102 protein-coding genes, 1 tRNA gene, 2 pseudogenes and 1 other annotated feature are annotated in these 115343 nt (G+C 51.9%); of the genes and pseudogenes, 84 read left to right on the top strand and 21 right to left on the bottom strand.

Translation table 11 applies throughout. The annotated features are described in order from the left end of the window. Positions 1–64 precede the first annotated feature (64 nt). Positions 65–679, top strand: coding sequence for a phosphatase PAP2 family protein (locus tag ACI48K_RS04640; RefSeq protein WP_475026327.1), 615 nt, complete (start codon positions 65–67; stop codon positions 677–679). Between the two features lie 70 nt (positions 680–749). Here ACI48K_RS04640 and ACI48K_RS04635 read toward each other — a convergent pair whose 3' ends face one another. Further along, positions 750–1283: a DoxX family protein gene (locus ACI48K_RS04635; protein ID WP_475026325.1), complete on the bottom strand. Its 534-nt coding sequence runs from the start codon at positions 1281–1283 to the stop codon at positions 750–752. A 174-nt stretch (positions 1284–1457) separates the two neighbouring features. On the opposite strand from ACI48K_RS04635, the pseudogene ACI48K_RS04630 reads away from it, so the two are divergent. After that, a pseudogene (locus ACI48K_RS04630) lies at positions 1458–2208 on the top strand (glucose 1-dehydrogenase). Between the two features lie 74 nt (positions 2209–2282). Here the strand turns inward: ACI48K_RS04630 and ACI48K_RS04625 are convergent. The 3 genes from ACI48K_RS04625 to ACI48K_RS04615 form a co-directional block, all read right to left on the bottom strand. After that, a complete protein-coding gene (locus ACI48K_RS04625) occupies positions 2283–2447 on the bottom strand; it encodes a hypothetical protein (RefSeq protein WP_475026324.1) in 165 nt (54 codons plus the stop codon). Positions 2448–2484: 37 nt separating this feature from the next. Beyond that, a complete protein-coding gene (locus ACI48K_RS04620; protein WP_475026322.1) occupies positions 2485–3249 on the bottom strand; it encodes a polysaccharide deacetylase family protein in 765 nt (254 codons plus the stop codon). A 99-nt stretch (positions 3250–3348) separates the two neighbouring features. Then, entirely contained in the window at positions 3349–3894 is a 546-nt protein-coding gene (locus ACI48K_RS04615) for a GbsR/MarR family transcriptional regulator (RefSeq protein ID WP_475026373.1), read from the bottom strand. A 222-nt stretch (positions 3895–4116) separates the two neighbouring features. On the opposite strand from ACI48K_RS04615, the gene ACI48K_RS04610 reads away from it, so the two are divergent. The 6 genes from ACI48K_RS04610 to ACI48K_RS04585 are packed head-to-tail and all read left to right on the top strand — an operon-like array spanning position 4117 to position 9303. Then, positions 4117–4998: a carbohydrate ABC transporter permease gene (locus tag ACI48K_RS04610; protein ID WP_475026321.1), complete on the top strand. Its 882-nt coding sequence runs from the start codon at positions 4117–4119 to the stop codon at positions 4996–4998. A 27-nt stretch (positions 4999–5025) separates the two neighbouring features. Further along, on the top strand, positions 5026–5868 hold the full coding sequence (locus tag ACI48K_RS04605; RefSeq protein ID WP_475026320.1) for a carbohydrate ABC transporter permease: 843 nt from the start codon (positions 5026–5028) through the stop codon (positions 5866–5868). Positions 5869–5914: 46 nt separating this feature from the next. Next, complete coding sequence (locus ACI48K_RS04600) at positions 5915–7291, top strand: ABC transporter substrate-binding protein (RefSeq protein ID WP_475026319.1); 1377 nt, start codon at positions 5915–5917, stop codon at positions 7289–7291. 11 nt (positions 7292–7302) lie between these two features. Further along, positions 7303–8085 (top strand): HAD family hydrolase, encoded by a 783-nt coding sequence (locus ACI48K_RS04595; RefSeq protein ID WP_475026317.1) that lies wholly within the window; start codon positions 7303–7305, stop codon positions 8083–8085. A 17-nt stretch (positions 8086–8102) separates the two neighbouring features. Next, on the top strand, positions 8103–8426 hold the full coding sequence (locus tag ACI48K_RS04590; RefSeq protein WP_475026316.1) for a DMT family transporter: 324 nt from the start codon (positions 8103–8105) through the stop codon (positions 8424–8426). Between the two features lie 7 nt (positions 8427–8433). After that, a complete protein-coding gene (locus tag ACI48K_RS04585) occupies positions 8434–9303 on the top strand; it encodes a metallophosphoesterase family protein (RefSeq protein ID WP_475026315.1) in 870 nt (289 codons plus the stop codon). A 97-nt stretch (positions 9304–9400) separates the two neighbouring features. Here ACI48K_RS04585 and ACI48K_RS04580 read toward each other — a convergent pair whose 3' ends face one another. Further along, positions 9401–10045 carry a peroxiredoxin-like family protein gene (locus tag ACI48K_RS04580; protein ID WP_475026314.1) on the bottom strand — a complete coding sequence of 215 codons (645 nt, stop codon included), beginning with the start codon at positions 10043–10045 and terminating at the stop codon, positions 9401–9403. Positions 10046–10215: 170 nt separating this feature from the next. Here ACI48K_RS04580 and ACI48K_RS04575 point away from each other — a divergent pair, with 170 nt between their 5' ends. Further along, positions 10216–10851: a TetR/AcrR family transcriptional regulator gene (locus ACI48K_RS04575; RefSeq protein WP_475026313.1), complete on the top strand. Its 636-nt coding sequence runs from the start codon at positions 10216–10218 to the stop codon at positions 10849–10851. Positions 10852–11487: 636 nt separating this feature from the next. On the opposite strand, the gene ACI48K_RS04570 is transcribed toward ACI48K_RS04575, so the two are convergent. From ACI48K_RS04570 to ACI48K_RS04560, 3 genes are all read right to left on the bottom strand, one after another. Continuing rightward, positions 11488–12318 carry an SDR family oxidoreductase gene (locus ACI48K_RS04570; protein ID WP_475026311.1) on the bottom strand — a complete coding sequence of 277 codons (831 nt, stop codon included), beginning with the start codon at positions 12316–12318 and terminating at the stop codon, positions 11488–11490. 234 nt (positions 12319–12552) lie between these two features. After that, the gene (locus tag ACI48K_RS04565; RefSeq protein ID WP_475026310.1) at positions 12553–13383 is read right to left on the bottom strand and encodes a helix-turn-helix transcriptional regulator; all 831 of its coding nucleotides are present in this window, start codon (positions 13381–13383) and stop codon (positions 12553–12555) included. 140 nt (positions 13384–13523) lie between these two features. Beyond that, a tRNA-Val gene (locus ACI48K_RS04560) sits at positions 13524–13596 on the bottom strand. A gap of 77 nt (positions 13597–13673) precedes the next feature. Here ACI48K_RS04560 and ACI48K_RS04555 point away from each other — a divergent pair. The 3 genes from ACI48K_RS04555 to ACI48K_RS04545 all read left to right on the top strand — a co-directional run bounded on the left by ACI48K_RS04555 (position 13674) and on the right by ACI48K_RS04545 (position 14963). Then, on the top strand, positions 13674–14015 hold the full coding sequence (locus ACI48K_RS04555) for a hypothetical protein (protein ID WP_475026309.1): 342 nt from the start codon (positions 13674–13676) through the stop codon (positions 14013–14015). A 188-nt stretch (positions 14016–14203) separates the two neighbouring features. Next, the gene (locus tag ACI48K_RS04550) at positions 14204–14656 is read left to right on the top strand and encodes a GNAT family N-acetyltransferase (RefSeq protein ID WP_475026308.1); all 453 of its coding nucleotides are present in this window, start codon (positions 14204–14206) and stop codon (positions 14654–14656) included. Positions 14657–14723: 67 nt separating this feature from the next. Then, entirely contained in the window at positions 14724–14963 is a 240-nt protein-coding gene (locus tag ACI48K_RS04545) for a DUF3892 domain-containing protein (protein ID WP_475026306.1), read from the top strand. 86 nt (positions 14964–15049) lie between these two features. On the opposite strand, the gene ACI48K_RS04540 is transcribed toward ACI48K_RS04545, so the two are convergent. Further along, on the bottom strand, positions 15050–15784 hold the full coding sequence (locus ACI48K_RS04540; RefSeq protein ID WP_475026304.1) for an MBL fold metallo-hydrolase: 735 nt from the start codon (positions 15782–15784) through the stop codon (positions 15050–15052). A 186-nt stretch (positions 15785–15970) separates the two neighbouring features. On the opposite strand from ACI48K_RS04540, the gene ACI48K_RS04535 reads away from it, so the two are divergent. Continuing rightward, positions 15971–16528 (top strand): copper amine oxidase, encoded by a 558-nt coding sequence (locus ACI48K_RS04535; RefSeq protein ID WP_475026302.1) that lies wholly within the window; start codon positions 15971–15973, stop codon positions 16526–16528. Between the two features lie 103 nt (positions 16529–16631). Then, a complete protein-coding gene (locus ACI48K_RS04530) occupies positions 16632–17009 on the top strand; it encodes a DUF1292 domain-containing protein (protein ID WP_475026300.1) in 378 nt (125 codons plus the stop codon). Between the two features lie 108 nt (positions 17010–17117). Here the strand turns inward: ACI48K_RS04530 and ACI48K_RS04525 are convergent, their stop codons facing one another. Further along, positions 17118–18590, bottom strand: a complete 1473-nt coding sequence (locus ACI48K_RS04525) for an aminotransferase class I/II-fold pyridoxal phosphate-dependent enzyme (RefSeq protein ID WP_475026298.1) — start codon at positions 18588–18590, stop codon at positions 17118–17120. Between the two features lie 187 nt (positions 18591–18777). Here ACI48K_RS04525 and ACI48K_RS04520 point away from each other — a divergent pair, with 187 nt between their 5' ends. Continuing rightward, the gene (locus ACI48K_RS04520) at positions 18778–20046 is read left to right on the top strand and encodes an MFS transporter (RefSeq protein WP_475026296.1); all 1269 of its coding nucleotides are present in this window, start codon (positions 18778–18780) and stop codon (positions 20044–20046) included. Positions 20047–20080: 34 nt separating this feature from the next. Here ACI48K_RS04520 and ACI48K_RS04515 read toward each other — a convergent pair whose 3' ends face one another. Next, complete coding sequence (locus tag ACI48K_RS04515; protein ID WP_475026294.1) at positions 20081–20710, bottom strand: YktB family protein; 630 nt, start codon at positions 20708–20710, stop codon at positions 20081–20083. A gap of 448 nt (positions 20711–21158) precedes the next feature. Between ACI48K_RS04515 and ACI48K_RS04510 the strand changes: the two genes are divergently transcribed. From ACI48K_RS04510 to ptsP, 6 genes are all read left to right on the top strand, one after another. Then, positions 21159–21755 carry a hypothetical protein gene (locus tag ACI48K_RS04510; RefSeq protein ID WP_475026292.1) on the top strand — a complete coding sequence of 199 codons (597 nt, stop codon included), beginning with the start codon at positions 21159–21161 and terminating at the stop codon, positions 21753–21755. Positions 21756–21943: 188 nt separating this feature from the next. Beyond that, positions 21944–23353 (top strand): NADP-dependent phosphogluconate dehydrogenase, encoded by a 1410-nt coding sequence (gene gndA, locus ACI48K_RS04505; protein ID WP_475026290.1) that lies wholly within the window; start codon positions 21944–21946, stop codon positions 23351–23353. 162 nt (positions 23354–23515) lie between these two features. Further along, positions 23516–24028, top strand: a complete 513-nt coding sequence (locus ACI48K_RS04500) for a shikimate kinase (protein ID WP_475026288.1) — start codon at positions 23516–23518, stop codon at positions 24026–24028. Between the two features lie 34 nt (positions 24029–24062). Next, positions 24063–25355 carry a 3-phosphoshikimate 1-carboxyvinyltransferase gene (gene aroA / locus ACI48K_RS04495; RefSeq protein ID WP_475026286.1) on the top strand — a complete coding sequence of 431 codons (1293 nt, stop codon included), beginning with the start codon at positions 24063–24065 and terminating at the stop codon, positions 25353–25355. Between the two features lie 51 nt (positions 25356–25406). Continuing rightward, entirely contained in the window at positions 25407–25835 is a 429-nt protein-coding gene (locus tag ACI48K_RS04490) for a CoA-binding protein (protein WP_475026284.1), read from the top strand. 175 nt (positions 25836–26010) lie between these two features. Further along, the gene (ptsP, locus tag ACI48K_RS04485) at positions 26011–27750 is read left to right on the top strand and encodes a phosphoenolpyruvate--protein phosphotransferase (protein WP_475026282.1); all 1740 of its coding nucleotides are present in this window, start codon (positions 26011–26013) and stop codon (positions 27748–27750) included. A gap of 56 nt (positions 27751–27806) precedes the next feature. Here ptsP and ACI48K_RS04480 read toward each other — a convergent pair. Continuing rightward, positions 27807–28351: pseudogene (locus ACI48K_RS04480) on the bottom strand (type 1 glutamine amidotransferase domain-containing protein). Positions 28352–28579: 228 nt separating this feature from the next. Here ACI48K_RS04480 and ACI48K_RS04475 point away from each other — a divergent pair. From ACI48K_RS04475 to ACI48K_RS04460, 4 genes are all read left to right on the top strand, one after another. Beyond that, positions 28580–29020 (top strand): hypothetical protein, encoded by a 441-nt coding sequence (locus tag ACI48K_RS04475; protein WP_475026280.1) that lies wholly within the window; start codon positions 28580–28582, stop codon positions 29018–29020. A gap of 118 nt (positions 29021–29138) precedes the next feature. Further along, complete coding sequence (gene ytxJ / locus ACI48K_RS04470; protein ID WP_475026372.1) at positions 29139–29483, top strand: bacillithiol system redox-active protein YtxJ; 345 nt, start codon at positions 29139–29141, stop codon at positions 29481–29483. A gap of 107 nt (positions 29484–29590) precedes the next feature. Beyond that, on the top strand, positions 29591–30595 hold the full coding sequence (gene ccpA, locus ACI48K_RS04465) for a catabolite control protein A (protein ID WP_475026278.1): 1005 nt from the start codon (positions 29591–29593) through the stop codon (positions 30593–30595). Positions 30596–30727: 132 nt separating this feature from the next. Beyond that, on the top strand, positions 30728–31444 hold the full coding sequence (locus ACI48K_RS04460; protein ID WP_475026276.1) for a 5'-methylthioadenosine/adenosylhomocysteine nucleosidase: 717 nt from the start codon (positions 30728–30730) through the stop codon (positions 31442–31444). Positions 31445–31482: 38 nt separating this feature from the next. On the opposite strand, the gene ACI48K_RS04455 is transcribed toward ACI48K_RS04460, so the two are convergent. Both ACI48K_RS04455 and ACI48K_RS04450 read right to left on the bottom strand, forming a co-directional pair. Further along, a complete protein-coding gene (locus ACI48K_RS04455) occupies positions 31483–32661 on the bottom strand; it encodes an acetoin utilization protein AcuC (RefSeq protein ID WP_475026274.1) in 1179 nt (392 codons plus the stop codon). A 35-nt stretch (positions 32662–32696) separates the two neighbouring features. Continuing rightward, the gene (locus tag ACI48K_RS04450; protein ID WP_475026272.1) at positions 32697–33329 is read right to left on the bottom strand and encodes a GNAT family N-acetyltransferase; all 633 of its coding nucleotides are present in this window, start codon (positions 33327–33329) and stop codon (positions 32697–32699) included. A gap of 299 nt (positions 33330–33628) precedes the next feature. On the opposite strand from ACI48K_RS04450, the gene acsA reads away from it, so the two are divergent. Next, positions 33629–35353 (top strand): acetate--CoA ligase, encoded by a 1725-nt coding sequence (gene acsA, locus ACI48K_RS04445; RefSeq protein ID WP_475026271.1) that lies wholly within the window; start codon positions 33629–33631, stop codon positions 35351–35353. A 247-nt stretch (positions 35354–35600) separates the two neighbouring features. On the opposite strand, the gene ACI48K_RS04440 is transcribed toward acsA, so the two are convergent. Further along, the gene (locus ACI48K_RS04440; protein WP_475026270.1) at positions 35601–38660 is read right to left on the bottom strand and encodes a transglycosylase domain-containing protein; all 3060 of its coding nucleotides are present in this window, start codon (positions 38658–38660) and stop codon (positions 35601–35603) included. 173 nt (positions 38661–38833) lie between these two features. Further along, positions 38834–39111, top strand: a binding site (T-box leader). Between the two features lie 70 nt (positions 39112–39181). Between ACI48K_RS04440 and tyrS the strand changes: the two genes are divergently transcribed. Then, a complete protein-coding gene (gene tyrS / locus ACI48K_RS04435) occupies positions 39182–40435 on the top strand; it encodes a tyrosine--tRNA ligase (RefSeq protein WP_475026268.1) in 1254 nt (417 codons plus the stop codon). Between the two features lie 615 nt (positions 40436–41050). On the opposite strand, the gene rpsD is transcribed toward tyrS, so the two are convergent. After that, positions 41051–41650, bottom strand: a complete 600-nt coding sequence (rpsD, locus tag ACI48K_RS04430) for a 30S ribosomal protein S4 (protein ID WP_475026266.1) — start codon at positions 41648–41650, stop codon at positions 41051–41053. Between the two features lie 498 nt (positions 41651–42148). Here rpsD and ACI48K_RS04425 point away from each other — a divergent pair, with 498 nt between their 5' ends. The 5 genes from ACI48K_RS04425 to ACI48K_RS04405 all read left to right on the top strand — a co-directional run bounded on the left by ACI48K_RS04425 (position 42149) and on the right by ACI48K_RS04405 (position 47201). After that, positions 42149–44110, top strand: coding sequence for a sensor domain-containing diguanylate cyclase (locus ACI48K_RS04425; RefSeq protein ID WP_475026264.1), 1962 nt, complete (start codon positions 42149–42151; stop codon positions 44108–44110). A 160-nt stretch (positions 44111–44270) separates the two neighbouring features. Next, complete coding sequence (locus ACI48K_RS04420) at positions 44271–45110, top strand: hypothetical protein (protein ID WP_475026262.1); 840 nt, start codon at positions 44271–44273, stop codon at positions 45108–45110. Between the two features lie 135 nt (positions 45111–45245). After that, on the top strand, positions 45246–46361 hold the full coding sequence (locus ACI48K_RS04415) for an aminopeptidase (protein ID WP_475026260.1): 1116 nt from the start codon (positions 45246–45248) through the stop codon (positions 46359–46361). An 82-nt stretch (positions 46362–46443) separates the two neighbouring features. Further along, positions 46444–46689: an HPr family phosphocarrier protein gene (locus ACI48K_RS04410; protein WP_475026258.1), complete on the top strand. Its 246-nt coding sequence runs from the start codon at positions 46444–46446 to the stop codon at positions 46687–46689. Positions 46690–46904: 215 nt separating this feature from the next. Next, positions 46905–47201: an Fpa/YlaN family protein gene (locus ACI48K_RS04405; RefSeq protein WP_475026256.1), complete on the top strand. Its 297-nt coding sequence runs from the start codon at positions 46905–46907 to the stop codon at positions 47199–47201. Positions 47202–47300: 99 nt separating this feature from the next. On the opposite strand, the gene cax is transcribed toward ACI48K_RS04405, so the two are convergent. Then, the gene (cax, locus tag ACI48K_RS04400; protein ID WP_475026254.1) at positions 47301–48371 is read right to left on the bottom strand and encodes a calcium/proton exchanger; all 1071 of its coding nucleotides are present in this window, start codon (positions 48369–48371) and stop codon (positions 47301–47303) included. 167 nt (positions 48372–48538) lie between these two features. Here cax and ACI48K_RS04395 point away from each other — a divergent pair, with 167 nt between their 5' ends. Further along, complete coding sequence (locus ACI48K_RS04395) at positions 48539–48901, top strand: Asp23/Gls24 family envelope stress response protein (protein ID WP_475026252.1); 363 nt, start codon at positions 48539–48541, stop codon at positions 48899–48901. 103 nt (positions 48902–49004) lie between these two features. On the opposite strand, the gene ftsW is transcribed toward ACI48K_RS04395, so the two are convergent. After that, positions 49005–50255 carry a putative lipid II flippase FtsW gene (gene ftsW / locus ACI48K_RS04390; protein WP_475026250.1) on the bottom strand — a complete coding sequence of 417 codons (1251 nt, stop codon included), beginning with the start codon at positions 50253–50255 and terminating at the stop codon, positions 49005–49007. Positions 50256–50264: 9 nt separating this feature from the next. Then, on the bottom strand, positions 50265–50606 hold the full coding sequence (locus ACI48K_RS04385; RefSeq protein WP_475026248.1) for a YugN family protein: 342 nt from the start codon (positions 50604–50606) through the stop codon (positions 50265–50267). Between the two features lie 250 nt (positions 50607–50856). Here ACI48K_RS04385 and ACI48K_RS04380 point away from each other — a divergent pair, with 250 nt between their 5' ends. The 9 genes from ACI48K_RS04380 to ACI48K_RS04340 all read left to right on the top strand — a co-directional run bounded on the left by ACI48K_RS04380 (position 50857) and on the right by ACI48K_RS04340 (position 59940). Continuing rightward, complete coding sequence (locus tag ACI48K_RS04380) at positions 50857–52026, top strand: M20 family metallopeptidase (RefSeq protein WP_475026247.1); 1170 nt, start codon at positions 50857–50859, stop codon at positions 52024–52026. Positions 52027–52071: 45 nt separating this feature from the next. Further along, positions 52072–52494 (top strand): CBS domain-containing protein, encoded by a 423-nt coding sequence (locus ACI48K_RS04375; RefSeq protein ID WP_475026246.1) that lies wholly within the window; start codon positions 52072–52074, stop codon positions 52492–52494. 342 nt (positions 52495–52836) lie between these two features. Continuing rightward, the gene (locus ACI48K_RS04370; protein WP_475026244.1) at positions 52837–54582 is read left to right on the top strand and encodes a DNA repair helicase XPB; all 1746 of its coding nucleotides are present in this window, start codon (positions 52837–52839) and stop codon (positions 54580–54582) included. Next, positions 54579–56510 carry a helicase-associated domain-containing protein gene (locus ACI48K_RS04365; protein ID WP_475026242.1) on the top strand — a complete coding sequence of 644 codons (1932 nt, stop codon included), beginning with the start codon at positions 54579–54581 and terminating at the stop codon, positions 56508–56510. The genes ACI48K_RS04370 and ACI48K_RS04365 overlap by 4 nt, the downstream gene beginning before the upstream one ends. A 113-nt stretch (positions 56511–56623) precedes the next feature. Beyond that, a complete protein-coding gene (locus ACI48K_RS04360) occupies positions 56624–57061 on the top strand; it encodes a YlbF/YmcA family competence regulator (protein ID WP_475026241.1) in 438 nt (145 codons plus the stop codon). Positions 57062–57100: 39 nt separating this feature from the next. After that, positions 57101–57367, top strand: coding sequence for a YlbG family protein (locus tag ACI48K_RS04355; RefSeq protein WP_475026240.1), 267 nt, complete (start codon positions 57101–57103; stop codon positions 57365–57367). 227 nt (positions 57368–57594) lie between these two features. Further along, complete coding sequence (locus ACI48K_RS04350; protein WP_475026239.1) at positions 57595–58032, top strand: hypothetical protein; 438 nt, start codon at positions 57595–57597, stop codon at positions 58030–58032. Positions 58033–58142: 110 nt separating this feature from the next. After that, positions 58143–59048 (top strand): selenium metabolism-associated LysR family transcriptional regulator, encoded by a 906-nt coding sequence (locus ACI48K_RS04345; RefSeq protein WP_475026237.1) that lies wholly within the window; start codon positions 58143–58145, stop codon positions 59046–59048. A gap of 16 nt (positions 59049–59064) precedes the next feature. Further along, positions 59065–59940 (top strand): PHP domain-containing protein, encoded by an 876-nt coding sequence (locus tag ACI48K_RS04340; RefSeq protein ID WP_475026235.1) that lies wholly within the window; start codon positions 59065–59067, stop codon positions 59938–59940. A 114-nt stretch (positions 59941–60054) separates the two neighbouring features. Here ACI48K_RS04340 and ACI48K_RS04335 read toward each other — a convergent pair whose 3' ends face one another. Next, on the bottom strand, positions 60055–61803 hold the full coding sequence (locus ACI48K_RS04335) for an Rqc2 family fibronectin-binding protein (RefSeq protein ID WP_475026380.1): 1749 nt from the start codon (positions 61801–61803) through the stop codon (positions 60055–60057). 197 nt (positions 61804–62000) lie between these two features. Here ACI48K_RS04335 and ACI48K_RS04330 point away from each other — a divergent pair, with 197 nt between their 5' ends. From ACI48K_RS04330 to spoVM, 20 genes are all read left to right on the top strand, one after another. Continuing rightward, a complete protein-coding gene (locus ACI48K_RS04330; protein WP_475026232.1) occupies positions 62001–64805 on the top strand; it encodes a calcium-translocating P-type ATPase, SERCA-type in 2805 nt (934 codons plus the stop codon). Positions 64806–64944: 139 nt separating this feature from the next. After that, positions 64945–65781 carry a diaminopimelate epimerase gene (gene dapF, locus ACI48K_RS04325; protein WP_475026371.1) on the top strand — a complete coding sequence of 279 codons (837 nt, stop codon included), beginning with the start codon at positions 64945–64947 and terminating at the stop codon, positions 65779–65781. Between the two features lie 207 nt (positions 65782–65988). Continuing rightward, positions 65989–67887 (top strand): bifunctional homocysteine S-methyltransferase/methylenetetrahydrofolate reductase, encoded by a 1899-nt coding sequence (locus ACI48K_RS04320; protein WP_475026231.1) that lies wholly within the window; start codon positions 65989–65991, stop codon positions 67885–67887. A 32-nt stretch (positions 67888–67919) separates the two neighbouring features. Further along, positions 67920–68807, top strand: coding sequence for a YicC/YloC family endoribonuclease (locus tag ACI48K_RS04315; RefSeq protein WP_475026230.1), 888 nt, complete (start codon positions 67920–67922; stop codon positions 68805–68807). A 53-nt stretch (positions 68808–68860) separates the two neighbouring features. Continuing rightward, positions 68861–69121 (top strand): extracellular matrix/biofilm regulator RemA, encoded by a 261-nt coding sequence (remA, locus tag ACI48K_RS04310; RefSeq protein ID WP_036621599.1) that lies wholly within the window; start codon positions 68861–68863, stop codon positions 69119–69121. A gap of 13 nt (positions 69122–69134) precedes the next feature. Next, positions 69135–69716: a guanylate kinase gene (gene gmk / locus ACI48K_RS04305; RefSeq protein ID WP_475026229.1), complete on the top strand. Its 582-nt coding sequence runs from the start codon at positions 69135–69137 to the stop codon at positions 69714–69716. A gap of 42 nt (positions 69717–69758) precedes the next feature. Beyond that, positions 69759–69977, top strand: a complete 219-nt coding sequence (gene rpoZ, locus ACI48K_RS04300; protein ID WP_475026228.1) for a DNA-directed RNA polymerase subunit omega — start codon at positions 69759–69761, stop codon at positions 69975–69977. A gap of 81 nt (positions 69978–70058) precedes the next feature. Beyond that, the gene (gene coaBC / locus ACI48K_RS04295) at positions 70059–71288 is read left to right on the top strand and encodes a bifunctional phosphopantothenoylcysteine decarboxylase/phosphopantothenate--cysteine ligase CoaBC (RefSeq protein WP_475026227.1); all 1230 of its coding nucleotides are present in this window, start codon (positions 70059–70061) and stop codon (positions 71286–71288) included. Beyond that, positions 71285–73849 (top strand): primosomal protein N', encoded by a 2565-nt coding sequence (gene priA / locus ACI48K_RS04290; protein ID WP_475026226.1) that lies wholly within the window; start codon positions 71285–71287, stop codon positions 73847–73849. The genes coaBC and priA overlap by 4 nt, the downstream gene beginning before the upstream one ends. Before the next feature lie 141 nt (positions 73850–73990). Next, positions 73991–74485: a peptide deformylase gene (def, locus tag ACI48K_RS04285; RefSeq protein WP_475026225.1), complete on the top strand. Its 495-nt coding sequence runs from the start codon at positions 73991–73993 to the stop codon at positions 74483–74485. Positions 74486–74492: 7 nt separating this feature from the next. Next, positions 74493–75446 carry a methionyl-tRNA formyltransferase gene (gene fmt, locus ACI48K_RS04280; protein ID WP_475026224.1) on the top strand — a complete coding sequence of 318 codons (954 nt, stop codon included), beginning with the start codon at positions 74493–74495 and terminating at the stop codon, positions 75444–75446. After that, a complete protein-coding gene (gene rsmB / locus ACI48K_RS04275; RefSeq protein ID WP_475026223.1) occupies positions 75443–76987 on the top strand; it encodes a 16S rRNA (cytosine(967)-C(5))-methyltransferase RsmB in 1545 nt (514 codons plus the stop codon). The genes fmt and rsmB overlap by 4 nt, the downstream gene beginning before the upstream one ends. Positions 76988–77260: 273 nt before the next feature. Then, complete coding sequence (locus tag ACI48K_RS04270; protein WP_475026221.1) at positions 77261–78574, top strand: S-layer homology domain-containing protein; 1314 nt, start codon at positions 77261–77263, stop codon at positions 78572–78574. Positions 78575–79398: 824 nt separating this feature from the next. Continuing rightward, positions 79399–81915 carry a DUF5704 domain-containing protein gene (locus ACI48K_RS04265; protein ID WP_475026220.1) on the top strand — a complete coding sequence of 839 codons (2517 nt, stop codon included), beginning with the start codon at positions 79399–79401 and terminating at the stop codon, positions 81913–81915. A gap of 314 nt (positions 81916–82229) precedes the next feature. Then, on the top strand, positions 82230–83276 hold the full coding sequence (rlmN, locus tag ACI48K_RS04260; protein ID WP_475026219.1) for a dual-specificity RNA methyltransferase RlmN: 1047 nt from the start codon (positions 82230–82232) through the stop codon (positions 83274–83276). Positions 83277–83282: 6 nt separating this feature from the next. Beyond that, positions 83283–84056: a Stp1/IreP family PP2C-type Ser/Thr phosphatase gene (locus ACI48K_RS04255; protein WP_475026217.1), complete on the top strand. Its 774-nt coding sequence runs from the start codon at positions 83283–83285 to the stop codon at positions 84054–84056. After that, positions 84053–86191, top strand: a complete 2139-nt coding sequence (gene pknB / locus ACI48K_RS04250) for a Stk1 family PASTA domain-containing Ser/Thr kinase (protein ID WP_475026216.1) — start codon at positions 84053–84055, stop codon at positions 86189–86191. The genes ACI48K_RS04255 and pknB overlap by 4 nt, the downstream gene beginning before the upstream one ends. 26 nt (positions 86192–86217) lie before the next feature. After that, positions 86218–87126 carry a ribosome small subunit-dependent GTPase A gene (rsgA, locus tag ACI48K_RS04245; protein ID WP_475026215.1) on the top strand — a complete coding sequence of 303 codons (909 nt, stop codon included), beginning with the start codon at positions 86218–86220 and terminating at the stop codon, positions 87124–87126. 5 nt (positions 87127–87131) lie between these two features. Next, positions 87132–87803 carry a ribulose-phosphate 3-epimerase gene (gene rpe, locus ACI48K_RS04240; RefSeq protein WP_475026214.1) on the top strand — a complete coding sequence of 224 codons (672 nt, stop codon included), beginning with the start codon at positions 87132–87134 and terminating at the stop codon, positions 87801–87803. Positions 87804–87941: 138 nt separating this feature from the next. Next, positions 87942–88022, top strand: coding sequence for a stage V sporulation protein SpoVM (spoVM, locus tag ACI48K_RS04235; protein ID WP_036621610.1), 81 nt, complete (start codon positions 87942–87944; stop codon positions 88020–88022). A gap of 187 nt (positions 88023–88209) precedes the next feature. On the opposite strand, the gene rpmB is transcribed toward spoVM, so the two are convergent. Further along, positions 88210–88398, bottom strand: a complete 189-nt coding sequence (rpmB, locus tag ACI48K_RS04230) for a 50S ribosomal protein L28 (protein WP_068781907.1) — start codon at positions 88396–88398, stop codon at positions 88210–88212. 298 nt (positions 88399–88696) lie between these two features. On the opposite strand from rpmB, the gene ACI48K_RS04225 reads away from it, so the two are divergent. The 22 genes from ACI48K_RS04225 (at position 88697) to ACI48K_RS04120 (ending at position 115091) form a co-directional block, all read left to right on the top strand. Continuing rightward, entirely contained in the window at positions 88697–89056 is a 360-nt protein-coding gene (locus ACI48K_RS04225; RefSeq protein WP_475026212.1) for an Asp23/Gls24 family envelope stress response protein, read from the top strand. A gap of 15 nt (positions 89057–89071) precedes the next feature. Continuing rightward, positions 89072–90850, top strand: a complete 1779-nt coding sequence (locus tag ACI48K_RS04220) for a DAK2 domain-containing protein (RefSeq protein ID WP_475026211.1) — start codon at positions 89072–89074, stop codon at positions 90848–90850. Between the two features lie 47 nt (positions 90851–90897). Then, complete coding sequence (locus tag ACI48K_RS04215) at positions 90898–91770, top strand: DegV family protein (RefSeq protein ID WP_475026210.1); 873 nt, start codon at positions 90898–90900, stop codon at positions 91768–91770. Between the two features lie 44 nt (positions 91771–91814). Next, on the top strand, positions 91815–93860 hold the full coding sequence (gene recG / locus ACI48K_RS04210; RefSeq protein WP_475026209.1) for an ATP-dependent DNA helicase RecG: 2046 nt from the start codon (positions 91815–91817) through the stop codon (positions 93858–93860). Positions 93861–94088: 228 nt separating this feature from the next. After that, positions 94089–94934 (top strand): MurR/RpiR family transcriptional regulator, encoded by an 846-nt coding sequence (locus ACI48K_RS04205; RefSeq protein WP_475026208.1) that lies wholly within the window; start codon positions 94089–94091, stop codon positions 94932–94934. Between the two features lie 132 nt (positions 94935–95066). Beyond that, positions 95067–95354: a stage VI sporulation protein F gene (locus tag ACI48K_RS04200; RefSeq protein ID WP_475026207.1), complete on the top strand. Its 288-nt coding sequence runs from the start codon at positions 95067–95069 to the stop codon at positions 95352–95354. A 211-nt stretch (positions 95355–95565) separates the two neighbouring features. Next, positions 95566–96312 (top strand): type I methionyl aminopeptidase, encoded by a 747-nt coding sequence (gene map / locus ACI48K_RS04195; protein ID WP_475026206.1) that lies wholly within the window; start codon positions 95566–95568, stop codon positions 96310–96312. A gap of 126 nt (positions 96313–96438) precedes the next feature. After that, positions 96439–96996: an ATP-binding protein gene (locus ACI48K_RS04190; RefSeq protein ID WP_475026205.1), complete on the top strand. Its 558-nt coding sequence runs from the start codon at positions 96439–96441 to the stop codon at positions 96994–96996. Between the two features lie 158 nt (positions 96997–97154). After that, positions 97155–97661, top strand: coding sequence for a GNAT family N-acetyltransferase (locus ACI48K_RS04185; RefSeq protein ID WP_475026370.1), 507 nt, complete (start codon positions 97155–97157; stop codon positions 97659–97661). A gap of 62 nt (positions 97662–97723) precedes the next feature. Continuing rightward, positions 97724–98356, top strand: coding sequence for a class I SAM-dependent methyltransferase (locus tag ACI48K_RS04180; protein WP_475026204.1), 633 nt, complete (start codon positions 97724–97726; stop codon positions 98354–98356). 37 nt (positions 98357–98393) lie between these two features. Further along, positions 98394–98690, top strand: a complete 297-nt coding sequence (locus tag ACI48K_RS04175) for a hypothetical protein (protein ID WP_475026369.1) — start codon at positions 98394–98396, stop codon at positions 98688–98690. Then, positions 98687–99253 (top strand): histidine phosphatase family protein, encoded by a 567-nt coding sequence (locus ACI48K_RS04170; protein ID WP_475026203.1) that lies wholly within the window; start codon positions 98687–98689, stop codon positions 99251–99253. Before ACI48K_RS04175 ends, ACI48K_RS04170 begins: the two co-directional genes overlap by 4 nt. 168 nt (positions 99254–99421) lie before the next feature. Further along, positions 99422–99934 (top strand): hypothetical protein, encoded by a 513-nt coding sequence (locus tag ACI48K_RS04165; protein WP_475026202.1) that lies wholly within the window; start codon positions 99422–99424, stop codon positions 99932–99934. Positions 99935–100040: 106 nt separating this feature from the next. After that, positions 100041–100589 (top strand): hypothetical protein, encoded by a 549-nt coding sequence (locus ACI48K_RS04160; protein WP_475026201.1) that lies wholly within the window; start codon positions 100041–100043, stop codon positions 100587–100589. An 82-nt stretch (positions 100590–100671) separates the two neighbouring features. Continuing rightward, on the top strand, positions 100672–101811 hold the full coding sequence (locus ACI48K_RS04155) for an SGNH/GDSL hydrolase family protein (protein ID WP_475026200.1): 1140 nt from the start codon (positions 100672–100674) through the stop codon (positions 101809–101811). A gap of 559 nt (positions 101812–102370) precedes the next feature. Continuing rightward, a complete protein-coding gene (locus tag ACI48K_RS04150) occupies positions 102371–104302 on the top strand; it encodes a right-handed parallel beta-helix repeat-containing protein (protein WP_475026199.1) in 1932 nt (643 codons plus the stop codon). 173 nt (positions 104303–104475) lie between these two features. Next, positions 104476–105420 carry an ABC transporter permease subunit gene (locus ACI48K_RS04145; RefSeq protein WP_475026198.1) on the top strand — a complete coding sequence of 315 codons (945 nt, stop codon included), beginning with the start codon at positions 104476–104478 and terminating at the stop codon, positions 105418–105420. A 27-nt stretch (positions 105421–105447) separates the two neighbouring features. After that, entirely contained in the window at positions 105448–106326 is an 879-nt protein-coding gene (locus tag ACI48K_RS04140; protein WP_475026197.1) for a carbohydrate ABC transporter permease, read from the top strand. A gap of 89 nt (positions 106327–106415) precedes the next feature. After that, a complete protein-coding gene (locus tag ACI48K_RS04135) occupies positions 106416–108179 on the top strand; it encodes a type 2 periplasmic-binding domain-containing protein (RefSeq protein ID WP_475026196.1) in 1764 nt (587 codons plus the stop codon). A 148-nt stretch (positions 108180–108327) separates the two neighbouring features. Beyond that, the gene (locus ACI48K_RS04130) at positions 108328–109950 is read left to right on the top strand and encodes a response regulator (RefSeq protein ID WP_475026195.1); all 1623 of its coding nucleotides are present in this window, start codon (positions 108328–108330) and stop codon (positions 109948–109950) included. Next, complete coding sequence (locus ACI48K_RS04125; protein ID WP_475026194.1) at positions 109934–111766, top strand: sensor histidine kinase; 1833 nt, start codon at positions 109934–109936, stop codon at positions 111764–111766. Before ACI48K_RS04130 ends, ACI48K_RS04125 begins: the two co-directional genes overlap by 17 nt. A 250-nt stretch (positions 111767–112016) precedes the next feature. Beyond that, a complete protein-coding gene (locus tag ACI48K_RS04120; RefSeq protein ID WP_475026379.1) occupies positions 112017–115091 on the top strand; it encodes an NTTRR-F1 domain in 3075 nt (1024 codons plus the stop codon). The last annotated feature ends 252 nt before the right edge of the window (positions 115092–115343 follow it).

Below are 115343 nucleotides of genomic sequence, written 5' to 3'. Positions count from 1 at the left end.
TTGAGATATAGGTAAAATACTTTTGAACTTATCATTTATATGCTAAAGGTCGGGAGGAGACGGATTGAGATTCTGGGTTGCGGCGGCGGTGCTGGCATTATGTTTTTTTGTATTGGGATTAGGCATACACACGGAAACGATACAATCGATGGACCGGACTATCGGCGATTTCTTCTTTGGACTTCGAAGCGAGGGATTGAATCCGGTTATTAAAGGATTCTCGGAGCTCGGCACGACCAACGGGTTTATCGTGGCGTTTGTGATTGTTGCCGGGTGGATCCTCTTTCGGCTGCGCCGGGGGCGGGAAACGCTGTGGGTGACAATTGCTTTAGTCGGGGCCTGGCTTTTGAACAAGGCGCTGAAACTGCTGTATCACCGGGAACGCCCGGAGTTATGGAACAGCCTGGTGGAACCGGACGGCTACAGCTTTCCCAGCGGTAACGCGATGATCTCGGCGGCCTTTTACGGCCTGATTGCCGCCATGCTGCTTCGCTCCTCCAGAAGAGGGAATCAGGCGCTTGGATGGGCGGTTTTGGCACTGATCTTGCTGATCGGCGCAAGCCGATTGTATTTGGGGGTCCATTACGCAAGCGATATTGTCGGCGGATTTATGGCGGGCTCGGCTGTGGCGGTTTTGAGTTATTGGGGACTGAAAAAGCACATATCAAAAAAGGGATGACCCCGGGTGGGTCATCCCTTTTTCAATCTATTTCTATACAGTATGGCTTCAGTCCGTACAGTATGGCTAATTAGGCATTCATCGGTTTTGGTTGTTTTGGAGTCGGAATCGTTGTCGTTTTGTCCGCTTTGCCGCGGAATACTTTGCGCAGGTAAGGGAGAAGATAGTAATCAAGTCCGATTTTTCCGGCATTGGCGGCGGCAACGATGACCAGAACTTCAAGCAGCAGAAGTTGGGCGTTGGTGCTTACGGTTCCCGAGAAGAGGTAAGCGGCGTTCATCACCAGCCCCATCAAGGCGGCGAAGGTGGTGAATGTTCCAAGGATCAAACCGATACCTACAAGAAGTTCGCCGAAAGGAACCAAGACGTTGAAGAAGCTTACGTTCGGCAATGCCGCATGCTGCAGGAAGCTTGCCCACCAGGCTTGAACGGCGGGATGATCGCCCGTGCTATTCGCGATGGCGCCTTTCAGGAAGCCCGATGCGTCAAATCCTCCGGTTACCTTGTGCCAGCCTGCATCGATCCATTGGTAGCCAACGTAAATCCGGATTACGGTGAGGAGCCACATTGCCACTTTATTCGTTCTGAGGAAATTGTTAAACATGATTACCACTCCTTTGGTTTTAACTGCTTTTGTTTTTTTAGGATGATCACCTTTGATGTCTTTATTATAAGTGATATTTTTCACATGACATGTGATTTAAATCACAAATATAAAAAATTAAAATAATTAATTTTAATGCAGTTTTTGTGCTGCTAGTGTCCAAGGAGGTAAGCGATGAGACTTGAGAGTAGAGTTTCGGTAATTACGGGGGCGGGATCCGGCATGGGAGCGGCGATGGCCGTTTTGTTCGCCAAAGAAGGCGCCAAAGTCGTGGCGGCGGATATCCATGAGGACCAAGTCAACGAGGTAGTGGCTTTTATTCAAAAGTCCGGCGGGGAAGCCATCGGCGTGAAAATCGACGTGGCCAAGGAAAGGGATGTCCAATCGTTGATCGACAAAGCGGTGCAGACTTACGGCTCGCTGGATATTTTGGTCAATAACGCGGGTATTATGGACAACTTTGTTCCGGTGGCGGAGCTGACGAATGAACAATGGGAACGTGTCCTTGGCGTCAATCTGACCGGACCGTTTTACGCTTCCCGTGCGGCGCTGCCCGTGATGCTGAAGCAGGGGCGCGGCGTGATCGTCAACAACTCGTCGGTGGGCGGAATGTTCGGCGCAAGAGGAGGCGCCGCTTATGTGGCCTCCAAGCACGCTTTGATCGGGCTTACGAAAAATATCGCCGCTGTGTACGGCACGCAAGGAATCCGCGCCAATACGATCGCGCCGGGAGGCGTCAAAACCGGCATCAACGCGACGATCCGAGCCGAATCCGCTGGGGCTTGAAGCTATCGGCAGGGCAGGCACGCCTCCCATGGGAGAGGCGGAAGAGATCGCTTACGCCGCTTTGTTTCTGGCGTCGGGCGAATCCAGCTTCGTAAACGGCGCAGTGCTTACAGCCGATGGCGGCTGGACGGCGCACTAACCGGAGCCGCTACCCCATCGGAAAGCCTTAAAAAAGAAACCCCAGACCACGATGAGTTGGCCCGGGGTTTCTTTTTACTCCTTTTCCTCATCCTTGTCTTCGTCTTTACCGGAGATTTCCGCTTCGGCATTGTCCATCAGACTGCCGACGATATCGTCAAGTTTTTCGGTGGCGTAATGATCATTGCCGGGAACCGGAATAGGATCAACTCCGGCACCCCGTCCGGTGCTTTTATCCATCTTTTTTTCTCCTTTTTCGGTTTGTATTATGCTTGTCCTAGTGACTCGCTTTAATGTGGCTGTTCGGCGTTACTTTGTGGGATAACAATTCGGAGACGGTCACAAAGGAATAACCCCGCTTTTTCAATTCCGGCAAAATAATGCTGAGCGCCCGTGCGGTTTGCGAACTGTTGTAGACGAAGTCATGCATAAGAACGATGTCTCCGTTGCGGGTGTTTTTCAGTACCTTTTGAACGATCCGGTTTACGCCTGGAGAAGTCCAGTCTTTTGTATCCTGATGCCAAGACCAGAGAACCATCTGCATCTGATGATCCTTGGAGAGCTGGATGATGCGATCGTTATACACGCCGCCCGGAGGACGAAACAAGGCCGCTTTTCTGCCGGTGGCTTCAAAGATGGCTTGCTGGGTTTGATCCATTTCATCCCGAACGACACTTGGAGACAAGTTGTGAAAAGAGGGATGGTGATACGAATGGTTGCCGACTTCGTGCCCCTTTGACAGTTCCAGTCTGACGATTTCAGGATTGGTTTTCACCCGGTCGCCGATGACGAAAAAAGTCGCTTGAGCCTGGTTTTCCTCGAGAATTTTCAAAATCTCCAAAGTTTGCTTTTCATCAGGGCCGTCGTCAAACGTAAACGCAATGTACTTTTCCTGCGTCGGTACCTCCCAAACGATATCCCCGCGTTCCTCGTAATAGCTGCGTTCCTTCATATGGGAGACGGGAATCGCCTCTGCGTGGTCCGGAACCAGTGCGGCAGCCATGGTTAGGATCAGCGCCATGCCAATTTTCGATTTCAACATCGTTGGTAAGCTCCTCCATGATTTGAGACTTGAACAGTATTTGTTTATTTTGGCTTTCGTTTTTTCATTTTATCCGATGTAAAAAAAGACTCCCAAAACTTATTGGGGGTCTTCTTCGTTTCCGTTATTTTCAAAATAGGTTCCGTCAGCCAGTCCGTCGACAAACTGCTGCAGCCATTCGTAGTACCTCACCGCATGCCTAAGCTTGTGAAGATCCTCCAGGCAAAGCTGGCGTTCTTCTTCCGAGGTGCCAATCTCCAGGATCGTCTCCGACAACATGGGCAGGACTTCGTCCACCGCTCCCCGCATGACGTCGATCTCACGCTGGAGCTTTGTGGCGAAAAACGCCTGGAAGGCCTTAAAGAAATCGGTCTCCGCAGCATAGAGATCCTTGCGTTCTTCTTTTTCATCAAGCTTCTTCACCATTTTGGAATCGACGAGGGCGCGAACGGCATAGCTCATATTGCTTTTGCTCATGTTCATGCTTTGCTGCATTTCCTCGAGCGTCATCGGACGATCTTCAAAAAACATGATTCCGTACAGCTGCCCGTACGAATAATTGACGCCATACAGGTCCATGGTCTGGGCAATTGCATCGATGACCTTAACCCGAAGCTCCTCTCGAAAGTTTAACGGGTCCCTCATTTTCCCCGAAGTCGCCTTTTTCACATCTATCTTCCTCCTAATATCCATTGATCCCAATTCATCAAAATTTACACAAAATTAATGGTCAGTTCATGTGGAGATAACCCTTTCTCTCAAAAATGAACGTACAATATTTATTGAACAGACAAGTTGAATAGCTTGGATTTACTGTTATTATAGCAAATAATAAAAAAATATTGAACGCAATAAAAAGGAGGACACATGAAACGATCTCGCTGGGCCGATGACGCGAAAGCGCTGCTGTTCACTCTGCCGGCCATGATTCCGTTATCGGTATTCTGGTTTTTTCCGTTGGCTTATGTCATCTACCTCAGCTTTATGGAATGGGATTTCATGAGCCCTGACAAGCTTTTTGTCGGATTGCAAAACTATCGCGATTTGTTCGCCGATCCGGCCTTTTATCAATCGCTGCGCGTTTCCATTTTGTTTTGCCTGGGAAGCGTGCTGCCGATCGTCATTCTCGGGATGGCACTCGCGCTGCTCATGAACCGGAAGGTTAAGGGCGGCGCTTGGTACCGGACGCTGATGTTTTCTCCGTGGGTGACTCCGACGGTCGCGGTATCCATCGTGTGGTCATGGATTTTCGAGCCGGAGGTTGGACTTGCCAACTCCTTGCTTCGGGCCATCGGGCTTGGCGGTGTCCGCTGGCTGGAGGATTCGACCTGGGCACTGGTGGCGATCTTGCTCGTTACGATCTGGAAATACGCCGGATGGGCCATGATTTTTTACCTGGTCGCCTTGCAAAACGTGCCCGCCGATCTGCTCGAAGCGGCCGAACTCGACGGTGCAAACCGTTGGCGTAAATTTATGAAGGTCACGCTGCCGCTGATTTCGCCGACAACCTTTTTCTTGATCGTGGTTCAATTGATCCAGGCGCTGCAGGCTTATGACCAGATTAATGTGCTGACCCAGGGAGGACCCGCCGGTTCGACGCGAACTCTTCTGTACCTCTATTATCAATCCGCTTTCGAGGCGTTTCAGATCGGAGAGGCTTCGTCCGTGGCCATTACGCTGATCATCGGCTGTGTTGTTCTATCATTGATGTCGTTTTGGGTCGGACGCCGCACAGTCCATTACTCCTAAGGAAAAGGAAAGGGGAGCAATCCGTTTATGTCAGGTACAAAAAAGGCCGGCGCTCTGCTGAGGCATCTGCTGCTTGCCATCGCTTCTCTGCTGATGGCGTTTCCCTTCTACTGGATGGCAACCAGCGCACTGAAAAGCAACGACGAGATCTGGAAGTTTCCGCCGACTTTATGGCCGGAGTCCCCGAAATGGGGCCAATTTGCCGAAGCTTGGGTGGCGGCTCCGTTTGAGAGATACATGCTGAACAGCATCTTTGTCGCTTCTAGTATCGTCGTTTTGCAGATCATCAACTCCGGGATGATGGCGTATGCGATAACCCACATGAAATTTCGGCTCAAGGGCTTTTTTACCGCGCTTGTGCTGGTCGGCTATATGATTCCGAGCACGGCGGTTTATCTTCCCGGCTACATAACACTGGGCAAGTTCGGACTTCTCGACTCTTATGCCGGACTGATCTTATCCAACTGCGTAAGCGTGTTTTCGATCTTCCTGATCCGCCAGGCATTTCTGCAGGTTTCGCATGAACTGATCGAAGCCGGGCAAATGGACGGCGCATCGCATTTTCGGATTTTGTGGACCATTTTGCTTCCGCTCACACGGTCTTCTTTCGCCGTGCTTGGGCTGATTACCTTCATTGAACAGTATAACAACTATTTCTGGCCGATGCTTATCACCAAGAGTCAAAATTTACAGCTCGTATCGGCGGGATTACGCAGCTTTTTCGTGGAAGGGGGTGCTTACGGTCTGAAGTGGCCGCTCATTATGGCTGCCAGCGCCTTCACGATCGCTCCGCTGCTGGTGCTGTTCGTGCTGACGCAAAAAACGGTCATGCAAAGCGTCAATTTAACCGCAGGTGCAAGTAAAGGTTGATTTTTAAAAAGGTTGATCATTTAAATCAAAAGTGGAGGGAAAAACCATGAAAAAATTGAGGAATTCGTTTGTAAGTTTGCTTCTCGTATGCACGTTTTTGCTGATCTCGGCATGCGGCAACAATGCTGGCGGCGCTGCCGGAAATAATGCGGATCAAGCTTCCGCCGAAGGAAGCGCTTCTACTAATACCAGCGCGAATGCCGGTGCTAACACAACTAAGCCGGCGGAACCGGTAACGATTGAGTTTTGGTACGGGCTTGGCGGTAAGCTGGGCGACAACATGAAGACGCTGATCGATAAGTTCAACGCTTCCCAGCAAGAGGTCATCGTTAAACCGGTTGTGCAAGCCGATTACACGGAAACCGAGCAAAAGCTGCAAGCCGCCATCGCGTCCGGTACCGTTCCCGCCGCTGTGCTCTCATCGAACGTTGAATGGGCTCGCAAAGGATACTACGCTCCCCTGGATGAGCTTCTTGCCGGAGTTCCGGATTTCAACGCGGACGACGTCGTTCAAACCTTCCTTCAGCAGGGCAAAGTTGACGGCAAACAGTACTTCCTGCCGATGTACGGCACGACGCAGGTCATGTACTACCGCAAGGACGCGCTTGAGAAAGCGGGCATCAAACCGGAAGATCTGACCACTTGGGAAGCCCTCGGTAAAGCTGCGGAAAAAATGACAGTCAAAGCAGGCGGCAATACGACGTTCTACGGCTGGGAGCCGATGTGGGGAGCCGACAACATGATCGACGCCGTTTACGGCAAAGGCGGCAAAATCCTGAGCGACGACGGCAAAACCGTTACGATCGACTCGAAAGAATGGGTCGACACCTGGGATATGTTCCGCAAATGGATTTTTGAAGACAAAACGATGCGCATTCACTCGGGTGGACAAGGCTGGGAGTATTGGTACAAAACGATTGACGATGTGATGAAAGGTCAAGCTGCCGGATACACCGGATCGAGCGGCGACCAAGGCGATTTGGACTTTAACGTTGTAGCCGCCATGGAACAGCCGGGCTGGGAAGGCGTTGGCGAAGGCAAACCGGTAGCGCAAGCTATTATGGCAGGGATTCCGGCCAAAGCAAGCCCTGAACAGCAGCAAGCGGCCGTCAAGTGGTTCACCTTCTTTATGAACTCGGAAAATACGGCGTTCTGGTCGATGAATACGGGTTACATTGCCGTTCGTCAATCTGCTTTGGATAACCCTGACTTTGTAGCGTACAGTGAAATAAATCCGCAAGCAACGATTCCGCTTAAACAGGCTACGCATGCTTCGGAGCCGTTCCAGGATCCAACCGGCGGCAAAATCACCGACGCGCTCAAGATCGCTGCCGACAAAGTGCAAATCAGCAACGTTCCGGCGGCTGAAGCGCTGAAGGAAGCGAAGGAAACCGCACAGCGCGCGCTGGATGCCATGAAGTAAAGGTGCCTTCCATGCCGCAGTTTATAATGTCCTCCGGACGCAGCTATGAAATTCGGGCGGTTTTATTCGACAAAGACGGTACGCTGATTGATTTTATTTATACTTGGGGACGCTGGGGCGAGCTGCTGCTCGCCCGCTTCTCTGAGGAACTCGTTAAGCGCAAGCTGTCCCCCCTCGATGACAACCTTTTGATCGATTGGGGCATCCGGTTTGCCACCGACGGGACCATTACCGGTTATAACTGTAACGGCCCGCTTTCCATGGGAACCGTTGGCGAGCTGCTGACCTTGCTTGCTTGGGAAGGCTACAGCCGCGGGTTGTCCTGGGCGGAAGCCAAGCTGCTGGCGGAGAAATGCCGCTATAAAGCGGATGCGGCGGTGGAGGAGTCGAAGCTGGTGCGTTTGCTCCCCCATGCTCTTTCATTCCTTGAGCAATGCCTTGCAAGCGGAATCGCTTTGGGAATGGTCACTTCCGACGAAACGGAGGCGGCCGAAAAGCAGTTGGAGTGGCTTGGTATCCGCTCTTATTTCTCCGTCTGCGTCGGCGCTGATCAAGTGGGACGGGGCAAACCGTTCCCGGATATGGTCGAGCTCGCCTGCGGAACGCTTTCGGTTGAGCCGTCGCAAACCGCAGTCATCGGCGATACCAATGGGGATATGATTATGGCCAAGTCCGCCGGTGCCGCGGTGGCGATTGGTATCGACCCGCAGAAAGGGCTCGAAGAAGCGATGCTGTCCAAAGCGGATTATGTCATCGCGTCTTACAAAGAGTTGGGCGTTCGAACAAGCCCGTAATGGAAGGTGGAAGAGGGATGGGTTGGTTATTCTTGGCTCTGGCGATTGTGCTGGAGTTTTCCGGCACGGTGTCGATGAAGCTGTCGGATAGCTTTACCCGGTTAGTCCCTTCCGTGCTGATGTTTGTTTGCTACGGAGCCAGCTTCACGTTTCTCAATTACTCGCTGGGATACATGAAGGTCAGCACCGTTTATGCGGTATGGTCGGGAATCGGCATCATTTTGATTTCACTCGCGGGAGTCCTTGTATTTGAAGAAAAATTAACGCTGGCTTCAATGGCCTGGATCGCCGTGATCGTGGTCGGCGTGATCGGTTTGAATATGAGCAGCAAGGGGGGCTAGAGGAACGATGGTATTTGATGGACAAAGGAAGGACCCGGGACAGAAACCGTTGTTTTCCTTCCAGGTCATTACGGATACCCACGTAACCGTTGATTCGGAGCATACGCATAACATAAACCTCGACCGGGCTTTAATGGATATTGCCGCCATGGCGACGGGAAGTGCCGGAATTATGCATGTCGGCGATGTGACCGACCATGGTTTTCCCGGAGAGTACGAGCAGTGGAGAATCCTATGGGACAAGCATAAGGACAAACTGCCGGAGATCCGATTCACGACAGGCAATCACGACGTGGCCCTGGGCAACTGGGAAGACCGCTTGGGAAATTTCCTGAATGCCACGGGAATGCCGGGAGCGTACCATGACCACTGGATATCGGGTTATCATTTTATTTTCTTGGGAACTGAAAAAGGGCTGCGGATTTTCTGTTCGCTTTCGAAGAAGCAGCTTGATTGGCTGGATGCCAAGCTTGGAGAACAAAGCTCACCGGATCACCCTGTCTTCGTATTCCTGCATCAGCCGCTCAAAAATACGACGGCAGGTTCGTACGAAGCGCAGGAATGGTACGGCGTGACCGAGGATGAAGAGCTGAGAGCCGTGCTTGCCAAACATCCGCAGGCGATTTTGTTTACCGGCCACACCCATTGGGAGATGGAAGCGCCGAATAATTATTTTGGCAGCGAGGGCAGGTTACCGGCCATGTTTAATGCCGCTTCGGTCGCTTATTTGTGGACCGATGCCGATGAACATAAGGACGGAAGCCAAGGATATTACGTTGAAATTTACGAAGACCGCGTTGAGGTCAAGGGGCGAGACTTCGCCCGGGGCGAATGGGTCGACTCGGCCAGGTACCGGGTGGAATATCCGCGGAAGTGATTTGGGCAGCATCTAGAAGTACAAAGGGACAACCTGGAGGCCATTTTTAATGGCGGCGGGTTGTCCCTTTCCATATGTTAAACCTTAGGGGTGGGCCTCACAATTTTCTCAACTGAGCCAGAATTTCATGCGGCTCTTGACGTTTCATAAAATCGGGTTGGACATACGCCGAACGGATAATGCCGCTTTCGTCGATCATGAAGGTGGAAGGAATGGGAAGAATCCAGCGGTCGGTTGCGTTGTACTCCGCCAGATCAATACCGAGCAGGTTTTGAGTCAGATCCCGTATGTACTCCGGCACGTCAAACAGAATATTGTATTTGGCTGCAACCAAGCCGTTCGTATCGCTGAGCACTTGGAAGCTCAAGCTTTCTTTTTCCTTCTGGGACAGCGTGTTGTCGGGGCTTTGCGGACTGATGGCGATCAGTTGGCCGCCAAGCGCCTGGATCTCCGGCAAAATCTTCTCATAGGCCCGCATCTGCATATTGCAGTAAGGACACCAGCCCCCGCGGTAAAAAGTTAAGACCACCGGGCCTTTGGCGAGCTCATCATATAAATTGACGGGTTCCCCTAACGGATTGACCAGGTTAAAATCCTTCGCTTTGTCTCCTTCCCGTAAACCATAGGCGATGCCCGATTCTTGCTGCTCCCGGATCATCCGAAACATTTCGCCGTGAACCTCAGCCGGCGTGTTGGCGATGAATTGTTGTTTCTCCGCTTCCATAACTTCGTTTAAAGACATGAAAATCTCTCCTTTGCGCTCTGTGGATGCCCCAATACGTGTTGGAGATTGCTGGCATCCGCCGCGTTTTTTGATATATTTTTTTGGAGCGTTTACTCCATTCCTACCCGCGATTCCATCATATGGGTAAAATTCTGGATTGTCAACTCCATTTTTGTTATGATGTGCGTATGAACAATTCAATCGAAACCAAAACCAAAGCCAATACGGCTAAATTGACCAATAAGGGAAAAGAAACGCGCGGCCGCATCGTGGCCGCGGCCGCAGAGCTGATCCTGGGGCGGGGCGTTTCCGGAACAAGCGTGGAGGATGTGCAAAAGGCGGCGAAGGTGAGCGCTTCGCAGCTGTACCACTATTTTAAAGAAAAGAGGGAGTTAGTCTTAGCGGTTATTGATTATCAGTCCGATACGGTACTTGGGGGGCAGCAGTCGTTCTTCGACCATTTCGACAGTTTTGAAGCGCTTGAGGCATGGAGGGACGCCATCGTCGAGAGCCAGAGCAAGCAGCATTTCCTGGGCGGTTGTCCGATCGGTTCTTTGGCCAGCGAGCTGTCAGAAAAAGAGCCGGAAGCTCGCTTTGAGCTCGCCTCCTGCTTTGCCAAATGGGAGGAGGAGCTTCGCAAAGGGCTTCGCCTCATGCATGAACGAGGAGTCCTGCGACCCGAAGCGGAACCCGACCGTTTGGCCCTGGCACTGCTGACCGCTCTGCAGGGAGGGCTGCTGCTGTCCCAGGTCCGCCGTGAGCCCGGCCCGCTGATTGCGGGACTGGACACGATGATCGCGCATATTCGCTCGTTTGCGGCGTAAGTCGCAGTGAGGGCAAGTGGCGAACTGGGCGGACTATTGAGCTTTTTGATCGTTATGCGCGGGTATGTGGCAGCGGTTAGGGGAATCGCGTGTTGCATGAAGTGCTCGGGATGGAAGCTCGCAGGCATTAACCATGTTACCATGGTGAACTATGCGAGAAGAGAACATGGAGCCCAGTGTACGGCACAGCCGCATAAGCCTGTTTCCATGGCAGACTCTAACGAATCGTAGACACCTTATTTTCGCGCAAAATAGCCCCATTTCAAACCTAACGGACTCAAAAGTCGTTATTTCGGCTAAATCGGCAGCAAAAGCCTGCTAATCGGCGAAATAAGATCATCTGAGTCCGTTAAACTGCTCGCATGATTCAAATTTCAAAAATAAGGGTTATACGATCCGTTAGGGCTTTAATTTCGACGTCACTCGCCGGCATTAACTTCGTTATTGGGGAAATAAGAACATGCAATCGCCCATTTTGAACCCAATCGGCACCGTCTTTGTTCCCGTATGAAGTACTGAGCCTGCCCGTGATTGGTATAGCGATATTCTGGAGCTTGAAATTAGCGGCGAGATTCAATAATGGTTTGTACATGCCAATTGGAGCGGACGGTAGGTACTGGATCCGTTGCACGGTGTTCAGACATCGGTAGAATAGGACAATTCTTTTTGTGCTTCCAAATCTGCCAGCCTTGACGTTAGAGCTGCCTTTATTTCCTCATAAGCATCGCTGCCCAAAGCTAAACGCAAAGGGCCATTTCCTTCGTCAACACGTTGAATGATGACTTTTGCCATCTTCTGCGGATCGCCGAGGAGCGTATCTATGCCTTCTTTGGTACTGTAATATCTAATGAATTCCCTGGCGGGTTGATCGTGGTATGCCTCCAATTCTTGTTCAATTACGCCATTTGCGGAAAAAAATCCAGTTCGAATTCCGCCGGGTTCTATCATTGTGAGCTTAATATTAAATGGAGCCGCTTCTTTGGCAAGCGCCTCAAAAGCTCCTTCAACCGCCCATTTGGAAGCACTGTACAATCCTAAACCCGGACCGGAGATTTGTCCGACCATGCTTGCAATTTGAACAATATGGCCTTTGCCTAGGGCTCTGAAATAGGGCATAAAAGCGCGGGCGACTCGCAGCGATCCCAAAAAATTAGTTTGAAACAAGTGCTCGATTTGATCGTCACTCGCTTCCTCCACAGCCCCATACATTCCATATCCGGCATTGTTTACTAAAATATCAATGGTTCCGAGATCTTCTATCGCTCGGTTCACAGCCTGTTTAATAGATTGTGGTTCCGTTAAATCAAGCGTTGTCCGCCATAAATTTAGACCATACTTTTTCTGCAATTCATCGAGTGCTTGCGGTTTGCGCACTGTAGCGGCAACACGATCTCCTCTCTCAAGCAATACCTCCAGCATTGGATATGCCAATCCGCCATTCGCTCCAGTAATAAACCATGTTTTCATAAGAATTCCTCCTTTTTGTCGCTGCTACTAATTATAGCGACGGTTATGGAGGTTAGCCGCAGTATGTTTATGCTAGTAATATAATTACCACTTTATAATTGAGCATTCTATTAATAGAAATGATGCCTGCCCAGGATTTATATACAAAAGAATCCATGAACAATGTCGAAGCTGGATTTCAGCCTGTACGTTTCATGGACTCTGTAAAAATGACTATTTTAAAGTTCATGTGTTTTATGCTAGCAGTGACATTAACTTTTCCTCCGTTTCTACGCTAGCAGGCGTATATATACTCCAGTGTAAAGTTGGATTGCCGTCAACGGATAAAGAATGTGCTTGAAATTCCAATAAGCCAACCTCCGGGTGTTGAAAAATTCCACAGGTAATCTTCTTCTGCTCTACGTCATGCTGCTCCCATAATGATTTGAATTCTGCATATTTCTCGCATAGCCATCCGGCTCTCTCGAGGTACTCCGGATGATCCGGGTGACGATCGCATACCCCGCGAAATACCGCCACACTGTACGAGATAAATTCATCACGGTTTACCATTTGCTCCCTGATTTTTTCATCAGAAAAAATAATATTCAACATATAGCGTTCTTCTTTAAGCCATGCATTGAAGTCAGAGATAACCATCTCCGCTGCTTTGTTCCAAGCTAATACTTCTGTGCTGTCGTTTATAATAAAGGATGGATAGCTAAGCTGTTCCACAGCTGAATACAAAGAAGTACTGTCTTCTTCCTCATCTTCATCAATATCTTCTTGGGAGCGCAAGCTGCCAAGCTCCGATAGATCGATTAGGTGCATGAGCTCATCTTTATTCAATTGCAGAGCCTTTCCAATATTCCGTAAAATTTCTTCGGAGGGCTTAACATCCCGTCCCTGCTCCAACCATGTATAATAAGTAGTGCTCACATTAGCCATATAAGCGACTTCTTCTCTGCGTAAGCCAGGCGTCCTTCGTCTAGTTGTCTCTGTGATTCCGACTTTTTCCGGTTGTAGGCGTTCTCTTCTTGATTTTAAGAATTGACCAAGCACTTTTGATGAATGGGTATTATTCATTGTATTTTGTCTCCTTTTTGAGAACTTTAATGTGATACTGCTCAACTTATATTTTAACTTCCAGGTAGAATGCCTTTTTATCTTTACTTATGAAGTATAGAAAAAGCAAAGAACCCTTACAACGTAAGGGTTCTTTCTTATGATCTGCAGAGGGCTCGAACCTCTGACCCCCACCCTGTCAAGATGGTGCTCTCCCAGCTGAGCTAGCAGATCAGATTATAGTGAAGACAAAATTTATCATATCAAGATGGCAGGCTTCTGTCAACTTTTTTTGTATAAAAGGCGGCGGGTTGGGACATCAATGGAATAACTTCAGATCGGTGCAGAAAGGAATTGAAATGATGCAGTTTTTCAAAGCTTTGAATCGTCATAGCTCAAAAAGAAACGGGGTTTCCGGAAGTGGAGAGACCGGATTTACGACGTCGTTTGTCGCCGTGTTAACCACCGTTGCCGTCAGCTTTCTGACATTGGCGCTTCTCAGCGCTTGCAGCCTGGAATCCATTCAGGAGACGATGAACCGGCAAACGCGGAGCTTCCCATGGAGTTTCGGAACATCGGTTTCCGACGACGTGTACTCCCCGACCATTACGAAAGACGTTTATTCCAAAGAAAGCATGGTCCCGCTGGATTAGAATATAACGGCAACGTCTGACACCACGTTTGCTGCGTTAGCCGCAACCATTGAAGCTTTATCTCACCCTCCGATTTTCCAGTTCGCCAAGATTGCATATATCATATCGAACTATACATGATATCAAAAATTTTGTATAATAATGCAATTAGCGAACATTAGGTTTCGGTCATCCTGGGAGGGAAATTTATGGCAGCAGCAACAATCATTCCGGTGAAAACGGACGAGTATTTAAAGCGTTGTCTGGAGATCCGCAAGGAAGTTTTTGTGGAGGAACAGAAGGTGCCGATTGAACTGGAAATTGACGAGTACGACACAATCGGGCCGGATGTTCATCATCTCCTGATTGAAATAGATGGGGCTTATGCGGCAACGGGAAGATTGATTTATTACAAAGATAACTCGGCCAAAATGCAGCGGATTGCGGTTCGCCAAACGTTTCGGTCGCAGGGGATCGGCAAAATACTGCTGCTCGCCCTGGAAGAGCTGGGACGCGAACTTGGCCTGACGAAATCGGTATTGGACGCGCAGTGTCACGCCGAACGGTTTTACGCTAAGCTGGGCTATACCACGATTTCCGCCGAGCCGTTCGACGATGCCGGTATTCCGCATGTGCGGATGGAAAAACCGCTGAAAGCCTAAATAAATGGTTTTCTGAAAATCAGGGCACGCTATACACATATCCCAAGCTAAGGAGATGTGATATACGATGGCCTTGAATACAAGAGAAACGTTTATCGCCGTCCGCAAAAATGGCGATGGCGACCTGGAAGCTTTTAAAACCTCCAGCGGCCGCGTCCTCGATTATGAGCAGGCGCTGAAGGAAGTCAAAGCGGGGGCTATTGCCGGCGTAAACCTATTTAAAGGAAGAGACGGGGAAATGCATATCCGCGGCGACGCCGACGGAGATCCGACCAACAACCTCGACGCCTTGCCAAGTTTTGACTAAGTCGCACGCAACCGAAGGCCTCTATCGGTAAAACCAAACACCCTCTTGAATTTTAACATTCGAGAGGGTGTTTTTTTCAATTTCAACTAAACCGTATAAATTTGATGCTGCCGCAGAAAATCCATTTCCCCGGTGGCCCCGATGAATGATTCCATCTCGTCCCCGTAATGCATTAAGGAGATCAGGCTGCGAATTTCGGGAGGCAGGGACAGCAGCTCCTGAAGCGTTGTATGTACTTCACCGGGCCCGGTCAGCTGGACTTCGTGCAAAATTTTGCGGCAGCCCCGTTCCGTGACCAATTTGGCCAGCAACTCAGGCTGGAATTTCATGTCCGCGCTGTAAAAGATATCATCGTTAATATATAGCGAGTAGCTAAGCTTACCCCGAATATGTGGCGTCTCCATGATCTCCGCCTTCAAGCTCCGCGACAATGGGGTAGCCGCACCTTCCTTCAAGAGCCGGACCTCGAAGGCGTCTTCCAAAGAGGCGATGCCGTCCTGTGAAAGTCCGCCCTTTAATGTATTTTCCCACAGCGGCCCAGCCAGTTTTTCGGGAACATAAAGAATCGGCTTTCGGCCCACGACGTATTTCATGCGGAAAGCCAGTTCCTCGAGCCCGCCGACATGATCGGCGTGAGTGTGCGTAACGAGGATGGCATCGATCTCTTCGAGCGGTTGTCCCAATTGATGAAGCGAAAGCGGAGCCGTAATTCCGCAATCGATCAGCAGCGTAAAATCCTCCGACGATAAGAGTGCGTTATTGTTAAAGTACTTTTTGGCGAAAGCTCCGCCCGTTCCCAGCATCCGAAGCATAAGTGCCACGTTAACTTCATCCTCCTTGCAAAGATCCGCTTTTTACCCTAAATGTACACGATTTGTCCCGGAAACGAAAGCAACTAGCGCGGGATCTCAAAAAAAATGCCATTATTCGTAGAGAAGACCGCAACTTGGACTCCTCGTTAGAGTATAATTTTACATCAACATGAATCATATGGAGGGGTTCATTACATGAAATGGAGAAGAGTTGCATTACTCGTTGTTGCTTTCTCTCTGATGGGCGGTTCCTTGCTATTCGCCGACGCGGCTTCCCAGAAGGTTAAATTCTTATTAAATGGTAGCGAAATAGAAGACGGCGGGTACGTGGTTGATGGTAAGACTTACGTTCCTGTTCGCAATCTTGACGGATTGGTTGAGTATGATGATGCCTCTAAAACGGTAAAATATTATAAACCGAACGTACATCTGTCCCTGTGGCAGACGGACGATAAAATGTTCGGAGACGTGAAGGAAACAGCCAAAATCAAGTTCAGCGTGTTAGCGCAAATTGACGAATTGAAAACGAATATCTCTGCGGTTCGCGTGTCCATTACGGCGCCTGACGGCTCCGAGAAGGTCATTCAAACGGCCGATATTAAGGATCAGCAGGATCACTTCTGGTTCCGTACGAACGATTACACCTATGATTTTAAAACGGTGGGCAAATACACCGTTGGTTTCTACATGCAGTCCTCCAGCAGCACCGACTTTGTATTGGTCTCGAAAAAAGGGATCAATGTGCTGAAATAACCGGAAAAAACTCGTAAATTGACCGATCCCGGGCAAAAATGATACGATACGAGAGGACCGACAGGTTACAACCCATTAAACCACTTTAAAGCGAGGTATTTCAATGAGCGATCATAATCACGAACACGGTGAAGCATGCGCATGCGGACATGACCACGACCATCATCACCATCACGAGCATGGTGAAGCTTGTGGCTGCGGACATGACCATGATCACGATCATGAGCATGAAGAGTTTGTGTTGACGCTGACCGACGAACAAGGCAATGACGTAGAGATGGTTCTTGTCGAAACGTTCGACGTAGGTGAAAAGGTATATGCGCTGCTGCTGGAACGGAACAATCCGGAAGCGGACGGCATCATTCTCCGTATGGAAGAAGAGAACGAAGAAATGGTGCTTTATAATATTGAAGACGAAGAAGAATGGAAACAAGTGGAAGAGGCTTATAACCAGCTCGTTTCCCAAATGGACGAAGCCTAAGACAAGTCCCGGATTATAATAAACGGTTTAATAAAGCATAAACAAAAAACAAGCACCTCGGACGAATATCCGGGGTGCTTTTTGCGTTGATCAGGGACGGAAGCCGGATTAGAATATCGGGTCCGCTTCCACGATCACTTTGACATTTTCGATATAACGGTCTTCCGGGCCTTTGACGGGCAACCCGATCTCAACGTGGTCCACGATGTAATCGATGTTGTCCTGTGAAATAACTTCTCCCGGCAGCAAAATCGGAATTCCCGGCGGGTATACGTAGATGAATTCGGCGATAATCCGGCCCGCGGATTTTTTAAACGGTATTACTTCCGTATCCGCGTAAAAGGCATCGCGCGGAATCAGCGATAGATGTGGAATTTCCGGCACTTTAACGATAAGTTCGTTGGCGCTGTTGTCTTTATAGATATGGGCAAGATCCCGCAGGGCCGTCAGCAATGTTTCTACCGTTTCCTGCGTATCTCCCGGAGTAATCAGGCAAAGAATGTTGTACATATCGCTGAGCTCGACCTCGATATTGTAATGGTCTCTGAGCCAGTTTTCCGTCTCATAGCCCGTGATTCCCAAATGGCGGACGTGAATCGTTATTTTCGTCGGATCGTGATCGAACGTCGCCTCGCCGCCGAGAATCTCGCGGCCAAAGCAATACAAGCCTTCAATTTTATTGACTTCGCCGCGCACATACTCGGCCATCTCAATAGCTTGCTCCATCATTTCGCGGCCTTGGAGCGCCAAACTTCTGCGCGAGGTGTCCAGGGATGCCAGCAGCAGATACGAAGTGGAAGTCGTTGTGAGCATGCTGATGATCGTCTGAACCCGCTGCGGGTTGACGTACCCGTTTTTGGTGTTCAGGTTCAGAACAGAGCTCTGAGTCATTGAGCCGCCCAGTTTATGAACGCTTGTTGCCGCCATATCGGCGCCGGCCTGCATCGCGGACATCGGCAGCTTTTCGTGGAAATGGATATGAACGCCGTGGGCTTCATCCACAAGCACGGGAACATGGAAACTGTGGGCGAGGTCCACGATTTCTTTTAAATTGGCGCACACGCCGAAATAAGTCGGGTTGATCACCAGCACCGCTTTCGCATCCGGGTGCTTCTGCAGGGCTCTACGGACCGAAGAGATCGTGATGCCGTGATCGATGCCGAGATTATGGTCCTGCGCCGGCGAGACAAACACGGGTTTGGCCCCGGCAAAAATAATCGCCGACATGACTGATTTATGAATATTTCTCGGCACGATGATTTTATCACCGGGAGAACAAATGGATAGTATCATGGTCATAATGGCGCCGCTGGTGCCTTGCACCGAGAAATAGGTGTAGTCCGCTCCGAATGCGTCGGCAGCGAGCTTTTGGGCCTGTTCGATGACGCCGCTCGGCTGATGCAAATCGTCCAGGGGAGCGATGTTGATAAGGTCGATGGACAAGGCGTTATCGCCAATAAATTCGCGAAATTCTTTATCGGTTCCAATTCCTTTTTTGTGCCCGGGAATGTGGAATTGAACGGGATTGCCGGCCGCGTGCTTTTTAAGGGCGGTGAACAGCGGCGTGCTTTGATGATCCATAGGGGCCATCCCTGCCTTTCTCGGTGAATTTTCAAACAAAATTGAGTATAGCAAAAACAGCTTGGAATGCAAGCAAAGACTTTGTGCGGAATTCCCGATTCGCTCCAATTCCGTGTAAGTTCGCGAAAAAAAGGGACAGACTAGATCAAGAGAATCACTTTAAGGACAATGGAGAGGGAGTGTATAGATGGAGATAACTACCAGAATCGCCGGCAGAAAATGGTTTAACAAGGCGCTCGCCAGCCTATGGATCATCATGTTTTTGGTGGAGTTCGTCAAAGGGGCGCTGCTTGTCGCCATTTTGCCGGTGTACATGGGAGATGTGCTCAAACTCAGCGCGTTTGCCATCGGTCTTTCCTTTTCCCTCCAATATATCGGCGATAATGCGTTTCGCAGCCCGGCCGGTTGGCTGATCGAACGGCTCGGCTTTCGCGTGACGATGACGATTGGGCTGTGCATCACCTTCGGGGCCGTGATGATGATCGCCTTCCTGCAGACAGTGGGTTTCATCGTACTCGGCTGCGCTTTGCTGGGCATCGGTTCGGCGCCTTTATGGCCATGTGTCATGATGGGCATCACCGCGATGACCGAAGAGAACAAAAAATTCGGTACCGCAATGGGAGTTATTCAAATGTCCAGTCTCGGCGGAACCGGCTCCGGTCCGGTGATCATGAATTTTTTCGTCAATCATTCGATCCGCCCCTTGTTTTGGTTTCTGCTGGGCTGCATGGCGCTGGTGGTGGCGGTTTCCCTGTTTCTGCCCGGGAAATCCCAACAGTTTTTTCCGGGACAAGCTGTGGGGCGATCGCCAAAGGCAGCTCAGAGTTCCCTTTGGAAAGGAGGTCTCCGCAAAAATTTGCGGGCTACTTTCCGGCATATCCGCGACAATTTGCATGTGAGCCCACTTTTGTATCCGGCCCTGTTCTTTCAGGCGTTCACCGTGGGACTGCTTACGCCGGTCATTACACTATACGTTCGCACCGAGCTTGGGTTACCGCCCGAAACTTACAGCGCCATGCTCGTCGTGGGCGGCGGAATTACGCTGCTCGGACTGATTCCGATCGGCAAAATGGTGGATCGTTTCGGAACGCGGCGGTTCCTAAATATCGGATTTGCCCTGGCGGCCGTCACTATCGGATTGTTTGCCGTCATGCGGTCCGTCCCGGTCATTTGGATACTGGTGATGCTGATCGGGGTCAGCTACGCGTTTATTCTGCCGACCTGGAACACGATGGTGTCGCACCAGTTGCCTGACGGCGAGAAAGGAACGGTGTGGGGGTTGTTCCTGACGATTCAAGGTTCCGGGATGGTCGTCGGACCCATCGTATCCGGCAAGCTGTGGGATTTGCTCGGACCTCCAGCCCCATTTTTGGCGAGCGCGTCCGTGATGGCTTTGTTATTTATCCTGCATTTGCTGCTCTCCAGAAAAAAAAGAAACCTTCCCGCGACTCGTTAGTTTCGGGAAGGTTGAACTTTGCGGAGCATGTAATTCAAAAAGAGCCTTTATATAACGGCAGCAATGTGGTGAACGTTTCTTCAATGACGCTAACCAGCTTGTTTCCGTCGCTGAGCAGAGGATCGTCCTTCTCAAGACGAAGACCGCACAAAATTTCCGATTTTTTCACGGTACGGAGTTTTTCGGCCCATGCTTTCAATTGCTTGCTGTCCGTGTCGCTTTGGAGCGTTCCGCCCGGGTCAAAATGATCCAGCGACCAGTAAAAACGGTCGGGCAGCGATTTGGCCAGCTTCGTCGCCTGTTTGTCCAAAAATTGGGCAATCACGGCCTTGTTGGGGCTTTCGTAAATGACGGCGAAAATGATGAACAAGTGGGTCGAAAACATCCCCACCTCAAAATGCGGGAGCGCCTTGTACCCCCGCTTGCTGGCCGCCCAGGCGACCCAAGTATCGTTCGGCGGGTTCACGACGCGCCGGGCATGTTTGGCTACGTGAGGATACATCTCCTCTCCGCAAAGCACGGACAAGAACGGGCTAAGCGTCTCTCCCAGCGTTTCAAGTTTCGGCCTTACCTTTCCGATAATCGCTTCCATTCTCGGGGCGAGTCCCGGAACGGTCAACGTCTGAAAATCCTCTTGCGTAAATCCGGCAAAAGTCGCGTTCATCTTAATACCTCCAGCTTGATCTATCATTGATATCCTTTATCATCGGTTTCCTTCAGTATAACATAATCGCATTCCATCTCCGCGCGTCTGATTCTCCCAAGGCATGTGTCACTCCCAGCCCGAAACGGGTAAAAATAATCAATAAACCAAGTTCCATAACATAAGATGGAGTATAAGATAAGGTAAACCAGAACAAGAAAAAGTCAAGCGAGTTTTGTACGAAGAGTGCAAATGGGAAGTCCGCTGACAAAAACAATGTATGCTTTCGCAGCAGTTTTGTTCGGGGAGCATACGCAGTTGCCCAACGCAAAACTAAGCGTATGCTTCCACAGCGAGTTTTGCTCGAGACGCCAACGGTCACAAAACCAAGCGTATGCTTCCGGTGCAAGTTTTGTTCGAAGAGTACTCGCAGATGTTTATGCTCACAAAACTTTTAGGAGGGAGTGCCGTGAATAAAAGTTATGAGGTGGAATACTGCAACCTGGAACTCCGATTCGACCGCCGGCACATTCAACAATTGATCCGCGATTTAATCCAAGACGGGTATTCTTTATATTGGAGCGAAACCGAGTCCATTTTTATCATATCCGTGCGTACGGGGCGAAAGCTGACTAAACTTAAATTTCAGCGTCTCGCCAAGGGATACAAGCTGGTGGGCGACTATATTATTCGGGACGCCAAGCTGGCGGAATGGTTGGAAAAGCTGATAGGGGATTTACGCGGTCATGCGGTGGTTAAGCGTTTCAAAGACAGGCAGATTTTGATCGAAAATATTTTGTTCGGCGAAGTAATCCGTCTCGTGGAGATTACCGGAATGGAGCATCGGGTCATTTTTCAGAAAGGGCCTACCGTCGATATGAAGAAAATGGGCGAATTGTTCGACAGCCAGTCCGCGGAGCAGCAGCTCGAGAGTCTTCAACAGGAACTTGACGCGGAGCTTGAAAAATTATATGAAGCGATGCAGCAAGGCGACGAGCAGGCTTCGGAATCATGCAAGGAAAACCTCCGGAGGCTGCGCGTGGAATTGCTCCGGCTTGAATGGTAACCTGCCTTTTGGTTCAATCTATAAATGTTCGGCAGCGCCGCAGCTTGGTCTTCGAACTGAAAACTTACTTACGCTCCCCCTGCGATCCGGGGGTTGTTTTTTGAGCGGGCGCCCAGGGGTTCACTTCTGTACACAAAAGAGTTAAAATGAAAATATTGAAAAAATATATGTGGCAAAGGATGGAGAGCATGTCTAAACAACAAATCGGCGTTATCGGCTTGGCCGTTATGGGCAAAAACTTGGCCCTTAATATTGAAAGCCGGGGTTTTACGGTTTCGGTGTTCAACCGTTCCCCGGAGAAAACGCATGACCTTCTGGATCATGAGGGGAAAGGCAAAAACCTTGTTGGTACATTTTCCGTTGAAGAGTTCGTGAACTCGCTGGAAACTCCGCGTAAAATTTTAATCATGGTACAAGCCGGCCCGGCAACCGACTCCACCATCGAGCAATTGCTTCCTTTCCTCGACCAAGGCGACATCATCATCGACGGAGGCAACGCGCATTTTCCGGATACGCAGCGCCGCAGCAAAGAGCTTGAAGCCAAAGGCTTCCGCTTCATCGGCACCGGAGTCTCGGGCGGGGAAGAGGGCGCTCTGAAGGGCCCAGCGATCATGCCGGGCGGACAAGAAAGCGCGTATAAGCTGGTAGAACCGATTCTTACGGCGATTTCCGCCAAAGTGAACGGCGATCCTTGCTGTACATATATCGGGCCGGACGGTGCCGGACATTATGTGAAGATGGTTCACAACGGCATCGAATACGGCGACATGCAGCTGATCGGGGAAGCCTATCACCTGCTGAAAGACGTTCTGAGCGTTGATGCCAAAGAACTGCATGAAATTTTCACGGAATGGAACAAAGGCGAGCTGGACAGCTACCTGATCGAAATTACCGCCGACATCTTCTCGCAATATGACGAAGAAACCGGCAAGCCGATGGTTGACATCATCCTTGACGCAGCCGGCCAAAAAGGCACGGGGAAATGGACAAGCCAAAGCGCACTCGATCTTGGCGTACCGCTGTCCATGATTACGGAATCCGTATTCTCCCGCTTCCTGTCCGCAATGAAGGAAGAACGCGTAGCGGCCAGCAAAATTTTGAACGGACCTGCCAAACCGGCATTCAGCGGCGACAAAGCCGAGTTTATTGAAAATGTGCGCAAGGCGCTGTTCGCATCCAAAATCGTTTCCTACGCGCAAGGGTTCGCTCAAATGCGCACCGCTTCCGACGAATATGGCTGGAATCTGAAATACGGCAACATTGCGATGATCTTCCGCGGCGGCTGCATCATCCGCTCGCAGTTCCTGCATAACATCAAAGCCGCTTACGACCGTGATTCGGAGCTCAAAAACTTGCTTCTTGACGAGTACTTCAAAAACGTGGTGGAAAGCTATCAAGGCGCATGGCGCAAAGTCATTTCCGCCGCGGTTGAGAACGGCATTCCGGTTCCGGGCTTCTCAAGCGCCCTGTCTTACTATGACAGCTATCGCACGGAACGTCTGCCGGCCAACCTGCTGCAAGCGCAGCGCGATTACTTCGGCGCCCACACCTTCAAACGGGTGGACAAGGAAGGCGTATTCCATCATCAATGGTTCTAAAATTTGCGTGGGCAGCTTATTGCCCTGCCTGTAAAAGGCGCCGGAGAGCGGCAGTTTCGCTCTCGCGGCGTCTTTTTTTCACCGCAGTGCCTAAAAGTGCCGGCCTATGTTATGATATGAAAAAGCTAAAATTGATATAGAATGGCGAGTAGGTGACGGATGATGAGCGGCCATAAAGCCAATATTGTCCTCATCGGTATGATGGGGACGGGAAAATCGACGGTTGCCGCCTGTCTGGCGGAGAAAACGGGGCTTCGGTTCGTGGATCTCGATTCGGCGATCATAAAAGAAACGGGACACACGATTCCCGAGCTGTTTGCGGAGAAGGGCGAGGGATTTTTCCGGAATACGGAATCTGGCGTTTTAGGGAAAACGCTCGCGGGGACAGGCATCGTGCTGGCAACGGGCGGAGGAGCCGTGCTGCTCGAAGAGAACCGGCGTGTCATGCTGGAGAACGGGCTCGTGGTTGCGCTCGCGGCTACAGCGGACGAGATTGTGGCGCGGGTCGGCGAAGACAAGAACCGGCCGCTGCTGGCCGGAGGGGCCAGGAAGCGGGTAATGCTGCTTCTCGAAGAGCGGAAGCATGCTTACGATTTTGCCCATATCCGGATCGATACGTCGGGGAAAACCGCCGAACAAGTGTCAGATGAGATTTTAATGCATTACCGCGTTTAATGGACAATCACTCGATAAAGGAGAGTTATCATATATGGACGTTATCGTAAGGCCAACGCCTGAACTGAAGGGAGAAATCGGAGCACTCTCTTCCAAGAACTATACGACCCGTTATCTGCTGGTCGCCGCTTTGGCGGAAGGGACAAGCACCGTATACTACCCGGCTCACAGCGAAGACAGCGATGCGATGCGCCGCTGTATTTCGGATCTCGGCGCCGTGCTTGAGGAAGACGAGGAGAAAATCGTTATTACCGGATTCGGCCGCCGTCCGAAGGAAATCAGGGAACTGAACGTGGGAAACGCGGGCGCGGTGCTGCGTTTTTTGATGGCAATTGCCGCGTTATGTCCGGAAATCACTTTCGTGAATACGTATCCCGATTCCTTGGGCAAACGTCCCCATGACGACTTGATCGATGCGCTCGGTCAAATGGGCGTACAAGTCGAACACAACGAAGGGCGGCTCCCGATCACGATTCGCGGCGGGGCTCCCCGGGGCGGCAAAATCCGCATCTCCGGGGCTGTCAGCTCGCAGTATTTGAGCGCGCTGCTGTTTTTGACGCCGCTGCTGGAAGAGGACAGCGAAATCGAAGTGCTGGACGATCTGAAATCGAAGGTCGTTATTGGTCAGACGCTTGAGGTGCTGGAGCAGGCGGGAATCGTCGTGCATGCCAGCAGCGACTACATGCATTTCACCGTGCCGGGCCGGCAGGCTTATCAAGCGAAAACGTATACTGTACAGGGAGATTATCCGGGATCGGCGGCGATTTTAGCCGCAGCGGCGGTGACGAAATCGGATGTCAAGGTGCACAGGCTGGCGGAGCGGAGCAAGCAGGGAGAACGCGCCGTGGTCGACGTCCTGCAAATGATGGACGTGCCGCTGACGCATGTTGACGGCACGGTTCATGTGCAGGGCAACCGCCGGCTGCGGCCGGTCGAGTTCGACGGAGACGCGGCGACCGACGCGGTGCTTGCCATGGTGGCCGCGGCCGTTTTTGCCGATGGGACTTCGAGATTTTATAATGTGGAGAATCTGCGCTACAAAGAATGCGACCGAATTACCGATTATTTGAACGAACTGAAAAAAGCGGGGGCCAAGGTGGAGGAGCGGCAGGCGGAAATTATCGTTCACGGCCAGCCTTCCGGTCTTGAGGGCGGGGTGGAGATCAATGCGCACTATGACCACCGGGTCATCATGGCCCTGACGGTTGTGGGCCTGCGCTGCCGCCAGCCGCTATTGATCAAAGATGCTCATCACGTAGCTAAATCGTATCCGCAGTTTTTTGATCATATCGCTTCGCTTGGCGCGTCCGTGGAATGGGTAAAGTAACTGTAGTATATTTGAATTAATCCAAATCAGCTTCGAAAGGTGGAAACGAAGATGGCATTTGAAAATCCAAGCCGCGAAGAAATCAAGAAAATCTTAGAAAACGCCGGGAACATCGCTGTGGTGGGATTGTCCGACAAAACGGACCGCAGCTCTTATATGGTCGCTCAGGCGATTCAGAATAACGGATACCGGATCATTCCCGTGAATCCATCGGTGACCGGAGAAATCCTGGGAGAGAAAGTATATGCGTCTTTGGAGGACATTCCGGAGCCGGTGGACATCGTCGACGTCTTCCGCCGAAGCGAATACACGCCGGAGGTCGCCAAGGAAGCCGTTAAAATCGGCGCCAAGGTGCTTTGGTTACAGCAGGGAATATTCAGCGAGGAAGCCAATGAGATCGCCTCAAGCGCCGGTCTGACCGTGATTATGGACCGCTGCATCAAGGTGGAAGACAGCCTGTTGATCGGCAAAAGACCTTAAACCTTTAACGACAAATTCCGCGGAAAAATTCGGAAGGTCCACTCCAGCATGGGGCGGGCCTTTTTGTCGCGCGCTTTTTCCTTTGACAAATTTATTAGCCTGGGATTACCATAATGAAATAGAGAGAGGGTATCCTATAGGGGTACCGCACAAGGAGGACATAGGGGGGCAAAGGATGATACAGGGTATCGGCGCAGCGGCGGGAGTAGCGATCGGCAAAGCTTTTGTGCTGCCCGCCTGGGAATGGGATGTGCCAGACCAAAGACTGGAGAAGGTGGATCTCGCCAAAGAGTTCGAGCGGCTGTACGAAGGCATTCGCACTTCCAAAACCGAGATCGAAGTGATGAAGAACGAAATTAAGGAAACGGTGGGAGCCGAAGAGTCGGGAATATTCGACGCTCACATTGCGATATTGGAAGACCCCGTATTCATGAGCGAAATCCAGGGGATCATCGAACGTCAATACAAAGCGGCCGAGGTTGCCGTCAAAGAAGCGATCGACCATTTTGTAACCATGTTTGATTTGTTGGACGACGAATACATGAAAGAGCGGGCGCTTGACATCAAGGATGTCGGGAACCGCTTGCTTAAGCATTTGCTGGGAACGCCGGACGTTACGCTGCCCGCGGATACCCAGCCTTATATTCTGGTCGCCAAAGAATTGTCCCCTTCGCAGCTGGTGCATCTGAATCCCGACAACGTGCTCGGAATGGTTACGATGTCCGGAGGCAAGACGTCCCATTCGGCGATTATGGCGCGGGCGCTGGGCATTCCGCTCGTCTCGGGGCTGGAGCACAAGCTGGAGGACACTTTTCAGACCGGAGACCTTCTGGTTATTGACGGAGATGAAGGCAGAGTTTATCTTGGGCCGGGCAAAGACATCGTGGACCGCTACACCGAGGTGGCCGAGAAGCAGCGCCGCCGAAAAGAACAGCTGCAGCTGCTGGCTTCGGTCGAGGCGGTCACGAAGGACGGCGCCCGGATTCGTCTGGCCGGCAATATCAGCTCGGTGAAAGATCTGGAGATCGCCGTCAAACACGGAGCCGAAGGTGTCGGACTATTCCGAACCGAGTTCCTGTACATGGACCGCGCCACCTTTCCCGGGGAAGAAGAGCAATTTGAAGTTTACCGTCAAGTTGCCGAAAAGGCGGGCGGCCATCCCGTGGTCATACGTACGCTCGACATCGGGGGCGATAAGCAGCTGGAGTATTTCGAACTGCCGGAGGAAGAAAATCCGGTACTCGGATATCGGGCTATTCGCATCAGCCTTGACAGCAAGGGGTTGTTTCAGACCCAGTTAACCGCGATTTTGCGCGCGAGCGCTTACGGAAACGTAAAAATCATGTATCCTATGATCTGCTCTCTGGAGGAAATCCGGGAAGCAAACCGGGTTCTGGAAGATGCCAAGCAGGATTTGGATCGGCGGGGAATAGCCTATAACCGGCAAATTCAGGTCGGGGTTATGATCGAGGTTCCGGCTGCAGCGGCGATTGCCGATTTGCTGGCCATGGAAGCGGACTTTTTCAGCATCGGAACGAACGACCTCGTGCAGTATGTTCTCGCTGTCGACCGGATGAACGAAAAGATCGCCCATTTATACCATACGTTCCACCCTGCGGTGCTGCGGCTGCTGCGCCAGACGGTACAAGCCGCCAAGCAGGCGGGGATTCCGGTCAGCGTTTGCGGCGAGATGGCGGGAGATGAACGGGCGGTTCCGTTATGGCTGCATTTGGGCGTCAGCGATTTGAGCATGTCTCCGCAGTCGCTGTTGCGGGTCAAACACCGCATTCTGAACTCTTCCGTGGAGGAGAGCCATGAAGTGGGCGCGGCCTGCTTCCGTCTAGCTACAAGCAGTGAAATCGAGTCTGAGCTTACCCGCTTTGCGAACGAAGTTTTGGCGAAAAAAGCGATTTAAAATATGCAAAACAAAATGCCGGGGAGGCAAAGACCCCCGGCATTTACTATTCGAAATTAGATTTGTTTATTGTGCAGCGGCATGCCGGCCAGCGCATCGACGAATGCCTTACCGTATGGTGGCAGATCCGGCGGTCTCCGTGCCGATATGATATGTCCGTCGGTAACAACCGGTTCGTCTTTCCAAATAGCTCCGGCATTTTCATGTCATCGCGAATGCCCGGCGTGGATGTTACCGTCACGCCTTTCAGAATCCCGGCGGAAATGAGTACCCACCCCGCGTGGCAAATTTGACCGATCGGTTTTTTGGCCGCATTCAGCTCTTGAACGATTTCCAATACCCGGCGATAACGCCGAAGTTTGTCAGGCGCCCACCCTCCGGGAACAAGGATCCCGTCATAAAGACTGGCATCGATTTCCTCAAACGAAAATTCCGCCTCCGCGGGCACTCCATATTTGCCGATGTATTTTTTCCCTTTCACAGGACCGGCCAGATGGACCGTCGCCCCCTCCTCACGAACCCGATAAATCGGGTACCAGAGCTCCAAATCTTCGAATTCTTCATCAACCAGAGCTAAGATCTTTTTACCAGTAAGTCTCAAATCCGTCGCCTCCCTTTCCTCGACTGCCTTGACGAAATTTTATTTCGATATTTTAATTGTATCAAATATGTAATTTGCTTTCATATCTTGCGGTGGGTGGCATTTTTTCCTGCTATGGTAATTTTGCGCTATTCCTTTCCTGAAGAAGGAATGCGCATGAGCGAGTCGAATAAATATATTATTCATCGCTGCAACTGAATATGCCAAGAACTAAGATGAGGTGATCCTGTGCGCAAACTCTGTCATTGCGGACAAAAAATGAACCTTGGATTCAGGTTGGTCATTTTTGAAGGAACAATCGAAATTGATCGCGTTCCGATTTTCGAATGTGAAGATTGCAGCTATTATGAAGTGCTGCCTGCGGTAAAGCCGGATTTGCTCAATTTGCTGGACACGTTAAAGCAACAGTACGACGGACGGGTGTCTTTTCCGGAAGTGAACGAACTCGCCGATGTCATTTTCGCTATTTACCGGAAGTGGAATCGGGCGGAGGAACTCTCATTTGAAGTTTTGGTTCTGGAGAAATGCGAGGAGCGAATCAACCTGCTCCTGGATCTTTACAGCTTCTCCAAGGATCAGGGCGATTCCGCTTGGATGCAGGATATATCCAAACGTTTGTCCCAGTTGTCCAAATTCGTCAAAGACCGACAATTGTCCCAAACCAATTAGTTTTTTCGCAAATTTTCATGATATTTTTCAAACATTATTTTCTTTTCTTCCCCTTTTTGTTAAGATATCAACAGAACAACCGATGATTCTTTTTTGTTTCAAAAGGAGAGAATTGATGATGTCGACATTGCAGAGAATAACATCCGTACAGGAGCTTCATCATGCTTTGCATCTTTCCTCCGAGCGGCCGCTCCTGCTTTTCAAGCACAGCACAAGATGTCCCATCAGCGCCGGGGCATATCGTGAAGTTGACGCTTATGTTAAAGAAGCGCCGAGTGAAGAGGTTACATACGGGCTTATCCATGTTGTCGAAGATCGGGCGGTTTCGAATGAAGCCGAAAGCGCGCTTGGAGTCAAGCATGAATCCCCGCAGGCCATACTGGTAAAGGGCGGACAGGCTGTTTGGCATACCTCCCATTCCAGGGTTACGAAGGCTGTATTGACAGAGATTCTGGCAAAGTGAAGCGTTATCATTGCACAAAGTAATATTTTGTCGTATCATAAATTTAATTGGAGCAATGGGTATTACCGGATGATCGATTGAAAATCTATGGCAATGGAGAGAAGAATGTGACGGTTACCATTTACGATGTGGCACGTGAAGCAGGCGTCTCGATGGCCACGGTTTCCCGGGTTGTGAACAATAACCCTAATGTGAAACCGCAGACACGGAAAAAAGTATACGAAGCAATTGAGCGTTTGGGGTACCGACCTAATGCGGTGGCTAGAGGACTTGCCAGCAAGAAGACTACCACTGTCGGCGTGGTGATCCCGGACATATCGAATTCGATTTTTGCGGAGATTGCACGTGGCATCGAAGATATCGCCAACATGTACCACTACAACATCATTTTATGTAATGCCGATAAGAAGAAGGAAAAAGAAATCCGCGTCATCAACACCTTGCTTGAGAAGCAGGTGGACGGGCTGCTGTTCATGGGCGGAACGGTAACGGAAGAACATTTGCAGGCGTTCCAGACATCCGCGGTACCGATCGTCCTTTGTGCGACGAGCGATGAGAACGGCATCATTCCTTCGGTGGACATCGATCACGAAGCTGCCGCCTTTGATGCGGTGAGCACGCTGGTTCGTCATGGACATCGGGAGATTGCCATGATCAGCGGGACTTTGCAGGATCCGGCGAATGGTTTTGCTCGCTTTCAAGGTTACAAACGTGCGCTGGAAAAAGCGGGAATTCAGTACCAGGAGGATCTGGTGCGGATCGGAAATTACCGCTACGAATCCGGCGTGGAAGCGATGAAATATTTCCTGGGCCTTAAGAAGCGGCCAACGGCCATTTTTGCGGCTACGGATGAAATGGCGATCGGCGCCATCCACAGCATCCAGGATGAAGGCCTGAAAGTGCCGGACGATTTCTCCATCATCAGTGTGGACAATATTCGTATGGCTTCCATGGTTCGTCCTCAGCTGACTACCGTTGCTCAGCCGATGTACGATCTTGGAGCTGTAGCGATGCGTCTGTTAACGAAGCTTATGAAGAAAGAGACGGTGGACAACCCTCGCGTGGTTTTGCCGCATGAGACAATTTTGCGGTTATCCGTCAGCCATATCTAAGACTTGCTTGATAACGTTAAGAAAATTTAGAGATAATAATTATACACAGAAAAATATATGAAAAAGGTTAAACATGGAAAAAGCTCCCCGAGTGGGAGCTTTTTTAGGTATTCGGCGAAGGAGTTGGAGTGTATGCTGAATCGCATTGGGCTGATGGGTGCGATGGATGAAGAAATCGCTTTGCTGCTGGGGACCGTGGAGCGGCAGGAAACGGCTGTTCATGCCGGGATTCGTTTCGTTAAGGGAATATGGCACGGCCGTGAAGTTGTGGTATGCAAATCCGGCGTAGGGAAGGTGAACGCGGCGGTCACCACACAGCTGCTGATCGATCAATTTGGAGTGGAGGCGGTCTGGTTCACAGGGGTAGCCGGCGCTATGAACCCGGAGCTTAATATCGGCGATATCGTGATTTCGTCTTCCTGTCAGCAGCATGATATGGACGTGACGCCGCTGGGGTATCCGCGCGGTGTCATCCCTTATCAGGAAACCTCGGATTTTCCCGCAGACCGGCAGCTGGTTAAACTGGCTAAACAGAGCTGCGCCCGGATATGCCGGGATCATCATTTTGTGATTGGACGCGTGCTGTCAGGCGATCAGTTTCTGGCCGATCCTGAGTTGGTTGAAGTGCTGTATGGGGCTTTGAAAGGCGAATGTGTTGAGATGGAGGGAGCTGCGCTTGCTCAGGTTTGCCACATGAACGGCATCCCTTACGTGGTGCTTCGCTCCATGTCGGATAAAGCGGACGGCTCGGCCGACGTTAACTTCGCCGAGTTTACTGCGCTTGCATCGCAGCGTTCATTTGAAATCGTGAGCGATATGATTAAGAACTTGAGTTCCGTAACGGAGTAAATAATAAATGCGTATGAGGCGCATTTTTCCGGTTTGAATCAAGCATAGTCCTGAAGCGCAACCGCGAGACTTTCGCGGTTTTTTGCCGTGATTTCCGCTCGCCTGGGGATGCCCTCCCAGCGGCTCAGGTCATCGAGCCACGTACGGGGGAGCGGGACCGGGGACAGCGCCTGCCACTGGCTGATCCAAGCTTCCGGCAGCGGTTCCAGAGGATTCGCGTCCAGACGGCCGATAATCGGATGATGGCTCATTTCCAGCCACAGCAGACTCCAGGCGCGGGGAACAACCCGCCAGAAATCGTATCCGCCTCCGCCCAAGGCAACCCAACGTCCGCTGCAATAGGAATGGGCGAGGTTGTGCAGAATAGAGGGCATTTTCCGATAGATAGCCATGCTGCAGTGCATGTGGGACAGCGGATCCAGAGCGTGGGCGTCGCAGCCGTGCAGGCTGACGATGAGATCTGGCTTGAAACGCTCCGTCAGACGTTTTACCGAAGTCTCGAAACAATCCAGCCAGGAGTCATCTTCCGTATAAGGCTGAAGGGGAAGATTCATGCAGGCTCCATAGCCTTGATGTTCTCCTCGTTCGGATAAAAAGCCGGTTCCCGGAAAAAGATATCTCCCCGTTTCATGAATGGAATAGGTGCAAACGTCGGGATCGGAATAGAAGCTCCACTGCACGCCATCCCCGTGGTGTACGTCTGTATCCACATACAGAATGCGGGCTCCGTAGCGGCGCTTCGCGTAAGCGATGGCAACGGCGGCGTCATTATAGATGCAAAAGCCGGCGGCCTTCGCCGCCAAGGCGTGATGCAGCCCGCCACCCAAGTGAAGGGCATGGGTACACTGGCCCGACATAACCGACTCCACGGCCGTTATGGAGCCGCCTACTACGTGAGAAGCCGCTTCATCCATCCCCGTAAAATAAGGCGTATCCTCATCCAGCAACCCGTATTGCTCCGCCTTGTCGACCCATGCTTGAATGGGGCTTGGGCGGCTTAGCTCCCGCACGGCTTCGATGTAGGCCGGTTGATGGATCCACAACAATTCCTCTTCTGCAGCAGGACGGGACTGCAGCAGGTGGAATGACTCAAGTGCTCCCGAAGCAGTCAGCAGGTCTAGGGTTAGCTGGAGCCGAATGGGGTGGAAGGGATGACTGTCATGGAAACGATAGTCCATGTCATGCTCATGGCGAACAAATAAAGCGCTTCCAGACATGGGGGCACACGACCTTTCTTATTCATCACTTCACTTCAATACATAAAGCGCTGCTGAAACCGGATCCGGTCAAACTGCTCCTCAGATTCCAGCGGGACCTCTTTACCGATGCGGACCATCAGGCAGTTCGCCGGATGGGAGCATATTTCCGGGTCGTCGGTAGCGTACCAGACCATATCTACGGTTTTCATCAGCCGTTCCATCATTTTACGGTAATCCCATACGCTGAGGCCGCTGTTTTTTAAATCCCAATGCCAGTAATATTCGGTCGTAAAAACGATATAACGCTCCATCTGACTGTCTTCGAAAGCCGTGTGGATCATTTGCGATCCGAGCCCCAGGGAACGGTAGTCGTTTGCTACCTCTACGGCCCCCAGCTCGATAAGATCCGGCATTCGGCCTTGAGACCATCGCTCCATTTCATCGGGGTAGTGGAAGGTTACGTAACCGACGATGGTGTTTTCTTCCCTGGCTAGAATAATCCGCCCTTCGGGAAGACCGGCGATTTCGATCAGAGCAGCGTGCTGTTCTTCGGGCCTTCGAAACGCGTCCAGGTCCGAATGCATTCGCAGGCTTTCCAAATGGATAGGGGTGACCGGGCCTTCCAGAACAATCTCGCGATCTTGATGGGGCAGGGTATGGCGGATGTACGTTTTTTGGTGCTCCATTAAACCGCCTCCTTTGCTCGTTCCCCTCACTTATAACAGAAAAATGAATATTTGAAAAGTATAGCCGCTGTGGGAGACGTATGATATAATGATTTCCGACATAAAAAATTCACATATTTTGGATTAATGTGTGATTTTTGACGCAAACAAATAACGATTATTAATTCCAGTCCAAGCGGATGCCTAACTGCTTTATGACGCTGAAAATGACTTTTGATTTACACTCCTATGTATCCGTTTTCATGATTTTCGCTCTAGCATGATGATGGTTTCACACAGAATCAAGGGAGGATGAAACGATGAGTCAACTGCAAGGGGAAATGATTTCGGCGATCGCTCCGTCGGCCAATATGACGAATTATGAAGAGGCTTATGCGGATTTCAACTGGGAGGATGTTGAGAAACAGTTTTCCTGGTACGAATCGGGAAAGGTGAACCTGGCTTACGAGGCGATCGACCGGCATGTCGACGCCGGCAAAGGGGAACGCGTTGCGCTGCTGTACAGCGACCCGGTCCGCCAGGAGTCGATTACTTACGAACAGATGAAGGGATTGACGAACCGGTTCGCCAATGTGATGCGAAGCTACGGGATTTCCAAAGGAGATCGCGTCTTTGTCTTCATGCCCCGAACTCCGGAATTGTATGTCAGTGTTCTTGGCGCCATCAAGGTTGGCGCGGTGGTTGGGCCGCTTTTTGAAGCTTTTATGGAGACGGCTGTCAAAGACCGGCTCGAAGACAGCGGAGCCGTTGCGCTGGTAACGACGCCGGCGCTGCTGCCGCGGGTGAAGCGGGAGGCGCTGCCGCTGCTTAAATTCATCTTTGTCGTTGGCGATGAAGTACCTGCGGAGCAAGGCATTATTGACCTTCGGGCCGAATTGTCCGCAGCTTCTCCGGAGGCCGAGATCGAATGGGTCAACCGGGAGGATGGATTGATTTTGCACTATACGTCCGGCTCCACGGGCAAACCCAAGGGCGTTTATCATGTGCACAATGCGATGCTTCAGCATTATCACACGGGTAGAGTCGTACTCGACCTCAAAGAGAACGACATTTATTGGTGCACGGCGGACCCGGGTTGGGTTACGGGCACGTCCTACGGCATTTTTGCGCCTTGGCTGCACGGCGTAACGAACGTCATTCGCGGCGGGCGCTTCAGCCCCGGCGATTGGTATGACACGATTCAGAAGAATAAAGTTACCGTCTGGTACAGCGCCCCTACCGCGTTTCGGATGCTGATGGGCGCCGGACAGGATATCATTGAGCAGTATGATTTGTCTTCCTTGCGCCATGTGTTGTCGGTAGGCGAGCCGCTTAATCCGGAGGTTGTGCGCTGGGGACTTAAGGTATACGGCCAGCGGATTCACGATACGTGGTGGATGACCGAGACCGGCGGCCAGCTTATCTGCAATTATCCGGCGATGCCGATCAAGCCGGGTTCGATGGGCAAGCCGGTTCCGGGCATCCAGGCCGCCGTTATCGACGATAATGGGAAAGTGCTGCCACCTTACCGGATGGGCAATTTGGCGATTCGCACGCCTTGGCCGTCGGTGATGCGCCTGATTTGGAACAACGCGCCCAAATTCGAAGAATATTTCCGCGTCCCGGGCTGGTACATTTCCGGCGATACGGCTTACGTCGACGAGGACGGCTACTTCTGGTTCCAGGGCCGGATCGATGACGTGATCAACTCCTCCGGGGAGCGGGTCGGCCCGTTTGAGGTGGAAAGCAAGCTGGTGGAGCATCCGGCGGTAGCCGAGGCGGGCGTAATCGGCAAACCCGATCCGGTGCGCGGCGAGATCATCAAGGCCTTCATTTCCTTGCGGGAAGGTTTCACGGCCTCTGAAGAACTGAAGGCCGAAATCGCCCGCTTCGTGAAGGAAGGCCTGTCCGCCCATGCCGCCCCGAGGGAAATCGAGTTCAAAGACAAACTCCCCAAAACCCGCTCCGGCAAAATCATGCGCCGTGTACTCAAAGCCTGGGAGCTGAACCTCCCGGCGGGGGATCTTTCGACGATCGAGGATTAATTGGCGCTTAGAGGGAGGAGGGACAGGATTGGAGCGTGGTTTTAAAAATAGTTAAAAACTATGACAATTATCAAAGTACATGTTATTTTGATTTTTTGTTTCCAGAAGCTCCAAGAAATTTAATTCACGCCGGAAGTAAGTTTGAACTCTTCGAATCGAAAAAAGTTGGCGATGGAGAGATCATTGAATGTTAAAAGGGTTGGATGGTCTGAATAGACCATCCAACCCTTTGTTGTTTGAGAACCGTTTAATTCCCGTAATGCACCGGCGCGGAAGGCGCCGATTCGCCGAGCACGTTGACGGCGGTGACTTGCACCCAGACGTTTGCGGCATCGGTTTTAAACGAGAACTGCGTATTGTCGCTTGATCCGACATGAGAGTAGCTGCCGCCCTCCGAATCGGAGACATATACGTTGTAGCTCGTTACAAGGTCAAGCGGATCATTGGCATTCCAGCTGACCTTGATGTCGCTGCCATCCTTCTGCACGTTCACACCGGACGGAGAGGGAGGAAGCGGGCCGTTCTCATTCGGACCGCCGCCAGGCGTTTGACCGTCGCTTCCCGGACCCGAGATCGACCCGTCCGGCACGCCGTTTCCGACGGTGGCGCTTGGAGCCGATTCTTTGCCGGCCACGTCAACCGCCGTGACGTAATAGGCGCCTGAAGCCGAATCGGCGATGGAGGTTGCATCTCCGACAAGTGCGGTTTTCCCGGTGCTTTGGAAATTCACTCCATCCTCCGATTGGTAAAGACGATACCCTACCACGTCGCTCGAAGCACTCTTATCGAACGTGATCGTGCCGGAAGAGTAGCTTACGTTGGCCGGAGCAGCAGGAGCCTGACCGTCGTCGACTCGAGGATCCGGCTTGTATGGCGCATCCTCTCCCGCATCCTTCGGCATGTAGTAGCTGATCGACTTATGATCGCCTTTCATGGTCTTAAAAGCGTTCTCCAGGTCTTCTACCAGCTCCGCGATCGGTTTCTCCCGCTTCACGACGACTTTCTCCCGCAGCATGTCGGAAGGCGTAGCCTCCTGAGGAACGTAATTCACGTCGTCATAAGTTACGTATTTTGCCCGCACCAGTACGTCGTCCGGTTCGGTAGGCACGTATTTCGCGTTGAAAATGTCGGTGACCATCTTGCCTGCTTGCTGCGTTAATGCGGTCGGCAGCTTGCCGCTGTATCCGGATACCGTTTTGGTTACGATTCCGTCCGGTTTGGTAAACTCCTTCGTGGCGAACAGCTCCGGATCATTGTCGGTAACCTCGTTCATGACGAGCGCCCAAATTTTCCGCGCCCGCGCTTTCCCGGCTTCCGATAGAGTGTTGACCGGCTCGCGATAACCGACCCAAACGCCCAGCGTCACATCCGGAGAAAAGCCCATGAACCAGACATCCGCATAGTTTTGCGTAGTTCCTGTTTTACCCACGACCGGAATTTTGCCGAAGTTTTTAAAATCGCTCTTGATCGATTTCCCGGTTCCGTCTTTAACGACCGTGCGCAGCATATCCGTCATCAAATAAGCCGTTTGCTTGGAATAGACGCGCTGCGGATCGGTTTCGTGCTTGTAAACCACATTGCCTTTGGAATCCAGGATTTTCTCGATCATGTACGCATCGTTGAATTCTCCTCCGTCTGCGATGGAACTGTAAGCATTGGTCAATTCCTCGACCGTTACGCCATACTTGAGTCCGCCGAGAACACCGGTTTGCGCGCTGTAGTCTTCGGGCTCAATGGTGGTAATCCCAAGCTTCTTCGCAAAATCCCACGCTTTGTCGATACCGACGACGTTGTTGAAAATTTTGAGCGCAGGGATGTTCCGCGATTCATTAAGGGCGGTCCGGGCCGTTACCAGTCCCTTGTATCCGCCGCTCGAGTTAACCGGAATGTGGAAGCCTTTTTGATAATCTTTCAAAATAATCGGCGAGTCGTCGATGATGCTGGCAGGCTGGATCATTCCCGCTTCAATCGCCGGCAAATACGCGGCGATCGGCTTCATCGTCGAACCGGGCTGCCGTTTCATTTGCGTCGCGTAGTTCATTTGCTCCGTGTAGAAATCGCGGCCTTCGATCATGCCGAGAATGGCGCCGGTCCGGTTGTCGATCATCATGCCGGCGACCTGCTCCAGCCCTTTGGTTTTGCTTTCCGGGCTGAAGTTGTCGGCATTGTCGGATATCCTGTGCATGGAGTTGTAGACTTTCTTGTCGATCGTCGTGTACACGCGATAGCCGCCGGTGAGCAGCTCCTGCCGGGCATTTTCAAGGATTTGAGGATTGTTCTCCACTTCGTCCTTGGTCATGTCCGGATTGTTCAGCATAGCGATGACTTGAGCGCCCTGCCGTTCGGTTTCCAGCATCAGGTAAGGGAAAGTGTCATATGCCTTTTGAGTTTGTTGAGCCAGCGAACCTTTAATGTCGAAGGCGACGGCTTCGTCGTATTGCTGCTGTGTGATTTTATTTTCTTCGAGCATCCGCTGGAGCACCAGACGCTGCCGTTTGAGCGCGCGGTCAAAAGCATCCTGGTTAAACTCTCCTTTGCCGTTAAAAGCCGAATACGAAGAAGGAAGCTGCGGCAAACCGGCCAAATAAGCCGCCTGCGCGATGTTCAGCTTGTTCAGGTCGGTCACGTTGAAAATGCCTTTGGCGGCCGCTTTGATCCCGTACACCTGATAGCCGTTGGAGCCGTTTCCGAAAGGAACCTTATTCAAATAAGCCGTGATGATTTCATCTTTGGACAGAAAACGCTCCAGCCGCAGCGCCAGCAGCATTTCCTTGATCTTCCGGTCATCGGTCTTGTCTAGGTTCAGGAAAACGCGCCGTGCCAGCTGTTGAGTTAACGTACTTCCGCCGGTTTGAACGCTTTCATGAAGCAATCTTTGCTTAACCGCGCGCAGCGTTCCTTTGAAGTCAATCCCGATGTGATTTTCAAAGTTGTTGTCTTCAATCGCGATGACCGCATCGAGGACAAATTGGGGGATTTCCTTGTAAGTAACGGGCCGCCGGTCTTCCTCGGAACGGAGCTGGCCGATAGGCTGTCCATCGCGGAAATAAGCAAAGCCGGTCATTTCGTTGTAATTGATTTTTTGTTCGATGTCGGCACGCGATCGTACCGGATCATCCTTTACGATGGAGGACACATATCCGAATGCGGCCCCTCCCGCAAACAGAATACCGGCAATTCCGAGCAAAAAGAGCCAGCCCAGCGTAACCCAGACCCAATGTCCCTTTTTGTGCTTGCGGGACGGTTTCTGTTTCCGGGATTCACGTTTCAATCTCTTGCCGGAGTTTTTATCGTTCTCATGAACCATGCATTATCCTCCTTTTTAACAGCAACATTATAGCATAAAAACGGCGGCTTGGATGAATTTTCAACCTATTTGCCCTTGTTCCGACAAGTGATTTGGGGAGATTCGCAATCCGCAGCCGTCAAGGTTTGACTTGAGAAATGCTTATGTGTTATAAAATATCTAAATGCATATCGACAAAGGCTTGGAAAGACTCAGTAGAAGGCGGAATCCCGCTGCTCAGAGAATCGGTGGCTGCTGCGAACCGAATGGGCGGATCCCTTTTGAATTACCGTCTGGAGCCGTCCGGGGGAATTCGTTTCAGTTGAACGATAGTAGTCCGGCACCGGGATGACCGTTAAAGGAATGAAGTGAAAACCGCTTCGGGAGGTCTGCAGGGCCATGTATCCGCAGAGCTTTCGGTTGACGGTTTTAATTAGGGTGGTAACGCGAGCGGCTCCTTCTCGTCCCTTGGGATGAGAAGGAGCTTTTTTGCGTTTGCCGGATATTTAGCGATTGGAAGTAAACCTAGGAGGAATGAACGAATGAAATGGGAAGAACTTACGGTTGCCCAGCAGGAGGAAGTGGAGCGCCAACTCGGCGTCATTTCCAGGGGTGTCGTTGAAATCGTGCCTGAAGAAGAATTGAAGCAAAAGCTAATGAAATCGGTGGTAACCGGACAGCCGCTGAAAGTAAAGCTGGGGCTTGACCCGTCCGCGCCGGACCTTCATGTCGGGCATACTGTGGTAATGCAGAAGCTGCGCCAATTTCAGGATCTTGGTCATGACGTCAAGCTTATCATTGGCGACTTCACAGGGCGGATCGGCGATCCGACCGGCAAATCCGAAACCCGCAAGCAATTGACCGAAGAAGACGTACAGCGGAATGCGGAAACGTACCGGAAACAGCTGTTCAAAATCCTCGATCCGGAAAAAACCAAGGTTCATTTTAACTCCGAGTGGCTTGCGCCAATGACCTTTGCCGATGTCGTTAAGCTTTCGGCGAAGGTGACGGTGGCGCGTATGCTGGAGCGTGACGATTTCACGAAGCGCTATCAAAGCGGCCAGCCGATCAGCATCCATGAATTTTTCTACCCGCTGATGCAGGGCATGGATTCCGTGGCGCTGGAAAGCGATATCGAGCTTGGGGGGACCGATCAGAAGTTCAATTTGCTGATGGGCAGAACGCTGCAAAAAGAATACGGCAAAGATACTCAAATCGCCATTATGACTCCGATCATCGAAGGGTTGGACGGCGTTCAAAAGATGAGCAAGAGCCTTGGCAATTACATCGGCATCGATGAAGAACCGAACGAAATTTACGGCAAAGCGATGTCCGTTCCGGATGAACTGATGATGAAATATTTCGAGCTCGCCACGGATTTGACGAATGAGGAGCTTACGGTTTTGGCGGAAGGTATCGAACAAGGGACCATGCATCCGCGTGACGCGAAAATGAAGCTCGCGCATACGTTCGTTCGTATGTACCATGGCCTTGATGCGGCGGAAGCGGCTCAGGAGCACTTCATTACCGTCTTCCAACAGCGTGCGCTGCCGGAAGACATTGAAGAAATCGAAGTTTCGGCCGAGGAGCTGGAGGACGGCAAAATTCGCCTGATCAAGCTGCTCACGCTGATCGGTTTTGCTTCATCCAACGGGGAAGCGAAGCGCAGCATTCAGCAGGGCGCCGTCAAGCTGAACGAAGAGAAACTGACCGACCCGAACGCCGAAATCGAGCTTGCGGGCGGCGAGGTAATTCAAGTCGGCAAACGGAAATTTGCCAAGCTGCTGCGTAAATAATATGCAAGCCGAAGCGGCGGCATGGATGGGTTAATAGCTGAGGGTTAAGCATAAGCAGTTCACGGCGTCATTTCGGTGGCATAATGGTAAATACTCAATGGCCGGTTTCCGAAGGGCGAGTTTTCAATACCCGGTATCGCTTGAGTAGCGGGATCAGCGGCCTGAAATGTTGCATTTTGTGCAAAATTTAGAGGGATTATTGGGTTTCCACAGCAGAAAATGCTGCATTAATTGCAGCATTTTCTGCTTTTTTAGTAGCAAATTGGCCAAATAGGGATGGAAATATTGCATAAAATGCAACAATCGTCTGAATAGACCGGTAAAGGACAATAATTCTTGCACAAAGTACAACATTTCCAAAGTCTGCGGGACAAAAACGTGCGGACGATTGCGGAGTAAGAACCGGATGCGAAGTAGTAGGTTGAGCCGAGCCGAGCGACCATGGGCCAGTACATAAGCGCGTCCACACCAAGAGCTTATTAAGGAAGGAAATGCTGAGGTGTGACGCGATGTGGAGAAGGGCTAAGGCTCATTTGAGCGGCGGAAATATCGGCTCTTTCAATATAAAAAAACGGCCCGAAGTCGCAATGACTTGGGCCGTTTTGCAATTCAATCTTAACGGTTGTAGAATTCGACGATTTGTTTTTCATCGATGTCTTGGGACAGCTCGGAACGTTCAGGCAGACGGATCAGTTTGCCTTCCAAAGCGGTATCGTTGAATTCCAGGTAAGCCGGAAGATGCGAGCGGTTTTCCAAAGCTTCTTTAATGGAAGAAAGGCCGCGGCTTCTTTCGCGAAGGCTGATAATGTCGCCAATGCTTACACGGTAGGAAGCGATGTCGACTTTTTTGCCGTTAACGGTTACGTGACCATGGGATACGAGCTGACGTGCGCCTGCACGAGAGTTTGCGAAGCCCAGACGGTAAACGAGGTTGTCCAGACGGCTTTCAAGCAGGAACATGAAAGTTTCGCCCGCGATACCAGGCATTTTTTGCGCTTTTTCGAACAAAGTGCGGAATTGTTTTTCGCCCAATCCGTACATGTGGCGCAATTTTTGTTTTTCAAGCAATTGAGCTCCGTAGTTGCTTATTTTTCTGCGTTGGCTAGCGCCGTGTTGTCCCGGAGGGAAAGGGCGTTTCAAATCTTTGCCTGTTCCGCTCAAGGAAATGCCGAGACGGCGGCTGAGTTTAAATTTAGGACCAGTGTAACGTGCCATTGTATAGGTAGACTCCTTTGTAATGGAAATTTTCGGTGTAGGGTTCTACTTGCGCGGGTCTTGTTTGGCTGAGCGAAGGATAGATGAAAATTCGCTCACTGACAAGAAAGTTCAGCCGCTGTCTTGTCAGCAACAAGAACCCGAGAGGGTGCTCGCATGCGTTACGCCCTAATCAAGACTCTATCCAGTCTTTTTCAACAATATATATTATATGAAACCATGACATAAAGTCAATACGAGGTTTTTGTTTGAAAAGCAGTTTTTTTGTCGATAGGGCTTTTGTCCTAAAAAAATGGGTTAAAATCATGGAATTATAATGCAAAACCGCAGGGAAGATAGTAAAATGAAATCTGGAAAGCAGAAATGGATAAGTGCAGGAAATTGAATGCATTTTGGGCAGGATCCACAGGCACAAGCAATATATATTACATTCCCGCAGCCGAAAAGCGGTGAAAAGGGGCTTTCTCCATGTTAGACCAATCCAGGGGTAACCCGGCGATGAATATGAATAATGCTTTCAGCCTGCCGATGCTTGAAGATAGAGAACATACAACGGAAATGTCATGGCTACAGCTGATTGATATTACGGAATATGACTATCCTTACATAAAACCGCTGATCCTGAACGGATATGAAGATTGGCGCTCCCAGACGAACGAGCTTTACGATAACGATGAAGCCCGTTTTTTCGTTATGGACCATCAAGCAGAAATATTCGTAAGCGAGTATGAATTATCCGGGAACGGTGGTCCAATAAGTGAAGACAAAGTACAGATATTACGGGAAGCGGCGGTTCGGTGTGTTTCGGATCGCACGGTTGTTGCCTTTCCTCATCAGGAAGCGCTGATTGTGGTAGCACCGATTTTTACGCGTACTGAGCCTCAATTATTTGCCCTGCTCGGCTGCCGTATGGCGGGCTATGATGCCCCTGTGGCGGTTAAGCTCGTAAAATCGGCTGCGCAGCATTTTCGGACATGCTTTTATAAAAGTCTGGAGGCTTTGCTCGTGTCCGATCTGCTGCAGGTTCAGCAAAAGGCCAAACGCGAGGAGAATCGTCGTTCCATGCTGTTTCGGGTGGTGCAGAAGCTTCATGACAAAATTGACGTCGACTCTGTGTTGACGGAAATTTTCGAAACCGTTGCAGGAATGTATCCCGACGCCCAGCTTGAGCTGTTGATGTCTCAAGACCATCACAGCCGCGATCCTCGCGTTAAATCCTTACAGCTTCAAGGAGAGGGAAACCGGATGTGCGTAAGCGCCTTTATGGAAGGACGGTTGCTGCGTAAAGAGAGGCAGGACGCCGACGGGAAACCCGAATTGGAAATAGCGGTACCGCTGATCGGCAAACAAGGCGTTTACGGCGTGTTTCATCTGCTGATCGGACGGGATATTATCGATGAGGTTGACGTTCAACTGATCAGCATGCTGGCGGACACGGCGGGAACGGCCTTCGAGAATGCCAAGCTGTACGAGCAGTCCAATTTGCTGATCGGCGAACTCAGGCTGATCAATGAACTAACCAAACGGCTTAATCAAAGCCTGCGGTTGAAGGAAGTTTTCAAGTTTGCGACGGAAGAGCTGCTTTCGATCCTCAAAGCGGAGTTTTGTTGTATCTCGCAGCTCAACCCGGAGAACGGAACCTTTGAAATTATGTCAAGCAACGTTCCTGAGCTTTCCAATCAATTTTTCCCGAAGGACTATGGGTTCAGCGGTCTTGTTTATTCCACGCATGAACCGATCATCCTGTCGGACTATCGGGCTTACGGTAAAGTCAACTCCCAAATGATGGAGATGACAGGGGCGCGGTCGTTGATTGCGACACCTTTAATCGTTCGGGGCGCGGTTAACGGGGCGATTTTGCTTGCTCATCGGCAAAGCCGATTTTTTTCATACGACAATTACAAGCTGCTTCAGCTTCTGGCTTCACATATCGGTCTTGCCATCGCCAATGCCTCGCTGCATGCCGAGGTGCGCCGCATGGCCAACCGGGACATGCTGACAGGACTTTACGCTCGCCATTACGTGGACGATGCGATTCAGGAGTTTCAGAAGAAAGATGTGACCGGCTCGCTCATCATCGTGGACATCGATCAGTTCAAGCAGGTAAACGATACATTTGGACACCAGACCGGCGATAAAATCTTGAAGCAGGTGTGCTCCATCATTAGAAGTTCGATCCGTAAAACCGACGTCGCGGCACGATGGGGCGGGGAGGAATTGGCTATTTATTTGCCGGGAGCCGATGCGGATAACGGATATGAGGTGGCGGAAACGATTCGGCTCCGTGTTGCGATGGACACGGACCCTCAGGTCACGGTTTCATGCGGTATTGCCGAATGGGTTCGGACGGACGACAAAGTCAGCGTTGAGTCGCTTTTTTATCAAGCGGACATGGCCTTGTATAAAGCGAAAAATAACGGAAGAAACCAAACGCAGGTCGCCGATCGCGACTATGCATGAATGTGAAGGAAATCACCGGATCCGTCGGAGCGCCCGAAAGGCGTTCTTTTTTTCGCATAGTTTTACAGGCCGCGGGACAGGCTACAGCTGAACATCTCATTTCCGAACGGTTAAAAGGCAAACAAGGTGTATCTTCGAAAACGAGGGGCGCTTAAGTGATATGGGCGTGTGGCGATGTCGAAAGATCATTATAGCGGGAATCGTATTGACGATTCTATCCGGCTGCGGGCTGCAGGGTAAAAAATCTCCGGAAGAGTGGTTCAATTTGACATGGGCGGGGCTTGCGGGAAGCGATGCGTTGACCTTTCACGGCTATGCGGCGCTGCAGCGGGGAGATCAGCCACCGGAGGAAGAAAGCTGGAGCTATACGGGACAACTGAAACGTCATCATGAGCTGAGCATGCGTACTGTGGTTCCCCAAGGAGAGGTCACTCCTCTTCCTCAAGCCGCCGGAGTAAAAGCTCAAGCTTCTTCCGCTCATGAGGTTAAGCTGCTGTGGCAAGGAGGGAGCTGGACGCTGCAAGGAAACGAGGGGGACGTTCTTGCCCGGAGCATGTCCCGGTTTAATCCGCTGGATCAATTGCAGGATATCCGGGAATTGAAAAAAACGATCAAAGCCGAAAGCGGTGCAGCCCGGGGAACAAAAGTGCTGCGGATCGAGCTTGATCCGGCCGAAGCCAAGGAGAGAATCGCAGCGAGATTGGAGAAAGAGATGGAGAGCCTGAAGGGCGGCTGGGACAGCAAGTTGGCTGGGCTTTCGGCGAAGCAGCGGAACCGGGCCGAAAAAGAATTGTCAAGCATTTGGACGACGGGCAATGAACAGCTTGCCCTGAAGCTCTCGCAAATGGAGACGGATGTGGTCTACCACCTGACGATCAACAGTAAAACGGGCCTTCCCTCAAGGCTTACGTCAGAGACGCAGGTGATCTATCCCAATGTATTTGGTGCTTCGGAGCAGGAGGTGTTGTTTACGGACAACCGCTTCGGAAATTATAAATGACACATCGTGGCATGGCTGACTTCCCGGGATGGCCGTGCTACAATAGAGAAGAATTAACCAATGGTTAGCCACGCGGGTTCCCGGTTTGAGCCGGGCAAAAAGCCCGCTATATTTTTTGAGGAGGCGTTAATCGCAATGCGAGATCCTAGAATTCAGAAACTGGCGGAGAATCTGGTCGGTTACTCCGTCAATGTGCAGCCGGGCGAGAACGTGCTGGTTGAAATGATTGGGGACGAGCGCGATTTGCTCAAAGCCGTCATCGAAGAAGTAGGCAAAAAGGGCGGAAACGCTTTTGTGGAGATTACGGACAAGGCCGTGCAAGGCACGCAATTGAAAGCGACCACCGAAGAAGGCATCAAGGCTTGGGCGGAATATGACCTCAAGCGCATGCAAATGATGGACTGCTACATCGGGATTCGCGCCGGCTCCAACGTCAACGACATGTCCGACGTGCCTGAGGACAAAATGAAGCTGTACAACTCGCTTTACTCTCATCCGGTACATAGCGAAGAACGGGTTAAACGCACGAAGTGGGTGGTGCTTCGCTATCCGAACGCAAGCATGGCGCAGCTCGCCAACATTAGCACCGAAGCCTTCGAAAATTTCTATTTTGACGTATGCAATCTGGATTACGCCAAAATGGACCGCGCTCAAGATGCCTTGGCGGATTTAATGAAACGCACCGATAAAGTACACATCGTCGGACCGGGAACGGACATCTCCTTCTCGATCAAAAATATCGGCGCCGAGAAATGCTCCGGCCAAAAGAATATCCCGGACGGTGAAGTATACAGTGCTCCGGTGAGAGATTCCGTGAACGGCACGATCAGCTATAACGCAGCTACGCTGTACAACGGGGTAACCTTTGAAAACATCAAGTTCCGCTTCGAAAACGGGAAAATCGTAGAAGCGACCAGCAACGATACGAAACGGATCAACGAAATTCTGGATTCGGACGAAGGGGCAAGACACATCGGGGAATTTGCGATCGGCTTCAACCCGTACATCCTGCACCCGATGAAAGACATTTTGTTCGACGAGAAAATTGCCGGCAGCTTGCACTTTACGCCGGGGCAAGCCTATGAAGATACGGACAACGGCAACCGTTCATCCATCCACTGGGATCTGGTGCTGATTCAGCGCGAAGATTACGGCGGCGGCGAGATCTATTTTGACGATGTGCTGATCCGCAAAGACGGTATTTTCGTCCTTCCGGAACTGTTGCCTTTGAACCCGGAAAACCTGAAATAACAAGAAATCTCCTTGCTAGGAAAGCGGATTCAATGTATCATTAGGGTATGCTAATTCCAAAGTAAATCACGGAGGGATCTCTATGGCCACGAACAATGAAGCGGTAGTGGAAATTGCCCAAACAGCAGGCAAATTTACTTCTTCCATTGTATTGCAAGCTGACAACAAGTATATCGACGTAAAAAGTATTCTCGGCCTCTTTACTACACTCGTGAATACGCAAAGCTATGAACTGCATGTTCATGGTCCGGATGCCGATGAAGCTAAGAAAGCTGTAACCGAAGTATTTGCCAAACACGGCTTGAACGTGAAAGTGGTAGCGGAATAATTGCGAAGAGAGAGACACTCCTGCCTAAATCGGCGGGAGTGTTTTTTGATAAGTTCCTGACTCATCTTTAATGCGAGGTTCGCTTTGCGGAAGGGATTTTAGGTTCGGGCGGGGAAAAGCTTAATTTGCAGAGGTTCTTGTATTGCCCTTCATTTTCGACTAATATTAAGAATAGAGTAGATGAGTAACGATTTTGGACATAGGGGGGAAGAAGCATGACTTCATCTGATTTGCAGGAGCAACTCAATCTTAAAGCGCTTAATCTGCTTAAAGAAGACGCAGATAAAATAGAAAAGCTGATCGAAGTACAGATGGAGAACCTGGCCACGCGTTACTGCCCTCTCTATGAGGAAGTGCTGGACACCCAAATGTACGGTTTCTCCAGACAAGTCGACTACGCAGTACGTATCGGGTTGATTCAGGAGCCGGTGGGCAAGCAGATCATCAGCAGACTGGAACGGAATTTGGCCTCGCTCTACGAAGCCATGAACAATAAAGAGAAGCCTGTTTGAGAGAACGGTGCGTATACAAGCCAGACCATATAACAACAAGCGTATGACCCGGATCCCCCGAGAGTCATACGCTTGTTTGCTTTTGATGCCTATCAACCCTTAGACGAGATAGAAGGAAGCGCCAAGGATAATGTATACCGCAAGCAGCAGCAAACCTTCGTACCAGTTGGTCTGGCCGTCTTGGGTAATCGATTTGGCGATGAAAACCGATACGCCGATGGCGGCTAGCTCGATCACCGTAAACACGATATCCATCGGGTTGCCGAAGATATGGCTGACGAAAACGAGCACAGGAGCGACGAACAAAGCGATTTGCAAGCTGCTGCCGACCGCGATTTCCACGGCTGCGCCGATTTTGTTCTTCAAAGCGAGCATGACCGCCGCGCTGTGCTCGGCGGCGTTGCCGACGATCGCGACGACAAAAGCTCCGACGAAAAGTTCACTGAGTCCGAATTTTGCGGTGAACGAATCCAAAGTATGTACAAGCCATTCGCTGACGAAGGCGACCATGACGGTGGCAACCACAAGGTAAATAACGGAGCGGCTTTTCGACCAGGCAGGCTCATGCTCGTGAGGAAGCTCTTCGTCTTCGTCCTCCGTGAGGTCGGCTAAATATTTCTTATGCGTGATCATGGAGAATACCAGCCAGAGCAAATAAGAAACAATAAGGACGCCGGCCACGATCAAACTTAAGACAGTCCGGTCTCCATCATGAAGAACGTGGGTCTGAAGAAAAATCGCGGGAACGAACAAAGCGATGATCGCCACGATCATCAAGGAGCCGTTCATACCGGCCAGCGCCACGTTATATTTTTGCACTTTATATTTGAGGCCGCCGGTGAACAAGCTTAGGCCCAGCACCAGCAGCAGGTTGCCGATAATCGAGCCCGTGATGCTCGCCTTCACCATATCGAAGAGTCCTTCCTTGACGAGCAGGATCCCGATAATCAGCTCAGCCGCGTTTCCGAAGGTCGCATTCAGAAATCCGCCCAGGCGTTGCCCTGCGTAATGAGCCACGCTTTCCGTCGCTTTGCCGAGGAACCCGGCTACGAAAATCACGGCGATGGCGGAAATGATAAACTGCAGCGTATCGGGGAAATGGGCGAAATGCCCAATGGCGCTAAGCAGAAAGAAAATAACAAGCAAGCCAGGGGAAACATATTTTTTCATTTTGCACCTCGAAGAATGAAATTTGTTAAAAACGCGTGTTCAGTTCAAATTTAAATATAACCAAGTAATGGGATGATTATAAACGAAAAATGCGGAAAAGGTCTATATTTGCTTAAAATGGAATTACGATTTACAATGTTTTTAACGAGGTTGAAGGAGGGTTGACCATGACCGAACAACTGCAACTCGATAGTGGGATGATTCGCATTTCAGACGAGGTTGTAGCCAAAATTGCAGGAATGGCGGCGCTGGAAACGCCGGGGGTCGCAGCCATGTCCGGCGGGCTGTCCGAAGGATGGGCCAAACGCTTAAGCGGGAAAAATGTGCAAAAGGGCGTCACCGTGGAAGTCGGTCAGTTGGAAGCGGCGATCGATTTACGGATTATCGTTTTATATGAGACTCCGATTCACGAAGTATGCCGGATGCTGCAGCAAAATGTCCGCGAAGCCGTGGAAAGCATGACGGGGCTTAAAATCGTGGAAGTCAACGTGAAGGTCGAAAGCGTCGCCTTTAAGGATGACGAGGTTTAAGCACCCTGGCTTAAATTATGAATTGAAGGACCGAATCATTTAGCAATCCAAAACAAAAGACTACGGGAACCCGGTTCCCGTAGTCTTTTTTAAGTTGAGACGATTAGATTTGATGGCGTCTGCTCCTGTTCAGTTCAAACGGAGTAGCCTCTCTCATCACAACGGATTTGGTACGCTCCAGTTTGGCGGGGAGAGCGGACTCCCGCGAAATGCTGAGCACGATTCCCATTGCGACCATCATAACCAGCAGGGAAGACCCCCCAGCGCTGATAAAAGGCAACGTAACCCCCGTGATCGGGATCGTTCTGGTCACGCCGCCGATATTGACGAAGGCTTGAATGGCGATCAATCCCATGATGCCAACCCCCGTCAAGGTGCCGAACATACTCGGAGAACGAAGGGATATGATAATTCCCCTCCAGATAAAATAAATGTAAAAGAGCAGAAAAAGGGTTGTCCCGATATATCCGAATTCTTCGCCGATGACGGAAAAGATGAAGTCGTTATACGCGTTCGGCAGGTAATTCAGCTTTTGAATGCCTTGTCCAAAGCCGGTGCCGGTCAATCCGCCATGCCCGATGGCCGTCATCGACTGCAGCAGATTGTATCCGTTGCCTTGGGGATCCTCCCAGGGATTGAGATATGCCTGGATCCGTCCTTCTTTGTAGTTGTTTCCCGAGGCATTATCGCTCGGGTTGATTTTGTCCCAAAGGGCGCCGGCTCCCATCACCAGGCTCGCGCCAAGGACAAGCAAGGCGATCGAACCCAAGATGTGCTTCAGATCGGCTCCCCCGGCAAAAATGATCAGCCCGGCGGTGGCCACCAGAATGAGGCAGGAGCCCAAATCGGGCTGAAGCATAATCAGTCCGGCAACAATGCCGACGATGACCATAACCGGAATGTACCCGGTCCGCAAATCCCGGAAGCGTTCGCCCTTTTTGGAAATCAAAGCGGACAAATACAAAATGGTCGTGATTTTGGCAAGCTCCGTCGGCTGGATGCCCAGCGTGCCGATCATAAACCAACTGGTCGCGCCGTTAGCGTTGCCGCCGATATACGGAACGAGAAGCAGCATCACGATAGCCAAAATGAACACGGGGACAAATAACTTTTTGAATTTTTCGAAGCGGATATTCATGGTCACGAGCATGCCCAAAAGGCCGATTCCCGCGAAAATAATCTGCTTCTTCGTAAAATACATCGGATCATAGCCGAATTTTTCGCTGACCAACGTGGTGCTTGAACTGGAGCTGAACACCATGACAATCCCGAAACCCACCATCAGCAAAGTGAGGATGAGCAATTGGAAATCGGGAGTCCCTCGTCTCGGCGCTTCTTCGTTGCTGTCTCTCATAACTGTTCTTTACGCCTCGAGAAGTTCTTTAAGCTCGGTCAGTTTAAGATTGGCGGTTTTCATGACGAGCGCGGGAATCTCCGATTCGTATTCCAGGCCATGGGGGAAAGTGGCCCGCCCCATATAAACCGCTTCAATCGCCAGTACCGTGTCAGGACGCTCCAATTTGCCTTCCACGGCACGCGTGTTGATTCGAAGAAAGTAATCGTTATTATCAAATTCGATTTTGTAATCGTATGTAGCGCGGTAATACTCCCATTGCCAACGGACAAATCCGATTTTTTCGGCGGATTCGTCGAGGTACGCCAGGTCGCTTTTCAATCCGTTCAGGCCGGTGTTTTCAACGATCATCTTATGGGAAACCCCCTTCAAATAACGTGATCAATTTATCATTTCCCTTCCCATGATATTATGTTTCCACCCCATGCGCAAGCATGGGAAAGCCTTGAAAAAGAGGAAGACTTCATTTAATTTTTTCTATTCATGCATGGATGCCGGCCTCTCTTACTCCAAAATCTCTTTTCTGCTACAATGGAACAAAAGTTAAATTCCGGCAGATCGAGCGCGCTTGGCGGAATTTTTGAACAAGGAGGCGTGCCTAATGGAACTTCAAGCTTTGGAGGCCTTATTTCCGTCGATGGTCGAACGCAGGCGGTATTTGCACCGTCACCCGGAGTTGTCTTTTATGGAAAAGGAAACTTCGGCTTATATCGCCGGTATTTTGCGGGAACTCGGAATTGAAACTGCCGAAAACGTCGGCGGGTTCGGGCTTGTCGGGAAGATTCACGGAAACTTGCCGGGAAAAACGGTGGCGATTCGGGCGGATATGGACGCGCTGCCGATCCAGGACGAGAAAATTTGCGAATACGCTTCGCAGGTTCCGGGCGTCATGCATGCTTGCGGGCATGACGGGCACACGGCTACGCTGCTTGCCATTGCGGAGTATTTCAGCAGTCATAAAGAGGGGCTGCGCGGTGAAATCCGCCTGATCTTTCAACCGGCAGAGGAATGCTGCCCCGGCGGTGCCAAATCGATGATTGAGGACGGCGTGCTGGATGGCGTCGACGTCATTTACGGCGTGCATCTCTGGACGCCGATTCCCGTAGGTACGGCCGCTAGCTCGGCAGGCCCCCTCATGGCTTCCACCGACGAATTTTTCATCGACATTCAGGGCCGCGGGGGTCATGGCGGAATGCCGCACAAGACGGTCGACAGCGTTGTTGCGGCTTCGGCGCTTGTGCTGCAACTGCAGAGTGTAGTCAGCCGCTCCGTCGACCCGCTCGATCCAGCCGTTGTGACGATCGGTTCGATTCAGGGCGGCACGGCGCAGAACATCATCGCGGACCGCTGCCGGCTGGCCGGAACCGTCCGCTGCTTCCGCGAGGAGACGCGCGGGGTGATTCGCGATCGCATTCATGCGATGGCGGAAGGCACCGCGACGGCTTACGGGGCAGAGTCCGCGATTGATTATATGATGGGATATCCTTGCCTGGTCAACGATGTGCGAGAATTTGAGCGCTTCTATACGGAGGCTGCCTCCAAGGCCGGGCTGCGGGCGGAAATCTCGCCCAAAATCATGCCCGCAGAGGATTTCTCCTACTATTTGCAGCAGATTCCGGGCTGCTTCGTATTCGTGGGCGCCGGCAATCCCGAGAAAGAGATCGTTTATCCGCATCACCATCCGAAATTCGACATTGATGAGGAATCCATGCTTCACGCCGCGGAACTGCTGATTGCGCTGGCGGAATCCTATCAGGAAGAACACGCATAATAACTCTCCGATGTTGGAACTCTATGTCCGAAGGAGGGATATTAGTTGAAAAAAGTTAGCGAGATCATGACGGATAGCGTGGTTACCGTAACTCCTCAGGACAATGTTTATGAAGCCGCGGTGAAAATGAAAGAGCATGACACCGGCTTTATTCCGGTAGTCGAGGGCGGAGATAAATTGATCGGCGTTCTGACCGACCGCGATTTGGTCATCCGCTGCATTGCCGAGAAGCGTCCCGGATCGACTGCCGTGGATACGGTAATGACGAAAGGCATCAAAACGGCTACCCGCGACACTTCGGTCGACGAGGCCGCCGAACTGATGGCCCAGCAGAAAATTCGCCGTCTTCCGGTATGCGACGGGGATCGCTTGGTCGGAATCGTCTCAATCGGAGATTTGGCGGTACGGCATATTTTCGCGGATAACGCGGGTGAAGCTTTGTCCGACATTTCGCAGCAGGTGCATTGATTTCGGGCAAGCGCGGCTGATACACGCACGGAAGAAGAAGTTCGCGGCAGTCGCCGCCGGACTTCTTTTTCTGTGAACTTACTGTAAACTTGACTATATATGTTGAACCAATAAAAAAGTAACTTGGCAAGAGGTTGAAATGTTCTGGCAGAAGCTAAAAGCTTTCTGAAAGAAAGCTGCATCGGAAGCATAGGATTCGTTCGCCTTTATGACCGGATTTCTACTCCATTTGCAAAAAACAGCGATCGAAAGAACATTTCATACGGCTGGCCGCTATACGTATTCAATCTTTGGTTCAATTTATATAGCTTCAACAGCTTAAACGTGAAAGAAGGTGGGGACATGAATGAAGCGGGAGCCTGCATCGTCCAGCGGGATTTTACCGTATTGCTCGAGAAAAACCATGCCGGATTCGAGCAAGCCAGGGGGCAGCTTGCCCGGTTCGCCGAACTCGTGAAAAGTCCGCCCTTATATCATACATACCGGATAACTCCGCTCTCGTTATGGAACGCGGCTGCCGAAGGGCTAAGCGCGGACGAAGTCATTTCCGGACTGAAGCGAATGGCCCGCTATGAGCTGCATGGCGGCGTTGCCTCCGATATTCGCATGTGGATGGGAAGATACGGCGCGCTTCGGCTGCATTATCCCGAGCATGAACGGAGCTGGCTCTGGCTGGAATGCCTAAGAGATGATCCCGCGATCCTGGATGCGCTAGAAAAACAAAGCAGCCTGGAGAGCTTTCGGCTTGAACGGGACGAACACGACCGGTTTCGCATGAAGCTGCCTGCCGGGTTTCGCGGTTTATTGAAACAAGAGCTTGCCCGGCTGGGGTATCCAGTGCTTGACGAAGCCGGTTATCACAGCGGACGAACCTTGTCTTTTGCGCTGCGTTCGAAAACGCAAAGCGGGCATCCTTTCCGGCTTCGGCCGTATCAAGCAAAGGGAGCGAACGCTTTCCACGGCGAACAGGGAAAGGGAGGCAGCGGCGTGCTTGTGCTTCCCTGCGGAGCGGGTAAAACCGTCATCGGACTCGCCGCTATGGAGAAGCTGCAATGCGAAACGCTTATTCTTACGTCCAACATTACCTCCGTCCGCCAGTGGATCTCCGAAATGCTGGATAAAACGACCCTAACCGCGGATGAAATAGGCGAGTATTCCGGAGAGAAAAAACAGGTCAAGCCCGTTACGGTCTCAACGTACCAAATTTTGACCCATCGCGGGAAAAAAGAGGACGAGTTCAAACACATGCGCCTATTTAATGAACGGGATTGGGGCTTGATCATTTACGATGAAGTGCATCTGCTTCCCGCGCCGATTTTTCGGGCGACCGCAGATATTCAGGCTACAAGGCGGCTGGGGTTGACCGCAACGCTGGTAAGGGAAGACGGCTGCGAGCAGGATGTTTTCTCACTGATCGGACCTAAATGCTACGAGGTTCCTTGGAGATCACTCGAAGAAGCCGGGTTTATCGCCGAAGTGGATTGCCGGGAAATCCGGGTGTGTATGCCACCTTTGCTGCGTGAAAAATATTTGCAGGCCGGGAGCCGGGAGAAATTTCGGATTGCCGCGGAAAATGACAGGAAGATCGGGATTATCCGCGAGCTTCTAAAGCGGCATGCAAACCGGCAAGTGCTGATCATCGGCCAGTATTTGGATCAGCTAAAAAGAATCGCGACGGAAACCGGCATTCCTTTGATAACGGGCAGCATGTCCCAGGAGGAGAGAGGGAAACTGTTCCTTGCATTTCGCGAAGGCAGACTCCCGGTTCTGGCGGTGTCGAAGGTTGCCAATTTTGCGGTCGATTTGCCGGATGCATCCGTGGCGATCCAGATTTCCGGCAGCTTTGGCTCGCGGCAGGAGGAGGCACAGCGGCTAGGAAGGATTTTGCGTCCGAAGCGGGACGGGAGCCGTGCCTATTTCTACACGCTGGTGTCGGAAGATACGAGGGAGCAGGACTTTGCGCTTCGAAGACAACTGTTCCTCGTTGAGCAGGGCTATGAGTACAGCATGATTTCGGAAAGGGAGGAAGCGGAGCTTTATACGGGTCCTCTTTTGGAGCAAGAAAACAAGGAGGTATCGGAGGCATGAGCGTTGCAGGCGAGCAGTCGTTTTTTTCAAACGGACGGGAGGAAGCGGCTTTGCCCGAACCGGCGAAGTGCGCGCTGCGGCTTCTGTTTCGCAAATTTGCGGGGCTGCCGTTCCGGCTGGACCAGATGGATTCGGCCGCTGCCGGTCCGGTTAGCGGCGCGGAGATCCGTGCGGCCGTTCCGATGCTCCTGCGGACAGGTTATCTCGCGGCAGTCAAGAAGGTCTGGGGGGAAAGGCTGTATTACATTCCTTTGTCAGGGATTCTCGGGTTCAGGCATCTGTGGGATTATCGCCCCCTTGAACCGGAAAATCCCGAGACCGTGATGCTGAAAAAGGAAGCCGGATCCGGACTTGCCTTTGATTTGTTCCGTGCGGTCTGCTGGATCGACGGGAACGGTCTTAAGGTAACGGCCAAGGGTACCATCCATCAAAAGGAACTGGGGAAGCTGGAAAGCAGACTGCAGCTCAAAGAGGAGGAAGTCGCCGGGCTTTCCTTAAATTATCCCCACCGGGAGGTATATTCTCCCCATCTGGCCGTTGTATTGGACATGCTCCTGTCGCTTGACATGATTGCGAAGGAGCCAGCGGCATGGCATTTGGATCGTGCCGCGCTGGATGACTGGCTTGCGCTAAGTCATTCCGCAATGAACCGCGAGCTGTTGTACCAAGCGCTCCGGCGTTATGTCCCGGCTGACGTTGTCCTCCAGCATTTCGTGTACCGCCTCGTCTCACCGGACTTATTGGAGGGCGTCTGGTTTTCGGTGCCGGAGCTCCTTCATTCCCTGAAGCTGGAAGGAATGATGCCTGCTCAGGTCGCGCCGGAACAACGCGCTTGGCTTGATGCCTGGCTCGGCGTCTTGTGCGGTTGGGGCTGGCTTGCGCTGGGGATGGCCGGAACCGACGGGCATGCGGTATTCCGTTGGATGATCGGCCGAGACGGACTGGCGGATTCATGGACAGGCGGTGCGAAGGATGCGGGGGAAACTTTGACTTCGGGACAGCTGATTATCCAGCCGGATTTCGAGATACTCGTCCCTCCCGACGTGTCTTTTAAAGTGCGTTTTGAGCTTGAGGCCTGCTGCGAAAATATCGCGATGGACGTGATGTCCATCTACAAAATCAGCCGATCGACCGTGCTGGCAGCTTCACGACAAGGCAAAATTCCCGCGCAAGTTCTGGAATTCCTGGAGCGGCATTCCGCGGGAGTTCCGGATTCGGTTCGGCTTGCACTGGAACAATGGGGGCGGGAAATGGGCCGGACCGTGTTCGCCGAAAAGCTGCTCTTGCGCTGCGCGGACCTTGATGCGGCCGACTTAGTGGCATCGCTGGCCAGTTTGACGGGGAAGATTGAACGAATCGGCCCGCTTGATTTTATCGTTGATCCGGAGCAAGAGGCGGAGATCGGTAAAGTGCTGGAGGGAAATCATTTGCCTCCGCAAAAACGCAGCAATGCAGCTGCATCCGCACCGGAGCCTTTTCTTGCCGGGGTTTCGCAGGCGGCCGTCCATGCTGAGTCGGACGTTCCCTTGTCGCAAGCGAAAAGCCGGGGCTGGATTTTCAGCGGTACCGACCTCGATTTCTATAACCGCGACGAAGAGCTGCCCGGTGAAGAGCAGCTATTTCCCGGACTGAGAGAGATTCCGGCGATCTGGCTGAAGGAATTGAGGGCTTATCATGCTTCCACCGCCCGCCAAATCGTCAGCAAAGCCCTTGAATGGAGTTCCAAACTTATACTCCAGATTGGCGAGGAAACGCTTGAATGCTTGCCCGTCAAGATGGAAGACGGTGCAAACTGGAAAGTGCAGGTCAAAGTGCCGGAGCCTGGGCACATCGTAGCCCATGGCGAAGCGTTTTCCGATGAACTGATCGTGCTAACGCCGGAGGATTGGCAAGCCATGCGTTTGGTTGTTCCCGAGCCCCAGCGGTAAAAGAAAGCAAGTCTTGGCTGTGCCGAACCTCTTCTGCTTGGAAGGAGATTATGATATGATAATTTTGTCTACTTTGTGTAGAACATTCGTAATAGAAACGAGTTGAAATATTCATGAGCGTAACAGGGAATAACACGGTCGATATGGCCGAACTGCTGACATACGCCTATGAATTGGGCGATATGATAAATAATTCCACCGCCGTTTCCGATTATCTATATTGGAAGCGCCGAGTGGAGGAGAACGCGGAAATTCAGGTTCTCGTCAAGAAGCTGGAAGCGCAAAAGGAGCTTTTTCGGGAAACGGAACGTTTTGGCCACTTCCATCCCAACTATCACGAAGCCAAGGATAAAGTACATGCGGTGGAGCTGGAGTTGGAACAATTCGAAGCGGTTCACAAGTTCAAAGCGGCCGAAACCGAGCTCGACGATATCCTGCATCAAATGTCGGAAACGATCGCTTACGCGGTATCGGATACGATCAAGGTGCCGAGCAATGATCCGAATCCCAAAGGCGGATGCGGAAGCGGCGGCAGTTGCAGCTGCGGTTAGATAAGAACAAATTGAGGCGACAAGCGGGAGGGGGAGGACATGTTTCCGGAGCGCACAGGCTATATTATTTGGGTTAGCGATTTAAAGGCAGCCAGAAATTTGGACAAATACGGGAGCGTGCATTATTTGTCCCGCAAGATGCATTACGTTGTCATGTACGTGAACACGGAACGCGCGGAAGACATTATGCGAAATATCCGCAAGTTGTCTTATGTACGGAAGATCGAACGATCCTATCGAGGGGAAATCAAAACGGACTACAAAAAGGACGTTTCCGAAAAAGCACGATATTACGGAGAACTATAGTAAACCGGTCAGATCCGGTTCTGGTGAACAGCGGCCCTTCGGGCTGCTGTTTTTTTAGTCAAAAAACGAAAAAAAGTCTTTTGCGCGCCATTGCACCTAGGTCTTAAGGAATGGTTATCTTTTAAACTGAGAACTGGCAACGCTTCCCTTGTAGAAATTTAGGGAATGTTGTAACATAATAGGTAAAAGTGCTTAGTTAAAAAGACCTAATTAAGGCGAGGTGCGGCATGAGAGATAGGGTGACGGAACGTTGGGGAACATACGAGGCTTTCCATATTCTTTTAGGTGATAAAAGAGTCGCCGATATCGTAATTACGAACCATGCCAAGGCCAGATATCAGGACCGGATCAACCGGGATAATATCGGAGTAGAACATATCGCGGGCTGGGCATGGGAATGTTTGAAGCAGGGACGAATTACGCCTTATTACCGGAATGAAGAAGACGTTTATTTGGTGGACGACGATCTGGTTATGGTTGCCGAATTTGCGGAAATTCCAGGAGAGTACGACCTGGCCGGCAGACCAATGCACCGCATGATTATCGTTACCTTCCTGGGACGCATGTCCGAAACCATTGAACTGCGGGATTTGAAATCCTATTATTCGTGGCTTCGGCATTCCCGGAGAATGACGCTTATGAAAAACAGCCGCAAACGCAGATAGAAAAATTATAGCAGTCAGGAAGCGGACTCATTTGTCGGCATGCCCGTCCGGGCATGCTTTTTTTGTGCGGGGGGACATGCTATTGTAGATTGGGGAGGGGGAGGCTGAGCATGGCGATCAATTTCCACCAGCTGCAAATTTTTTACACCGTGGCGGAGTGCGGGAGCTTCTCGCAAGCCGCTTCTGCGCTGCACATGACGCAGCCCGCGGTAACCATGCAGGTTCAATCGCTTGAGGATTATTTCGGCAGTAAATTGCTGATAAGGTCAACGAAAAGAATAGAGCTGACGGAAGCCGGAAATGCCTTGTTCCCTTTCGCGCGCCGAAGCATGGAATTGATGCGGGAAACGGAGGAGACGATGGCTCGTTTCACTCATATGCTGGAAGGCAGACTGCAGTTCGGTGCAAGCTTGACGATCGGCGAATATGTATTGCCACGGCTGCTCGGCCCGTTCGGACAGAAATACCCGCATATCTCAATAATGATGAAAGTGATCAATACGACGCAAATCATCGAGGAAATCGTCAGCCATCAGTTGAATTTCGGCTTGGTTGAAGCTCCGGTGCAGCATGCCGATTTGGTATCGGAGCCGGTAATGGAAGATGAATTGAAGCTCATCGTACCTGCTGGACACCCGTTATCGGAGAAACAAGCCGTGCAGCTCGAAGAGGTGCTTGAGTTCCCGTTTGTTTTAAGGGAAAAGGGTTCGGGAACGCGGCAAGTCATGGAAGAGAGCTTTCAACTCCGGGGAATTGACCCGGGGCGGATTCAAACCGTAATGGAGCTTGGAAGCACGGGCGCGGTTAAATCCGCAGTCGAAGCCGGACTGGGTATTACGATCATATCCCCTTCTTCCGTCAAGCATGAAATGGCGCTTGGCTTGTTGAAGGTCGTTGAGATCGAGGACGCGGCGTTTAAACGCGAATTTTACTCCATTCGGTTAAAATCAACGCTGCTGCCGGTGTCGGCGATTACATTTCTGACGTTTCTGCGCGAGCATAAGTCAGACTTATAAAGGAAGGTGTATATAGATGATGGAGTTCATGGCTGAATTCGGTCGCGGGAATTACGATTTGCATACGCATTCCCGGGCATCGGACGGAATGAATGCGCCTGCCGAAAATGTTAGGCTGGCCAAAGAAAAAGGATTGTCCGGGCTTGCCGTTACGGACCACGATACGGTCGCGGGGGTGGAGGAAGCGCTGGAAGCGGGAAAAAGCCTGGGCATCGCCGTAATACCGGGAATTGAAATCAGCACCCGGGCGGGAGGCAAGGATATCCATGTGCTGGGGTATTTTATCGACTATGCGGACGAACAGCTGCTGGAACGGCTGGTTTACCTGCGTGAAGTGCGGGGTTCCCGGAATGAACGGATCATCGAAAATCTGCAGCGGCTGGGCATTTCAATCACACTCCAGGAAGTAAAGGACGGGCTGGCCAGACCGCTTCGTCCGGACGAAAGCCTGGGCCGTCCCCATATTGCCGACGCACTGGTACGCAAAGGCGCCGCTTCGGACATGAGGGACGCCTTTGACCGCTACCTGGCTGAAGGCAAGCCAGGTTATGCTTCGATGCCGCGGATTGCCCCTGAGGAAGCGATTCTCTGGGTTCGTGAAGCCGGGGGTGCGCCGGTTTTGGCCCATCCCGGGCTGTACGGGGACGACGATCTGGTTCGGTCGATCGTGGAACAAGGCCGCCCCGCAGGTATTGAGGTGTTTCATTCCGACCACGGGGCTGAGGAAGAGAGAAGATATTTGGCCATGGCGGATCAGTATGGGCTGATCTCCACGGGAGGATCGGATTATCATGGAGTTCGCCAAGGGGTCGTCTTTCACGGCGATCTTGGCGGCCGCTCCGTTCCTTATGAAATCGTGGAAAGACTCGCGGGAGCCGCCTCCAAGAGCTGAACCTTGTTGCCATAATTTAATTAGTCAACACGTAAAAAGCCCTCGCGCGTGGATCTGTTAAATCCATTCGGCGAGGGCTTCCTTATTGTTCAGCCCGTCATTGTACTTTTGCGCTTAATTGTTCTTGACGGAGCTAGGCAAGCTTTTGATCAACTGCTCATCCGGCGTGACAAACAAAGTCCGCTGGTGGTCATAAATCACAAAACCGGGTTTGGCTCCGCTTGGTTTACGCACATGGCGGATCAGGGTACAGTCTACGGGCACGCTGCTGGATTCTTTGGCCTGGCTGAAATAAGCTGCGAGCTGCGCCGCCTCGTTTAATGTGGGCTCGCCGAAATCCGCGCTGCGGATCAGTACATGCGATCCGGGAATGTCTTTGGTATGCAGCCATGTATCGTTAGGATTGCCGAGCCGGTTTGTGACGTATTCGTTCTGGAGATTGTTTTTCCCCACGTAAATCTCGATCCCCTCCGAAGAGGAATAGACATGAAGCGTCGGGCGGTCGTTCTTTTTCTTCTTTTTGGTCTTTTTCCCCCGGTCGCGCAAATATCCCTGCCCGGTCAATTCATCACGAATTTCATCGATGTCGCTAAGCGTTGCGTCGTTCAACTGCTGCAAAAGACCTTCCAGATAAGTAATTTCCTCTTTGGCAATGGCCATCTGCTCATCGATGACGGCAAGGCTGTTTTTGAATTTATTGTACTTTTTAAAGTAGCGCTGGGCATTTTCCGAAGGAGTCAACAGCGGGTCGAGAGTGACACTTTCCGTCTTTTGCTCTTCGTCGTAATAGTTGACGAGTTCGACGGACCGATCTCCCTTGCTGATCAAATGAAGGGACGGCAGCAGCAGTTCGCCCCAAATCCGGTAACGCTCGGCGTCTTCCGCTTCGGCAAGATTTTCCTTCAGCTTAGATATCTTTTTGATGTTTTTATTGCGCTCGTTTTGCAGAAAACGCAGCAAATCGCTCGTTTTTTGCTTGACTGTATCCCGCAGTGCTTTGTCTCCGAAATAATCTTCCATACATTTGCTGATCGATTCGTAACGGCGGATTCCGCCTTGAAGCTGAGTCAAGGCGACGGCGGAAAACAGACTTTTTCCTTTGGCATTCTCGCCGATGACCGGGGAATAGCGATGTTCCCGAATTTGCGCCATCAGTTCGGAAAAGGCGTTCCAGAGCCGCGCGGCACGGGAAAGACCGGCTCCTTCAGAGCCTGCCGCGCGTACATAGATTTCCTCAGCAATCAAAGGGCTGATGCCGTTGAAAGCGCCGACGAGCCAGACGCTCTCCTCTCCGGCTCCCAGCGTTTGCCCGTATGCGTCCGTAAATTGTTCGCGACTCGCTTCCAAAGGATTCAATTTATGTTGTTCAGGCGGGGAGGTATAGGCAGCCCCGGGCATCACGATCCGGTAGCTGCTGATGGACGGGGTGACGTGGTGAATGCCGTCCAGCTGAAGGCCGGTTGCCGGATCCAGCAAGATGATATTGCTGTGCCGCCCCATCAGTTCGATCACGATACGCTTGAGCGATACGTCTCCGAGCTCGTCGCGCTGCCGGATATCCAGATGAATGATCCGCTCCATTCCCACTTGGGCAATGGACTCAATCACCCCTCCTTCGCAATGCTTGCGCAGCAGCATGCAGAACATAGGCGCTTCCAGCGGGTTAGGAAACGTCTCCCCGGTTAAGTGCACCCGGGGATAAGTCGGATTCGCGGACAGCAGGAGCCGCTGATTGCCCGCATGGGAACGCAGATTGATGATGATGTCGCTTGCGGCGGGCTGATGTATTTTACTGATCCTTCCGCCCACGCAGCTTTGCAGCTCATGGACGATGGACCGGGTTACGATGCCGTCGAGTGCCATTGATAAATATCTCCTGTCTTTGATGAATATTTTAAGATCAAGCCTTTTTGGATGAAGCCTTCCTATATGATGCCATACTTCGGGCAAAAACTTAAGAGCATGCCTGTGATAATTTGGGACGTGCCAGAATACATTTACCCTAGATGGAAAAGCCTTCGCGCTGAAATTGCACAAAATACGGAAGGGGAATTGGGAGGATGGAACAAAAAAACTGGCACCAGTTGAGTGGGGAAGAGCTTCTGGAACGGTTCGGCGTGACGCGTAATCAAGGACTGTCCGAAGACGAAGCGCAGCGAAGACGGGCGGAAGTCGGATGGAACGAGCTGTCGGAAGGAGAACGAATTTCCCCGATTCTGCTGTTCTTGAATCAGTTCAAGGATTTCATGATGCTCGTTTTGATGGGCGCCACGCTGATTTCCGGATTTCTCGGCGAATATTTGGACGCCGTTACGATTATAGCCATTATCATTTTGAACGGGGTTCTCGGTTTTGTCCAGGAGTTCCGCGCGGAACGGTCCCTACGGGCGCTGAAGCAGCTGTCCGCGCCGCATGCCAACGTGCTGAGGCAGGGAACCGTGCGGAATATTCCCGCAAAGGAACTCGTGCCCGGCGATGTCGTTATGCTGGAGAGCGGCGATCGGGTGCCTGCCGATATCCGCTGGCTGGCGACAAACAGCCTCGATGTGGAGGAGTCCGCGTTAACGGGCGAGTCCCTTCCCGTCGGCAAGCATGCCGATGTTATCCGCGATGCCGAAGTGCCGCTCGGAGATCAGAAAAACCTCGGTTTTATGGGAACGATGATTACTCGCGGGACCGGATGCGGCGTCGTGGTCCGGACCGGCATGGATACCGAGATGGGTAAAATCGCCGACCTGATTCAGAACACCGAGGTTCAGGAAACGCCTCTGCAGCGGCGGCTGGAGCAACTCGGAAAAATTCTGATTTATTTGTCGCTTGGGCTCACCATCATGGTCGTGCTCGTCGGCATCATGCAGGGGCAACCGGTAAAAGGGATGTTTTTCGCCGGGGTCAGCCTCGCGGTTGCCGCTATTCCGGAAGGCCTGCCAGCCATCGTTACGATCGCGCTTGCGCTCGGCGTGCAGCGTATGATCAAACGCAAAGCCATTGTCCGCAAGCTGCCCTCGGTGGAAACGCTGGGCTGCGCCACGGTCATATGCTCGGATAAAACCGGCACCCTGACGCAGAACAAGATGACGGTGACCCGGCTGTGGCTGGAAGGCCGTCCGTTGGAAGTCACCGGGGAAGGCTACGAGCCGGTGGGGAACATTATCGATCACGGAAAACCGATCGACCTGCGGAAGGATCAAAGCTTGCGCCGTCTGCTGCAGATCAGTTCGCTTTGCGGCAATGCGGTCATTTTAGAGGGAGATCCGGAAACAAGGGGCCGCCGCAAAGCCAAAGAGGAAGCCGCTTCCGGCTCCCAGTGGAAATTAAAAGGGGACCCGACCGAGGGCGCGCTCATCACCCTTGCCTCCAAAATGGGTATGTCCCCATCGGCATTAAGCGGTATGTATGTTCGGGAAAGGGAACTTCCTTTCGATTCGAAACGCAAGCGGATGTCGATCGTCGTATCCCATCAAGGGGGCAAAATGGCTTTGGTTAAAGGCGCTCCCGATATGCTTCTGGAGCGGTGCTCATACATTTTATGGGAAGGCAAAGTCGTGCCGTTCACCGGTACGTTCCGGCAGCGGGTGCAAGCCGCCAACGAAGAAATGGCGCGCGGCGCACTGCGGGTTCTCGGACTCGCCTACCGGGATCTTAAGCCGAACGAATCGGAAAGCGGCGAAGACGGCATCGAATCCCAATTGATTTTCGTCGGATTGGCGGGCATGATCGATCCGCCTCGCCGGGAAGCGCGGGAGGCCATCACGGTGTGCCGCCGCGCGGGAATCAAGACCGTGATGATTACGGGCGATCATAAGCTGACCGCCGAAGCGATAGCCTCCGATCTTGGCATTTTGAATAGAGGCGGCTCCTCCATGTCGGGGCAGCAGCTTGAAACGCTCAGCGACGACGAGCTTGACCGTCAGGTCGAGAATATCTACGTCTATTCCCGGGTGTCGCCGGAGCATAAACTGCGGATCATCAAATCGTTGCAGCGAAACGGGCATGTCGTGGCCATGACCGGCGACGGAGTCAACGACGCACCCGCCATCAAAGCCTCCGATATCGGAATTTCGATGGGCATGACCGGCACCGACGTTTCCAAGGAAGCATCCTCGTTGATCTTAAGCGACGATAACTTCACTTCGATCGTGGCGGCCATCGAGGAAGGCAGAAACATCTACGAAAATATCCGCAAATTTATCCGTTACTTGCTAGCTTCTAACGTGGGCGAAATTTTAACGATGTTTTTTGCCATGCTGGCCGGACTGCCGCTGCCTTTGCTCCCGATTCAGATTTTGTGGGTCAACCTGGTCACGGACGGTTTGCCGGCCATGGCGCTTGGCGTGGACCAACCGGAAAAGGATCTGATGGAGCACAAGCCGCGCGGCGCGAACGAAAACATTTTTGCCAGACGATTGGGCTGGAAAATCATCAGCCGAGGCCTGCTGATCGGGCTGTGCACGCTTGGCGCTTTCTGGCTGACGCTCCAATACGCTCCGAATGATGCAGCCCAATTGGTCAAAGCGCAATCGGTCGCGTTCGCGACGCTGGTTATGGCTCAGTTGATTCACGTGTTTGACTGCCGAAGCTCAAGATCGATTTTTCACCGCAATATTTTGCAGAACAAGTATCTCGTCATGGCTGTGCTTTCGTCCATAGCTCTGCTGCTTGCCGTTATGTACATCGAACCGCTTCAGCCGATCTTCAAAACCGTACCGCTCGGAACGCGCGAATGGGCCATCACCCTTGTCGCCGCCGGCATTCCGACCTTCTTGCTCGGCGCGGGCAGCGTCTGGTCGGGCAACCGCCGCCGCAAATTCAGAGGCGGAAGCCGGCAGCTGATCCCGGTGAAAAGTACAAATATTCGTGCATAAAATCAATAGCTTTTCCACCCGGCAAAATATAGACTGAACCCATAAAGCTGCAGTTTCCGGATTCCTTGATATAATGGGATCAGATCCGAATGAACCGCATTCGGGGAGACTTCGAAAAGCGATGGAGGAGTGGAGCACGGTGGAATTCACGAAAATGCACGGACTGGGGAATGATTTCCTTGTCTTTTACGGAGAGCAAGAATTGCCGGAGAATGTCTCCGAGCTGGCTATAAAATGGTGCGATCGCTTTTTCGGTGCGGGTGGAGACGGACTTGTATTCATCCTGCCTTCGGAGAAAGCCGATTTCAAAATGAGGATCATCAACTCGGACGGCTCGGAAGCGGAGCAATGCGGCAATGCCATTCGCTGCGTATCCAAGTATGTCTATGATAACGGCTATATTAATAAAGAGAACATTACGATCGAAACGCTCGGTGCCGGCGTACAGCCGGTGACCCTTAAAGTTGAGTCGGGTATCGTCAAAACGGTCCGGGTCGATATGGGCGAGCCGATCTTGGATGGCCTGACCGTTCCGACCACCATTGAAGGAAATCCGGTGCTTCGCCGGCCGATTGAAGCTGAGGGCCGTGAATTTGAATTCACCGCCGTTTCGATGGGCAATCCTCATTGCGTCATCTATGTGGAGGACGCGCCGAATTTCGATTTGACGACCTGGGGGCCGAAGCTCGAAGTGCATCCGTATTTCCCGCGTAAGATTAATGTGGAATTCGCTACCGTGAAAGGGCGCGACCGGGTGGAAATGCGCGTATGGGAACGCGGCGCCGGACCTACGCTGGCCTGCGGGACGGGCGCTTGCGCCACGCTGGTATCATCCGTGCTTAACGGTTTGACGGACCGCGCGGCCTGGATCGGGCTTAAAGGCGGGGATCTTTTCATTGAATGGAGCGAAAAAGACAATCACGTCTACATGACCGGACCTGCGGAAGCGGTCTACAAAGGCAGCATCGAAGCATAAGTTCGGAAGTTGAACGGCCTGCTGCGGCACGCAGCCTAACGATTTGAAAGCCGGGGACCTGTCATTTCAGGTTCCCGGCTTTCTTTACAAGCATTTCCTTACCATTCACAGCGATTTATGATACATTAATATGAACAAAAGCCAACGTGCGGGAATAACCGTTCCCGGTATCGGAAACAGCCGACATGGCAGTCAGGAGGATACAGCATGAAGCCGGATTTGCGAAAAACCTGGGAAAATGAAGTTGTGGTCGGCGACGGAGCCATGGGAACGTATTTGTACCAACTGGGGTTCCCGGTCGGCATTTCATACGAAGAATTCAATCTGCTGCATCCTGAAGTGATCGGCGACGTGCACCGCCGTTATATCGACGCGGGAGCAAGGCTGATAGAAACCAATTCCTTCTCCGCCAACTATTATAAGCTGGCGAAGTATGGCCTTGAAGCCAAGGTGGAGGAAATCAACCGCGCCGCGGTGCGAATTGCCAGAAAAGCTGCGGGAGACCAAGCTTTTGTGGCCGGCGCCGTCGGTTCAATCCGCGGGGGCAAAAGGATCAACGTAACCATTCAAGAGCTGAACGAATACTTTGAACGGCAAATTGCTGCCCTGCTTAGCGAAAATGTGGACGCGCTGCTGCTCGAGACTTTTTACGATCTGGAGGAAATTCGGATTGCCCTGAATCAGGCCCGGCATTTAACGGATCTCCCGGTGATTTGCCAGTTTGCGGTCGATCAGGTCGGCCGGACGCTGGACGGCTTTGCGATTCCGGAGGCGTTCGCCATCCTTAGCCGCGAAGGAGCCGATGTGCTTGGCTTCAACTGCCACTCCGGCCCGAAAGGCATCATGAGCGTGATGGAGGACTTGGGAGGCCCGCTGAACGTTCCGCTTTCGGTATTTCCGAATGCGGGTTTGGCGGACTATGTGGATGGGGAATATGTATATGGAGCGCGGCCGGAATATTTTGGCGAATGCGCCGTATCCTTTGCCGATCTGGGGGCGCATCTGATCGGCGGGTGCTGCGGAACGACGCCGGAGCATATCGCCGCAACGGCAAAGGCGCTGGCGAGTTACGTCCCCGAACCTTTGCCCGAAGGCAAAGCGTTGCCGGCGCCGCGCACATCCGTACTGCTGAAAGAACTGAAGCCGGCTGCGGACGAAGCCGCTGGCGGGCAAATCGCGGGACGCGCGCCAAGTATTGTCGAGCTTGTGAAGCAGCGCCCTACGGTGATCGTGGAGCTTGACCCTCCGCGCGACCTGGATATCGGCAAGTTCATGGAGGGGGCCGCTGCGCTTAAAGCGGCCGGCGTCGATGCGCTGACAATGGCCGATAATTCGCTGGCAGTGACCCGAATGAGCAATATGGCGCTGGGCCATCTGGTTTTGACCGAGCTTGGCCTTCGGCCGCTGGTGCACATTGCCTGCCGCGACCGGAACCTTATCGGCACGCAGTCGCACATGATGGGATTTGACGCGCTTGGCATCGACCACGTGCTTGCGGTGACGGGCGACCCCGCCCGGTTTGGCGATTTGCCGGGAGCAAGCTCCGTCTACGATCTGACATCATTCGAAATCATCCGCATGATCAAACAGCTTAACGACGGCACTGCCTTTTCGGGCAAACCTCTCAAGCAAAAGGCGAATTTCGTGGTCGGAGCCGCCTTTAATCCGAACGTCAAGCACCTCCATAAAGCGGTGGAACGTTTGGAGAAAAAAATCGCGGCCGGCGCCGACTACATTATGACCCAGCCGATCTACGATCCCGAGCTGGTCGTGCGGATCAAAGAGGCGACGGCTCATCTGGACATTCCGATATTCATCGGGATCATGCCGCTCGCCAGCGGAAAAAATGCCGAGTATCTTCATAATGAAGTGCCGGGCATCCAGCTTTCCGAGGAGGTTCGGAAACGGATGGACGGGCTGCAGGGAGCCGAAGGGCGGGCGATGGGGGTAGAGATCGCCAAAGAGCTGCTGGATACGGTTACGGAGCATTTTAACGGGATTTATCTGATGACGCCGTTCATGTTCTATGAGATGAACGTATCTTTAATGGAATATGTCCGGGAGAAATCAAAACAGGACTTGTCCCACTTGTCTCGCTTAACATAATCAATTACAATAGGGTAACGGATGTGATGCCTTTGTCGCACAGTATGACAGGATACGGGGGATCCGCCAAGAATTATGGCGGATACAATGTGCAATTCGAGATTAAATCCGTCAATCACCGATATGCCGAAATCGTTCTTCGAATGCCGCGAGAGTGGACTTGCTATGAAGACGGGCTCCGGCGTTTGGTTCAGCGCCATGTCAAACGGGGACGGATTGATGTATATATCAGCAAGGAACGAGACGAAGCAAGCTCCCTTCCGTTGGTACTGAACGCTTCCGTAGTGGAGGCCTATATCCGGGCCGCCGAAGTGCTCGGGAAAGAGTATGGAATTGAGGCTCGCTTAAGCGCCAAGGATTTGCTTTCCTTGCCTGACGTTTTAACCGCTCCGGATCTGCAGTCCTCTTTGGGACCATCCGCGGATGAGTGGGAGCGGGTTCTCAGTGAAGGATTGGAAGAGGCGCTGGTTGGACTCATCGCCATGCGGGAGCAGGAAGGACTTCATTTAATGTCCGATCTGGATAGCCGGCTCGGCAAGCTTGAGTCGATTCATGCCGAGCTTACGAGATTGGCTCCAGAGGTCGTAAAGGATTATCGCAGCCGTCTTTCGGGGCGTCTTTCCGAACTGCTTGAAGGAGCTTACGACGAGCAGAGATTTGCGACGGAAGTGGCACTATTTGCGGATCGCTCCAATATCGACGAAGAGCTCATCCGGCTGAAAAGCCATTTCGAACAGTGCCGCAAGCTGCTGGACGCCAAGGAACCGATCGGGCGCAAACTGGATTTTTTGATACAAGAAATGAACCGGGAAACCAATACGATTGGATCTAAAGCCAATCATTTGGCTCTGGTAGGCCTGGTCGTTGAAATGAAAGCGGAACTGGAGAAAATTCGCGAGCAAGCGGCGAATCTCGAATAACGATTATTTTGACGCGCTAGGTGAGTCAAATAAATAGGGGGAACTACCTGAACATGGGAATTAAACTGATTAATATCGGCTTCGGAAATATCGTATCGGCCAACCGAATCATTTCGATCGTCAGTCCGGAATCCGCGCCGATCAAACGGATCATCCAAGAGGCGAGAGACCGGCATATGCTCATTGATGCCACATACGGCCGCCGTACGCGCGCGGTTATCATTACGGACAGTGATCATGTCATTCTTTCGGCTGTCCAGCCGGAAACGGTAGCCCATCGTTTGTCCACGAAAGATGAGGACAATGACGAATAGTATGGAGAGAAATATGGCAAAAGGATTGCTTATTGTTTTATCGGGACCATCGGGCGTGGGAAAAGGGACGGTGTGTACCGAGCTTAGACAACGTATGCCGGAGCTGGTTTATTCGGTCTCCGCAACGACAAGACAGCCGCGTCTAGGCGAAGAAAACGGAGTTAATTACTTTTTCAAAAGCCGCGAGCAGTTTCAAGAAATGATTGCGCACGACCAGCTTCTGGAGCATGCGGAGTATGTGGGCAATTATTACGGAACTCCGCGCGACTTCGTGGAACAAACGATCGAAAGCGGCAAGGACATCATTTTGGAAATCGAAGTCCAAGGCGCGCTGAAGGTCAAAGAAAAATTCCCTGAAGGCGTGTTCGTGTTTTTGCTGCCGCCATCGCTGGATGAGCTCAAAGGGCGCATTCAGGGGCGAGGGACGGAGAACCAGGCGACGATCGATCATCGAATGTCTGTAGCGGCCCAAGAGATCGGCTTGCTGGAAAATTACGATTATGCCGTTTTGAACGACGAAATCGATTTAGCTTGCCAAAGAATACAATCCATTATTATCGCCGAACATTGTAAAATCAGAAAAGATTGCGATTAAGTCTGTATCGGCGATTTAGTCCAAAAGAAGAGGTGTAACGAAATGCTGTATCCATCCATTGACAAGATGCTCGGCAAAGTCGGGAGCAAATATTCTTTAGTTGTAGCGGCTTCCCGCAGAGCGAGACAGCTTCGCGAAGGCGAGAAAACCGAACTTAAGCAACCCAAATCCCATAAGCAGGTAGGCGTAGCTCTCGAAGAGATATACGGCGACTACGTCCGGATCAAAAAAGACGAAAACGGATCTGCGGATCAAGAATAATTTTTCGGCCTCCGGGCTGCCTTACGACAACCGAGAGGTTGTTATTTTTTTCTGTATGGGAAAGAAAGCGAGGGGATACCGATGTTAACAGGTAAAAAGATTTTGCTGGGCGTTACCGGCGGCATTGCCGCCTTCAAAGCCGCATCCTTGTGCAGCAAGCTGGTGAAGCTGGGAGCCGAGGTTCGCGTTGTGATGACCGATTCCGCCACCAAGTTCATTACGCCGTTAACGATGCAATCGCTGGCGAAGAATCCCGTTTACACCGACACCTTTGACGAAAAGAATCCTGAAACGATTGCGCATATTCAAATCGCCGATTGGGCGGATCTCGTGCTTATTGCCCCGGCTACAGCCAACATCATCGGCAAAATGGCGGCCGGTATCGCCGATGATATGATGTCGACGACTTTGCTGGCCACGCAGGCGCCGATCATGCTGGCTCCGGCGATGAACGTGCACATGTACACCCATCCTGCAGTGATGCGCAATTTGATGGAGTTGTCTTCGCGCGGCGTACTGATGATCGAACCGGGTGAAGGTCTGCTTGCCTGCGGGTACACAGGCAAGGGCCGGATGGAAGAACCGGAGACGATCGCGGCCGTGGTGGACGATTATTTTGCCCGCAGGGAGCGCTGGGCCGATAAACCGCTTGCCGGCAAAAAAGTCGTGGTTACTGCAGGCGGAACGGTGGAACGGATCGACCCGGTTCGTTACATTTCCAACGACTCTTCCGGGAAAATGGGCTTTGCCGTAGCGAAGGCGGCCGAACGGCTTGGAGCGGACGTGAAAATAATCGCCGGCACGACGCAGGCGCCCCTGCCTCCCGGAATCCCGCTGATTCGCGTCGAATCGGCGCAGGATATGTACGAAGCGGTGATGGCGGAGTGGGGTACGACTGACATTATGGTCAAAGCGGCTGCCGTGGCCGATTATCGCCCGAAAGAAACGGCTGCCCGAAAAATTAAAAAAACGGATGACTCTATGGTGCTCGAATTGGTAAAAAATATCGATATCCTGGAGACTCTGGGGAAGAACAAGACCACCCAGCTCCTGATCGGATTCGCTGCCGAAACCGACGATTTGGAAAAACATGCGTTGGAAAAGCTTCGCCGCAAAAATTGCGATCTGCTCGTGGCGAATGATGTTACCGCGGAAGGCGCAGGATTCGGCTCCGAAACGAATGTGGTGCAAATATACGACGCCTCCGGGCTCATTGAGTCTTTGCCGCTGCTCTCCAAGGATGAGGTTGGCCTCAAAATTATGGAGCTGGCGGCCGGTCGTTTGGCCGGCGGCGCAGGAGCCGCCGAATGAAATATAGAATGGCCAAAGTAATCGTAGATGTGCCGAGCCGGGAGACCGATCGGCCTTTTGATTATTTGATCCCTGAATCCATCACGGACTGGATTGAAGTCGGAAGCCGGGTGGGTGTTCCGTTCGGACGCCGGACGGTTCAGGGCTTTGTGGTGTCCTTGCACGAACGTTCCGAAATGGACGAGGCCCGGATGAAACCGATCCAGGAGCTGCTGGATTTGCTGCCGCCGCTGCCTACGGATCTGGTCGAGCTCGCCGAATGGATGAGCCGCAAATACGCGTGCAGCATGATCGCCGCTTTGCAGGCGATGATACCGGCCGCCTTAAAAGGGAAGGCGGAAAGGTATATTCGTCTGGCGGAAGAGGGGCCCGCCCAGGATGCGTTTGATCGCGATTCCGACGAGGCTTTAGTTGCAAACGACTTGTTCAATCGGCCGGTGCTATTGACCCGGGAGGAAGAGGAAATCATCGCGTATGTCAAACTTGCCGGAACGGTTGCGATGACCCAGCTGGGCAGCAACTTTCCCGAACGGGGGACATTGATCAAAGATATGCTTGCCCGAGGCCTATTGGCCGAAAGTCAAGCGATTAAGGATAAGATCGGCAAAAAAACGGTAAAAGTCGTATCCGCCGCAGTGAGCGGAGAGGAGGCGGAAACGGCGCTCGCGTCGTTTGGCGCGCAGGCCCGCCGGCAGAAGGAAGTGCTGCAGTTTTTGCTGGAAGTCGGACTCCCGTTATCCCTGCAGGAGGTTCTATCCACCTTGGGGGTGACGGCTGGCACAGTCAAAAAATTGGCCGAGAAAGGGTTTGCCTTAATCGAAGACGTGGAGGTATTCCGCGATCCTTACCGGAACCGGAGGTTTCAAAGCAGCGAACCGCTGAAGCGGACGCCTGAGCAGGAGGTTGTTTATGGGCGCCTTTCCCGTGCTCTTGATGCCCGCGAGCCCGAGGCTTTTCTCCTGCATGGCGTTACGGGCAGCGGCAAAACGGAGGTCTATCTGCAAACGATCGAACGCTGTCTTTCGCTGGGACGTCAGGCCATCGTGCTCGTTCCGGAAATTTCCCTGACGCCGCAGATGGTTGAACGGTTCAAAGGACGGTTTGGCGAACAAGTCGCCGTGATGCACAGCCGCCTTTCCAACGGAGAACGTTATGACGAATGGCGCAAAATCCGCGAAGGCCGCGTTGAAGTGGTGGTTGGCGCCCGTTCCGCGATATTTGCCCCGTTTTCGAACCTAGGGCTGATCGTCATGGACGAGGAGCATGAAACCTCGTACAAACAGGAGGAATCACCGAAGTACCATGCTCGGGACGTAGCTGTGCGAAGGGCTTCGCAGCATGGGGCGGCCGTGATTTTGGGCTCGGCCACGCCTTCGCTGGAAAGCTATCATGCCGCCCGTTCCGGGGGCGGAGATACGGGCGGTTTTGCCCCGGTGCTCCTGGAAATGAAGCAACGTCCGTCGGGAAGCCGGCTTCCCGGGGTTCATATCGTCGATATGCGGGAAGAACTGAAGGAAGGCAACCGCTCCATGTTCAGCCGCAGTCTGCATAAGGGAATCGCCACGCGGCTCGAACGCGGGGAGCAAACCGTCCTGTTTTTGAACCGGCGGGGTTTCTCCACGTTTGTGATGTGCCGGACTTGCGGATACGTGGCGACCTGTCCCGATTGCGATATTTCGCTGACTTATCATCAGAAGTCGAATAATCTGCGCTGCCACTACTGCGGATACGCCGAAACGGCGCCATCCGTCTGCCCGGAATGCGGAAGCGAACATATCCGGTATTTCGGAACCGGAACGCAGCGGGTTGAAGCAGAGCTGGCTAAGCTGTTTCCGGGTATCCGCGTGATCCGAATGGATGTGGACACCACCAGCGAAAAAGGTTCGCATGAAAAGCTGCTGCAGACGTTTCGCGAGAAAAAAGGCGACGTCCTCCTCGGCACGCAAATGGTTGCCAAGGGACTCGATTTTCCGGATGTGACGCTGGTTGGAGTCATCGCGGCGGATACGGCGCTGAACTTTCCCGATTTCCGCTCGGCGGAGAAGACGTTCCAACTGCTGACGCAGGTAGCCGGGCGCGCGGGGCGGCATCAGCTTCCTGGCGAGGTGTTCATTCAGTCGTATATGCCGGAGCATTATTCAATTATCCATGCCAGCGGCCATGATTATCATTCATTTGTGCGCGAGGAACTGAATCATCGAAAGGCGATGCATTATCCGCCATACAGCCGCTTGATTCTAGTCACGTTATCGCATGAGAAGCTTCCGCTGCTGCTGCGCATGGCGGAGAACTTCGCCGGCGATTTGCGGGCTCAGGCGCAGCGGCGAGGGTGGTTTGGCAGCCTCGACCGGTTCACGCCGGCGGCGCTGGACATCCTTGGCCCGGTTGCCTCGCCGATCCCGCGGATCAAAAACCGCTACCGGTTCCAGTGTATGGTCAAATACCGGGGCGATGTGGATGCGGTTGGACTGGTTAGGGAGATAACGGCCGCGACGGTGGACAACCTGCGGGACGCTTCGTTTCAGATCAGCATCGATGTGGACCCGCAGATGCTGATGTAACGGAATTGAATTTTTCACGTAGCTGCTTTTTCGCTGAATCAACAGATTATTGTGGCGGGGACAACGTATTTTGAAGACGAACCGAGCAATCATGACATATACTTTTTTTAGAGAAGAATGCTAAAGGATGGTGTTAAATAGATGGCAATTCGCATTATTGTTCATGAACCCGATGAGGTGCTGCACCAGGTAGCGAAGGAAGTCAAGAAAATTACGCCAAACGTGCAGAAGCTGCTCACCGACATGGCGGATACGATGTATGACGCAGACGGCGTAGGTTTGGCCGCGCCCCAGGTGGGCATTCTGAAACGGGCTATCGTGGTTGACGTCGGCGACGAAAACGGATTGATCGAGCTGATCAATCCTGAAATCGTCTCTACGGAGGGCGAGCAGTTTGGTCCTGAAGGCTGCCTCAGCATCCCGGGACTGCGTGGGGATGTACGCCGCGCGATGACGGTGACGGTCAAGGGGCTGGACCGGAACGGAAATGAAGTGACTTATACCGGATCCGAGCTTCTTGCAAGAGCTTTTCAGCACGAAATCGATCATTTGAACGGCGTGCTTTACACGGACATCGCGGAAAGAGTGTACGAAATTCCTCCCGAAGGAGAAGGCGAAGAGGAAGAAAAGGAGTGATCTTTTGATGAATCTCGTTTTTATGGGAACTCCGGAATTTGCAGTTCCTTCCCTGGAGGCTCTGCTGCGTGAAGGTTACAACGTCGTGGGCGTCGTGACGCAGCCGGACCGTCCGCAGGGACGCAAGAAAATTTTGACCCCGACCCCGGTTAAAGAAGCGGCGCTGCGGCATGGTATTCCCGTGCTGCAGCCGGGACGGATGCGGGCTCCTGAAGCCGTCGCCGAATTGGCGGTGCTGCAGCCCGATCTTATTGTGACCGCCGCATACGGCCAAATTCTGCCGAAGGGCGTGCTTGAGCTCCCGCAGTATGGCTGCCTGAACGTTCACGGCTCGCTTTTGCCGAAATATCGGGGCGGCGCTCCGATTCAGCGCTCGATCATAGGCGGCGAGAAAGAAACCGGAATCACGCTGATGTATATGGCGGAAGGACTGGATACCGGCGACATGATCGCCAACACGGTGGTTCCGATCGAGGATGAGGATACCTCGGGTACGGTTTTTGAAAAACTGAGTCAGGCCGGCGCCCGCTTGTTGATCGAGCAGTTGCCCTTGATTTTGGCCGGGACGGCGGCGAGAATTCCGCAAAACGACGCGGATTCGACCTATGCGCCCAACCTGACGCGGGATGATGAGCAGATCGATTGGACGGCTTCGTCGCGGGATATTTTTAACCGGGTGCGGGGGCTGGTGCCGTTTTCCGGCGGGTTTACGACGTGGAACGGCGAGGTGTTCAAAGTCTGGGCGGTCGCCAAACCCGCGGATGGTCCAGAAGCCTCGTCCGGCGCGGCGGCGGGACAAGCCCCCGGGACGGTGCTGGATTTGTCGGCGAACGGGATTGAGGTCAAGACGGGAGACGGCTCCGTTTGGCTGACCCAGGTTCAGCCCGCCGGCAAAAAAACGATGACTGCCGCTGAATTCATTCGCGGCGGCGTTATGAAAAAAGGGACGGTATTGTCATGAACCGTGTGCAAAATGGCGGCGCTCGGGGGGATCAAGGCGGCCGGCGCACCCAAAGAGGATCGGACGACAAACGAGTAACAGACGGTAAACGAGTAACAGACGGCCCCAAAGTGGAACGTTCTTCCCGCGTTGGCAATCCGGGTTCGAAAGCCGGATCGGTTCAAGGGTCGGCGCCGGCGGCAAAACCTTCGGCACGGAATACCGCGTTGCAGGTCTTGACCGCGGTTGAGCAGGAAGGAGCTTACAGCAATCTGCTGCTGAACGGAGCGCTGCAAAAATCGGGTTTAACCGGACCGGATGCGGGTCTGGCAACCGAGCTTGTCTACGGAACGATTTCTCGGCTCAACACGATCGATTATCTGCTGGAGCCCTTTGTTTCCAAAGGACTGGCCAAACTGCAGCCATGGGTTCGGAACCTGCTGCGCATGAGCTTTTACCAACTGCATTATCTGGACCGGATTCCGCCGCATGCGGCGGTGAACGAAGCGGTCAACATTGCCAAAAAGCGGGGACATCAAGGAATTTCCGGTATGGTGAACGGGGTTCTTCGCAGCGTGCTGCGGCGGAAGGACGAGCTTCGAATTCCAGCCGATTTGCCGGCCGTTAGCCGGATTGCCCTGGAACATTCCCATCCGGAATGGATGGTCTCCCGCTGGATCGAACAATTCGGCGAGCCGGTGGCGGAAGCGATTTGCCGGGCCAACAACGAACCTCCTTCGGTCAGCGTACGGATCAATCGTTCCCGGGTCAGCCGGGAAGAGATGCTGCGGTTGATGGAGGAGCAGGGGCTGAAAGCGGCGCCTTCGGAAATTTCGCCGGACGGGATTATCGTACATAGCGGCGGGAATATGGCGCTTACGCCCTGGTATCGCGACGGTCTCCTGTCCGTTCAGGACGAAAGCTCGATGCTGGTGGCCGACGCGGTGGATCCGAAGCCCGGAATGGCCGTGCTGGACTGCTGCGCCGCTCCCGGCGGAAAGACATGCCATATCGCCGAGAAGATGGGGGGAACCGGCGAGGTGGTGTCGAACGACATTCATCCGCACAAGGGCAAATTGATCGAGGACCACGCCGAACGTTTGGGGCTTGCCAATATACGCACTTTGTCGGGAGACGCCATGAAGCTGGGCGAGCGGTTCGAGCCGGAATCTTTTGACCGAATTCTGCTCGATGCGCCTTGCTCGGGGCTTGGCGTGATCCGCCGGAAACCCGATTTGAAATGGGCTAAGACGCCTGGGGATATTTCTGAAATTTCCGGCGTACAGCATGAACTGCTGGATGCGGTCTGCGGTTTGCTGAAGCCCGGAGGCGTATTGGTCTACAGCACCTGCACGATTGAACCGCGGGAAAATGCGGAGATGGTGAAGCAGTTTGTAAGCCGGCACCAGGAATTTGAGTTGGCCGGAGATCCGTCCGGCGGCTGGAGCGAGGCCTTGAGGGCAGCACAAGTCTGGGAAGACGTTGGACTGCAGCTTTTGCCGCAGGATTACCATTCGGACGGATTTTATATCGCACGGCTGGTAAAGCGGCAAATCATTTAGGAACGGCTCCCCTCTGTGCTGAATGCTGAAACATTTTCGTTTTGGGCGTTTACGGATGGAAATTTGTGTAATATAATGGGGGCAGGTGAAGCACACCTTATCATCGTTATTCGATGGCAAGGTGTGTTTTTTTATTTGCCTGATTTTACTTTTATTATCAATTTAGTAATAAGAAAGGAGGTCATTTAACGGAAAAAGGCGAATGTGTGGAGATACATATTTTGCCGGTAAATGGCAAAGGGTTGTAAAACCAAATCAGATAGGAGCGCAAGAATGATGAAAAAATGGATGGCAGCCGGTATCGGCGGAGTAATGCTATTTTCGGTTATGATCGGCGCTGCTTATTCCGCTTCGACAGCGGTGATTATGCCTGCTCGTGTGGCGGCCGAGGAGAATGCCAAGGATAACGGAGGGAACACGATTACTCCAATAATCGCGGACAAGGAAAATGCCGGCTTTACCGATGTGAAGCCAAACCATTGGGCCAGTGCTGCAATCCGAACGGCTGTGAGTAAAGGGTATGTAACCGGTTATCCGGGGGATCTATTCAAGCCGGATCAGCCGATCAGCCGCAGTGAGTTCATTAAAATGGTCGTGAGTGCGCTTGGAATTTCTGTGGCTGAAGCTAATGGGGCGTGGTATGTGTCTTATGCAGCCGCGGCGCAGGAACAAGGCTTCTATAACGTTTCCGATTTTGCCAACGAGGAGAAACAGTGGGCCCAAAACATCACGCGAGGGGAAATGGGGCGTATCTCGGCCAGGGCTGCGGGGGAAACCACGAACGACAACAGCAAATGGATGTATCTCGCAGCAAAAAAAGGTCTGATCACCGGCCTCGGTCAAGGTGAGCTTGGCGAGGACAAAACAACCACCCGGGCGCAAGCCGTAACCATTGTTGAGCGGATTTTGACGGTAAAAGCCGGCGGCAAGCTGCCGGTGGATAAATACGCCGTATCCAGTGCCGAGCTGGCTTGGCACGGTACGAATATTTTCACGGTCATGCCGGAGGTTTTTGTCACCAGCGAAGAGCAGCTGCAGGGCAAACCGATCGAAGAACTTTGGCGCAAAGACAAGATGGTGGTCGACCCGGGAAACGGCAAATACAAGGGTGAACTGGAAGCGTTGATCGCCATCGACCTCGAAGACCCCCACGACCCGAATTTAAAGCTGCTTCCGCCATTGGAGGAAGTGAAGTGGATGTACTTTCCTTCGATGGTAAACAATATTCCAACTAAATATATGCAAGTTACTAAGCTACCGCCAAGTTATTTTCTTATGTTCAAAGGACAGGAAATTTATAATAAAGATACAAATTTATATTATCCTGAACCCAATGGTCCTTCTTATAGTATTGATGGGATTGTATCTTCAGACCAAGATGCATTTAATAAAGGAAAGTTAAATGGATTGGGATCTATCTTCCATGAAAAGTTTGGTGATATAAAAGGGTATTTATTACCTAAAACGGGCTGGACTCAAGGAATTCACCCTATTGAAATAAACATCTATACACCTGTTCAAACCCACTACGGTTACCAAATAAACACATTATTAAGAGTTAATGGCCCTTACATAAAACAAAAGTAAGGTGATGAAAATTGTTCAAAAGAAATATTCCGGCAATCCTACTTTCCAGTTTTCTTTTGCTTCCTTTAACATCCATATTAGGAACAGCTAAAGCTGCTCCAGGAGAGCAAAGTATGCCGGAAAAAGGAATTCCTTACAGCCTAAGTGAGGATAATCGACTTGACATTCCCGGATCGGTTTTTACTAAATTCAAAACGATGGAGCCTAGAATCAAGGAAGATGCAGGTGCGGGAAATATAATTACAAAAATTGAGTTCTTTTTGGATAGTAATGTTATCAAAACTATCAACGTAGGTAGGCGAACAATAGACGAAAAAGTAAAATTAGTTGGAGAACAGGTACAAGTTTCAACCGATCAAAATAAAATGGAGTTTGGTGGATTTTTTGCTTGGCAGCGCTCAGCAAATGCTATAAAATGGACGCCTGGTAGTGGAACCTATACTATATTAAATCAGTTCAATATTCCAAAAGATGCAAATGGTGCCGATTTGTATCCGGGTGTCAAAGTGGACATACCTGTTACTTCAATACGTACAAAAGCATATATGAACAGAAATTACTATAGTGGGAACTTTAAGACTGGTGTTATTGACGATGACCTTCAGCTTTTGAAACAATTAAATAAAACACAAGATGGGATTAACGTTGCGGTTGAAATAGGAAGGGATAATGTTAAATACCCAGATGGAATTGGAGTAGTTGATCCGACAACCAAAATTGGAAGTCTCATAGTCAAAAGTCTTGACGAAGTAGAAGTGCATTACATACAAACCTATGATCATGAAGGAATCAAAGTCCCCCTTCCCGCAGGCGGCAACGCAGCCATGATGTATTACTTGAACTCGAACTGGTTTATTCTTACGTCCTATACGTATCAGTACCCGGACAAGATGAAGGTCTATTACAAACCGGATGACGGATCTACGACAGACCCTGGCGATCCGGACGAACCTGGGGGCGGAGATCCCGGCTGTACTGAGCCGGCGCCCAGCGGAAACGTGATGGAAGTTCCTTTAAATGATCCCGGTGTCAGTGCGGTAATCAAAGCGGACAGCCGCGGAAAGGAGCGGTTTGACGTCCTGGACGGGATACCTACTACGGAAAGCTTGTACGGGAATGTGCTTGCCAAGAGTTATTTATCCCAAAATAAATTCGTTGAAATGAAAGGGATCTGTACTTTTGAGGTTACGGTGAACCGAACCTATGAACTGACCTGGGATCCGGGAAAAGAAGTAACTGATAAAGACGGGAAAACGCATATGGAGCCGGATCCCCAGCACAAGTCCGAATTGGTCACGCATTCCTACACCATCGAAAGACCTTACTCTTATTGGGTGATCGACAATTTGGAGGTGTACCGAATCAACGAGGCCGCGCTGGAGAATTATGCGTTTGAAGGGAACTCCATTCATATTCAACCAAGTGGCTACGCGCCTCCTACCTATACGGTCAACCAATCCGGCGGGTATACAGCGCCAACCTTTCCCAATCCGGTAGAAGCTCCCTCCGGGAGCATGCGGGGCGGCAAGGAGCCGCCTGATCCTCAGGCGGAGGACTTGGAATCTTTTGCTCAAGACGCCGTTAACAAGATTAAAGTCAAGAACGACACGTTAACCTTTAACAGCAATACGATCATGAACGGAGCGGAGACGGATGAGTCCGGGCCGACTCCATCAAGAATCCCCGTGGCGCCGTCGATTAATGAGAACGTTCTTTACAGCCCCGGGCATATCATTCCGATGACTAAAGTAAACAGCGCCAACGAGCCCAGCGACGGAACGATTTTGTACGGGATTATGAGCGGAAATATTAACGGGGGTGCAGATCGTAATTTTCCTATATACGGGATAAATCCCGTAACGGTGCACACGCCTGTCGTCATTTATCCCGCCGTATCCGATGATAAGGCGCATAACCAGAAAACGAATCCTGCGGGGGGGCGTTCCGCCATTATTCTTGACAGGCCCTTTACCGTAGAAATGCCGAACAGCGGTCAGCACAACAATTACCTTGGATACGGGAATCGAGATTACCTGAAGTACATCGGCAGCAAGCAGGTTCGCTTTCCCTTTGACGTATATGACGTTACGAAAACTGTATTTCATCCGAAGAATACCTGGATCGAGGTAAATAAAACCCAAGAATCGTTTGGATTTTATTTGCCGGTGTGGGTGGATGAAGGGTTTTACGACGTGGAGTTTCGAACGATTGCGCACAATGCTCCTTCTGGCGCGACCAAACAGACCAACGCGAATTTTGATTGGACGAACCATATTGCCTTTGATACGGTTCCCGTCGACGCCATTGGACGGGTCTACGATTTCCGGGTGACCGATATTGCCGATTACAATTGGGAAACGGTATTTCGAACCGGTTCCGGCAACACGGCTCCGACCGGAACTTCCTACTGGGTAGGCTTGAACGGAATCGACGGAGCACCCAGGGGAAACACGTCGCAATATACGCTGCCGATCCGGCCCGGAAGCCATCCGTTGTACAAAAACGCGGTGATCAAAACCGGCTACCATTTCAAATTTGATTTGAAGACAAAAGGAAATATGTTCGGGCCCCAGGATCAAATCGTGATCACGCCTTCGTTCGATTTTATTAGCGCCAAGAATAGTACCCGAACACCGGTGGATCTTTATTACCATGCCGGCAGCCAAAGTTATGTGAAAATCGGCTCCCCAAGCGACAGGGTTCAGCGATATGTCATTTTAAACGACCGGCTGCGTAATGTTCCGGTTCGGGAACTGACGGATACTGCGCTTTATAAATACGATCACGACTATACTTTTGACCAGATCGCCGGGATCGGCAGGACGCAATTTGTACAAAATTTCATCAAAAAGATGACCAGGGAAAAGACGCCGGTAGGCGGGTTCCGCTTGCTTCGGTTGCCTGCCGATCTTCGCACGCTGATTGGGCCGCAAAGCGGACTGCCGTCTGGTGTTGATCCGGCCAGAGCAAGTGCCGCCGTGCAGAAGTGGTACGGGGAATACAGCTTGCCCGCGGATCCTTATGTGGTCAAGGCCGGAACCAATGTGGCCGAATACGGGCGGACCCATGGCGGATTGACGGACAAGTCGGAGGTTTTTCTGAAGGACGGGTACATTGTCGTGAACTTTAATATCGAGACGGTCCGCGACGGTAAAACCAATCAGCCTTATTTGCAGTATATCCGTGCCCCGTTGATGAACCAGTGGCGGGAAATGGAAGGTTTTGACCAAAGTGTGACTGATCCCTATGGACGAAGTTTTTTACTGGATGACGGCGATGTCGCATTTTACGACGCGAAGCGTTCCAGCCGGGATGATTTTCATCCGATGGTCACGCATTGAGCTCGCTCAGAAAATCCGAGCCCAGGCCTGAAAAGGCTCTGGCTCGGATTTTTCAACATAGCGGAAGATTTTTTGAGGTTATTTTGTGTATCCTGCGATCTAGCGGTACAATAGTCCTTGGTTAAAAATTTAATAGAATCGAATGCCGATCGAATTGGCTCCCGAAAATACGACCGAAGGACCTGGCTTGAGAGAAAGCTATAGGCTCAAATGCCGCCAAGCCCGCTCCCCTTTAGTGTGCAGGCGATTTATGATAAAATGGGAAGAATGAATAGAGCAGGGCATACGATATTGAATAGAACAGGTGTGTGAAAATGAAACCCTTTATATACGATTACTCTTTGGAAGAACTGCAGCAGTGGGCTGTGGAGCAGGGAGAACCCGCTTTTCGCGGCGGTCAGATTTTTGATTGGCTGTATGTGAAACGCGTCAGCTCTTTCGAGGAAATGACCAACCTATCGAAAACGCTGAGGCAAAAGCTGGACGACCAGTTTGCGTTCGTCACGCTGAATGAAATCGCCAAGTACGAATCTAAGGATGGAACGGTGAAGTTCCTATTCGGTCTGCATGACGATCATGCGATCGAGACGGTCATCATGAAACACAACTACGGCAACAGCATTTGCGTTACGACCCAAGTCGGGTGTAAAGTAGGCTGTACGTTCTGCGCGTCGACGCTTGGCGGTTTGAAGCGAAACCTGACGCCCGGAGAAATTGTTGCCCAAGTGGTTCAGGCGCAGAAGATCCTTGATGCTCGCGACGAGCGGGTAAGCAGCATCGTTATCATGGGCACGGGCGAGCCATTCGAAAATTACGAAGCGACGATGAAATTTTTACGAATTATGATTCATGAAAAGGGCTTGAACATTGGACAACGGCATATTACTGTATCAACGAGCGGTATTGTCCCGAACATTTACAAGTTTGCCGATGAAGATACCCAAATCAATCTGGCAATCTCGATTCATGCGCCAAACGATGCGCTGCGCTCGAAGCTGATGCCGGTTAACCGGCGGTTTCCGTTTGATGACGTGATGGAAGCGCTCCGGTATTATATCGCTAAAACCGGGCGCCGCGTGACCTTCGAATACGCCCTTATCGGCGGGGTAAACGATCAACCCGAGCATGCCGAGGAGTTGGCGGGCGTGCTCAAGAATATGCTTTGCCATGTAAATTTGATTCCGGTAAACTATGTGCCGGAGCGCAAGTACGTAAGAACCTCAAGAAATGATATTTTCCAGTTTCAACGCATATTGGCGGATCACGGCGTGAACGTGACGATCCGCCGGGAGCAAGGCCATGATATTGCGGCTGCCTGCGGGCAACTGCGGGCGAAGCATATGGAGTCTGGTGCGAGGTGATCGAATGTGTTAAAAACGGTTTATGTCAGTGATGTTGGACGAGTTCGCTCGGTCAACGAGGATTGTATTCGGGTGGATCGTCTGGAGCAGGGGTACACCCTAGGGATCGTAGCCGACGGAATGGGCGGCCATCAGGCTGGTGACATTGCCAGCCGCTTGACGGTGGAGACGGTGACGCATGATTTGGCTGAACTTCCTGCGGGGTTGACCGTACAAGCTTTTGGCGAAGAATTGAAAAAAGCGATTCTTCATGCAAATGAGATCGTCTACAAGGAAGCCGGGGAACATGAGGAGTACCACAACATGGGAACGACGGTCGTCGCCGTTTTGATGAACGGCCGGGAAGGAATCATCGGCCATATTGGGGACAGCCGGGCTTATGTATTCCGGCAAGGGAAGATAATACAACTCACCGACGACCATTCACTGGTCAATGAGCTTTTGAAAAACAAGCAGATCAGCGAAGAAGAAGCGAGTTTCCACCCGCATCGCAACGTCGTAACCCGTGCACTCGGAACCGACGCTCAGGTCGCGGTGGATATGAATCCCGTTTCTTTGGAGCCCGGCGAGATCCTGATGTTATGCAGCGATGGACTCAGCAATTACGTAACACCGGAACAAATGACCCAAACGCTGGGATCGGAAGGTCTTGACCTCGAGGACCGTGCAGACCGGATGCTTCGATTGGCGCTTCTTGCGGGAGGCGACGATAATATCAGCATTGCATTGCTGGAATACGAAGAAGACGGCGGGTCAGGTAAAAAGGAGTGGATTTCATGATCGGACACGAATTGGGCGGTCGTTATCAAATTATCGAACGGATTGGCGGAGGCGGAATGGCGCTGGTGTACAAAGCGCAGGATATTTTGCTGAACCGCAACGTGGCCATTAAAGTGCTGCGCCAACAATTTGTGAATGACGAGGAATTTATTCGGCGCTTCCGCCGGGAAGCGCAATCGGCCGCTTCTTTGTCGCATCCGAACATCGTCAGCGTATACGATGTGGGACAAGAGGACGATGTTCATTATATCGTTATGGAATACGTGGAAGGCCAAAACTTAAACGAGATTATTAAAGAGCGGGCTCCTCTTCAGGTAGAAGAGGCGGTTCGCATTGCGTCGCAAATTGCCGATGCGCTGGATCATGCCCATCATAACCAGATTATTCATCGCGATATTAAACCTCATAACATATTGATCGGGCGCAATGGACGCGTAAAAGTGACCGATTTCGGGATTGCCCGCGCGGTTACTTCTTCCACCATTACCCAAACGGGAGCCGTTGTTGGCTCCGTACATTATTTTTCTCCGGAGCATGCCAAGGGTGTAACAACCGGGGAGAAGTCCGATTTGTATTCTTTGGGAATCGTACTCTATCAAATGCTTACGGGCCGTCTTCCATTTCTTGGAGAGAGCCCTATTAGCGTCGCTCTTAAACATTTGCAGGAGCATTTCGACGAGCCGCGCATGGTAAATCCGATGATCCCGCAAAGCGTAGAAAATATTATTTTAAAATCGATGCGTAAAAATCCGGATGAAAGATACCAATCGGCGAAAGAAATGCTGCGAGATCTCGAAACCTGCCTGCTCCCGGAAAGACGCACGGAATCCAAAGTGGCCTTTATGGATGAAATCGATGAAGACAGCACTCGGGTCGTGCCGGCGATCAAACCGCAAAACATTCAGGGCGGAAACATGTCGAAATTGTCGCGAGATAGCCAGCGGGGGGATAACCAGGCTTCCGAGGAGCGCGGCGCACCCAAAAAGAAAGCAAAAGGGAAAGCGGCGCTTTGGATCAGTTTGACGCTCGTCGTACTGCTCGCTTTGGCGGGTGTGGCTTGGTACGTAACCAATCTTGTTACCGTTCATGACGTGAAGGTGCCGGGCGTTATCAATCTGTCCGAGCAGGAAGCGATCACGAAAATTACCGCCGCCGGAATTGTCGTAGGCGATGTTGCCCGGAGTTACAAAGAAGGCGTCAATGAAGGCATAGTTTATGAGCAGGATAAGCCGGAAGGCACGATGGTCAAAGAGGGTTCGACGTTGAATATTACGGTGAGTACGGCAAAACCGCTGGAAAAGATGCCTTCGGTCACCACGCTTTCTTATGATGATGCGGTTGAGCAATTGGTGGCGCACGGAATCAATCAGGATCAGATCACCAAAACGGAGGAAAACAACGACGAGGAAGAAGGCCAAGTTATCAGCCAGGATCCTGTAGCCGGGTCGGACTATGATCCCGCTGCGGTGCAAATTGTGCTGAAAGTCAGCAAGGGGCCGGAGGAAGTGCTGATGCCGAATCTGGTCAACAAGACGCAGGCTGAAGCCGAAGCGGAAATTGAGAAGGCGGGTCTTGTACTTGCCGAAGATGGAATCAAGGAAGAGCCAAGCTTTGAAATCGAGGCGGGCAAAGTCACAAAACAGTGGCCGTATGCTCCAAATGACAAGGTAACGCCGGGAGAGAAAGTGACACTGTTCATCAGCTCGGGTTATCCGCCGGAGGCTCTGACATACACTTATCAAGTGCCGGTTCTTCCGGCGACGGAAGGCCAAACCAGCAAAATCCGCATCGTTTTTGACGACGCGAAGGGCGAGAATCAGGAGTGGGGAACCGAACCGGTCGGCAAGGCGAAATATCTTGCGGTCGACCTGGTTCTAGCGCCAAACGCAAACGGAACCGTTAGGGTCTACCGTGACGGAGCGCTGTGGCAAACTTATCAAGTAGCGTACATCGATGCCAAGCAAGGAACCGTGCCTGATCCCGGATTTCCTGACCAAGGCGGGCAAGAAACGGACGAAAACACGATGGATATGGACTCTGGGGACAATCTTCCGGATACCGGGATGATTTTTTCGGGAAAGACGGCCTTCGTGGATAGCCATAATCCAGGGAAGAAAAGCGGAAAGAGAAAGTAAGCGCGAAAGGAAAGCGAGGCTAATGCATGCCGGAAGGCTTAATTGTTAAGGCGTTAAGCGGTTATTATTACGTGAAGCCCACAGACTCGGCGCCGGATGACTTGATCCAGTGCCGAGGCCGCGGCATCTTTAAAAAAAAGGGGATCACTCCGCTTGTAGGAGATCATGTCGTATATTCGCCTACGGAGAATGGGGAAGGGACCGTGGATGAAATTTTGCCGCGGGAAACCGAACTCATTCGGCCGCCCATCGCTAACGCGAGATTAGCTGTGCTGTTGTTCTCGTTGCGGGAGCCGGATTTAAATCTGCAGCTTCTGGACAAGTTTTTGGTGCACATCGAGCATTCGGGACTGCGGGCATTGATTTGCTTGACGAAGGAAGATTTGCTGGAGGAAGACGCCGCGGAGAAAAACCGGGAAATTCTCGGCGAGGTTGGAGAACTGTACAAATCGATTGGATATGACGTGATCGTGACAAGTTCTGTCACCGGGATGGGGACAGGAGAAGTAAAATCGTATCTGGCCGGCGAAATCAGCGTTTTCTCCGGGCAGTCGGGCGTGGGAAAATCGTCGCTGCTGAATGCGATGCTTCCCGGGCTTGAGCTTGAGACCAGCGAAATTAGCCTTAAGCTGGGTAGAGGACGCCATACGACGCGTCATGTGGAACTGATCGGGCTCGATAACGGCGGTTATGTCGCGGATACACCGGGCTTTAGCCAGCTGGATTTTCTGGAGCTGGGGGTCCAGGAACTTTCAAGCTGCTTCCGGGAATTTATTCCTTATGCGGAGGATTGCAAGTTTCAGGACTGCAGCCATTTGCACGAACCGGGATGCAAAGTTCGGGAAGCGGCGGAACAAGGCAAAATTGCCGCAAGCCGGTATGAGCATTACGTACAATTTCATGCAGAGATGAAAGACAAAAAACGGAGGTACTAAACATCATGAATGATATCTTTATTGCGCCGTCGATTTTGTCCGCGGACTTTGCCAAATTGGGCGAGGAAGTTGCCGACGTGGAACGCGGCGGCGCCGATTGGCTTCATATTGACGTGATGGACGGGCATTTCGTGCCGAACCTGACTTTCGGTCCGCTGGTTATGGGGGCGATTGCTCCGCTGACGAAGCTACCGCTTGACGTTCATTTAATGATTGAGAAACCGGAAACTTACGTGCCCGCTTTTGCCAAAGCCGGGGCGCACCTGATTACGGTTCACGCGGAAGCCTGCACTCATCTGCATCGCGTTGTTCATCTCATCAAAGAGCAGGGTGCAAAAGCGGGAGTTGCTCTCAATCCGGCAACACCTGCGTCCGCGGTGCGCGAAATTTTGGAGGATCTTGATCTTGTGCTGGTCATGACGGTGAATCCGGGGTTCGGAGGACAAGCGTTTATTCCGGGAACCTTGCGCAAAATACGAGAATTAAAAGAATGGAAGGAACAATTGGGCCTGACCCATCTACGAATTGAAGTGGATGGGGGAATTTCGGCGGCAACGGCACCGCTGGTTGTCGAAGCCGGGGCGGATGTTCTTGTCGCCGGAAACGCCGTGTTCGGCAAGACCGACCGCCGAAAAGCGATCGCCGAAATCCGCGAAAGCCTTGTCTCCAAGGCATAGGCTCTTCAATATACGCATACAATGGGTTACATGAGCAGGGTTCTCATGTAGCCTATTTTTTTGCCGTAGGAATACACGGGGAAACGTAACGAAACATAGAATATGGGTGAAGGTATGAGCTGATGGGGAGGGTGAACGATGAAATTTTACACATTCAAGCTGCCTAAGTTTTTGGGAGGATTCGTGAAAGCCGTTCTGAACACATTTCACAAAAATTAAAGGCGGCCCAGTGCCGCCTGTTAAAGAAAGGGCGTGACGCGCACGGGCTCCGCCTTTTATGCCGAATGAACGAATGGTTCCACTAATGGTCAGGGGATATTGATCTTGCAAGACTTCAGAACAGGAGACATCAAAAAAGCACCTCTACGGATAAAGGTGCTTTTTGTCTATATGCTTATTCCCGGCATTATACGCGGGTCAGTTTACCGGATTTCAAAGCCCGAGTGCTGACGTATACGCGTTTTGGTTTGCCGTCTACCAAGATACGGACTTTCTGCACGTTTACGCCCCAAGAGCGACGATTGCGGTTATTAGCGTGAGAGACATGGTTACCGCTGCTTGGCTTTTTGCCAGTTACATAACATTTGCGAGACATTTATTACACCTCCTGTTCCAACTCATAAAACAACACTTAAATATAATATCACAGTAAAAAAAGTCCCGTCAACCGAAAGCCTTCAAGAATATTAATCCCGATCATAAATCGAATTTATGTTTCAAATTCCATGCTTCCTTTGCGAATTTATGAGAGCGCTTTAAGGGGAGCATGGTTTTGTGTCTCCGGAAGAATTCGGATTGCGAGCGAGGGAAGACTCTTTTATTTATTTCTCTTTGTTCTTATAGTACAATGTTGTTTAGTCCATAATAATTTCAAGGGAGGAGTGAATGCAGGCGTGGCTATAGAATTAAAGACCGAATATGGACAGATTGATATTTCGGAGGAAGCAATAGCGGTTATCGCCGGATCGGCCGCCATGGAATGTTATGGACTGGTGGGAATGGCAAGCCGAAAGCAATTAAAGGACGGCATTGCCGAATTGCTGGGACGGGAGAACTTTGCCCGGGGTGTGGAAGTGAGCCTAGATAACAATAAATTAGCTATTCATCTTTATATCATAGTCAGTTACGGCACGAAAATTTCCGAGGTCGCACACAACATTCAGCTAAAAGTAAAATATATTTTAAGCCAAATTATCGGACTCGATGTGGCCTATGTGAACATCGCGGTCCAAGGCGTACGTGTATCAAGCTAGGAAGGGGAATTATCATTGAGTAAGCGTTCTTTGAATGGAGCAGATTTTACCGCCATGGTATTAGCCGGTGCGGATCGGCTTTCGCAGCATGCCGAGCACGTCAATTCCCTGAATGTATTCCCGGTACCCGACGGGGACACCGGTACGAATATGAATTTGACGATGACGGCAGGCGTGGCTGAATTGAAAACGTACGGAGCGGGAGGTGTAGGCAGCAGAGCGGGAACTTTATCCAAAGGCCTGCTGATGGGCGCTCGTGGAAATTCCGGCGTTATTCTATCCCAATTATTCCGGGGGTTTGGCCGTTACGCCGCCACTTACGATGAATTGAATGCGATTCAATTCGCCGCCGCCTTGCAAAGCGGTGTGGATACGGCTTATAAAGCGGTGGTGAAGCCTGTCGAAGGCACGATCCTGACGGTAGCGAAAGAAGCTGCCAAACACGCGGTTTATTATGCCAGAAGAACCACCGATATCAATGAACTGATGACGGAGGTTCTGAGCAAGGCGAAAGAAGCTCTAGCGGGGACGCCGGATCTGCTGCCCGTTTTGAAGCAGGTAGGGGTCGTCGATTCCGGGGGCCAGGGACTCGTTTATATTTACGAAGGATTTTTGGAAAGCTTGTCGGGTGCCGTTGTTTACGCGGCTGAGACGCACGGACAAGCTTCGGTTTTGAAGCCGCTGGCTGAGGTTCGCGAGTCCGCCGCGCATGCGCATGTGACATCCGCCCTTCCGGTTTCGGCGCAGGCCAAACTTGAAACTGAAGATATCGAATTTTTATATGATATGGAATTTTTCATTAACCGGAAGCTTGGTGAAATCCAAAATACGGTTTTTGACGAAAATCACTTTAGGAAAGCGCTGTCACAAAACGGCGATTCCATCATCGTGATTTCGGATGACGAAATCATTAAAGTACATGTCCATTCCAAAACGCCGGGAGATGTTCTGAATCTGGCCCTGCGTTACGGAGAAATCACGCAAATTCATATCCTGAACATGCGGGAGCAGCATCGGGATTTGCTCATTGCGGGCATGGATGCGGCTCCGATGCCGGAACTGTTCGCTGATATTCCCGCGGAAACCGCGCGTCAGGCCGACCCGGCCGAAATCCCGGCCGATGAGCTGGCTCCGTACGGTTTTATCGCGGTGGCTTCCGGACAAGGAATTTCCGATATTTTCACCAGTCTTGGCATTGATGTGGTTCTTTCGGGCGGCCAAACGATGAATCCGAGCACGGAGGACTTCGTGAATGCGATTCATTCCATCTCGGCGCAGCATATCTTCGTTCTGCCGAACAACTCGAACATTATTCTTGCGGCTCAGCAAGCGCGGGATCTTCTTGAGGGAGAGCGCAGCGTGATCGTGATTCCGAGCAAGAGCATTCCGCAAGGCATCGCGGCTGCATTTGCTTTTCAGGAAGAAGACAGTTTCGAAAACAATCAGGAAAACATGCAAAATGCGGTTCACAGCGTCAAAACGGGACAAGTCACCTATGCGATCCGCGACACGGTTTTTGATGATCTGGAGATCACCGCCGGAAATCATATCGGTATCGCCGATTCCAAAATCGTCGCCAGTGAAGAGGGGCTTTTGGAGACCTGCCAGGGATTGCTGGCCAAAATGCTCGATCGCGGTGATGAAATCGTTACGGTTCTGGTCGGCGAAGAAGCCGGAGCGGAAACAACGGACGCTCTGGTGGCGTGGATTCATGCGGAGTATCCCGACGCTGAAGTAGAGGTTCACAGCGGCGGTCAACCGATCTATAATTATTTATTCTCGGTAGAATCCTGACATCCCCTGAAGATCATGGGATGGATAATGAAAGGATGGAGATCCCTATGAGTCAGGCTGTCATTATCGCCGACAGCACGGCGGACGTTCCGCAGGAACTTGTTTCGGAATACGGCATACATATCGTGCCGATGCGGCTTGCCTTCGGCGAGCAATCTTATCTGGAAGGCATCGATATTACGGCGGAAGAGTTCTATGCGAAGCTCGCGGCTTCCCGCGATTTGCCGACGACTTCCCAGACGTCTCCGACACAGTATGTGGAAGTTTACCGCAATCTGCTGGAAGCTTATCCCGGCTCGCCGATTGTCTCGATTCACATTTCCTCCGGAATGAGCGGTACGTATCAATCGGCCGTTCTCGCCAAATCCATGCTGGAGGACGAGATTGGGGAGCCGGTTGACATTACGGTCATCGATTCCCTGTGCGCGACCTACGGCTTCGGCCTGCAGGTCGTTCATGCGGCAAGAATGGCCAAACGGGGGGCTTCGGCCGAAGAGATTCGGGCCGAGGTCGAGCGGCTCGGGAAAAGCCGCAGGCTTTATTTTCTGGTAGATTCACTGGAATATTTGCAAAAAGGCGGGCGAATCGGAAAAGCTGCGGCGATTCTCGGGACGCTGCTCAATATCAAGCCCATTTTATCGGTTGACCAGGAAGGCATTATTTATGCCGTTGAAAAAGTAAGAGGCCGCAAAAAAGCGGTATCCCGGGTCATCGATCTGTTCGTCAATGATTTCGGCGGGTTGAAGGATATCAACGTGGCGGTTTGCGACTGCGTAAATCCGGAGGGTGCCGAGGAAATGATTGAGCTTTTGCGCGAGCATTTTACGCTGCATGAAATCGTGCGGAACAGCATCGGTGCCGTCGTGGGCACGCATGTCGGCCCCGGCACGGTGGCCGTGTTTATTTGGCCGGCACAATAGTCCGGTTGAACGGCCGGATTTCTATAAAGCGAGGGATTTATGTTATGGAGTTGCATGAAATCCCCGTAAGGCAAGTCAGCGGCGTGAGCGCTCTTAAAACGGGAGAGCTTCACGCCTTTGGCATCTTTACGGTGAACGATCTAATCGAATATTACCCGTTCCGGTATGAGGACTACCGGATCCGTTCTTTGACGGAGATCAAGGACGGGGATAAAGTGACCGTGCAGGCGAAAATTATGGGGCTGCCCGTTCTGCAGCGGTATGGCCGAAAATCCAGACTGACCTGCAAAATGGTTGCGGAGGATTGGATGTTCACGGCAACCTGGTTCAATCGCCATTTTCTGAAGGACCAGCTAACCACCGGGCGCGAGATTGTACTCACAGGCAAATGGGATCAGCGGCGCAGTCAGCTGACCGTGTCGGAATCGGAATTTCCGGATCGCGGCACGCTGCGCAGCGGCAGCCTTCAGCCGGTTTATTCGGTGGGAGGCAATATCACGCAGGCCTGGATGCGCAAAACGATCGGACAGGCCCTGCTGCAGTACGGAGAGATGATTCCGGAGAATCTTCCGGCGGAGCTGATCCGAAAATACGATTTGATGCCGAGAAAACACGCCATCTTGCGGATTCACCAGCCGCAGGATAATGAGGAAGGGCAGCACGCCCGCCGCCGCATGGTCTATGAGGAGTTGTTCCTGTTCCAGCTTAAGCTGCAGGCTTATCGGGCGATGAATCATGATCGCATGGACGGAGTCCGCCATGAGGTGGATAACGGGACGGTGCGGGAATTCGTCCGCAGTCTGCCGTTTGAGCTGACGGACGCGCAGAAGAAGGTCGAGCTCGAGATTTTGCAGGATATGCGTTCGCCGTTCTGCATGAACCGCCTGCTGCAGGGAGACGTTGGCTCCGGCAAAACGGTCATCGCGGCAATCGCGCTGTATGCGGCGGTGAAATCGGGTCATCAGGGGGCGTTCATGGTGCCGACGGAAATTCTCGCCGAGCAGCATACCCGCTCGCTGACCCGCATGTTCGAGCCCTTCGGCATCACGGTAGGTCTGTTGACGGGCAGCTTGACCGGTCGAAAACGTAAAGATCTCCTGGCTTCGGTGCAAATGGGACTGACGGATATCGTCGTCGGTACGCACGCACTTATTCAGGAAGAAGTGTTCTTCCGCGCGCTGAGCCTTGTGGTTACGGATGAGCAGCACCGTTTCGGGGTGAATCAGCGCAGCATTCTGCGCCGCAAAGGCTTTAACCCCGATGTGCTGACCATGACCGCGACGCCTATTCCGCGGACGCTGGCCATTACCGCCTTTGGGGATATGGATGTCTCGACCTTGTCGGAACGGCCAAAAGGACGAAAGCCGATTTCGACGTATTGGGTCAAGCACGGGATGATGGACCGTGTCCTTGGGTTCATTTCCCGCGAGGTATCGCAGGGACGCCAGGCTTACCTGATCTGTCCGCTGATCGAGGAATCGGAGAAGCTCGACGTTCAGAACGCCATTGATCTGTATGTGTCCATGCAGCAGGCGTTCCCGGATTTTCGGGTCGGCCTGCTGCATGGCCGGATGACGTCGGCCGAAAAGGATGAGGTGATGCGCGCGTTCTACGACAACGAAGTGCAACTGCTCGTTTCGACGACCGTCGTTGAGGTCGGCGTGGACGTGCCTAACGCGACACTGATGATCGTCATGGACGCGGACCGCTTTGGCCTGTCGCAGCTGCACCAGCTGCGGGGCCGCGTAGGGCGGGGAGAGCACGCGTCGTACTGCGTGCTGATCGCCGATCCGAAGTCGGAGGTCGGTCAGGAGCGGATGAAGGTCATGACCGATACGGACGACGGCTTCGAAGTGGCCAGACGGGACCTGGAGCTGCGCGGTCCCGGGGATTTTTTCGGCACGAAGCAAAGCGGCGTGCCGGAATTCCGAATCGCGGACATGGTCAGCGATTTCGCGGTTTTGGAGGCGGCGCGGGACGATGCCGCCGGGTTGGTGGCGGGCGAGTCCTTTTGGACGTCGCCCGAGTACGGACCGCTGCGGGGGTATCTGCAGCGGGAGCAGATTTTGCAAGGTGAATTGATCGATTAGCCGCATAAGAAACAGCATATTTGAATGCCTTCCCGTCTCTCAATGGGAAGGCATCTTTTTGTTCTGTCCGGCTTGCGAAACTTGCCGACGCTCTTCGGTTTTACAAAGCAAATGCCGATGAAGCATAATATATAGAATAGAAATCGAATGGACGGATTTCGATCCGTCCGTTCTTGCACATTTTGTGCAATAGAATAATTTGGATATGGCCTTATGAGGAGGATAAAAGTGACGGGAAGCATTCTTGCCCAAATGGAGGCTGTCTTGGGGCGGCTTCCGGAATCGGAGCGTAAAGCCGCCAGATATATTCTGGACGGATCGGAGGAGGTTGCTTCACTAAGCATTCATACGCTGGCGGAGAAGGCCGGGACCAGTGCGGCCGCCATTACCCGCCTTAGCCGTTCTTTAGGCTTAACCGGTTTTCCCGATCTGAAGCTTCGATTGTCGGTCGACAACGCGAAACCTCAGAAGCCGGGTTATTACGATATCGAGCGAGACGAATCGCTGCAGAGCATTGTTTCGAAAACGGTGTCCAACAGTCTCCAGGCGATCCAAGATACTTTGCTTCATTTGCAGCCGGACACGATCCATCGGGTGATCGAAAGCATTCGCAAGGCTCCGGTTATCTACATGTACGGGATAGGCGCTTCCGCGATCGTGGCCGCCGATGCCGCTCAGAAGTGGCTGAGCCTTGGCAAGCAGGCTTCTGCGCTGCAGGACGAGCATTTGGTCGCCGCTGCGTTAGCGAGCGCTCCGCCGGACGCGCTGTTTTTGGGCGTTTCCTATAGCGGCAATACGAAAGAGGTGGTGCAGCTGTTTCGGGTTGCCAAACATTTTGGAGTCCGCACGATTGGTTTATCCAGATTTGGCAACCATAAAGTGGCGGAGCTGGCCGATGTGATGTTGTATTCGCCACAGGCTCCCGAAGCCACGCTGCGCAGCGGGGCCACCGGTTCACGGCTGGCTCAACTGGTCGTCGTCGATATTTTATTCATTGCGTACGCCTCCACTCAATATGAGGAAACGATCAAAAAGCTGGGACAAACGCATGAGGCCGTGTCATTCTTAAAGTAGCTGCATACGAAATAGATACACACGCCGTGAGGCATTTTTTGCTCGTCCTACGTATTTAACCGCACTATGTACAGCCTCTCCGTCATATATTAGCTATGAAGTTCCGGAATCGACGGGAGGTGCAATACGGCGTTGAGTTTCTATCAATATGGCATCAGTCCGCAACTGGTGGAACGGGTCAAGCAAAAACTTAAGAACCCGGCAACTAAGGATCGGATCAAAGGCCTGGTGAACGGCTTAACGAAAGCCGATCTGCAGGATCGCGTTAAGGTTCGCCGGCTTGTCAAGTCGGCTGCTTCGATTCTTGGCGAGCATCTGACCGGCGCCCAGGAAGAGCAAATCGTGCAGTTTGTGCTCGATCAGAGAATCGACCCGCGCAATACTCTCCATCTGCTGAGGTTGTGGGGAATGTTCCGATAAGCGCAAGGTTTCCATAAGGTGATGGTATAGTTCAAGGCATTCTTGGGGTGGGGCCGCTGGTAGATTGGCGGTCAGCGGTCCTAACCTTCGGGTGTGCGTCATGATAGCTTCTTTTGGATTCACCATTTTTTGCTGCGTGCCTGCAGGCACGGATTTTGGACAAGCCTTTCAAATCAGCGCCAATCCGGCGGAGGCTTAAGGAGGCCTAGAAATGATTATTTTGAAATCACCGAAAGAAATCGAAGAAATGAAAACCGCCGGCCAAATCGTTGCCGACTGTCATAGGGAAGCGGCCAAAATCATCGAGCCCGGCATCACCACGCTTGAGATCAACGATTTTGTCGCGCGGCATATCATCAAGTTGGGCGGCAAGCAGTTTACCAAAGGATACAACGGGTTTCCCGCAGAGACCTGCACATCGGTCAACGACGTAATTGCGCATGGATTTCCGTCAGCCCGTCCCCTCCAGGAGGGGGATTTGCTCAAACTTGACATTGTAGCGGAATATGACGGTTGGTTTGGTGATTCATGCTGGTGTTATGCGATAGGCGAAATCGGCGAGAAAGCCTCCAAGCTGATGAGAGTCACCAAAGAATGCCTCGATAAAGGAATCGCGCAAGCTTTACCCGGTAATCATCTCGGCGACGTGACTTCGGCGATTCAACGGCATGCGGAGGCGAGCGGCTTTTCGGTGGTGCGGGATTTGCTGGCCCACGGAATCGGAAGAAGCTTGCATGAAGAGCCGAGCTACGAACATATCGGGGTGGCCGGTAAAGGCATTCGCTTGAAGGAAGGCATGGTTTTCACCATTGAACCGATGATTAACGAAGGCACTTTTCGCATTATGATCGATGAAGACCGGTGGACGGCGCGCACGGCGGATGGGAAACTGTCGGCCCAGTATGAACATACCATCGCAATGACTTCGGACGGTCCATTGATTTTGACGGCTCATTAAGCTTCAAGATTGTTAGTTTATTCTATACTTGGCCGGCCGTTTTATTGCCTTAGCAGGTGTTTTGGGGCTTAATGGAGAATTTAACCATAGTTTGCGAGAAGCTGTCGATAGAAGGCGGGACGAGAAATGATAAACCGAATTCATATATTGGGCGCCTCGGGTTCCGGAACAACGACGCTCGGAAATGCCTTATCCGACAAGTTGGGCAGGGCGCATTTTGATACGGATCATTATTTTTGGCTGCCGACGGAAGTTCCTTTTACGGCGAAGAGAGACGAGCAGGAACGCGTCGAATTGCTGAAAAGCGACCTTAAAGCCAACAACGAATGGATTTTGTCCGGATCCTTATGCGGGTGGGGGGATCGTTTTATTCCTTGGTTTGACTTGGTTGTATTTCTATGGATTCCCCGGGATGTTCGGATCGAGCGGATTAAAGCAAGGGAGAAAATCCGCTATGGCAAAGAGGCCGAGGTTGGCGGAAATCGATATGAGGCCAGTCTGCAGTTTATCGAATGGGCGTCCATGTATGACGAAGGCGGGCCCGATATGCGCAGCAGGGCCATGCATGAAGCTTGGATGGCGAAGTTGGAATGCCCCGTACTAAGAATTGAAAACGATGTTCGAGCGAGCGTCGATGAACGTGTTAAACGAGTATTGGAGACGATGGAATCGTCAGAGCGTTAATGCAAAATGGTTGGAAGAACTAAGCACTACCATAACGAATGAGACAACATGCCCCGGCTTGAGGTAAGGAAGCGACCGCCGGGGCTTTTGTTTAGCCACAAAACGTTCTGAAACGGAAATTCAACAAGAAGGTGATTGCATTGAACCGGTTAGTATTAATGAAACCTTGCCCCGATTTGAAAAACGAATATTTATCATTTTATGCGGAATGGAAAAATTCGGGCGAAAACATGGTTCCTTGGGTAATCAGCAGGGAACCTGAACCTTTTTCGGAACTGCTGCGGTTTTTTGAAGACAACGCACGCGGAATCGGTCTAAAGGAAGGCTGGATTCCCAGTTCCACATTTTGGTTAGCGGATGGAAGCAACCGGATTTTGGGTGCCAGCAACATCAGACACCGATTGACGGAGTATTTGCTAAACGTTGGCGGACACATCGGTTACGGCATTCGTCCCTCGGAGAGAAAAAAAGGATACGCTACGAAACTGCTTGAGTTGTCCTTGGCAAAGACGGCCGAACTGGGAATTGAAAAGGTTCTGGTCACCTGCGATTCCGATAATATCGCTTCGGAGAAAGTCATTGTTAAAAACGGCGGAGTCCGTGACGCCGATTTTGCGGAAGAGAACGGGGGAATAACCCGGAGATATTGGATCAATCTATCATGAAAGTATCGAGGAAACACGCAGGTAACCATTATTTATCCGCTGTACGGAGAGGGGGGAGGCTGTTGGAGAAAGAGGCGCGAGTGAGCAAATTCGACAGACAAGCCGATTACTACGATAAAAACCGGGAGGGTGCAAAACAAAGGTTTTGGCGTCAACAGTTGATAGGTTCGGCTAAAGGCGAGGTGCTTGAGCTGGCTGTCGGAGCGGGAGCCAACTTTCCATTTTACCCTCCGGGAGTACAAGTGACTGCCGTCGATTTCAGTTCGGCAATGATTGAGAAAGCCGGACAAAGAGCCAAGCAACATCTTTTCGATGCCAAGCTGATTTGTTCGGATATTGAAGGCATGGATTTTGGTGAAGGATCTTTTGACACGATTGTTTCAACTCTTTCATTATGCAGTTATGTTGACCCGCTCGGAATGCTTCGAAAAATCAAGCGGTGGTGCAAGCCGAATGGAGCGATCCTGCTCATGGAACATGGAATCAGTTCGCATTTTCCGGTTTCCGCCGTTCAGAAAGTACTTGATCCGCTGCTGTATAGGACTTACGGATGCCATCACACCCGGAACATTCTGGGGCTCATACGGGAATCGGGCATGGAGATTGTGAATGCCGAGAGCCACTGGCTGGATATGATCCACGTGATATGGGCCAAGCCGGGAAAAAGCGGAGGCGAAAGCGATTTTGAATCATAAGGTTGTTTTGCAAGGAGAAAAGGTGCTTCTTAGAAGTATGACCGAAGAAGATTTGGCGCCGTTATATCGGTTGATTTTTGGGGAGACGGAGTGGAGAAATTGGGATTCACCCTATTTCCCGATGGACGAGATCACTTTTGAAGAGTACCGTGAGGAGATGCTCGCCTGGTTTGCTGAAGCCGTTGATCCGGTGCAAAGGCTTATCATTGAACGGGATCGTGAAATAATCGGAACACGAATGCGCAAATGCAGATTTTATAACGGCGTTTATTACGATTCGATCCGCATGGGCGTTCTGAGAGAAGAATGGGAGGAGCGGGAGGCGGCGCGATGAGGACTGTCGTTTATTTTGTAAGGCATGCCGAATCCCCCTATATATCCGGCGAAGAAAGGTGCAGAGGGTTATCGGATAAAGGGAGCCGCGATGTGGAGAAGGTGACGGAGATCCTGATCCGGGAAAATATTGATGTGGTTGCCTCCAGCCCATATGTCCGCGCCGTAAAAACGGTGGAGGACTATGCCCGTAAACGAGGCCTTGACATTGAGTTGTTCGAAAATCTGCGGGAACGGCAATTTGCCGAAGCGGATCTTCCCGATCATGATTTTTGGCTGGCTCTGCAACAAATGTTTGCTGACCCGGATTATGCGCCGCCGGGCGGCGAGTCCGGCAATGCCGCAACGGAAAGAGCTATCCCGGAATTAAAGGCAATCCTTGAAAAGCACGCGGGTAAGAAAATCGCCATCGGGACGCACGGAAATATCATGACGTTGATGCTGAACTATTTTGATTCCCGGTATGGATATGATTTTTGGCTTACGACCTCAAAGCCGGATGTTTACAAGCTGGAGTTTGACAATGGCCGATTGGAGCGGGTGGAACGGCTGTGGGAGGTTTAATCGTCAAGGAGCACAGGCCATGGGGGGATATTGTTGAAAAAGCGTATAATTTTTTGGACCGCAATAATTATGGCTATGATCCTCCTGCCCTTGAATCATCTGGGGCGTTCTTACGGGGATTTGCTCTTTGCATCATTAGGCCTTTCGCCTTGGACAGAACAAAGAAACATGAAGTTTCATCTTCCCGTCATCATGGGTTTCATTCTGCTTATTATTGGTCTATCCGGTATTACAAGGCTCTATGTTAAGAAATATCCCCGCATTTTTAGCCGGGTCGTTGTTACCTGCGTGGGCGTATTTTTATTCTCCCCGCTCGTCTCCGAAAAGGTTATGTTCATGGTGAAGCACAACGCTGGCGGCGTATCGTCGGTCGATTACTCCCCTAAGGGCAGTGAGTGTACCGTTCGATCGGAAGGAACACAAGTGGAAGCAAACTGCTCGTTCCGTTTTTTTAATTATGGAAAAGAGGCCGTAGTTTGGATCAAGCCGGTTATTCCGTATGTGGAAGGGCTGGAGTTCGAAGCTAAAGAAATCCGTCTTCCGTTGCATATCAAGGTTACGGTAGGCACCAGCTTTGAGGGAGTTTATAAAAACACGGGCGGTTTCTCGGGAACTTCGCAGGAGCCGGGGGTAATCATGGAAATCGGCGATGAGGAAAAAACATTTGATTCCGGCCGGTAGCCTTGGTTACTTCGCGCTTAAAGGAAGCTTGGGTTGTGGGGCCGGAGCGTACTCGGCTCGAACGGCTTCATTGCCGGCTTTTATTCGGAAAATTGGGGGATTGATTTTGAAAGAGGTTCAATTTGTCGCCGGGTGTGTCATTATAGTATTTGGCACGTTTATAGGGGTCCTGGCATATCATCCGGTCTTTCTGTTGCTCAGCATTGTTAGCGGATTTGTTCTCATGGGTATTTCCAAGCTAATCGGAATTGCGGAGGAGATCAATCACAGAATGCTGAAACTTCCGTTAACCTCAGGGCAGGTCAAAACCATTATCGGGAATTCCCCGCAGTGTTTGATCGAATCGGAGGTTTTTAAAGTTTTTCCGGATAACGAGACGCTGTATTCCGTACTGATATTGGACGATGAGTTCTACTTAAGCGCTGCGGTCTTCTACCATTATGTAAGCAACGCGGAATATGAATATCGATTCGGGCTGCCGAACCAAGAACTAATCCGGTTGAACAGGTCGGATATCTACTATAAGGGAGCCGCATTATTTGCTTGTGAGGAGCAAGTGTACGTGATGCTGAGAAGGCTGAATTTGAATGCCGTTGTTGCGGGAGATAAACTTGTGATTGAACAGGTTCAACATGACGAAATCCGAAAATCATAGAAAAATCCATTTCAATCGGTAGGCTCGCCTTCCATAATAGCCTTGAAACGATCCGGACGGAAGGTTAAGGAAGGTGCTGAGCATGGAAAACACGGAATACATACGTCTTCGCGGGGGGCTGCCACGCGTTAATTTACGCCTTGAGAACGGCAAGGGGATAACGGTTGCTTTTTTGGGAGGTTCGGTTACGGAAGGCTTTGGCGCGTCGAATCCGGAGGAAACCAGCTGGCGGGCGCTCACCGGCAAATATCTCAAGGAACGTTTTCCGGAACAGGAGGTACGCTGTATCAATGCCGGCGTTGGAGGAACGAACTCCGCCTTCGGCGCTTTTCGGCTGCATGGGCATGTTTTGAAGCGGGGGGAGATTGACCTCATGTTTGTTGATTTTGCCGTCAACGATGGAGAGGACCGCGAGGAAATCCTGCGCGGGATGGAGGGCATTGTACGGGAGTGCCGGCAGCGTTCGCCCCAAACGGATATCTGCTTTGTTTATATGGCGAAGGACAGCAATTTAAACGATCCGGCTCCACTGCAGATTGGAATTCATGAAGAAGTGGCATCCCATTACGGGATATCATCGGTAAACTTCGTACCGCCGCTGCGCGAAAAAATACGTTCCGGACAGATGACCCGGGAATCGCTGATTCCCGATGGCGTGCACCCTAGCGACCTGGGATATGCCGCGTATGCGGAAACGCTTCACGAGTATCTTGATCTCGCACTGGGTCCGGAAGTCCTGGATCGACCAGCAGAGGATTTCGATTCCTTGGCCGTCCTTCCAATACCGCTTAGGGGGGACTGCTATGAACACGGGGCTTTGCTGCCTTTGGATCAAGCCAATCGGCAAACCGGCTTTCACTGGGCGGACGGGCTTTCGAATCCGGCGCCGCTCATCAACTGGAGATATGGTCTCCATCATTTTGTCTCCAGTAATGCAGGAGCATCGCTCGAGTTCTTCGCGCATGGTTCGCATGCGGGGCTGTTGATGCTCTGCGGACTGGACACGGGGATGCTCGAATACTCCGTGAACGGCGGCGAGTTCAATACCCACAATCCGTTCGACGAATGGTGTGAAACGGTGTACCGCCCGGTCATTGTTCTCTTTCCGGTGGAGACGGAATCCTTTCCCGCCCGTATTACGGTGCGTCCCTCAGTTTCAAAGGATGCGAGAAGCAAAGGAACGGTCTTGCGGATATTGAAACTTCTGGATCAAAAGCAGTGACTCTTCTAAGCTGCGATGCGGACTGCATCGTGTGATATGCTTTCGAGGCAGTTGCGTTGTTCAAAAAAATCATTTCAAAGATTGGGACAAGACGGAAACTTATTTTCCTGCTTGTCTTTTTTTGCGTTTCAGGCATTCTCATACTATTCCATTCTAACGAATCCTACAGCCCTTATTTGCTGCCAACTGCTCTTTTGGGAGTTCTAAGGGACTCCAGCGTCGTTAAATTGGCCAATTGAAGCCCAAAACCCGGCTTTTCATTTAAATAACGGCATTGCTTTTTCGAGCCAATAGCGTCATCTGAGTCCATTGCTGTTGACCTAGGCTGGCTCTGCTTGTCGAGCCCGGACTGTTCGTTCAAGCTTGTTCGTTCAAGTTTGCCCGGCCGTCCAATGGCATTTCCGGTCAGGTAGATAGGAGAGTACCGAAAGTCATAATTAAATCCATTCCTATTCAATACCCCGCTTTCTATAATTACCCTATCAAGTGAAGGCTGAGGGAGATAGGCAAAAAAAGCAGAGACTTACCTTGGCCGGGATCAGGAGGAGTGATAGGGAATATGACTGCGATCAGAACGGTCCAAAACGAGTGGTTCGTCTCGCCGGAGGGGCAAGACGATCATTCCGGGAGCAAGGAACACCCCTTCCGGACTATCGGCAGGGCAATGAAAGAAGTGCGGAACCACCTCCCTTCCATGCGGGGAGACTTTGTGGTTTGGATCCGGGAAGGCACTTATATTTTGAAGGAGCCGCTCGTTTTTGGACCGGAGGATTCGGCCGGCGGCGATTTCCGGATTCGTTATGAGGCTTATCCAGGCGAAAAGGCGGTCCTCAGCGGCGGCGTTCGGGTAAACGGCTGGAAAGCGGTCGTTGATGCCGCCGGCCGCAGGTTATATAAAGCTTCCGCAGCGGGTCTGCCGTACAGCCGTCATCTGTATGTCAACGGCGAGCCTGCCCCAAGGCCCAAAACAGCCGAGATCACAGCAACCGGCTGGGATAAGGCTGCTAACGACGCTTATGAATTTTGGAACAAACAGGAGACTGTCCGCACCTATCAAGGGGAACTGCCGGTTTACGCCGGATACCGGACGATCCATGCCGAAATGCTGGGCTGGAGCAATCCTCAGGATATTGAAGCGGTGTTTGATGTGGGCTGGGCGCACAGCATATGTCCGATTGATTCCATCGAACGAAGCGGCGAGGAAGCGATCATCCATATGAAAATGCCCTGCTTCCGCGATTGCCAGATCAAAGCGGGGGTCCAGGTAGGAGTGCCGAGCTATTTTGAAAATGTGTTCGAGCGGATGGACAACCCAGGGGAATGGTATTACGACCGGGCCGGACAAGTGATTTATTACTACGCCAAAGAAGAGGAAACCGTGTCCGAGCTCGAATTCATCATCCCGCTGGCGGAGAGGCTGATTGAGATAAAAGGGACGCTGGATGCTCCGGTGTCGGGGATTTCTTTTCACGGGTTGACCTTTAGCCATACCACCTTTATGCAGCCTTTGCTTGAGGGACATCCGGAAATCCAGGCCAATCTGCTGAAGGACCCGGGGAATGATCTGAACGCGCATTCCGCCTACCGCAAGGTTCCATCGGCAATCGTTTTGCATGCGGCGCGGGAGATTGAGTTTGAGGGATGCCGATTTAATCGCTTAGGCAGCGGGGCCGTGGATATCGAATTCGGTTCGCGGAATAATGCCTTGATCGGCAACGAGTTTGCTTATATCGCCGGGAGCGGCGTACAGATCGGCGACTTTTCGTTCCATGATGCCCATCCGGAGGATCTGCGGGAGATCGTCGCGGACAACCGGGTGGAGAACAACTATTTTCACCACATCGGCACCGACTTCAAAGGCAGCGTAGCGGTCATAACGGGGTATACCGAAGGGACTACGATCGCCCATAACGAGATTTGCGAAATCGCCTACTCGGGCATCTCCATCGGCTGGGGCTGGGGCTACTGCGATCCCGGCATCGAGCGCTTGTCCAACTTCGCTCCGGACTATTATCCGGTCTTCCGCGAACCCACTGTCTCGAAGCGCATCCGTGTGGCATACAATCACATTCACCATGTACTGAGAAAGCTTCATGACGGAGGCGCCATCTACACGCTTTCCGCGATGCCGGATTCGCAAATCGTCGGCAACTATATCCACGACAACGGCAATTCGGAAGGTCCCGTGTGTATTGAGGACGTGGTGCGCCATACGTTCGGTCATTATGAAAAATATGATCATTACACGCGGATTCACGGTTTTCCCGGCGGGATTTACATGGACGAGGCCTCGGCGTGGATCGAAATCTCGGGCAACATCGTCCACGGCGTTGTAGTGCCGATTTATTACCATGAAGGGGTCAAAGAAACCTTCGAGACATTGACGGTCTACGGCAACATTACGAATCTCGGTCCGGACTCCCCGCGGTTCCCTAGGGCTGAGGCGTTTCAGGCCGGACTTCAGGAAAGCTACCGCCACCTGCTTTCGTAAAAAAGTCCCATTCCCCGGAAAAAAGTCCAACTCTTTTGGGGACCGGCGTCAAAAAAGAAAGCGCATTCTTCCACACGCATAGTTTCCTCCAAGAAGTAGGAATAGATTACATTCAGATTCCTTAAGGCCAACTTTATACTGAAAATGCACCATGTAGAAAGGAGTTTGCTGCCATGGCTTCACAAACCGTTACACAAACCGTCACGCCGCAAATCGGCGGGAAACGAAAAAGAAGCAGGGACGGCCTGCTGCTGTTCCTTTTCTCCGTTCCGTTCATCATTTTGATGCTGCTCTTCAATTACTTCCCGGTCTATGGCTGGATTTACGCCTTCTTCGATTATAAGCCGGGGATTCCGCTCTCCATGACGCCTTTCGTAGGCTTCGAGCATTTCAAGGAGATATTGACCGGCTCCACGGATCTGGTGAACGCGCTCATCAATACCTTGGCGATGAACCTCCTTAACCTGCTGCTGTCGCCGCTCGCCATCATATTTGCCATCATGATCAACGAGGTTCGGTCTACCCGTTACAAAAAATTCGTGCAGACCTTTTCGACGCTGCCGAACTTTATCAGCTGGGTCCTGGTTTTCTCGCTGGCCTTCGCTTTTTTCTCCAGTGAGGGGCTAATCAACTCCTTACTCGGCATGCTGGGGATCGATCATCAGGTTCAACCGATGTCAAACGCGAATTTCACCTGGGTATTTCAAGCCCTGATTACGGTTTGGAAGGGACTGGGCTGGAGCGCCATCATTTATATCGCAGCTATTGCCGGGATCGACGCGGAGCTTTACGACGCAGCGAGAGTGGATGGGGCGGGCCGTTTCAAAACGATCTGGCATATTACCGTTCCGGGCATCTTGCCGACCTTCCTGGTACTGACACTGTTGAATATCAGCAACATGCTGTCCAGCTCGTTCGACCAATATTTCGTCTTTTACAACCCTTTGGTCGCCAGCAAGATCGAGGTGCTTGATTATTTCGCGTACCGGATGGGGATTATCGTAGGGGATTATCCTTACGCGACCGCAGTCGGGATATTCAAAACCATAGTAAGTGTCATTTTGTTATTCTCCGTGAACCGCATTTCCAAAAAAGTCCGCGGCGAGAACCTGATATAGAGAACATCGGAAGGAGAGGTATGACCCATGCGCAAAGCGGAGCACCGCTGGTTTGACGTCGTTAACTACACACTGCTGTTCCTGTTTGTCGTCATCTGCATTTATCCGTTTTACTACGTTTTCATTTATTCGATCAGCGATCCGATGAAGGTATCTCAAGGGATCTTCCTGCTGCCGGCGGGATTTAACCTCGATACTTACAAGAATATTCTCAACTTGCCGTATATGAAAAATTCGTTCTTCATCTCGGCGGCAAGAACGGTGGTTGGCACCGGACTTACGATCATTTGCTGCAGCTTTTTCTCTTATTTGCTGACAAAGGACAAAATGCTGTTTCGAAAGCTGGTCTACCGGATGCTGGTGATCACGCTGTACATCAACGCGGGTCTGATTCCCTGGTACATTACGATGAAAATGCTTCACCTGAACAATAACTTCCTGCTGTATGTGCTGCCGACGGCCGTGTCCGGATTCTACGTCATCCTGATGAAGACGTATATCGAGCAGCTGCCGGCCGCATTGGAAGAATCGGCCATGATCGACGGAGCCGGCTACCTGACCTTGTTCAGATCGATTATCTTCCCTCTGTGCAAACCGATTTTGGCCACCGTGGCGATTTTCGCCGCAGTCGGACAATGGAATACATGGATGGACAATTATTTTCTGGTTCAAAATCAGAGTCTTAAGACGCTTCAGCTCATTCTGTATGAATATTTGAACTCGGCCAACGCCTTGGCTACCATGGACGCTTCGAGCATTACCCGGAATGCGCAAAGCATCAAACTGACGCCGGAATCGATTAAAATGTGCACGACGATCATCGTTACGCTGCCGATTCTGGTTGTATATCCGACGATGCAGCGGTATTTTGTCAAGGGCATTATGCTTGGCGCCATCAAGGGCTGACCTGAACATTTATTTTACGGTATGCCGCCCGGATCCGGGCTGTATATAATAGACAAACCATAGCATTCATAAGGAGGGTTAATATCAACATGAGTAAAAGAGCACCGCGTATCGTGCTGTCCGCCGTTATCGCCAGCCTGATGCTCGCCCTGACCGCTTGCGGCGGAGGCAACTCGGGCGGAAACAACTCCGCCGAGAATACTTCCGGAAACGCATCGAATAGCGGCAACAGCACCTCAGGGAAAGAGCCCATCACGCTGACGATCAGTACGGACCAGATATTCTCCTCGGGGGCTCCCGGCGTTCAGAAGAATCCGGTAGCCGATGAAATCAAGAAACAAACGGGCGTCACCATGGACATTATCAGCAGCGACCCGGAAAAAATCAAAGTCATGCTGGCCGGCGGAGACCTCCCCGACATCATGATCGTGCCGCCGGAACAGGGCAGAGCGGCCATGGACGGTAAAATTGCCATGCCTTTGAAGCAGCTGCTGGAATCCAAAGGCCAAGATATTTTGAAATATAAATCCGCTCTCGACGTCATCAATAAACGCATGAATAATACGGACGGGGATTATTATTTCCTTCCGATCAGCGTCGTTCCCGATGCGAAGCAGTACGTCAACTATTCGCCGAACGTCGCTTGGTACACACGGTGGGATTTGTACAAAGAAGAAGGTTATCCGGAACTCAAATCGTTCGACGATATGATTCCGATGATTGCCGACGAACTCAAGAAACATCCAAAAACGGACGAAGGCAAAAAGGTTTACGGGATCTCCGGCTGGACCGATTGGGGTCTCTGGTCATACCACGTACCGTTCATCTATGAAGAAGGCTGGACGGAAAACACCAAGAATACCGTTACCAAGCCGGACGGCTCTTACGTACACCGGTATGCTCCGGACGGTCCGCTCTGGAGAGGCGTAGAGTTCTACAATAAAGCTTACCGCGCCGGCATTTTGGATATGGATATGTTCACGCAAAAAATGAGCGACTATGAAGCCAAGCTGAAAGCCGGACAGCTCCTGACCATCCATATGGGCTGGGAAATCGACGCAGCCAACGCTTATTTCAAAGCCAAAGGCGAAGACGATAAAGGCTTTGAAGCCCAAGTGGTCGACGGCGCTACGAATCAGGCTTACGCTCTGCAATCGATCGTTGGGGAAAATGACCCTTGGATCATCATCACGAAGAGCTGCAAAAATCCGGAACGCGCCATGGAATTCCTTGATTACTTCCGCACTTATGATGGAGCACGGCTGCTTTTGAACGGGGTAAAAGGCGTTCACTGGGATGTTGAGAACGGCAAACCTGAAATTAAAGACGATGTAATTAAACAAATGACCACCGATTCGAATTTTGCGGCTGAAACGGGGATCGGCTTGTACGGGAAACTCGTTGGACTCGGCGGCAGCGCCATCAATCCGGATGACGGAGCCTACGTGGACCTGAGAAACTCCGACAAGTTCATCATGACCAAACTTACGCCGCTCGACAAGGAATACAGCGAACATTACGGCGGCAAGTTCCCTGGCGACGCATGGGATCAACTCGTAAAACAAGGCAAAGCCAAACCGCTCAGCTCATCCTTTATTCCGGCCATGCCTGCCCTGCAGCCGCAAGGCTCTGACGACCTGGCGAAGAAAGAAAGCAACATCGAACAAATTCTGATTCGGGAAATTCCGAAAGCCATCATGACGAAAAGCGACGACGCTTTCCAAAAAGAAAAAGACCGCATCATCGATCAGATGAACAAAGCCGGTTTTGAGGAAGTCGACGCTTTCTGGAAGCAATCGTACGATCAAGGATTGCAAACCTACAAAGAGCTTACCGCAGGAGCTCAGCAATAAGGAATAATCTCCTTCTTTTTTTGAAGATGATAGCACGGATATCAGTCTGCCTGTTTTCGCGGCGGGCTGATATCTTTTTACATATCCATTGGAGCATGTCTATGATATCGTTGAAGTACAACGAGATTATCGAATGGAGTGGGTCCTCATGTATTCTGTGTTGATCGTGGAAGATGAACTGCTCGTTCGCGTCGGCCTGAAAAATTCGATTCCGTGGAGCAACTACGAGATGGAGGTCATCGCCGACGTCGCCAACGGCCGGGAGGCCTTAAAAATCTATGAGGAAGAGAAGCCGGACCTGATCATCACCGACCTGAAAATGCCCGTGATGGACGGACTTCAGCTGATCTCGGAAATCCGGAAAAAAGACCAGGACACGAAAATCCTCATTCTTTCTTGTATCGAAGAATTCGAATATGCCCGAAAAGCCGCCAGTCTGAAAGTATCCGGTTATATTTTAAAACTGACGATGACGGAGAACGAGATGGAGGATATTTTGTCTTCCGTCTACGAGGAGCTTCGGTCTCGGAAAACATATACCCCGCTAACCTTAAATCATCGAATGAATCTGAACATGCTGAAGGAAAAACTGATCAAGGATTATTTGTTTTATGGCGTTTATTCCGACTCGGAACTGGCCGAACAACTGAAGCAATTGGGTTCCAGGCTGGAGTCCGGACGGACGGCGATGGCGATGCTGGAACCTCGTCAATGCACGCGTTTACTCCAGCGCTTTGACGATGACCGGGGAGAGCTGATCCATTTTACGATCCTGAACGTTTTGAATGAAATCCTGAATAATCATGGTGTCGGCGAGGCCTATCACGATCAGGCGCACCGGTATCTTTTGCTGTTTTCTTTTGACGAGAAATGGTCCGATGAAGAAATTTGCCTGAAATGGGGCGATATTTTTGCCAATGTCCAAAAGGTGATGCGGACCTATTTCGACGTTCCCGTTTTTATCAGCGTAAGTTCACTGGCACGGGGTTTTACGAAATGGCGCCGCCTCTATCAGGAATGCAGCGAGGTTATGAAAGCGCGCTATTTCTCTGATGCTGCAGTCGAATTCTATTCGTCATGGAGTCCGAACCATTTCCCGGAGCAGCGCTGGAAACAAGAAACGCTGCAAAGCTGTAAGGCTTGGGAGGCTTTGGGTTCCGCTTATTTTGAAGATCTGAAGATGGAGACGGAGAAGCGGATGGGGGAAATTTTGCCTGACGAACGAAGCTGGAAGAGGATGTTCTCCGGATTGATGGAATGGACTTACGCTTATTTGCAAATCCCGGAAGATCAAGCGGCCCTGATGGAATTATCCGGGGAAGAGAAGGTCAACGCCAGCGCCACGATCTCGGATACCATCAAAGCTTGGGAAGGTCACCTTGCGGAAACCGCCAAGATCAAGAGAATGATCAAGTCCGTCAGCAAGGAAGTTGCGGAGGCCGTGCAATTCATCCGGCAGCGATACGACCAGAACATTACTTTGAAGGAAATATCCGAGTATGTCGAGCTCAGTCCGAATTATTTAAGCCTTCTGTTCAAAAAAGACATGGGCCGCAATCTGATCGAATTTTTGACGGATTACCGAATGGAAAAGGCCAAGGAGCTTCTGCTCCATACCACGCTGAAAACCTACGAAGTCGCCGAAAATGTCGGCGTCCCTGACAGCGCTTACTTCAGCCGGATTTTCAAAAAAACGACGGGTGTGTCTCCGGTGGAGTTTAGACGAAAAAAAGTGCTGGAAAGGAAAGCGGTTCATGATGAAAATCCTTAAAATTTTTACCGACCGAAACTTCAATCTCAAGCTGAAAACGCAGCTGATCGCATCCTTCCTTTTCATGACTCTTCTGATCGTCTCCCTGATTGCCGCGCTGGTATACAGCAGCGTGATGTCCATGCTAAAAAAGCAGTCGGAGGAACTGGTGACCCGGCAGTTTCGTCAAGCGGAGTACAATATTCTCAATTTTCGCGATCAACTGGAGAAGCTGGCCGGCTTGCTTGCGATCAACAAGGACGTTCAAGCCTTTATCAATTTGCCGGACGATGCCGACGAGACAACACGCATCGTCGGAGCCAAGGAAACGATCAAAGCGCTGGACGACATTTTGGGAACCTATCCTTTCGTATATTCGATTTCGCTAACCTGCGGGACTGGGGAGGCCTTGTCCGATTCGGTTGGGGGAAGCTGGTACCGCCACGATGCGCGCCAGTCGAGTCCGTTCTTTTCCACGTCCTTGTACCGGAGCATCAAAGAACAGATGTACGGATTTGTCTGGAATGGCCAGACGGACTCCGCAATGTTCGGATTGTCGGAAGGAGACCCGGGAAGCAATCCGGTTCCATTTATGACGGTGGTCCGCAACGTTAACGTGCTGGGCCGGATCAACCGCTCGGCGGTGCTTGCCATCAATGTAAAACAATCGGAGTTTGGCTCCATCTACAACAGCGAGAACAGCGCCGTGACGGGGACCCAATATCTGATAGACGACACGGGGCACATGGTTTCCAATTCCGATCCGTCAAAAATCGGGAATAAGGTGGAGCTTGCCGAACGAATCGATCGTTCCAAAACAAACGGCAGCTTCAGCATGGAGGCGGACGGCCGCAACAAGCAGATTACGTATTACCGGATCGGCAAAACGGGCTGGATCCTGGTTAACGAAACACCGGAAACGCAGTTTACCCGCAATATCATCATTTTGCGGCGCCTGATCGGCATCATGCTCGGGCTTGGCTTGCTGCTGGCTTTGCTGCTGTCCTTCTATTGGATTTACCGGATCACCCGGCCGTTCAACCATCTAGTCTACGCGATGCGGGAGATGGAAAAGGGGAATCTGGGAATCATGCTGGATGAGACTCCAAGCACGGAGCTGGGACTCATCGGGAGAAGGTTCAATAAAATGTCCATGAGCATCGAAGAGCTGATCTCGGAGAACAAGCAAATAGAAGCGGACAAAAGAAAGCTGGAGATGGAGGCGCTCCAATCCCAGATCAACCCGCATTTCCTTTATAATGCGCTCAATACGATCAAATGGATGGCTATGGTACAAAAAGAGCACAGCATCGTGGACAGCATTACGACGCTTGGCAACATGCTGAGATCCATTTATAAAGAGCGATCGCTAACCACCTCTCTGGAAGAGGAAATGGCGTATATCGAGAATTATTTGAAAATCATGAACGCCCGCTACGGGGAAGGGGTGGAAACAGCCACTTTCATCCCGGGGGAGCTCATGGCTTCACAAATCATCCGGTTCATTCTTCAGCCGATCGTCGAAAATGCTTTTATTCACGGCATGCAGTCGAAAAGCTATAACGGAAAAATAAATATTTCCGCTTCGGAGTCGGAGGGGCAGCTGATGATTTCGGTTAAAGACAACGGCAACGGCATTTCTTCCGCGCTGCTGGATTCGATCCGCAAAAAATTGCGTTACGGCAGTGAAGCCGGTGCCGAAACCGGAGAAAGCATCGGACTTGTGAACGTGCAGCGCCGGATTCAGATGCAATATGGGACAACTTATGGCCTTGCCATCGACAGCCGCGAAGGGGAAGGCACGGAAGTGATCGTTCGCTTGCCGATTCTTCCCTGATGGAACATCTGAAAAGAATGCGATAAATTTCGATTGTATAGGTTCACCGCTGGCTCAAGAAGGGGAGCCAAAGGGTGGGCCTATATTAGTTTTACGGATTTTAATAGTTTCTCCGAGACCTCTCTTCTAAAAATGTGATTTCGACTAGAGTTAAATGACGTTCCTACTCTATAAGAAAATCCATATGATATTCAAGACTTCTAAATCCACACATAGAAGTCCTTCAACAATGAGAGGAGGTAATCTACTGATGCCTGGTCCAAATTTAGTGGTTAACGGGGGATTTGAAACGGGAACCCTGGTTCCGTGGAGTTCTTCCAATGCTACCGTTACCAGTATGTTCGCGCATTCAGGGAGCTTTTCGGCGAGATTGCAAGGGGGCGGGGTGACATCCTTTATCTCGCAGTTCGTAACGGCAACCGCCGGTCAAGCGTACGATCTGTCCCTTTTTCTGGCGAAGGTTGGAGCAACGCCGTCTTCGGCAGCGCAAATTCAAGTCACGTTCTTTAACAGTTCCTTTACGAACCTAGGGAACGGGCTGTTTATCACGGTTCCGGCCGGCGATATTCCCGACGTAGCCGGCACGTGGGCACAAATCACCGGAACGACAAGCGTGGCGCCGCCCGGAACGACGCAAGCGTTTCTTTTGATCAATAATCTTCCGCAAGCCGGAACGACGGATCTTTTGGTGGATGACGTATCGCTGACGCTCACGGGCGGCGGAGGAGCCACAGGTGCGACCGGAGCAACGGGTGCCACAGGTGCAACAGGCACGACAGGTGCCACAGGTGGTACTGGGGCGACAGGTGCAACAGGTGGTACTGGGGCGACAGGTGCAACAGGTGGTACTGGGGCGACAGGTGCAACAGGTGGTACTGGGGCGACAGGTGCAACAGGTGGTACTGGGGCGACAGGTGCAACAGGTGGTACTGGGGCGACAGGTGCAACAGGTGGTACTGGGGCGACAGGTGCAACAGGTGGTACTGGGGCGACAGGTGCAACAGGTGGTACTGGGGCGACAGGTGCAACAGGTGGTACTGGGGCGACAGGTGCAACAGGTGGTACTGGGGCGACAGGTGCAACAGGTGGTACTGGGGCGACAGGTGCAACAGGTGGTACTGGGGCGACAGGTGCAACAGGTGGTACTGGGGCGACAGGTGCAACAGGTGGTACTGGGGCGACAGGTGCAACAGGTGGTACTGGGGCGACAGGTGCAACAGGTGGTACTGGGGCGACAGGTGCAACAGGTGGTACTGGGGCGACAGGTGCAACAGGTGGTACTGGGGCGACAGGTGCAACAGGTGGTACTGGGGCGACAGGTGCAACAGGTGGTACTGGGGCGACAGGTGCAACAGGTGGTACTGGGGCGACAGGTGCAACAGGTGGTACTGGGGCGACAGGTGCAACAGGTGGTACTGGGGCGACAGGTGCAACAGGTGGTACTGGGGCGACAGGTGCAACAGGTGGTACTGGGGCGACAGGTGCAACAGGTGGTACTGGGGCGACAGGTGCAACAGGTGGTACTGGGGCGACAGGTGCAACAGGTGGTACTGGGGCGACAGGTGCAACAGGTGGTACTGGGGCAACGGGAGCCACGGGTGACACCGGAGCCACAGGCGCAACGGGCGCAACGGGAGCGACAGGAGCCACGGGCGCAACAGGAGCGACAGGTGACACCGGGGCCACGGGCGCAACAGGAGCGACAGGTGACACCGGAGCCACGGGCGCAACAGGAGCGACAGGTGACACCGGAGCCACGGGCGCAACAGGAGCGACGGGTGACACCGGAGCCACGGGCGCAACAGGAGCGACGGGTGACACCGGAGCCACGGGCGCAACAGGAGCGACGGGTGACACCGGAGCCACGGGCGCAACAGGAGCGACGGGTGACACCGGAGCCACGGGCGCAACAGGAGCGACGGGTGACACCGGAGCCACGGGCGCAACAGGAGCGACGGGTGACACCGGAGCCACGGGCGCAACAGGAGCGACGGGTGACACCGGAGCCACGGGCGCAACAGGAGCGACGGGTGACACCGGAGCCACGGGCGCAACAGGAGCGACGGGTGACACCGGAGCCACGGGCGCAACAGGAGCGACGGGTGACACCGGAGCCACGGGCGCAACAGGAGCGACGGGTGACACCGGAGCCACGGGCGCAACAGGAGCGACGGGTGACACCGGAGCCACGGGCGCAACAGGAGCGACGGGTGACACCGGAGCCACGGGCGCAACAGGAGCGACGGGTGACACCGGAGCCACGGGCGCAACAGGAGCGACGGGTGACACCGGAGCCACGGGCGCAACAGGAGCGACGGGTGACACCGGAGCCACGGGCGCAACAGGAGCGACGGGTGACACCGGAGCCACGGGCGCAACAGGAGCGACGGGTGACACCGGAGCCACGGGCGCAACAGGAGCGACGGGTGACACCGGAGCCACGGGCGCAACAGGAGCGACGGGTGACACCGGAGCCACGGGCGCAACAGGAGCGACGGGTGACACCGGAGCCACGGGCGCAACAGGAGCGACGGGTGACACCGGAGCCACGGGCGCAACAGGAGCGACGGGTGACACCGGAGCCACGGGCGCAACAGGAGCGACGGGTGACACCGGAGCCACAGGCGCAACAGGAGCGACGGGTGACACCGGAGCCACAGGCGCAACAGGATCGACAGGTGACACCGGAGCCACGGGCGCAACGGGAGCGACAGGAGCCACAGGTGACACAGGTGCAACAGGAGCGACAGGTGACACCGGAGCCACGGGCGCCACGGGTGACACCGGAGCCACGGGAGCAACAGGAGCGACAGGTGACACCGGAGCCACGGGCGCGACAGGTGACACCGGAGCCACAGGCGCAACGGGAGCAACGGGTGACACCGGAGCCACAGGCGCAACAGGTGAAACGGGAGCGGGAATCGCCTCTTTTGGTAATGTGTATGAGCTTGCGACTATTGCCGATTCAACGGTCGTTGGCGGTGCCGACGTTCCATTCAGTACGAACGGACCTTTGGTAGGCGGTATAACTCACACAGCCGGGGCTACAACGATTACCGTTCCAACTGCAGGAAACTACGAAGTTGATTACGGGGTATATATCACAGCAGGTTTAGGTTCGGCCATTGCCATAGCCGTTAACGGAACGGTCGATCCGTCTACTAACGTAACCGCTTTGGTCGCGGTAGGTGAAGTTACAGGCCGGAGTATTTTAACACTTGCCGCTGGGGATGTGATTACAGTGCGCAATAACTCCGCTGTTCCTTTTGTTATGACCTTGGCGCCCACCGTAGGGGCGCAGTTGGATATTCTCCTGCTGGATTAACCATCGTTCGAAACAAGCCTTTCTCCAAAAGGGGAAGGGCTTGTTTTTTCGCTTATGAAATAGATTAACTGCCGGCTCTGCAATACAAGTCAATGGATAGATATATTTATTTTCTACATTTTGATAGTTTTTCTGCTCCATTCTTTTAAAAATGTGATTTTGACTAGAGTTAAATGACGTTCCTACTCTATAAGATAATCCATATGATATTTGAGACTTCTAAATCCCTTTCACATAAGAGGTCTTTCAGCA

It is taken from the genome of Paenibacillus terrisolis (assembly GCF_056171975.1).
The sequence above is the reverse complement of the archived record's forward strand: the minus strand, read 5'-3'. Positions and strand labels throughout refer to the sequence as shown.

Bases quoted from the DNA above. Each gene is read 5' to 3' on its own strand.
- ACI48K_RS04185 (WP_475026370.1), top strand. From the start codon at position 97,155: ATGAAACCTTGCCCCGATTTGAAAAACGAATATTTATCATTTTATGCG.
- tyrS (WP_475026268.1), top strand. From the start codon at position 39,182: ATGAAATGGGAAGAACTTACGGTTGCCCAGCAGGAGGAAGTGGAGCGC.
- ACI48K_RS04135 (WP_475026196.1), top strand. From the start codon at position 106,416: ATGAGTAAAAGAGCACCGCGTATCGTGCTGTCCGCCGTTATCGCCAGC.
- ACI48K_RS04535 (WP_475026302.1), top strand. From the start codon at position 15,971: ATGAAATGGAGAAGAGTTGCATTACTCGTTGTTGCTTTCTCTCTGATG.
- ACI48K_RS04460 (WP_475026276.1), top strand. From the start codon at position 30,728: ATGCTGAATCGCATTGGGCTGATGGGTGCGATGGATGAAGAAATCGCT.
- rlmN (WP_475026219.1), top strand. From the start codon at position 82,230: ATGAAACCCTTTATATACGATTACTCTTTGGAAGAACTGCAGCAGTGG.
- ACI48K_RS04570 (WP_475026311.1), bottom strand. From the start codon at position 12,318: ATGAAAACATGGTTTATTACTGGAGCGAATGGCGGATTGGCATATCCA.
- ACI48K_RS04370 (WP_475026244.1), top strand. From the start codon at position 52,837: ATGAATGAAGCGGGAGCCTGCATCGTCCAGCGGGATTTTACCGTATTG.
- ACI48K_RS04635 (WP_475026325.1), bottom strand. From the start codon at position 1,283: ATGTTTAACAATTTCCTCAGAACGAATAAAGTGGCAATGTGGCTCCTC.
- ACI48K_RS04380 (WP_475026247.1), top strand. From the start codon at position 50,857: ATGGAACTTCAAGCTTTGGAGGCCTTATTTCCGTCGATGGTCGAACGC.
- ACI48K_RS04525 (WP_475026298.1), bottom strand. From the start codon at position 18,590: ATGGATCATCAAAGCACGCCGCTGTTCACCGCCCTTAAAAAGCACGCG.
- ACI48K_RS04515 (WP_475026294.1), bottom strand. From the start codon at position 20,710: ATGAACGCGACTTTTGCCGGATTTACGCAAGAGGATTTTCAGACGTTG.
- ACI48K_RS04190 (WP_475026205.1), top strand. From the start codon at position 96,439: ATGATAAACCGAATTCATATATTGGGCGCCTCGGGTTCCGGAACAACG.
- ACI48K_RS04600 (WP_475026319.1), top strand. From the start codon at position 5,915: ATGAAAAAATTGAGGAATTCGTTTGTAAGTTTGCTTCTCGTATGCACG.
- ACI48K_RS04130 (WP_475026195.1), top strand. From the start codon at position 108,328: ATGTATTCTGTGTTGATCGTGGAAGATGAACTGCTCGTTCGCGTCGGC.
- ACI48K_RS04500 (WP_475026288.1), top strand. From the start codon at position 23,516: ATGAGCGGCCATAAAGCCAATATTGTCCTCATCGGTATGATGGGGACG.
- gndA (WP_475026290.1), top strand. From the start codon at position 21,944: ATGTCTAAACAACAAATCGGCGTTATCGGCTTGGCCGTTATGGGCAAA.
- ACI48K_RS04320 (WP_475026231.1), top strand. From the start codon at position 65,989: ATGAAGCCGGATTTGCGAAAAACCTGGGAAAATGAAGTTGTGGTCGGC.
- ACI48K_RS04405 (WP_475026256.1), top strand. From the start codon at position 46,905: ATGACTTCATCTGATTTGCAGGAGCAACTCAATCTTAAAGCGCTTAAT.
- ACI48K_RS04125 (WP_475026194.1), top strand. From the start codon at position 109,934: ATGATGAAAATCCTTAAAATTTTTACCGACCGAAACTTCAATCTCAAG.
- ACI48K_RS04410 (WP_475026258.1), top strand. From the start codon at position 46,444: ATGGCCACGAACAATGAAGCGGTAGTGGAAATTGCCCAAACAGCAGGC.
- ACI48K_RS04395 (WP_475026252.1), top strand. From the start codon at position 48,539: ATGACCGAACAACTGCAACTCGATAGTGGGATGATTCGCATTTCAGAC.
- ACI48K_RS04490 (WP_475026284.1), top strand. From the start codon at position 25,407: ATGGCATTTGAAAATCCAAGCCGCGAAGAAATCAAGAAAATCTTAGAA.
- ACI48K_RS04150 (WP_475026199.1), top strand. From the start codon at position 102,371: ATGACTGCGATCAGAACGGTCCAAAACGAGTGGTTCGTCTCGCCGGAG.
- remA (WP_036621599.1), top strand. From the start codon at position 68,861: ATGGGAATTAAACTGATTAATATCGGCTTCGGAAATATCGTATCGGCC.
- cax (WP_475026254.1), bottom strand. From the start codon at position 48,371: ATGAAAAAATATGTTTCCCCTGGCTTGCTTGTTATTTTCTTTCTGCTT.
- ACI48K_RS04585 (WP_475026315.1), top strand. From the start codon at position 8,434: ATGGTATTTGATGGACAAAGGAAGGACCCGGGACAGAAACCGTTGTTT.
- fmt (WP_475026224.1), top strand. From the start codon at position 74,493: ATGAATCTCGTTTTTATGGGAACTCCGGAATTTGCAGTTCCTTCCCTG.
- ftsW (WP_475026250.1), bottom strand. From the start codon at position 50,255: ATGAGAGACAGCAACGAAGAAGCGCCGAGACGAGGGACTCCCGATTTC.
- ACI48K_RS04440 (WP_475026270.1), bottom strand. From the start codon at position 38,660: ATGGTTCATGAGAACGATAAAAACTCCGGCAAGAGATTGAAACGTGAA.
- ACI48K_RS04620 (WP_475026322.1), bottom strand. From the start codon at position 3,249: ATGTTGAAATCGAAAATTGGCATGGCGCTGATCCTAACCATGGCTGCC.
- ACI48K_RS04350 (WP_475026239.1), top strand. From the start codon at position 57,595: ATGAGAGATAGGGTGACGGAACGTTGGGGAACATACGAGGCTTTCCAT.
- ACI48K_RS04140 (WP_475026197.1), top strand. From the start codon at position 105,448: ATGCGCAAAGCGGAGCACCGCTGGTTTGACGTCGTTAACTACACACTG.
- ACI48K_RS04340 (WP_475026235.1), top strand. From the start codon at position 59,065: ATGATGGAGTTCATGGCTGAATTCGGTCGCGGGAATTACGATTTGCAT.
- gmk (WP_475026229.1), top strand. From the start codon at position 69,135: ATGGCAAAAGGATTGCTTATTGTTTTATCGGGACCATCGGGCGTGGGA.
- ACI48K_RS04595 (WP_475026317.1), top strand. From the start codon at position 7,303: ATGCCGCAGTTTATAATGTCCTCCGGACGCAGCTATGAAATTCGGGCG.
- ACI48K_RS04545 (WP_475026306.1), top strand. From the start codon at position 14,724: ATGGCCTTGAATACAAGAGAAACGTTTATCGCCGTCCGCAAAAATGGC.
- ytxJ (WP_475026372.1), top strand. From the start codon at position 29,139: ATGTCGACATTGCAGAGAATAACATCCGTACAGGAGCTTCATCATGCT.
- ACI48K_RS04455 (WP_475026274.1), bottom strand. From the start codon at position 32,661: ATGTCTGGAAGCGCTTTATTTGTTCGCCATGAGCATGACATGGACTAT.
- recG (WP_475026209.1), top strand. From the start codon at position 91,815: ATGGAGTTGCATGAAATCCCCGTAAGGCAAGTCAGCGGCGTGAGCGCT.
- ACI48K_RS04550 (WP_475026308.1), top strand. From the start codon at position 14,204: ATGGCAGCAGCAACAATCATTCCGGTGAAAACGGACGAGTATTTAAAG.
- ACI48K_RS04165 (WP_475026202.1), top strand. From the start codon at position 99,422: ATGAAGTTTCATCTTCCCGTCATCATGGGTTTCATTCTGCTTATTATT.
- ACI48K_RS04120 (WP_475026379.1), top strand. From the start codon at position 112,017: ATGCCTGGTCCAAATTTAGTGGTTAACGGGGGATTTGAAACGGGAACC.
- ACI48K_RS04365 (WP_475026242.1), top strand. From the start codon at position 54,579: ATGAGCGTTGCAGGCGAGCAGTCGTTTTTTTCAAACGGACGGGAGGAA.
- ACI48K_RS04170 (WP_475026203.1), top strand. From the start codon at position 98,687: ATGAGGACTGTCGTTTATTTTGTAAGGCATGCCGAATCCCCCTATATA.
- ACI48K_RS04625 (WP_475026324.1), bottom strand. From the start codon at position 2,447: ATGGATAAAAGCACCGGACGGGGTGCCGGAGTTGATCCTATTCCGGTT.
- ACI48K_RS04265 (WP_475026220.1), top strand. From the start codon at position 79,399: ATGATGTATTACTTGAACTCGAACTGGTTTATTCTTACGTCCTATACG.
- ACI48K_RS04415 (WP_475026260.1), top strand. From the start codon at position 45,246: ATGCGAGATCCTAGAATTCAGAAACTGGCGGAGAATCTGGTCGGTTAC.
- ACI48K_RS04215 (WP_475026210.1), top strand. From the start codon at position 90,898: ATGAGTCAGGCTGTCATTATCGCCGACAGCACGGCGGACGTTCCGCAG.
- ACI48K_RS04420 (WP_475026262.1), top strand. From the start codon at position 44,271: ATGGGCGTGTGGCGATGTCGAAAGATCATTATAGCGGGAATCGTATTG.
- ACI48K_RS04155 (WP_475026200.1), top strand. From the start codon at position 100,672: ATGGAAAACACGGAATACATACGTCTTCGCGGGGGGCTGCCACGCGTT.
- pknB (WP_475026216.1), top strand. From the start codon at position 84,053: ATGATCGGACACGAATTGGGCGGTCGTTATCAAATTATCGAACGGATT.
- rpoZ (WP_475026228.1), top strand. From the start codon at position 69,759: ATGCTGTATCCATCCATTGACAAGATGCTCGGCAAAGTCGGGAGCAAA.
- ACI48K_RS04385 (WP_475026248.1), bottom strand. From the start codon at position 50,606: ATGATCGTTGAAAACACCGGCCTGAACGGATTGAAAAGCGACCTGGCG.
- rpmB (WP_068781907.1), bottom strand. From the start codon at position 88,398: ATGTCTCGCAAATGTTATGTAACTGGCAAAAAGCCAAGCAGCGGTAAC.
- ACI48K_RS04330 (WP_475026232.1), top strand. From the start codon at position 62,001: ATGGAACAAAAAAACTGGCACCAGTTGAGTGGGGAAGAGCTTCTGGAA.
- ptsP (WP_475026282.1), top strand. From the start codon at position 26,011: ATGATACAGGGTATCGGCGCAGCGGCGGGAGTAGCGATCGGCAAAGCT.
- ACI48K_RS04360 (WP_475026241.1), top strand. From the start codon at position 56,624: ATGAGCGTAACAGGGAATAACACGGTCGATATGGCCGAACTGCTGACA.
- acsA (WP_475026271.1), top strand. From the start codon at position 33,629: ATGAGTCAACTGCAAGGGGAAATGATTTCGGCGATCGCTCCGTCGGCC.
- ACI48K_RS04425 (WP_475026264.1), top strand. From the start codon at position 42,149: ATGAATATGAATAATGCTTTCAGCCTGCCGATGCTTGAAGATAGAGAA.
- ACI48K_RS04580 (WP_475026314.1), bottom strand. From the start codon at position 10,045: ATGTCTTTAAACGAAGTTATGGAAGCGGAGAAACAACAATTCATCGCC.
- ACI48K_RS04610 (WP_475026321.1), top strand. From the start codon at position 4,117: ATGAAACGATCTCGCTGGGCCGATGACGCGAAAGCGCTGCTGTTCACT.
- def (WP_475026225.1), top strand. From the start codon at position 73,991: ATGGCAATTCGCATTATTGTTCATGAACCCGATGAGGTGCTGCACCAG.
- ACI48K_RS04590 (WP_475026316.1), top strand. From the start codon at position 8,103: ATGGGTTGGTTATTCTTGGCTCTGGCGATTGTGCTGGAGTTTTCCGGC.
- ACI48K_RS04270 (WP_475026221.1), top strand. From the start codon at position 77,261: ATGATGAAAAAATGGATGGCAGCCGGTATCGGCGGAGTAATGCTATTT.
- ACI48K_RS04335 (WP_475026380.1), bottom strand. From the start codon at position 61,803: ATGGCACTCGACGGCATCGTAACCCGGTCCATCGTCCATGAGCTGCAA.
- ACI48K_RS04145 (WP_475026198.1), top strand. From the start codon at position 104,476: ATGGCTTCACAAACCGTTACACAAACCGTCACGCCGCAAATCGGCGGG.
- priA (WP_475026226.1), top strand. From the start codon at position 71,285: ATGAAATATAGAATGGCCAAAGTAATCGTAGATGTGCCGAGCCGGGAG.
- ACI48K_RS04175 (WP_475026369.1), top strand. From the start codon at position 98,394: ATGACCGAAGAAGATTTGGCGCCGTTATATCGGTTGATTTTTGGGGAG.
- ACI48K_RS04530 (WP_475026300.1), top strand. From the start codon at position 16,632: ATGAGCGATCATAATCACGAACACGGTGAAGCATGCGCATGCGGACAT.
- rpsD (WP_475026266.1), bottom strand. From the start codon at position 41,650: ATGGCACGTTACACTGGTCCTAAATTTAAACTCAGCCGCCGTCTCGGC.
- aroA (WP_475026286.1), top strand. From the start codon at position 24,063: ATGGACGTTATCGTAAGGCCAACGCCTGAACTGAAGGGAGAAATCGGA.
- ACI48K_RS04575 (WP_475026313.1), top strand. From the start codon at position 10,216: ATGAACAATTCAATCGAAACCAAAACCAAAGCCAATACGGCTAAATTG.
- ACI48K_RS04450 (WP_475026272.1), bottom strand. From the start codon at position 33,329: ATGGAGCACCAAAAAACGTACATCCGCCATACCCTGCCCCATCAAGAT.
- rpe (WP_475026214.1), top strand. From the start codon at position 87,132: ATGAATGATATCTTTATTGCGCCGTCGATTTTGTCCGCGGACTTTGCC.
- ACI48K_RS04565 (WP_475026310.1), bottom strand. From the start codon at position 13,383: ATGAATAATACCCATTCATCAAAAGTGCTTGGTCAATTCTTAAAATCA.
- ACI48K_RS04345 (WP_475026237.1), top strand. From the start codon at position 58,143: ATGGCGATCAATTTCCACCAGCTGCAAATTTTTTACACCGTGGCGGAG.
- coaBC (WP_475026227.1), top strand. From the start codon at position 70,059: ATGTTAACAGGTAAAAAGATTTTGCTGGGCGTTACCGGCGGCATTGCC.
- ACI48K_RS04615 (WP_475026373.1), bottom strand. From the start codon at position 3,894: ATGAGGGACCCGTTAAACTTTCGAGAGGAGCTTCGGGTTAAGGTCATC.
- spoVM (WP_036621610.1), top strand. From the start codon at position 87,942: ATGAAATTTTACACATTCAAGCTGCCTAAGTTTTTGGGAGGATTCGTG.
- ACI48K_RS04605 (WP_475026320.1), top strand. From the start codon at position 5,026: ATGTCAGGTACAAAAAAGGCCGGCGCTCTGCTGAGGCATCTGCTGCTT.
- ACI48K_RS04520 (WP_475026296.1), top strand. From the start codon at position 18,778: ATGGAGATAACTACCAGAATCGCCGGCAGAAAATGGTTTAACAAGGCG.
- map (WP_475026206.1), top strand. From the start codon at position 95,566: ATGATTATTTTGAAATCACCGAAAGAAATCGAAGAAATGAAAACCGCC.
- rsmB (WP_475026223.1), top strand. From the start codon at position 75,443: ATGAACCGTGTGCAAAATGGCGGCGCTCGGGGGGATCAAGGCGGCCGG.
- rsgA (WP_475026215.1), top strand. From the start codon at position 86,218: ATGCCGGAAGGCTTAATTGTTAAGGCGTTAAGCGGTTATTATTACGTG.
- ACI48K_RS04355 (WP_475026240.1), top strand. From the start codon at position 57,101: ATGTTTCCGGAGCGCACAGGCTATATTATTTGGGTTAGCGATTTAAAG.